The 115,343-nt window shown below is 65.9% G+C and carries 91 protein-coding genes and 1 pseudogene (2 of these 92 running past the window's edge); 53 read left to right on the forward strand and 39 right to left on the reverse strand.

All coding sequences use genetic code 11. The features are described 5' to 3' along the window. The 13 genes from OU995_RS18025 to OU995_RS18085 form a co-directional block, all read right to left on the reverse strand. Window positions 1-1,250, reverse strand: the start of a protein-coding gene (locus OU995_RS18025; RefSeq protein ID WP_267831395.1) for a hypothetical protein. It extends 1,618 nt beyond the left edge of the window; 1,250 of the gene's 2,868 nt are visible here — the first part of the coding sequence; its start codon is at window positions 1,248-1,250; the stop codon falls past the left edge of the window. After that, on the reverse strand, window positions 1,247-2,047 hold the full coding sequence (locus tag OU995_RS18030) for a hypothetical protein (protein WP_267831396.1): 801 nt from the start codon (window positions 2,045-2,047) through the stop codon (window positions 1,247-1,249). The genes OU995_RS18025 and OU995_RS18030 overlap by 4 nt, the downstream gene beginning before the upstream one ends. Beyond that, on the reverse strand, window positions 2,044-5,928 hold the full coding sequence (locus OU995_RS18035) for a hypothetical protein (protein WP_267831397.1): 3,885 nt from the start codon (window positions 5,926-5,928) through the stop codon (window positions 2,044-2,046). The genes OU995_RS18030 and OU995_RS18035 overlap by 4 nt, the downstream gene beginning before the upstream one ends. Continuing rightward, window positions 5,925-6,374 carry a GPW/gp25 family protein gene (locus tag OU995_RS18040; RefSeq protein ID WP_267831398.1) on the reverse strand — a complete coding sequence of 150 codons (450 nt, stop codon included), beginning with the start codon at window positions 6,372-6,374 and terminating at the stop codon, window positions 5,925-5,927. Before OU995_RS18040 ends, OU995_RS18035 begins: the two co-directional genes overlap by 4 nt. 20 nt (window positions 6,375-6,394) lie before the next feature. Then, window positions 6,395-6,694, reverse strand: coding sequence for a PAAR domain-containing protein (locus OU995_RS18045; protein ID WP_267831399.1), 300 nt, complete (start codon window positions 6,692-6,694; stop codon window positions 6,395-6,397). 18 nt (window positions 6,695-6,712) lie between these two features. After that, window positions 6,713-8,503, reverse strand: coding sequence for a type VI secretion system tip protein VgrG (vgrG, locus tag OU995_RS18050; RefSeq protein WP_267831400.1), 1,791 nt, complete (start codon window positions 8,501-8,503; stop codon window positions 6,713-6,715). A gap of 3 nt (window positions 8,504-8,506) precedes the next feature. Next, window positions 8,507-9,310, reverse strand: a complete 804-nt coding sequence (locus OU995_RS18055; RefSeq protein ID WP_267831401.1) for a peptidoglycan-binding protein — start codon at window positions 9,308-9,310, stop codon at window positions 8,507-8,509. Between the two features lies 1 nt (window position 9,311). Beyond that, window positions 9,312-9,488 carry a DUF5908 family protein gene (locus tag OU995_RS18060; protein ID WP_267831402.1) on the reverse strand — a complete coding sequence of 59 codons (177 nt, stop codon included), beginning with the start codon at window positions 9,486-9,488 and terminating at the stop codon, window positions 9,312-9,314. An 18-nt stretch (window positions 9,489-9,506) separates the two neighbouring features. After that, window positions 9,507-10,013, reverse strand: a complete 507-nt coding sequence (locus tag OU995_RS18065; protein ID WP_267831403.1) for a phage tail protein — start codon at window positions 10,011-10,013, stop codon at window positions 9,507-9,509. Then, complete coding sequence (locus tag OU995_RS18070; protein WP_267831404.1) at window positions 10,013-10,471, reverse strand: phage tail protein; 459 nt, start codon at window positions 10,469-10,471, stop codon at window positions 10,013-10,015. Before OU995_RS18070 ends, OU995_RS18065 begins: the two co-directional genes overlap by 1 nt. A 76-nt stretch (window positions 10,472-10,547) precedes the next feature. Continuing rightward, window positions 10,548-12,194, reverse strand: coding sequence for a phage tail sheath family protein (locus tag OU995_RS18075; RefSeq protein WP_267831405.1), 1,647 nt, complete (start codon window positions 12,192-12,194; stop codon window positions 10,548-10,550). 67 nt (window positions 12,195-12,261) lie between these two features. Beyond that, on the reverse strand, window positions 12,262-13,119 hold the full coding sequence (locus OU995_RS18080) for a hypothetical protein (protein ID WP_267831406.1): 858 nt from the start codon (window positions 13,117-13,119) through the stop codon (window positions 12,262-12,264). Next, on the reverse strand, window positions 13,116-13,691 hold the full coding sequence (locus OU995_RS18085) for a DUF4255 domain-containing protein (protein ID WP_267831407.1): 576 nt from the start codon (window positions 13,689-13,691) through the stop codon (window positions 13,116-13,118). Before OU995_RS18085 ends, OU995_RS18080 begins: the two co-directional genes overlap by 4 nt. 267 nt (window positions 13,692-13,958) lie before the next feature. Between OU995_RS18085 and OU995_RS18090 the strand changes: the two genes are divergently transcribed. Both OU995_RS18090 and OU995_RS18095 read left to right on the forward strand, forming a co-directional pair. Further along, window positions 13,959-17,414: a winged helix-turn-helix domain-containing protein gene (locus tag OU995_RS18090; RefSeq protein WP_267831408.1), complete on the forward strand. Its 3,456-nt coding sequence runs from the start codon at window positions 13,959-13,961 to the stop codon at window positions 17,412-17,414. Between the two features lie 41 nt (window positions 17,415-17,455). After that, complete coding sequence (locus tag OU995_RS18095) at window positions 17,456-17,953, forward strand: hypothetical protein (RefSeq protein WP_267831409.1); 498 nt, start codon at window positions 17,456-17,458, stop codon at window positions 17,951-17,953. 282 nt (window positions 17,954-18,235) lie between these two features. Here the strand turns inward: OU995_RS18095 and OU995_RS18100 are convergent, their stop codons facing one another. From OU995_RS18100 to OU995_RS27495, 4 genes are all read right to left on the reverse strand, one after another. Next, a complete protein-coding gene (locus OU995_RS18100) occupies window positions 18,236-18,400 on the reverse strand; it encodes a hypothetical protein (RefSeq protein WP_267831410.1) in 165 nt (54 codons plus the stop codon). Between the two features lie 316 nt (window positions 18,401-18,716). Next, on the reverse strand, window positions 18,717-19,523 hold the full coding sequence (locus OU995_RS18105) for a DUF4239 domain-containing protein (RefSeq protein WP_267831411.1): 807 nt from the start codon (window positions 19,521-19,523) through the stop codon (window positions 18,717-18,719). Window positions 19,524-19,540: 17 nt separating this feature from the next. Then, on the reverse strand, window positions 19,541-20,218 hold the full coding sequence (locus OU995_RS18110) for a response regulator (protein WP_267831412.1): 678 nt from the start codon (window positions 20,216-20,218) through the stop codon (window positions 19,541-19,543). Beyond that, window positions 20,215-20,898, reverse strand: coding sequence for a sensor histidine kinase (locus OU995_RS27495; protein ID WP_324288585.1), 684 nt, complete (start codon window positions 20,896-20,898; stop codon window positions 20,215-20,217). The genes OU995_RS18110 and OU995_RS27495 overlap by 4 nt, the downstream gene beginning before the upstream one ends. A gap of 480 nt (window positions 20,899-21,378) precedes the next feature. Here OU995_RS27495 and OU995_RS18120 point away from each other — a divergent pair, with 480 nt between their 5' ends. Beyond that, window positions 21,379-22,311, forward strand: a complete 933-nt coding sequence (locus OU995_RS18120) for a sugar kinase (RefSeq protein WP_267831413.1) — start codon at window positions 21,379-21,381, stop codon at window positions 22,309-22,311. Window positions 22,312-22,374: 63 nt separating this feature from the next. Here the strand turns inward: OU995_RS18120 and OU995_RS18125 are convergent, their stop codons facing one another. The 3 genes from OU995_RS18125 to OU995_RS18135 form a co-directional block, all read right to left on the reverse strand. Further along, entirely contained in the window at window positions 22,375-23,154 is a 780-nt protein-coding gene (locus tag OU995_RS18125; RefSeq protein WP_267831414.1) for a rhamnogalacturonan acetylesterase, read from the reverse strand. 19 nt (window positions 23,155-23,173) lie between these two features. Further along, on the reverse strand, window positions 23,174-26,221 hold the full coding sequence (locus OU995_RS18130; RefSeq protein WP_267831415.1) for a TonB-dependent receptor: 3,048 nt from the start codon (window positions 26,219-26,221) through the stop codon (window positions 23,174-23,176). Window positions 26,222-26,433: 212 nt separating this feature from the next. Continuing rightward, on the reverse strand, window positions 26,434-26,766 hold the full coding sequence (locus OU995_RS18135) for a cupin domain-containing protein (protein WP_267831416.1): 333 nt from the start codon (window positions 26,764-26,766) through the stop codon (window positions 26,434-26,436). A 189-nt stretch (window positions 26,767-26,955) separates the two neighbouring features. On the opposite strand from OU995_RS18135, the gene kduI reads away from it, so the two are divergent. The 9 genes from kduI to kdgR all read left to right on the forward strand — a co-directional run bounded on the left by kduI (window position 26,956) and on the right by kdgR (window position 37,731). Then, window positions 26,956-27,792: a 5-dehydro-4-deoxy-D-glucuronate isomerase gene (gene kduI, locus OU995_RS18140; protein ID WP_267831417.1), complete on the forward strand. Its 837-nt coding sequence runs from the start codon at window positions 26,956-26,958 to the stop codon at window positions 27,790-27,792. A 55-nt stretch (window positions 27,793-27,847) separates the two neighbouring features. Beyond that, window positions 27,848-28,609 carry a 2-dehydro-3-deoxy-D-gluconate 5-dehydrogenase KduD gene (gene kduD, locus OU995_RS18145; RefSeq protein WP_324288586.1) on the forward strand — a complete coding sequence of 254 codons (762 nt, stop codon included), beginning with the start codon at window positions 27,848-27,850 and terminating at the stop codon, window positions 28,607-28,609. A gap of 175 nt (window positions 28,610-28,784) precedes the next feature. Beyond that, entirely contained in the window at window positions 28,785-29,672 is an 888-nt protein-coding gene (locus tag OU995_RS18150; protein ID WP_267831418.1) for a carbohydrate ABC transporter permease, read from the forward strand. A 23-nt stretch (window positions 29,673-29,695) separates the two neighbouring features. Then, a complete protein-coding gene (locus OU995_RS18155; protein WP_267831419.1) occupies window positions 29,696-30,586 on the forward strand; it encodes a carbohydrate ABC transporter permease in 891 nt (296 codons plus the stop codon). Window positions 30,587-30,665: 79 nt separating this feature from the next. Continuing rightward, window positions 30,666-31,805 (forward strand): ABC transporter ATP-binding protein, encoded by a 1,140-nt coding sequence (locus OU995_RS18160; protein ID WP_267831420.1) that lies wholly within the window; start codon window positions 30,666-30,668, stop codon window positions 31,803-31,805. After that, window positions 31,802-33,130: an ABC transporter substrate-binding protein gene (locus OU995_RS18165; RefSeq protein WP_267831421.1), complete on the forward strand. Its 1,329-nt coding sequence runs from the start codon at window positions 31,802-31,804 to the stop codon at window positions 33,128-33,130. Before OU995_RS18160 ends, OU995_RS18165 begins: the two co-directional genes overlap by 4 nt. Window positions 33,131-33,158: 28 nt before the next feature. Next, window positions 33,159-34,310, forward strand: coding sequence for an oligogalacturonate lyase family protein (locus tag OU995_RS18170; protein WP_267831422.1), 1,152 nt, complete (start codon window positions 33,159-33,161; stop codon window positions 34,308-34,310). 44 nt (window positions 34,311-34,354) lie between these two features. Then, complete coding sequence (locus tag OU995_RS18175) at window positions 34,355-36,892, forward strand: pectinesterase family protein (protein ID WP_267831423.1); 2,538 nt, start codon at window positions 34,355-34,357, stop codon at window positions 36,890-36,892. A 29-nt stretch (window positions 36,893-36,921) separates the two neighbouring features. Beyond that, on the forward strand, window positions 36,922-37,731 hold the full coding sequence (gene kdgR, locus OU995_RS18180; RefSeq protein WP_267831425.1) for a DNA-binding transcriptional regulator KdgR: 810 nt from the start codon (window positions 36,922-36,924) through the stop codon (window positions 37,729-37,731). 11 nt (window positions 37,732-37,742) lie between these two features. Here kdgR and OU995_RS18185 read toward each other — a convergent pair whose 3' ends face one another. Then, entirely contained in the window at window positions 37,743-38,189 is a 447-nt protein-coding gene (locus tag OU995_RS18185; protein WP_267831426.1) for a hypothetical protein, read from the reverse strand. A gap of 229 nt (window positions 38,190-38,418) precedes the next feature. Between OU995_RS18185 and OU995_RS18190 the strand changes: the two genes are divergently transcribed. Continuing rightward, window positions 38,419-40,098, forward strand: a complete 1,680-nt coding sequence (locus OU995_RS18190) for a subtype B tannase (RefSeq protein WP_267831427.1) — start codon at window positions 38,419-38,421, stop codon at window positions 40,096-40,098. Between the two features lie 2 nt (window positions 40,099-40,100). Here the strand turns inward: OU995_RS18190 and OU995_RS18195 are convergent, their stop codons facing one another. Then, window positions 40,101-41,021 carry a LysR family transcriptional regulator gene (locus tag OU995_RS18195; RefSeq protein ID WP_267831428.1) on the reverse strand — a complete coding sequence of 307 codons (921 nt, stop codon included), beginning with the start codon at window positions 41,019-41,021 and terminating at the stop codon, window positions 40,101-40,103. Window positions 41,022-41,182: 161 nt separating this feature from the next. Between OU995_RS18195 and OU995_RS18200 the strand changes: the two genes are divergently transcribed. Then, a complete protein-coding gene (locus OU995_RS18200; protein ID WP_267831429.1) occupies window positions 41,183-42,304 on the forward strand; it encodes a YeiH family protein in 1,122 nt (373 codons plus the stop codon). Window positions 42,305-42,444: 140 nt separating this feature from the next. Here the strand turns inward: OU995_RS18200 and OU995_RS18205 are convergent, their stop codons facing one another. Together OU995_RS18205 and OU995_RS18210 are read right to left on the reverse strand one after the other, a co-directional pair. Then, window positions 42,445-43,227, reverse strand: a complete 783-nt coding sequence (locus OU995_RS18205) for a hypothetical protein (protein WP_267831430.1) — start codon at window positions 43,225-43,227, stop codon at window positions 42,445-42,447. A 167-nt stretch (window positions 43,228-43,394) separates the two neighbouring features. After that, the gene (locus OU995_RS18210; RefSeq protein ID WP_267831431.1) at window positions 43,395-44,147 is read right to left on the reverse strand and encodes a YoaK family protein; all 753 of its coding nucleotides are present in this window, start codon (window positions 44,145-44,147) and stop codon (window positions 43,395-43,397) included. Window positions 44,148-44,415: 268 nt separating this feature from the next. Here OU995_RS18210 and OU995_RS18215 point away from each other — a divergent pair, with 268 nt between their 5' ends. Together OU995_RS18215 and OU995_RS18220 are read left to right on the forward strand one after the other, a co-directional pair. After that, entirely contained in the window at window positions 44,416-44,730 is a 315-nt protein-coding gene (locus OU995_RS18215; RefSeq protein ID WP_267831432.1) for a helix-turn-helix domain-containing protein, read from the forward strand. Continuing rightward, window positions 44,727-46,085: a type II toxin-antitoxin system HipA family toxin gene (locus OU995_RS18220; RefSeq protein WP_267831433.1), complete on the forward strand. Its 1,359-nt coding sequence runs from the start codon at window positions 44,727-44,729 to the stop codon at window positions 46,083-46,085. The genes OU995_RS18215 and OU995_RS18220 overlap by 4 nt, the downstream gene beginning before the upstream one ends. A 73-nt stretch (window positions 46,086-46,158) precedes the next feature. On the opposite strand, the gene OU995_RS18225 is transcribed toward OU995_RS18220, so the two are convergent. Beyond that, a complete protein-coding gene (locus OU995_RS18225) occupies window positions 46,159-47,517 on the reverse strand; it encodes a lactonase family protein (RefSeq protein WP_267831434.1) in 1,359 nt (452 codons plus the stop codon). 455 nt (window positions 47,518-47,972) lie between these two features. Between OU995_RS18225 and OU995_RS18230 the strand changes: the two genes are divergently transcribed. The 6 genes from OU995_RS18230 to ggt all read left to right on the forward strand — a co-directional run bounded on the left by OU995_RS18230 (window position 47,973) and on the right by ggt (window position 57,368). Beyond that, complete coding sequence (locus tag OU995_RS18230) at window positions 47,973-49,106, forward strand: hypothetical protein (RefSeq protein ID WP_267831435.1); 1,134 nt, start codon at window positions 47,973-47,975, stop codon at window positions 49,104-49,106. 50 nt (window positions 49,107-49,156) lie between these two features. Continuing rightward, a complete protein-coding gene (gene czcI / locus OU995_RS18235; RefSeq protein ID WP_267831436.1) occupies window positions 49,157-49,501 on the forward strand; it encodes a cation efflux protein, CzcI family in 345 nt (114 codons plus the stop codon). Between the two features lie 288 nt (window positions 49,502-49,789). Next, window positions 49,790-51,088 (forward strand): TolC family protein, encoded by a 1,299-nt coding sequence (locus tag OU995_RS18240; RefSeq protein WP_267831437.1) that lies wholly within the window; start codon window positions 49,790-49,792, stop codon window positions 51,086-51,088. 11 nt (window positions 51,089-51,099) lie between these two features. After that, a complete protein-coding gene (locus OU995_RS18245) occupies window positions 51,100-52,383 on the forward strand; it encodes an efflux RND transporter periplasmic adaptor subunit (RefSeq protein ID WP_267831438.1) in 1,284 nt (427 codons plus the stop codon). 10 nt (window positions 52,384-52,393) lie between these two features. Next, entirely contained in the window at window positions 52,394-55,543 is a 3,150-nt protein-coding gene (locus tag OU995_RS18250) for an efflux RND transporter permease subunit (RefSeq protein WP_267836301.1), read from the forward strand. 79 nt (window positions 55,544-55,622) lie between these two features. Continuing rightward, a complete protein-coding gene (gene ggt, locus OU995_RS18255; protein WP_267831439.1) occupies window positions 55,623-57,368 on the forward strand; it encodes a gamma-glutamyltransferase in 1,746 nt (581 codons plus the stop codon). Window positions 57,369-57,407: 39 nt separating this feature from the next. Here ggt and OU995_RS18260 read toward each other — a convergent pair whose 3' ends face one another. From OU995_RS18260 to OU995_RS18270, 3 genes are read right to left on the reverse strand one after another with little or no spacing between them, the layout of a single operon-like run. After that, window positions 57,408-58,301, reverse strand: a complete 894-nt coding sequence (locus OU995_RS18260) for a helix-turn-helix domain-containing protein (protein ID WP_267831440.1) — start codon at window positions 58,299-58,301, stop codon at window positions 57,408-57,410. Next, complete coding sequence (locus tag OU995_RS18265; protein ID WP_267831441.1) at window positions 58,270-58,983, reverse strand: lipase secretion chaperone; 714 nt, start codon at window positions 58,981-58,983, stop codon at window positions 58,270-58,272. Before OU995_RS18265 ends, OU995_RS18260 begins: the two co-directional genes overlap by 32 nt. Window positions 58,984-58,995: 12 nt before the next feature. Further along, entirely contained in the window at window positions 58,996-59,853 is an 858-nt protein-coding gene (locus OU995_RS18270) for an alpha/beta hydrolase family protein (RefSeq protein ID WP_267831442.1), read from the reverse strand. 279 nt (window positions 59,854-60,132) lie between these two features. On the opposite strand from OU995_RS18270, the gene OU995_RS18275 reads away from it, so the two are divergent. Beyond that, entirely contained in the window at window positions 60,133-61,578 is a 1,446-nt protein-coding gene (locus tag OU995_RS18275; protein ID WP_267831443.1) for an NAD-dependent succinate-semialdehyde dehydrogenase, read from the forward strand. Between the two features lie 191 nt (window positions 61,579-61,769). Further along, window positions 61,770-62,183 (forward strand): YkgJ family cysteine cluster protein, encoded by a 414-nt coding sequence (locus tag OU995_RS18280; protein ID WP_267831444.1) that lies wholly within the window; start codon window positions 61,770-61,772, stop codon window positions 62,181-62,183. On the opposite strand, the gene OU995_RS18285 is transcribed toward OU995_RS18280, so the two are convergent. Both OU995_RS18285 and OU995_RS18290 read right to left on the reverse strand, forming a co-directional pair. After that, window positions 62,140-62,742: a PEP-CTERM sorting domain-containing protein gene (locus OU995_RS18285; protein WP_267831445.1), complete on the reverse strand. Its 603-nt coding sequence runs from the start codon at window positions 62,740-62,742 to the stop codon at window positions 62,140-62,142. The two genes, OU995_RS18280 and OU995_RS18285, sit on opposite strands and share 44 nt — an antisense overlap. After that, window positions 62,739-64,109, reverse strand: coding sequence for an esterase-like activity of phytase family protein (locus OU995_RS18290; protein WP_267831446.1), 1,371 nt, complete (start codon window positions 64,107-64,109; stop codon window positions 62,739-62,741). Before OU995_RS18290 ends, OU995_RS18285 begins: the two co-directional genes overlap by 4 nt. A gap of 307 nt (window positions 64,110-64,416) precedes the next feature. On the opposite strand from OU995_RS18290, the gene OU995_RS18295 reads away from it, so the two are divergent. From OU995_RS18295 to OU995_RS18330, 8 genes are all read left to right on the forward strand, one after another. Then, a complete protein-coding gene (locus OU995_RS18295) occupies window positions 64,417-65,175 on the forward strand; it encodes a hypothetical protein (protein ID WP_267831447.1) in 759 nt (252 codons plus the stop codon). A gap of 96 nt (window positions 65,176-65,271) precedes the next feature. Then, window positions 65,272-65,709, forward strand: a complete 438-nt coding sequence (locus OU995_RS18300) for a hypothetical protein (RefSeq protein WP_267831448.1) — start codon at window positions 65,272-65,274, stop codon at window positions 65,707-65,709. Window positions 65,710-65,974: 265 nt separating this feature from the next. Continuing rightward, window positions 65,975-68,065 carry a TonB-dependent siderophore receptor gene (locus OU995_RS18305; RefSeq protein ID WP_420714890.1) on the forward strand — a complete coding sequence of 697 codons (2,091 nt, stop codon included), beginning with the start codon at window positions 65,975-65,977 and terminating at the stop codon, window positions 68,063-68,065. Window positions 68,066-68,090: 25 nt separating this feature from the next. Continuing rightward, complete coding sequence (locus tag OU995_RS18310; RefSeq protein ID WP_267831450.1) at window positions 68,091-69,827, forward strand: ABC transporter substrate-binding protein; 1,737 nt, start codon at window positions 68,091-68,093, stop codon at window positions 69,825-69,827. Then, the gene (locus OU995_RS18315; RefSeq protein WP_267831451.1) at window positions 69,824-70,828 is read left to right on the forward strand and encodes an ABC transporter permease; all 1,005 of its coding nucleotides are present in this window, start codon (window positions 69,824-69,826) and stop codon (window positions 70,826-70,828) included. Before OU995_RS18310 ends, OU995_RS18315 begins: the two co-directional genes overlap by 4 nt. After that, window positions 70,825-71,697: an ABC transporter permease gene (locus OU995_RS18320; RefSeq protein ID WP_267831452.1), complete on the forward strand. Its 873-nt coding sequence runs from the start codon at window positions 70,825-70,827 to the stop codon at window positions 71,695-71,697. Before OU995_RS18315 ends, OU995_RS18320 begins: the two co-directional genes overlap by 4 nt. Continuing rightward, a complete protein-coding gene (locus OU995_RS18325) occupies window positions 71,694-73,208 on the forward strand; it encodes an ABC transporter ATP-binding protein (protein WP_267831453.1) in 1,515 nt (504 codons plus the stop codon). Before OU995_RS18320 ends, OU995_RS18325 begins: the two co-directional genes overlap by 4 nt. Before the next feature lie 75 nt (window positions 73,209-73,283). Next, window positions 73,284-73,670: a hypothetical protein gene (locus tag OU995_RS18330; protein ID WP_267831454.1), complete on the forward strand. Its 387-nt coding sequence runs from the start codon at window positions 73,284-73,286 to the stop codon at window positions 73,668-73,670. A gap of 131 nt (window positions 73,671-73,801) precedes the next feature. Here OU995_RS18330 and OU995_RS18335 read toward each other — a convergent pair whose 3' ends face one another. Next, on the reverse strand, window positions 73,802-74,356 hold the full coding sequence (locus tag OU995_RS18335; RefSeq protein WP_267831455.1) for a hypothetical protein: 555 nt from the start codon (window positions 74,354-74,356) through the stop codon (window positions 73,802-73,804). Then, window positions 74,356-74,667, reverse strand: a complete 312-nt coding sequence (locus tag OU995_RS27500) for a CNNM domain-containing protein (RefSeq protein WP_420714741.1) — start codon at window positions 74,665-74,667, stop codon at window positions 74,356-74,358. The genes OU995_RS18335 and OU995_RS27500 overlap by 1 nt, the downstream gene beginning before the upstream one ends. A 153-nt stretch (window positions 74,668-74,820) precedes the next feature. Here OU995_RS27500 and OU995_RS18345 point away from each other — a divergent pair, with 153 nt between their 5' ends. From OU995_RS18345 to OU995_RS18360, 4 genes are all read left to right on the forward strand, one after another. Further along, window positions 74,821-76,851, forward strand: coding sequence for a DEAD/DEAH box helicase (locus OU995_RS18345; protein WP_267831456.1), 2,031 nt, complete (start codon window positions 74,821-74,823; stop codon window positions 76,849-76,851). Between the two features lie 44 nt (window positions 76,852-76,895). Beyond that, window positions 76,896-77,519 (forward strand): LysE family translocator, encoded by a 624-nt coding sequence (locus OU995_RS18350; RefSeq protein ID WP_267831457.1) that lies wholly within the window; start codon window positions 76,896-76,898, stop codon window positions 77,517-77,519. A gap of 108 nt (window positions 77,520-77,627) precedes the next feature. Continuing rightward, window positions 77,628-78,146, forward strand: coding sequence for a GFA family protein (locus OU995_RS18355; RefSeq protein WP_420714742.1), 519 nt, complete (start codon window positions 77,628-77,630; stop codon window positions 78,144-78,146). 39 nt (window positions 78,147-78,185) lie between these two features. After that, window positions 78,186-79,184: a Bug family tripartite tricarboxylate transporter substrate binding protein gene (locus OU995_RS18360; RefSeq protein WP_267831459.1), complete on the forward strand. Its 999-nt coding sequence runs from the start codon at window positions 78,186-78,188 to the stop codon at window positions 79,182-79,184. Here OU995_RS18360 and OU995_RS18365 read toward each other — a convergent pair. Beyond that, complete coding sequence (locus OU995_RS18365; RefSeq protein WP_267831460.1) at window positions 79,117-80,253, reverse strand: MerR family transcriptional regulator; 1,137 nt, start codon at window positions 80,251-80,253, stop codon at window positions 79,117-79,119. The genes OU995_RS18360 and OU995_RS18365 overlap by 68 nt on opposite strands. A gap of 95 nt (window positions 80,254-80,348) precedes the next feature. On the opposite strand from OU995_RS18365, the gene OU995_RS18370 reads away from it, so the two are divergent. The 16 genes from OU995_RS18370 (at window position 80,349) to OU995_RS18445 (ending at window position 110,802) form a co-directional block, all read left to right on the forward strand. After that, the gene (locus OU995_RS18370; RefSeq protein WP_267831461.1) at window positions 80,349-81,440 is read left to right on the forward strand and encodes an NAD(P)/FAD-dependent oxidoreductase; all 1,092 of its coding nucleotides are present in this window, start codon (window positions 80,349-80,351) and stop codon (window positions 81,438-81,440) included. Further along, the gene (locus OU995_RS18375) at window positions 81,433-82,785 is read left to right on the forward strand and encodes an FAD-binding domain-containing protein (protein WP_267831462.1); all 1,353 of its coding nucleotides are present in this window, start codon (window positions 81,433-81,435) and stop codon (window positions 82,783-82,785) included. The genes OU995_RS18370 and OU995_RS18375 overlap by 8 nt, the downstream gene beginning before the upstream one ends. Window positions 82,786-82,945: 160 nt before the next feature. After that, on the forward strand, window positions 82,946-83,677 hold the full coding sequence (locus tag OU995_RS18380) for an SDR family NAD(P)-dependent oxidoreductase (RefSeq protein ID WP_267831463.1): 732 nt from the start codon (window positions 82,946-82,948) through the stop codon (window positions 83,675-83,677). Window positions 83,678-83,854: 177 nt separating this feature from the next. After that, on the forward strand, window positions 83,855-85,720 hold the full coding sequence (locus OU995_RS18385) for a hypothetical protein (protein ID WP_267831464.1): 1,866 nt from the start codon (window positions 83,855-83,857) through the stop codon (window positions 85,718-85,720). Window positions 85,721-85,865: 145 nt separating this feature from the next. Beyond that, window positions 85,866-86,600 carry an aspartyl/asparaginyl beta-hydroxylase domain-containing protein gene (locus OU995_RS18390; protein ID WP_267831465.1) on the forward strand — a complete coding sequence of 245 codons (735 nt, stop codon included), beginning with the start codon at window positions 85,866-85,868 and terminating at the stop codon, window positions 86,598-86,600. A gap of 432 nt (window positions 86,601-87,032) precedes the next feature. Further along, window positions 87,033-87,674 carry a hypothetical protein gene (locus OU995_RS18395; protein ID WP_267831466.1) on the forward strand — a complete coding sequence of 214 codons (642 nt, stop codon included), beginning with the start codon at window positions 87,033-87,035 and terminating at the stop codon, window positions 87,672-87,674. 13 nt (window positions 87,675-87,687) lie between these two features. Then, the gene (locus OU995_RS18400; RefSeq protein WP_267831467.1) at window positions 87,688-88,395 is read left to right on the forward strand and encodes a hypothetical protein; all 708 of its coding nucleotides are present in this window, start codon (window positions 87,688-87,690) and stop codon (window positions 88,393-88,395) included. Beyond that, a complete protein-coding gene (locus OU995_RS18405; protein WP_267831468.1) occupies window positions 88,392-89,108 on the forward strand; it encodes a hypothetical protein in 717 nt (238 codons plus the stop codon). Before OU995_RS18400 ends, OU995_RS18405 begins: the two co-directional genes overlap by 4 nt. A 24-nt stretch (window positions 89,109-89,132) precedes the next feature. Further along, the gene (locus OU995_RS18410) at window positions 89,133-92,030 is read left to right on the forward strand and encodes a lipase family protein (protein WP_267831469.1); all 2,898 of its coding nucleotides are present in this window, start codon (window positions 89,133-89,135) and stop codon (window positions 92,028-92,030) included. A 37-nt stretch (window positions 92,031-92,067) separates the two neighbouring features. Beyond that, window positions 92,068-101,574 (forward strand): DUF6603 domain-containing protein, encoded by a 9,507-nt coding sequence (locus tag OU995_RS18415; RefSeq protein WP_267831470.1) that lies wholly within the window; start codon window positions 92,068-92,070, stop codon window positions 101,572-101,574. After that, window positions 101,571-103,103: a hypothetical protein gene (locus OU995_RS18420; RefSeq protein WP_267831471.1), complete on the forward strand. Its 1,533-nt coding sequence runs from the start codon at window positions 101,571-101,573 to the stop codon at window positions 103,101-103,103. Before OU995_RS18415 ends, OU995_RS18420 begins: the two co-directional genes overlap by 4 nt. Window positions 103,104-103,134: 31 nt before the next feature. Next, window positions 103,135-104,070, forward strand: coding sequence for a hypothetical protein (locus OU995_RS18425; protein ID WP_267831472.1), 936 nt, complete (start codon window positions 103,135-103,137; stop codon window positions 104,068-104,070). Window positions 104,071-104,117: 47 nt separating this feature from the next. Next, complete coding sequence (locus tag OU995_RS18430; protein ID WP_267831473.1) at window positions 104,118-107,816, forward strand: hypothetical protein; 3,699 nt, start codon at window positions 104,118-104,120, stop codon at window positions 107,814-107,816. Window position 107,817: 1 nt separating this feature from the next. After that, window positions 107,818-109,212, forward strand: coding sequence for a hypothetical protein (locus OU995_RS18435; RefSeq protein WP_267831475.1), 1,395 nt, complete (start codon window positions 107,818-107,820; stop codon window positions 109,210-109,212). Window positions 109,213-109,267: 55 nt separating this feature from the next. Then, window positions 109,268-109,585 (forward strand): acyl carrier protein, encoded by a 318-nt coding sequence (locus OU995_RS18440; protein ID WP_267831476.1) that lies wholly within the window; start codon window positions 109,268-109,270, stop codon window positions 109,583-109,585. Next, on the forward strand, window positions 109,582-110,802 hold the full coding sequence (locus OU995_RS18445) for a beta-ketoacyl-[acyl-carrier-protein] synthase family protein (RefSeq protein WP_267831477.1): 1,221 nt from the start codon (window positions 109,582-109,584) through the stop codon (window positions 110,800-110,802). Before OU995_RS18440 ends, OU995_RS18445 begins: the two co-directional genes overlap by 4 nt. 176 nt (window positions 110,803-110,978) lie before the next feature. Here the strand turns inward: OU995_RS18445 and OU995_RS18450 are convergent, their stop codons facing one another. The 4 genes and pseudogenes from OU995_RS18450 to OU995_RS27600 all read right to left on the reverse strand — a co-directional run. After that, the gene (locus OU995_RS18450; protein WP_267831478.1) at window positions 110,979-111,758 is read right to left on the reverse strand and encodes a hypothetical protein; all 780 of its coding nucleotides are present in this window, start codon (window positions 111,756-111,758) and stop codon (window positions 110,979-110,981) included. Then, window positions 111,748-112,086 carry a hypothetical protein gene (locus tag OU995_RS18455; RefSeq protein WP_267831479.1) on the reverse strand — a complete coding sequence of 113 codons (339 nt, stop codon included), beginning with the start codon at window positions 112,084-112,086 and terminating at the stop codon, window positions 111,748-111,750. The genes OU995_RS18450 and OU995_RS18455 overlap by 11 nt, the downstream gene beginning before the upstream one ends. Further along, window positions 112,079-112,648 (reverse strand): DUF3653 domain-containing protein, encoded by a 570-nt coding sequence (locus tag OU995_RS18460; RefSeq protein ID WP_267836302.1) that lies wholly within the window; start codon window positions 112,646-112,648, stop codon window positions 112,079-112,081. The genes OU995_RS18455 and OU995_RS18460 overlap by 8 nt, the downstream gene beginning before the upstream one ends. Before the next feature lie 39 nt (window positions 112,649-112,687). Beyond that, window positions 112,688-112,807: pseudogene (locus OU995_RS27600) on the reverse strand (hypothetical protein); the annotation flags it as partial. Between the two features lie 211 nt (window positions 112,808-113,018). Here OU995_RS27600 and OU995_RS18465 point away from each other — a divergent pair. Continuing rightward, window positions 113,019-113,513: a hypothetical protein gene (locus OU995_RS18465; RefSeq protein ID WP_267831480.1), complete on the forward strand. Its 495-nt coding sequence runs from the start codon at window positions 113,019-113,021 to the stop codon at window positions 113,511-113,513. A 117-nt stretch (window positions 113,514-113,630) separates the two neighbouring features. Here the strand turns inward: OU995_RS18465 and OU995_RS18470 are convergent, their stop codons facing one another. Continuing rightward, the gene (locus OU995_RS18470) at window positions 113,631-114,218 is read right to left on the reverse strand and encodes an RNA polymerase sigma factor (RefSeq protein WP_267831481.1); all 588 of its coding nucleotides are present in this window, start codon (window positions 114,216-114,218) and stop codon (window positions 113,631-113,633) included. Further along, a protein-coding gene (locus OU995_RS18475; protein ID WP_267831482.1) for an esterase-like activity of phytase family protein crosses the window boundary here: on the reverse strand, window positions 114,218-115,343 show its 3' portion. Its footprint extends 122 nt past the window's final position; 1,126 of the gene's 1,248 nt are visible here — the last part of the coding sequence; its start codon lies off the right edge, out of view — the gene reads right to left on this strand; the stop codon is at window positions 114,218-114,220. The genes OU995_RS18470 and OU995_RS18475 overlap by 1 nt, the downstream gene beginning before the upstream one ends.

The following is a 115,343-nucleotide window of genomic DNA, read 5'->3' on the forward strand; positions in this document are numbered from 1 at the left end:
TTCTGCACCGATTCATAACGGGCGAGATCGCGGTGGATGCCGGTGGGCAGCAGCGCCTGGACCCGCTCGGCCTGATCGGCCTGCTGCCGAGAGCGGCTGGCGCGCCCAGCCGTTTGCAGGTCATTCAACCGCCGCCGCAGCTCCAGCGGCGAAATGTCCACCACATGGCCCCGCCGGCGCACTTCAATGAGCGAGGGCTGCTGCGCCGAGGGAAATCGCAAGGCCAGCGCCCAACCTTCGCCAAACCAGGCGACCGAACCCACCACCGTGTCTTTGCCAGCGGCCTTGAGGTCCTGCTCGGCCACCCGGTCCGGCACGATGGCCACCACGCGGGCGTCCGCCACCCCGGGCACCTGCCGCATCTGCTCGGCCACATCCGACAGGAACAACCGGTCGACACCGTTGGCCGCCAGCGTGGAAGGGCGGATGAAGCCATGGCGCATCGCGGGGCCGTCATAAATGTCGGCCAGCGTGCGACTGCCATCCAGCAGATCATGCAGCGTGTCCGAGACCGGGGCGCCGGCAATGAATCGGGCGCACTGGTCATAGACATCGGCCAGGATGTGCACCGCATCCCGTTCACCGGAGATGTCGAGTACTGCCTTCACATCACACAGCACATCCTCGTCGCATGCCACCGTTGGAGCCAGGTCCTCCCCCAGGTTGCGCTGCGCGTGCCAGGCCTTGCGCGCCTCGGCCACACGCGCGGCCATGCGGCGGTTGGAGATGGCGGCATGCGCGGCGTCCGCCGGATGGGCCGGCGCCGCCGCCGCGCCATCCGCACGGTCGTCTTTGTCGGAGGCATCCTCGCCCACCAGCCATTCAGAAGGCTTGAGCCGCATCTGGTAGACACCGGGCTGATCCTGCAGCGGCGCCAAGGTGGCATCGTCCAAGCCCGGCACATGGTCCAGCAGCCAGCGCCGATAGTCCTCCGGTGTGGTGGCCCGGCAGGGGAAGGCGGAATCCGGCGGATGCAGCGACAGCCCTTCATAGTCGATCACGTGATCCGGACCTGTCAGGTGGTCCGCCACCGGGAAGCCGCTGCGGTAGACCAGATCGGTGAGGCCGAAGCACAGCTGTTCCAGCAGGGTGATGCCAGGGTCGTGCAGGTTGTGGTCGGTCCAGCGCTCGCCGGCCAGCGTCTGCAGCCAGCGCAGGCCTTCCTCACGCAGGCCTTCGAAACCCAGCGAACGTTCTTCACTGGAGCGCGGGCCGTCCTCCTGCCGCGCGAAGGGAAGGGGGGTATTCATGACTGGCCCACGCCGGTGAAATCGTCAAACCACAACTGCGTGACGCTGGCCCGCAGCGTGGCGCCTGCCCCGTAATCGCAACAGCTACGGACCTGCAGCCGGTAGGTGCGCTCCGAGCCGGCTTTGGTCATCCAGCGCAGCTCCAGCTTGTCGCAGCGGCGGCCGAACCAGGCATGCTGCGTCCGGATGCGCTTGCGGCTCTGCAGCACGTGGTACCACCGCTGGGTTGGGTTGAAGGTGTTCATCGCAACGGCATGCAGCAGGGCAAACCGGGGCTGACGGCCCGGCGCGCTGCTGGCACCGGCCATCACCTCAAATGCGTGGCAGCCGTTCAGGTCTGCGGTGAGGTCCTGCCATTCCCCATTGGCCAGCAGGGGCAGGCTGTCGGGGCGGGGGAAAGTCCCGCGGCGGCCGGGGGAGGCGACGGTGCCCGCCACCTCCAGCGCCTCGGTCGGTTCGGCCACCCCAACGCCCACGCGCATCCGGCTGTCCAGCGACAGCACCGGTGCCGTTGAGGTGTTGCCATTGGCAGCGCTGGCCCGGAAGGCCAGTTGCTCGGTCCGGCCGTTGAAGCTCATCGACCACAGCGGTTGATCGCCGGTGCGTTCCCGGTAGAAGCTCAGCAGGGCGTCATGGCCTTGTGGCGTCGACACCTCCAGCCCGTTGGCCGGGCTCTTGCTGAAGCCCTCATCCACCATGTTGAGGTTGGACTCGATCAGAGCGGCGAAATGGTCGGCCGTGGGCAGTTGGCCCACACCGAAGAACTTGCGCAGCGTCTCGCGGTTCTGTTGACTCATGCGGTAGCTCCGCTGATGACGAAGGTGCTGCCGATCGCCAGTTTCGAAATGCCGGTGACCACCGGTGCCGAGTGGCTGAAGCCTTCGGTTTCGGTCAGCAGGTGCAGCGGCATGGGAACGGCCAGGCTCCACGGACGGCTGCGGGTCACATGGCGCCGGTCTTCATCCGTGCCCCGGGCGGTGTCGGCCAGTCGATAGCGGCCGTTGTCGTCCTGGCTCAGGCGCAGCAGGGAGAGCTGGGTGATGAAGGCCACACCGGGCAGGTGGCGCAGGCGGGCTTCCAGGTCTTCGGCCCGCACGTTCCAGTCGAAGCGCGCTTCGTAGCCACCATCGATCCAGGGAGACAGCATCTCCACCAGCGCCCGGTTCAGCTGCTGCAGCGTGCCGCCGGCATGGGCCCCCGGCTGCAGGCCCACCACGCCCCGCACCTGCAACTGCTCGTACATCGGGTTGCGCACTTCGATGCGGGCGAACGGCGACGCCAGGGCGCGCAGGGCCGTTTCCATGCGGCGCAACTGCATGGCGCTGAAGCGCGGCTGCTCGCAGGCCAGTTCGAATTGGTTGCGCGGCAGCGTGGGCACCGCCACCACCACCACACTGCCGGGGGGCACATCGGCGCCGTGCTCGCCCTGGTCGTTCACCACTTCATCGGCGGTGAGGCAGCGGGCCTTGTACACCTCAGGGAAGCGGTCCAGCAGCAAGCGTTCCAGATCCCAGCCAGAGCTGGCGCGATTTTTGTGTTGCAGACGTTCTCCAGCGCGGGTGTAGAGCGCCTGGATGTCCTCCGGTGCGCGCAGGCCCACCGAGCTGCCCACCTGGGTGACGCTGGCCACACCACTCAAGGTGGTGAGGGCGCGCTGGATGCGTCCTGGTTCCAGCAGGGTGGGCGGGGCCGGGGCTGCTGCTTTGGCGCTGGCCGGCGGAGGCGCGGGTGCGCGCACGGCGCGCAGCGCCTGGCAGCGCACATCCCGCAGGCGCGCAAAGGTGTCGAAGCCGTCGTTGGCGCAGATGCGCAGCCAATACAGGCCGCCGGGCATCAGGCTCTGGTCGCTGCGCAGGTCTCGGGGCAGGTCCAGCGTGACGATGCCGGAGGTGAGGAAGCCGTCCGTCTCGTCGGACAGCACGCTGTGCGGCGGCAGGGGCACCCAGGTGTCACCCTGCAGCGTGGCCCAGCGCGGGCGGCTGGTGGACTTCTGCTGGCCGGGGCGCACCGGCGACTCCTTCATTTCAAACAGCAGCGTCAGCGCGCCGCCGGGGCTGGATGATTCCAGGCCAATCAGCAACTGACCGTCGCAGTCGAAGCGCGGCAGCAGCGTGTGTACGGCCAGCCCTTCGCTCCGGTGCAGCGAGGCCTTGCCAAACGGCCGCAGGTGAAGCAGGCGTTCGCCATCCACGCCTTCGGCAGGGCCATCGTCGCGGTCCAGGGCGATGATGGTGTCCGCCGCATAGTCCAGCGTGAGGCTCTCCAGCACCGGGGTGTAGGGCGGCAGCGGCACCGGCCGGGGGCGGCGGCGCATACGGGCATTGGCCGACACCACTTCGGACAGGACCGTTGGATAGGCGGCATGGCCAAAGGCCGACGGTGGCCCCATCAGCTTGAGCTGGAACAGGCCGTTGCGCGGCAGCACCTGGGTGGCCCAGACGTCTTCACTGGCCCGCATCTGGTGGGTGAGCGTGGCGGCATCGGCGTCGATGTCCTGCTGGTCCAGCAGCCGTCCATCCTGTGTGGCGGCATTGAACAACGCCTGCTCGGGACGAGCGCCGCAAGGCACCCAGCGGCCGTCGCGCAGCAGCGCCAGCGAGGCGGTGAAGTCCTCGGTGCGCTGGTTCAGGCCATATCCGGCATAGTGGGCGGTGAACCCCCCCGGGGTTTGCGGCAGGCCCGACCATTGCAGGTGCAGGGCCAGTCGCGTCAGGTTCTTGCGTGCGGCTTCCTGTGAGCCGACCACCATGCTGGACGACACCATCGGCAGCGGGCCGAACGGCATGAAGGGCTTGTTGCCGTCCAGGCGACCAAGGCTGTTGCTCAGCAGCAGCTGGCGCACGCCTTGTACGTCGACCCGCACGGCCGCTTCCTTGAACGGCACGTCGCAAAGCAGGGAATACGCAAAGCAGCGGCCTTCATGGCCCAGCTCCAGGCGCACCATGGGCAGGCGGGTGTCCCAGTCCGGTCCATGGAGGGCCGGGTCGCAGCCCACGATGGCGGGCGCTGCCTGGTTCAAGCGCAGCCGCAGCGTCAGTCCACCTGCAGGCGAGGGGGCTACATGCACCTCGCTGGGCTCCAGCCAGCCCTGGCTGGCGCTGAGCGACAAACGCAGGGACCGCTGGAACAGCCCGGTGAAAATCAGGTCGCGATTGGGTTCCGGCGTGAGGCCCCCCACGCCCGGCCAGAACAGGCTCAGTGGGTCGGCCGTGGAAGGGGTGCGGGTGGTGCCGGTGACGGCTTTCGCCACCGCCCAGATGCGCTCCCAGTCACTGGTGTGCAGGGGCGTGCGCGCCAGCGTGGCTTCGTCTGCCAACAACCAACGCACCAGCAGGTGACCCATGGTCTGCTGCAGCGCGGCGTCGCGTTGTGCCGACTGGCTGTCCGACGCCACCGGCATCTGGCCCACCGCGACCACATCGGCCACCAGATCTTTCAGGGACCGTGCGGTGAATTCGGTGTCGCGACGCACACGCAGTTCAATCTCCAGCACCCGTTCACCTTCGGCCAGGGCCAGGATCGGTGAGGCGATGGCCAGGCCGATGCGGGCGTCCGGCATGGCGGGATCTCCGCCGAACAGCCGCCACTCCATCCCCTGGCCGAAGCTCAGTTCGCCGGACCTGGCGCGGGTCACGAAGCCGAACTGGGTTTCGGGGGAGATCTGGGTGTCCCGCTCCAGGAAGAGGCTGCAGACCTTGGCGACGCGCGTGTCGGTCACGCCGAGCGGCTGCTGATTCTGGAAACGTACCGGCCGGCCCGCCGCATCCTTGCCCGCGTCAAACAGCGTGCCGCTGCCCACCTGCACATCACCCACCGCCCGGGGATCCCGTTGGCAGGCCAGCAGCACGGAATCGTCCTGCGGGCCCCGTGGCAAAAAGCCCAGCACCTGACGGTAATAGAAGTCTGCATGGCGCGCCGGGAAGCGGTTCACCAGCACTTGAACCTTCTCCACCACCTTCATGAAGGCAATCAACAAGGCCACAGCCGGTTCATGCTGGCCGGAGCCCCAGGAGCTGGGCAGCAGTTCCAGCGCCTTGGCCTGCAGGCTTTCAATCGCGCCATGGAAGGCCACATGGCGGCGGCGCAACTGGTCCCGCTCGTAGCGGCCCAGATGGCCAGACGTGCTGCGCGCCGAAGGAGCGCCGTGCTGATCGGCCAGCAAGGCCAGGGCTTCCGGCGTGGGCTGCCACAGCGCGCTCAGCGCGGGCACCACCGGCCCTTGCTGCCAGCGGCGCTGTGCATAACGCTCGCGCACCCATTGCAGATCACCGGCCAGTTGCTGCCGCACCAGTTGGCGCAGCCGGTCCTGCAGCGCCTGGGCCGCAAAGTCCGGCGTGTCGTGCTGAAGCCCTGCATACCAGCCATCGAGCAATTCGGCCAGACGACCCAGCCCGTGGGCCAGGGCGTCGGGTGGTGCGCTGTCCAGTTGCTGGCTCAGGCGGCGCTCCAGACCTTGCAGGTCAAAGGCGGCGATGCGGGCCAGCACCAGCGTGGTGTCCCGCTCCAGCAGCTCACGCCAGTGGCCGGCATCGTGATGGTTCGGGTCCACATAGCGCAGCTTCTCGGCCAACAGCTCCACCATCACCACGCGGTCTTCAAACCGGAGCGGGTCCACCTGGAAGTAACCGTCGTACAGCGCTTCCGGAAAGCGCTCATGCTGGGCAGTGCCGGCGCTCATGCGTCCCCCTCCGGGTCGAGGGTGATGGCCGCTGCCGGCGTGAGCCCGCCCCCATTCACGTACAACGGGAAGACCAGGTTGTCCCGGGTGTTGCTGCTGCGCAGCGAGTAATCCAGGCGAATGCGCAGCACGCCTTGCGGCAGGTCGCTGGTGTCGAACTGCACCGCTTCCAGCCCCACACGCGGCTCAAACAGCAGGACCGATCGCTCGATCATGCTGCGGATCTCGGTCAGCAGGCTGCTGGTGACCTGCTCGAACACCAGGCGGCGCAGGCCACAACCGTAGGTGGGATGCATCACCCGTTCACCGGGATGGGTCAGCATCAGGATGCGCAGGCTTTCGCGCACATCCTGGGCGGCCGAGACCAGGCCCGCCGCACGGCTGCGGATGTCGAAGGTGGGCGGGAAGGCCCAGCCGGTGCCGAGAAATCCGGGGTCGCTGCTCATGGAAAGTCCTCGAAAGATCCTCAGCCGCCGATGAGCACGGTGGGCAGACCGAGGCTGATGGTGCCGCCGTGGGCGGTGCTGTCGCCCATGCGGCCGGCCGGGCGCGAGCCGATGAGCACGGTGCTGGAGCCCATCACCAGCGTGTCCGGCGGGCCCACGCAGGTGAGGCTGTCGCCCACCACGGTGGCGGGCAGGTTGCCGATCAGCACGGTGGCCACACCCGGCCCGATGACCGGGCCGCCGACATGCGGCACGGGGGGCAGGCCGGGTGTGACCATGGGGCACACATGCAGGTCGGTGATGCGGGCGGCGGGAGGCATGGGGAGGGTCCTGACCGTTCAATTGATCATCACCAGGCCGCCCTTGACGACGGTCTGGCCGGAAGCGGAAAGCTCCGCGCTGGCATTGCCCTTGGCGGTGAAGCCGATCTGCGCTTCACACTGGACGTTCATGCCGGACTGCTGCACATCGGCCTGCGACTGGATCTTCACCGGGCCGGTGGCATCCAACTGGATGGAGCCGGTGGCCTTCAGCACGATGTCCTTGGGGCTGTTGAGTTCGATGCCGGAGGTGGTGAGCGCCACCTTGTTCTGGTTCTGGTCCAGCAGGGTGATGGACTTGTCCTTGTCACTCAGCACCATCTGGTTCTTGCCCGGGGTGGTGATGGTGATCACCTTGTCCGCATCGTTGATCTCGATGCGTGCCAGGCAGCGGGTCACCCAGGCCTTGGTGTCGTTCTTGGCTTCCAGCGTGTAGGGCGGGGTGCGGCTGCTGCTGTAGAGGCTGCCCAGCACCACCGGATGGCTGGGGTCGCCGGCGAAGTAGCCGAGCACCACCTCGTCGCCCACCTCGGGCAGGAAGAAGGCACCAAAGCCGTTGCTGGCGTGGAACTGCATCAACCGGGCCCACACACCTTCCTGCTCGGCCTGCAGCACCGGCACCTTCACCTGCACGCGATGCTCACCTGCGGGGTCGGCGTCGAGTTTGGTAACCACACCCACCTGCAGGCCATGCACCGCCGGCAGCAATCCGGCGGCGGGCGGCGCCACCACATCGGTCCGTTCGGTGAACCAGTCCGGCGCCAGGCCGAATTCCACGTCGGTCAGCCAGTTGCCATCGGAGATGTCATGGCGCACGCCGGTGACCAGCACCGGCCCGCTGAAGCGGCTGCCTACGCCCACCAGCTCAATCAGCCCGCCCACCTCTGCCAGCGCATGGCCCTGGAATCGAACCCGACCCCGCAGGCGCGCCAGGCCGGACTTGAGCTGCTGCGCTTCGGCCCAGCGGGTAAGGCCGGCTTGCACTTGCGGGGCACCGGCCTGCAGCCGCAGCAGGTCGAGGCCGACCACTTCCGCCAGGCTGCTGCTGTCCAGGTTGCCTTGGGCCGGCAGCCCGGCGGGGTCGGCTGCGGTGCCCTCGACGATGTTCTGTGCCTTGATGTCCCAGGCAAAGGCCTGCGCGCTGCTGTATTGGTGACGGGCATCCAGATCTCCATCAAATTCCATCAGATCCTTGCCGTAGGTCACCGTGAGCGCCGGTGAGCCGCTGGCCTTGGGGCGCTGGATGGTGAGCGCACCATCTTTCACCGCCACCAGCCAGCCGTTGGCATCGGCGCGGGACAGCAGAAAGTCCCAGTCGCTGCAGTAATGCTGCGCCAGTTCGGTGTAGACCACCGTGGCGCTGTCGACGGTGGCGGTCAGGCCATGGCGTTCGACCAAGGCGCTCAAAATGTCGGCATCGTTCTTGTCGATGTAGTTGGCATTGCGCCGCCCCACCGTCATCTTCACCGCCACGTCGCTGCATTCCACCGTCAACCGTGCGTCGTTGCTGCCCGCCACATGCACGCGCTGGCGCATCACCACCCCTTCGAACAGGGTTTCGGTGCCGTCCAGGTAGCCGGCCGCAATCGAGACCTTGGCACCGGGTTTCAGGTCGTCGCTGTCGCTGATCGGGAATTCCTGACGAGGCATGTCGCCGTCGGTGAACTCCAGGCGGGCGGTGGGAATTCGGTTGACCGCGCGCTGGATCTGCACGGACACCAGCGACACCGCAGCGGCCAGTTCCTGCCCATCGACCTTGACGACGACCTTGACGGCGCCGACATCGTTTTCAGCCGGAGAGACGGCCATGGGTCACCTGCCTGCCGCAGCGGTGGCCGACGGACGGACCGGCGGCAAGGGGGGCGCAGCGGGAATGAAGCCCTCGTTGGGATTCTTCGGCGCCATCGGCGGAAACACCAGCGTCTGCCCGGGCTGCAGGGAGCGCAGATCCGTCAGGCCATTGGCCTTGGCCACCATCAGCTGCGTGTCGTAGCTGCAGTCGTTGTACACCTCCTGGCACAGGGCCGAGACGGTGTCGCCATCTTCGGCGGTGGCGGTGCGGGTCATGCTGGCGGTGGAGGCGCGGTTGTTCTCCAGCGTGCGCTCGGCGCGGCTGGAAGCACCCACGAAGCTCAGGTCCACCTTGGCCCGCAGCGGGTCGCCGTTGGGCTTGAAGAGGCTGTACGTCGTCGACATGCTCTTGAGCCGGCCGAAGAAGATCAGCGCTCCCCAGAGCAGGCGCACGTAGGGCGGTTCGCCCGAGGTGCTGACATAGTCGTACACCACCTTGCTCAACAGGCTGATCTGATCCTTCACATTCGCCGGCTGGTCCGGAACACCTTCGACCACACCGGTGTCATCCAGAACGATGGAAAAGCTCACCTCTTCCGGGTCCGTCGCCGAGAACTTCGCCTCGGTCTTGGAGGCGCCCATGTCCTTGGTGGTGTTGTAGCCGATGCTGTAGTTGTGCTTGAAGTCGGACGGGTTGATCTGCGTCTCGAACTTGACCTTGTCTTCGATCTCGATCGCACCGCCCTTGTTCACCTTGTAGCGGGTGAGCAGCAAGCGCTTGTGCTGGCCTTCGTCGTTGGTGCCGTCCTGCGGGGAAGTGCTCATCTCAGCGCTCCCCATGGGTCCGCAAACGGTCGGCCAGCCAGGTCTTGCATTCCGCCAGCAGCTGCTCACGCAGGCGCTGCAGCTCGCGGGCGGGCAGGGCCTGGCGGCCGGCGGCTTCCGGCGGCGGGGCCGGTTGCACCTGGGTGCGGATCAGCAGTTGGCGGATTTCAATGCTCATGATGGCCACACGGCGTGTTCATTTGTCGCGTTTGCTGCTGGCATACACCAGCTCGATGCGTTCCATGGCCAGCTCGTTGCGCTGGCTGTTGAAGGCGTCCACGTCCCACTTCACCGGATAGGCACGTGTCAGCAGCCACTGCCGCACGATCTGACCCTCTCGGGCCATCAGCGCCACGCGCAGATCCAGCGGTTCAATCCTCTGGCTCAGGCCGCCTTCCAGCGTTGCCTTGCACCATTTCACCCAGATGGACGCCAGATCGGCCATGCCGCGCTTGAGCACCAGCCGCGGATGCTTGACCGGTTTGGGCAGGAAGTGAACGTAGTCATTGCGCCCCCCCTCCGCCACGGCCTCCGTCTCCATTTCCGAGCTGAGCCCCGACGCTTCCTGGAAAGCGGCCTCGGCGTGCCGCACCTGCATGGAAGCGAAGGTCACTGCGAAATGGAAAGCGGTTGGCAGGTTCAGGGTGCTGGCCTGCTGATTCGCCTGGCCAGGCCCTTGCCCGGGCGGAGGGGGGACGGACATCAGGCCACCTCGCAGGTCAGTCCTTCATGGACGATCACGATGGTCTCGATGGCCACTTCATTACCCTGAGCCTTCAGGTCGGTGCCGGTGATCTTGGTCGGCCAGGCATTGGTCAGCGTCCAGGTCACGGCAGCATTGCCGCCTTCGTCCTGCAAGGTGATCACCACCGGCTTGCGCTTGATGGTGTTCATCTTGATTTCCTTGAACCAGTCCCAGAAGGCCTTGTCGCCCTTGAACATGCCCTTCTTCATGGTCACGTCGCTGAACTTCTTCAGGCCCGGCATCTTGAGCACCGAAAATTCCTTGCTGTTGCCAGCGCGGTACTCAATGGGCTGGGCTTCGATGTCCAGGCCGGAGACTTCCTGGAAGGACATTTCCTGGCTGTCCCACTGGACCTTGAAGCTGAATTTCGGCAGAGGCCAGGTGCTGGTCGATTGGGTAGATCCGTCATCAGACATGACGTTCCTCCTTGGCGGTTGGTGATATCAACAATGGGAGATGGGAGCGGGTCGCCCGGTGTGGGCGAGCCCGGCATCAGGACTTCTGCATCTGCTGCTGGAAGGTGATTTCGATGAATTCAGCCGGGCGGCTGATGGCCACCAGCACGGTGACCCGCAAGATGCCTTCGAGGATGTCCTCGGGCGTCATGGTTTCGTTGAGGCCGACGTGGACGCTGAAGGCGTCCTCCGGCACGGCCCCGGCCAGGCCGCCCCGCTTCCACACGCTGGTGAGGAAGTTGCTGATCATGGCCTTGATGGTCACCCAGGTGTTGCTCACATTGGGCTCGAACACCATGGCCTTGGCCGCCAGCCGGCAGGACTCTTCCAGCATGATCATCGTGCGGCGCACGTTGATGTAGCGCCAGTCCAGGCTGTTGCCGTCCAAGGTCCGAGCGCCCCACACCAGCACGCCTTCACCGATGAAGCTGCGAATGGCGTTGATGGATTTGCCCTGGGTGGTGACGTTCAGGTCTTCCTGGTCTTCATGCGAGATGGAGACGGCCGGGGCCACCACGCCATTGATGCTCACATTGGCCGGTGCCTTCCACACGCCCCGGGTGTTGTCCACCATGGTGTAGAGGCCCGCCATGGCGGCGGCGGGCGGCATCAGGTTGAGCTGATTGCGTGCCTCGCCCATGAGCGTGTTGTAGAGCGGGCTGATGGCCACCAGGCTCTTGTGCAGCAGGCTCTTGTGGGTGGTGATGGCGCCCTTCATGGCGTCATCGGCAAGCAGCTTCTTCTTCTCGTCGTCCGACTTGGTGGTGGACTGATTGATTTCCTCGGTCAGGTCCTTCTTCCAGGCCTCGTCGTCATAGCTGATCTGGCGCAGCGACTTCCACAGCGACTGGCGACGCAGGGCGGCACCGGTGGTGCCTTGGGCCTGCGGGTCGGCCTCTTCCTTTTCCGGCAGTTGCAGGTCCTGGCGGATGAGGTCGGACAGCAGCGTCGGATTGACGATGTTGGTGTAGTCCAGGTCGCGCTCCTGGACGACCGTGGTGCGCACCCAGGGGTAGTAGGCCGCAGCAAAGTCCAGGAAGTTCACACCCAGGCTGTTGCGGAAGGCCGCCACCGGGTCGCCCTTCGGGTCCTTCTGGTCGCGGTAGCCGCCCCACACGTCCAGGATGGCAATGCGGTTGCGCATCTTGCCGCCGCAATGCTGGAGCATGGCCTGCTGCACCGAGACGCAGTCGATTTCCTTCAGCAGCACGGCATCCGGAATCACCAGCATGGTGGGTTCCTGCTCCTTGATGAGGGCGTCGATGCCGCGGGTGAGGTCTTCCGCACCGATGCTGCTGTCGTAATCACCCACCGACACCACATAGCAGGGGCCGCCGCCGTTCTGGAAGAAGTGCCGCATGCTGTGATACAGCAGGAAGCGGCCGCCGTCCTTGCCGGCTGGCTGGTCCAGCACATAGTCCTTCTTGTTGATCGAGAAGGAGGCCTCCGGGTCATCCGAGGTCTTGTCCCGGATGGTGAGGTGGGCGGTGGGCGACAGTCCGAAGTAGGTGTGGAATTCCGCCATGGAGCTGATGCGCCAGGGTCGTCCCTTGAGGGACTTGCCGGCGTTGTCCGCCTTGGCGGTATAGCCCACGAAGGCGGGCACCGCGGTGGCTACCTCCACGACGGAGTTGGGAAAGGCATTTTTCTCAACGATATAGACACCGGGTGTCTTCATAGCCATGACGGCCTCCTCTCAGCAGGATTGACAAATGGGCGATACAACGACGCTCAGGTCCCACGCACCGCCATCAGCGATGCACATGGATCTCGGAGACCAGCGTCGCCGCGCCGTCGATCTCCTCGCGAGCCAGGTGGCGCGGGCCGGGCACCGGCAACCGCTTCACCAGGACTTTGGGCTGCCCCGCCTGCCGGCATCTCAACTGAAGACGGGCCTGGGAACGTTCCGCCAGCGCGATCGGTGCGCGGGAGCGCAGCGCCAGCAGGGGGCTTCCGTTGTCGAGCTGCTCGGCAGCAGGGGGATAAAAGCTCACCGCGCCGTCGGGGTCGTGGATGTCCAGGGCGTCTTCGGACCAGTCGCCGAAAAGGCAGTACTTCCAGACCATGCGGCGCGGCTGCAGGGTCCAGCGCAGATGCACCGGACCGGCCTCCGCCTGGGCTGCCGAGGGCGCGTAGCTGCGCAAGCGAGACGGCAGCAGCTGCAGGACCGCAAAGGGTGGGCGCCAGCGCGCATCACCGGATAGCGCGTAGCCGTCGGCCGGCTGGCCGTCTTCGGGGCGGATCACAGGCATGACGCGCACCGTCGGGGCCAGGGGTTCCGGTGAGGGGGGGCGGGACGGGGAGGGCACCTCCACCATCAGCAGCTCCTGCGGACGGGACGCCTCGTCCTCGGTGTAAATCGGAAACTGCGGGTCGGTCGCGCGGACCAGCCAGGTCAGGGCTGACGGGTCGTCCTCATCCAGCCACGTCCAGCCCTCGGCCGGGCCCAGCAGCCAGAGCGATGCACCGTCCTGTCGGTCCAGCATGTCGGCACGGCGCAGGCGGCGGGCGGTGTCGTCGGCCGGCTCGAAGCGCAGGCCACGGGCGCGGCCATCCGCAAAATAGCCATGGCCTACGTCCAGGCGCAGCAGAGGCAGGGTGCGGCTCATGCGGCACTCCCCAGGCGCAACTGCGGCTCTTGCACCGACGGCAGGCTGCCCTGGCTCTGGCCGGCATCGATGGTGATCAGCCGAAGGCGGTACATCACCGACGGCATGTAGCGCCCGCCAAACAGGCCCCACACCTGGGACAGCTCGCTGAAGTTGAGGTTTTCCAGGTCCAGCACCAGCCGGTCGATGCGGCCATCCAGGTCCGGGGTGTTGTGATGGTCAAACACCGGGCGGGACTGGAAGAAGGCCAGAGTGCTGGACAGTAGCTTCAGGCCTTCCGGATAGGTGGAGCCGCCAAAGTTGGCCGCAATCATCAGCATCACGTTCAGCTGCACCGGCGGCGTCTTGAGCAGGGTGCGCGCCTGCGGCGCCGAACGCGGGGACAGGCCCCCGGCCGTTTCCCGCTGCAGGTTCACCAGGAACAAGGCCAGCCGGTTGGCGGTCCCGGTGGCCAAGCCGCCGTCGCATTCATGGAGGCTGGACAGCACCACCAGGTCTTCAGCCACCAGATAGGCCCGCCGCAGCGACTGGTTCAGCTGCTGGGCGATGTGGGCGAGCGCGGCGTCGATCATGGTGGGCTGGCGGGAAGGGGAGATGTCGGATTCGTGAAGACGAGGCGTCGAAAGAGGGGAGCCGGAGGGGGAGCACCGAGTGGAAGAACGATAGGTGTCGGCGCGTTGCAGACCCATAGGACGAAATCTGAGCTTGGGGCTGACAAGTGCTGATTTCTCTCTCGGAAGCGTGGGGGTGATGCGACAGGATGGACGCAGGGGCGACGGGCTCCTAGACTCCACGCCTCGTCCGCCCGGGAATGGATGACGAGAGGGAGAAGACACGAGATGAAACCGATCACCGACAGCGGCCCCGGGCCGGGCGCCGCCGTGCCCGACAGCCCGTGGAGGCCGGCGCCGCCGCGGGCGGGCCGGGGCGGCGATGCGGACCCTTCTTCCCTGGGGCACCCCAACGCGGGCGCCTCCGCGCCTGAGGTGGATCTGAGCCAGACCACCCGTTTTCTGCTGGGAGACTGGCTGGTGGACGTGGCGGCACGCCGCCTGATGCGGGGTGATCGGGCCATCACCCTGGAACCTCGGCCGATGGCCGTGCTGGCCACCCTGTGCCGGCAACCCGGCGTGGTGATGAGTGCGGAAACCCTGCTGAGCCTCTGCTGGCCGGATGAGAACCTGGGCGACAACCCGGTGCACAAGGTCGTGGCGGGGCTGCGCAAGGCGCTGGAAGACAGTGCCACTTCGCCGCGTTACATCGAGACCCTTCGCAAGCAGGGCTATCGGGTGGTGGCGCCCATCGGCGTGGTGTCCGCCGTGGGCGGCACCCGCAGCCATGAGGGGGCGTGGCGGGGCGACTCCCCGTTCTGCGGGCTGGAAGCGTTCGACGAATCCCATGCGGCCGTGTTCTTCGGCCGCGACGACGCCGTGGCGGCCTTGCAATCCCGGCTGGTCTCGCAATGGCGGCGGCGTCAGCCGCTGGTGGTCCTGCTGGGGCCGAGTGGGTCAGGGAAGACGTCGCTGGTGCAGGCGGGGCTGCTGCCGGCCTTGAGAGGCCTGGGGCTGGCGGCCCGCCATGCCGTGGCGCCGGCCGGCCTGAGCATCAGTGCCAGCGCCACGGTGGACCTGGCCTCCCTGGGGGAACTGGACCCCTGGTCGGCGCTGGCCGGGGGGCTGCTGGACTGGGAGCAGGGCGGCCAGCCGCTGCTGTCGGGCCATAGCATCACCTCATTGGCGGAGCTGCTGCGGGAGCGCCCGGGGGAAGTGATCCGACTGCTGGACATCGCGCTGCAGGCGCAGGGCGCACCTCAGGGGCCGGTGGCTCCGCCCTTGCTGGTGCTGGACCGCCTGGAGGCGGTGCTTCAGCTGGGCGCGACGGGGGACGCTTCGCTGGCGACATGCTTCATCGCCACCGTGGATGCACTGGTGAGCAGCGGCCGCGTGCTGGTGCTGGCCTTGTGCCGCAATGATTTTTATCCGGCCTTGGCCCAGCATCCCACCCTGATGCGGGACAAGGAGCAGGGCGCTCACATGGATCTGGCCCCGCCGGATGCGGAGGCGCTGGCGCAGATGATCCGTCTGCCGGCCCGTGCGGCCGGGCTGGTGTTTGGCACCGATGCCAGCGGCCTGAATCGGCTGGACGACCGCTTGAGTGCCGATGCGATGCAGTCCCCGGATGCACTGCCGCTGCTGCAATACACCTTGCAGGCGCTGTATCTGCAACGCGAAGCGGGGGACGTGCTGAGTTGGCAAACCTATGAGGCGATGGGGGGGCTGGAGGGCGCCATCGGCCGGCATGCCGAGGCGGTGCTGGCGGGGTTGCCGGCCTCACGGCAGGAGGCGCTGATGCGCTTGCTGCCACGGATCGTCAGCCTGACGTCGGAAGATGCCACCCCGACCAGCCGATGGGCGGCGGCGGCCTCGCTGGCGGACGATGATGAACGCGCCCTGGCCCAGGCTTTTGTGGACGCACGGCTGCTGGTGGCGGACCACATTGCTGGCGCCACTGGCTTCCGGGTGGCCCATGAGGCGTTGCTGCGCCAGTGGCCGCGGGTCACCGCCTGGGTGGCCCAGCACCGGGCCACATTGACCCTGCGCGACGAAATGCGGCATTGGGTGCAGCGCTGGGTGGATGGCGGGCAGGCCGCGCCCTTGTTGTTGCCCAGCGGTGGCCTGCTGTGGCAGGCATCCCGGGCGCTGCAGGAGGCGCCTGCGTTGTTCAGTGAGGAGGAGCGGAGGTTTGTGGGCCAGTCGCTGGCGCGCTTGCGACGGCAGCGCCGGCTCCGCTGGGCAGCCACCGGTTTGGTGACGCTGTTGGCTGCGGTGGCTGTGCTTGCGGCCATCGCCTACGGGCGGCAGGCCCGCCTGGCGGCGGACCGGGAGCGTCAGAGCCAGCATCTGGCGTCTTTCATGCTGGGGGACCTGGCGGATCAACTGCGTCCGATTGGCAAGCTGTCGTTGCTCAGCCGCATCGCGGAGCAGGGCGTGAGGGTGCTGGCGCCCGCGGACGGGGCCGGTGAATCGGCAGCGGAATCCCTGCAGCGTGCCAAGGCGCTTGTGGTGATTGGAGAGGTCAATAGCAGCCGGGGCAAGGGGCGCACGGATGTGGCGCTGGAGGCGCTGGAGGCGGCGAGGCGATTGTTGCCCGCCGGGAAGCCGACATCGGACGTGGACACGGCGGACTACTACCGCACGCTGGGCGCCAGTGCATTCTGGCTGGGGCAGATTGCGCTGGACAGCAATGACACCACCACCGCCATGCAGTGGTTCAACGCGTATCGCGAAGCCTGCGAAGCGTGGCGTAAAGCGCTGCCGGAGGACGGAACGGCGTCGATGGAGTGGGGCTACGCGGTGAACAGTCTCGGTTCGACGGCGTTTCAGCAGGGCGCCTGGGCGGAGGCGCAGATGTGGTTTGAGCGGGCGCTGGCGCAGAAGCAGGAGGCGTTGCGGCAACAACCCGAGAGCCGCACGGCACAGACGGCGGTGGCCAGTTCAGAACAATGGTTGGGCATGGTCTATCTCGTGCGTGGATCTCCCAGACCCGCACTTGCTCATCTCGATGTCGCGCGGGACATGCTGCTGAAGCTCATCAAATCCGATCCCGATGAAAGGGCCAAGGTGCGTCAATTAGGGGTGATTGACATGCGTCGTGCCGACTCCTTGCGCGCAATGGGGCAGGTCGATGCTTCCGTTGCGGTGATGGAGGATGCAGTACAGCGCATTAAGTCAGCGGTCAGCCTCGATCCGGACAACGACTATTGGAAGCTCGAACTTGCACATGCGCAGGCGACGTTGCTTCTCACGCGTGTGAGCACGGATGCGGCGTCGATGGCGCAGATCAGCGCTTTGAAAGCTTCTTTGCAGTCGACCAGTACGCATCCAAGACAGTTTGTCCGCCGCGATGCGATGGCACGGCTAGCTGTGACGGAAGTGGCAATAGCGGCAAAAAGAAGAGATTGGGCAGCAACCCTTCAACTGGCTGCTGGCGCGCGTCAACAACTCACTCTTTTGGAATCAGAGTGGCCCCGGCACTGGCAGATTCAGGATTTGAGCAGCCGTCTCGCATTGCTGGAACTTCAGGCCTTGAACGCGCAGGCAACAGTCGGACGGCAGGCAATGTGTGCAGATCTGGCCCAGAAACTGTGGCCAGCTGTCCAGGGGGGGCAGGGTGGCACTCCTCTGGAAGCCTGGATCGCCGCTAGTCATTGCGCGCACCCTGAGAAACCAGAGAATGATTTTCTCCGGCAGTTGAGTACGGGAGGTTACGTGCCCGTCCAGCCTGCTCTCTTGTAACCCTAGCGTCCATTCGTACGGACCATTGAAGCTTATCTACCATGTCCACCATCGACCTCAACATCACCAACTACTTTGCGATCCCTGTCAAATTGATTGGCACTGAAGTTCAGACCAAGATCGAAAAGTGCCTGTATTTTGATCTGCAATGGAATCTTGTGGACTCCAAGGCACTCAAGGACACCATGCAGCAGAACTCTGTGTGCTTGCGCCAAGTGGAATACGCATTGATCCCCTGCGCGGCTCGCGACGCCGTTGAAAATCTTGGTTTTGAGGTCAATCAGTTGGTCACACTGTTTTCTGCCAACGCCAAGACCTTGGGGTCAACCGCCGGGATGCCGAACTTGTTCCTCGCACGGGCGGAAGACTTCCCAATGGTGAACGGCGACATCGGGGCTGCCTGGTCTGTCACCATCCCGCTGGCACCCAAGACTCGCCGTGGTGTGATCCTCGTGTTCGAGTTCCCTGCACAAGGCGATATCCCGAACCAGCTGATCGCCACTACCGATCCCGAGGTGGAGGCCGGTAGCAGCTCTTGACACCTTCTGAAACTCAGCCAGCTTTCCGTTGATTTTCATTGGTCAAGCTGCAGAACCCAGGTCGTCAGCGTTTGTTCCCGAGGCGTCTTGGGTTCCGGGTTCAAGGAAGTTCAGTTCGACTAGTGTTCTGTCCCACAAGTTCCTGCCAATGAAACCGCGTCTTTCGCGCCAGTGCTGCGTTGAGAATCCTCGCAATGCTTACTGGCATTGCTGTGGTTCGCGCCTTGTTCTGGCCCGAAATCCATCGGTTGCATTTTTTGCAGTGACTTGCGATACAGCACACTAGTTTGAAGAGGTATTACCGACCTCGGGGCCGCCGGCAACAGCCGCGACCTCATCTGGAGTGAGTTCCATCGGTGCAGTAACACGACCTTCGGTGGTGTTCTGGGACCAGAACTCCTTAAGCAGTTGGGTTGGTGAACTGGTAGCGACTTCTTGGTTCTTCATGTTGTATCTCCGGTGATCTCTAATCAGTTTGATGAGCCAGATCCCACTTCCGGGCCTCCTGCCACTGCATCCATCTCTTCCAGAGTCAGTTCAACTGGCGCCGACAGACGTGCCTCCACCTCGTTGACGATCCAGAAATCTTTGCGTGATTGCTGCTCATTACAAGCAGACGCTGCTCTCACTTTCATCGTGTTTTCTCTCCAAGGACGTTGACGGGGACGTCCATTCCCCCGAGCGACAGTCGTGTCGCCATTCAACCCAGGCATGCCTGAAATTGTGATGGGTGCCTTGCCGTACATGGGCCCTTGTTGAGACCTCATTGTGTCCACACCGGGTTCGACTTCTGGTCCCAACGGTCCATGCGTTGCAGTGCCGTCTCGAAGGGCTCCGGCTTCAAACAGGCGCCCAGGCAAAACGGACGTTCCATGGACAGCGCCAGCGTGAGACCGAGCCCGATCAGCAGCGAAAGAAGAATGGCTGAGACGCGATGCATGCGCGTCGCCGGCAACAGTGTCAGAAGGCCCAGCGCCAATCCACTGCTGGTTGCCGTGACGGCCCAGAGCACGCCGGGAATGGACGCGGGGCTGGTCGAGAGTCTCGATTGACGAAGCGTCAGCAGTTCATGCACACGCCGCCACAGTTCCGGCATGAGGGCTCTGTCACCCGCACTGGACGGTTGAATGGCCGCCAATGAGCGAAAGAGCGAGTCGAATGCATCCCAGGTGGCCAAACTGGAGCGCCCCTCCTGCATGGCCGGCCATTCCTTCAAGATGACCGAGCGTGTGTAGGCTCTCAATTGCTCCTTGGCATAGCTCGACTCACCCTGGGACATCACGCCCAGACTGCGCCCGAGCGCGCCAATGACGCCAGCTTCGCGCTCCACCGTCTGTGCCGACCGGGTGGCCGCCTCCCAACTGCTGGCGGCACACAGGCTCAGCAGGCCGAGCGTGATGCCGCTCACCAGGATCACCAGCCCCACCAGCAGCGTCGGATCCTCCCTCACCAGTCCATGGCGCCAGGTCGTGGGCAGCAGGACATGCCCGCCAACGCCTGCGCCCATGCATCCTCCCACCACCAGCACCCCAATCAGCCAATCCGGCATGTTGTAGATCCATAAGGGCATAGAGTCTCCCGGCCTCCTCAGGCCGCCACGGTCGGGTCGACCGTGCTCAAACCTTCTCGCACCGCATAGCGGGTGAGTCCGGCCACACCCCGCACGCCCAGCTTGCGGGTGATGTTTTCGCGGTGGGTGGCCACCGTCTTGGCGCTGAGGTGCAGACGGTCGGCGATGTCTTGTGTGGATAAGTCCTCTGCGAACAGCTGCACGATCTCGCGCTCGCGGGCGGTCAGCGTCTGAGGGCCCCGAACAGGTAGGGCGGTGTCCGTTTGGCGGTGATGCTGGCGCAGTTCGTCCACAACCGCCCCCATCAGCCCCTGGCTGAGAAAGATTCGTCCCGCTGCCACGTCTCGCACCGCATGGGCCAGTTCATCGGCCGATGCGTCCTTCAACACAAACCCGGACGCTCCAGCGTTCAGCGCCGTGATGACAGTCCGTTGGTCTCCATGCATCGACACACAGATGCAGGCCACCAGCCCTTGCTGCTGCTTCACTCGCCGCACCGCCTCCAATCCGTTCAGCCCCGGCATGGCCACGTCGGTGACCAGTACGTCGGGCTCCAATTGACGCACCATGCGCACCGCAGCGGCGCCGTCCTCGGCCAGCCCTGCCACTTCCAATCCCGGTTCGCGGCTCAGCAGCGCGCGAAGGCCCTCGCGCACCAGTTGATGGTCGTCCGCAAGCACGATGCGAATCGTCATGGCAGGCTCCTGGCTGGCAGTTCAACCACATCGTCCGGCGCCATCTCCGGGTGGCCGGGCAGAGGAATCAACACGGTGGCGCAGGTGCCGCGGCCCGGCTCCCAGCGCAGATGCAAGGAGCCGCCCAGCGCCCGCAGTTGCGCCCGGGCGCCCGCCAGTCCCAGGCCGGCGCCGCCTCGGCCCAGCACTTCCGGCTTGTCCGGCAGTCCCACGCCGTCGTCCTGCACCTGGATGCACAACCATCCATCCATGACGCGCGGTGTGATGTCCAGCCGACGGGCCTTGGCATGCTTGAGAACATTCAGGCAGAGCTCCCGCACCACCCGGCACACCATGGAACGCACCGGCTCGGCCACGTCGAAGTCCGGTCCGCTGGTGTCCACAGTCACCTGCGGACCCTGCGCATCCAGCCCCAGACCCAGTTCCTGGGCCATGGCGCCCAGCGCGCTCGGGAGCCCGCCATGCCAGGCCGGCGGCGCCAGGGAGGTGGTCAAGGTGCGCACCGTGTGGGACAGCTTCGACAGCCAACTGCACACGTCATCCACTTCGGAGGAGGGCGTCGGTGCATCGCTATGGCGCCATTCGCTCAAACGCAGCCGGATGCGCACAATCAGCGCACCGACTTCGTCATGCAGCAGGGTGGCAATCCGTTCGCGTTCCCGGCTTTCAGCGGCGCTCAAGGCGCGAGACACCGAAGCGGGTCGCCACCGGCCGGTGACCTGTCGCGCACCCGTTGGGCGGGGCGGCCGGCAAGTGGTGCTAGCGCGGCGGGGCGGCGTCATGCCGGGCCTGCGTCCAAGATGGGGGGGCAGGGAGATCATGGTGTGTCCTCTCGAAATAGGGGCGGGCCGGAGCCCGGTGGGAGCTGAAACTCCCATGGGCCGTAACGGTAGTGAGAGGAGGGCTGTCACACCTTCTGAAAACCTTACGAAGCCTTTCGAGCCTGACGGAAGGTGTTGGAAGCTTCGGAAGGAAGGGGAATGATTGCCGGTAAGCGTTCTCCAGACGCTTTTATTCAATGCATTTGCTGCTGATTGCAGATCATTGAATGAAGTTCACAACAAGCGTTGGCCGCCAATCAAGAGGCTAGGGTCTACACCTACCCGCCATTCATTCCGCTATTGCAAAATTCGGAACAACGTTTCAAAAAAGAGATTCCCATGAGCAAGCGTGTGGCAGTCATCGGCGAATGCATGCTGGAACTGCAGGGCCAGGCTTTTGAATCCATGACCCAGACCTATGGCGGAGACACGCTGAACACCGCTGTGTATTTGCGGCGCTGCGGGCTGCGCCATGGGGTGGAGGTGGCCTATGCAACAGCGCTGGGGGAAGACACGCTGAGCCAGGGCCTGCTGGACCGCTGGACGGGCCAAGGGCTGGACATTGGGCTGGTCCGCCGCATTCCGGGCCGCCATCCGGGGCTTTACATGATCCAGGTGGATGAGCGGGGCGAGCGCAGCTTTCATTACTGGCGGGACACGGCGGCCGCCAAGGCCTATTTCGAATGCGACAGCACACCGCTGGAAACCCGGGCCAACGACTTTGATGCGCTGTATTTAAGCGGCATCACCCTGGCGATTCTTCCGCCGGCGGGGCGCGAACGGCTGTTGGCTTTGATGGAGCGCCTGCGTGGGCGCGCCACCGTGGTTTTTGACAACAACTACCGACCCCGGCTGTGGCCGGACGCGGCCGTGGCCCGAGCCGCGTTTGAACGGGCGTTCAGCCTGGCGACGATCGCCCTGGTCACGGCGGATGATCATCAGGCCTTGTTCGGGCTGGCCAGCCCGGCCGCAGCGCTGGCGCATGCGCAAGACCTTTCAACGCCGGAGGTGGTGATCAAGCGCGGGGCGGACGCCACGCTGGTTCGCACGGCTGAAGATCCTGCCCGCTGGCTGACCGCCCAGACCCAACGGGTGGACAAGGTGGTGGACACCACCGCAGCGGGGGATTCGTTCGCGGGGGCTTACCTGGCCAAACGCTTGTCCGGCGCCTCAGCCGTCGAAGCCGCCGAATATGGGAACCGGGTGGCCGCACGTGTCATCCAGCATCACGGCGCCATCATTCCCGCCGAAGTGATGCAGGACCTGGTGTGAGCGGCAGCGCCGCGCTGGACTCGCCGCATGCTGGGCATGTGGAGGTTCCAGCGCACCGGCGCATCAGCGCATCCAGCGTGACAGTTCAGGCCATGCCGTCTGCAATTGCTTCTGGACCATGCCGGAGAACAGGTCAGCGCCTTTAGGCCCCAGATGCGTGTAATCAAACCCGGGATTGTTGGCGCCAATCGATGAGGCAGGAGATGCCGGCGGGCCCGGTGGGCGGGGAAGCATGGCCAGTGTCTCGGCCTCGGTCTCGCCCATGGCCTGCACCGCCGCATGGCTGGCGGCATTCAAGTCGAGCACTGGAACGCCTTGTTCCGCTCCGATACGAAGCGTCGTCTGCGCCCAGGGGCGCAGCTCATTGCGCAGCTGACCCTGGGTGTCAAAGCTGCGGCGCGTCAGCGGTGTGAGAAGCACCAGCCGGGCCCCGGTGGGCTTGATGTCCTGGGCATACCGCTCAAGATTGGCCGGAAACTCGGTCGCGAGCTCGGTCGAACGGCCGGGCTTGCCCGGCTGGTCGTTGTGACCAAACTGCATCATCACCACATCGGTCTGCCCAGCCGGTCGGTCGCGCAGCAGCACGAGGACCTGGTCCCACAGCCCTTCGGCGCGATAACTTTTGGTGCTGCGCCCGCCTTTGGCCAGGTTGAGGCAGGTCACCTCCGGCTTGAAGCGGGCGCACAAGGCGTCCCCATAACCGCTGCGGGGTGCCATGGTGGAATCGCCCACCAGAATCACCCGGAGCGAATCAGCGTGGGCCGAGCCCGCCACCATCCCGGCGGCCAGCACCAGCCGGTGCAGCGTCCGACCCAGTGCGGTGTTGCGACGAGTCTTGCCCATGGTTGGCCGTCCCGGAGGGTCAGAACTTGTAGGCCATGCCCACCAGATATTCCCGGCCGGTGACGTTGTAGACCACCGGGCTGTTGCGCGCGCGGGAAATGAACTGGTCATTGGCCTCGTTGGTCAGGTTCACCCCTTCCAGCGTGAAGCTCAGCCGGTCGCTGTATTTGTAGCTGATGGAAGCATCCACGTTGGTCGACGCGTTCTTGCCTTCCACATCGTTGTTGTTCTGGCCCGGCACCCGGGTCAGGAACGCGGAGCGGCGAGAGGCGGAGACACGAGCGTTGATCACACCATCGTCGTAATAGAGCGTGGCATTCCAGGACTTCGGCGACATGTTGAGCAGGTCGTCGGTGATCACCGAATTGCTGGTGGGCGAGATCAGGTAGGTGATCTTGCTCTTCACGTAGGTGTAGTTCAGCACCGTGCCGAAGTTCTTGCCCCAACTGGGCAGGAAGCTGAACGGCTGCTGGAAGTTCAGCTCGATGCCGCGCAGCTTGCCCCCCGGGGTGTTGATCGGGGAGGTGACCTGGAACACTTCCTCACCGGTGAAATTCGACGGCAGCAGCGAGAGTGGCAACCCGGTCGTATTAAACGGCACGTTGGTGCGCAGGCTCTGGATGTAGGTGTCGATGTTCTTCTGGAACAGACCCACCCCCACAAACGCATTACGTCCGTGGTACCACTCCAGGCTGCCGTCAAAGGTCTTGGCGCGGAACGGCTTCAGGTTGGGATTGCCGCTGGTGATTGACAGCGTACCGGTGGTGCTGATGGTGCCGCCCGGGTTCAGGTTGCCCAGTTGCGGACGCGCCATCACCCTGGCCGCCGCGAAGCGGGCCACCAGGTTGCGGGTCAGGTTGGCCGAGACGTTCAGTGAAGGCAGCCAGTCCTTGTAGCTCTGGCCCACCACCACTTCGGTGCCGCCACCGGTGGCCAGGTAGCCGGTGGCTTCCTGCTCAGTCTTCACATAGCGCACGCCGACATTGCCCATCACCTGGATGCCCATCAGGCGGGTGTCAAAGTCCGCTTGTACAAAGCCGCCGGTATCGGTTTCGGACACCTTGCGGTTGTTGCCGCGTGCATTGCCGTTGGTGGTGGAGGAGAGGGTGAAGTCTCCAGGGCCACCCGCCGGGCCGCTCTTGATGCAGTTGCAGTAGATGTCGTAGGCCGCGGCAATCGCGTTCAGGTCGGGGATCACCCAGGACGTGGCGGTGCCCGCCGGCAGGTTCAACCCTTTGCCAAAACCGGTCAATGTGGTGGTGAGACCGGCCATGCCGTTGGTGGGGGCGAAGATCGTGTCGTTCTGATTGACGCGGCGGAACTCGTAAGTGTCGAAGGAGTAGCGCTTGTAATCGACACCGGCCTTCAGCGTGACGGAGTCCGGAATCCAGTCCCAGGCCAGTTCCACATGGCCGACGTCATTGCGGTTGTTGGCGCCCTGCGGACGGATGCGGATCTCGCTGGTGGTGGTGTTGGTGACGGTGCTGGCCTGCGTCCCGGAGCTTGCGCGCGGCACACCCACGATGGTCAGCGGGTTGCCACTGGTGGCTGCCGGATCAAACGGATAGGTGATGGAGGGAAGCCGGTCATTGCCTCGGAAGTCCAGCGCATAACCGTTCACATTGAGCGCATCCAGCGTGACCGTGGTCTGCACTGGGTTGCGGAAACGCGACTCCGCACGGCCGGCAGATGCCGACATCCGGAAGTGCTCGGTGAATTCCTGGTCGATCTTGATGCTGGGCTGGGTGAACTCGGTGCTCAGCTTGTCAAAGCGAGATTCGGCACGAATGTCCACGCCGTTGTAGCGCCCGTACTGGAGGGCCCCATTGGCGTCATATTGCGCCTCGACCACACTGGTCTGCGGCTTGCCACCCTGGCCGGCGGTGCGGCTGAAGGAGATGGCCTCCAGGAAGTCTTCCTGGCGCGTGGCCTTCAGCTTGGAATAGAGCATGTCGCCCGTGATCACCGTTTTCTCAAACGGCTTGAACTGGATCGATGCGGTCATGCCCAGCCGGTCCTGATCATGGGTCAGGCGGCCGTACCGGGGCAGGCGAGGGTGGAAGTTGTCCGCGCTGCTGGCGGCGTTGTAGGCGTCGGTGGCACTTTGTGATGCCGGCAGGCGGGACACGCCCTGGGCTGCTGGTCCGCAGGTGGTGGAGGTGGTCGTTGGGTTGGACGGAGAGACACCGATGGGCGAGCACCAGCCCCCGGAGGACGCGCCATTGTCCCAACGCACGGTCGAGAAACCTTCTTCCAGCACCCGACGCTTGGAATAGGCGCCGGAGACCAGCACCCCAAAGCGTTTGTCCGGCGTCACATCGCTATAAAGGAACGCCACGCGAGGATCGCTGTTCTGCGAAAGATCGTTGTAGCGGCCCTTCAACGAGGCGGTGATGACGCGCTTGTTGAAGTCAAACGGGCGGGCCGTCTGCAGGTCGACAGTGGCGCCGAGCGAGCCTTCATCCACATCGGCGGAGCTGCTCTTGCGCACCGTGATGCTGTTGAAGAGTTCGGACGCAAAGACGTTGAAGTCAAAGCCGCGCGAACGGTTGGCACCGCCGGAGCTATCCGTACCGCCGGTGGTGGCCAGGGCTTCGATGCCGTTGATGCGCACCCGTGTGAAATCGGCACCCAGGCCGCGCACGGTGATGTTGCGGCCTTCACCGGCATCACGGTCAATCACCACCCCGGGCACCCGCTGCAGTGACTCGGCCAGGTTGGTGTCGGGGAATTTGGCAATGTCTTCGGCCTTGACCACGTCGACGATGCCGCGGTCCTGGCGCTTGGCATTGAGGGCGCTTTCCAGGGAGGCGCGGATCCCGGTGATCACCACCGTGTCCAGTGACTTCGCTTCGCTGTTCGACGCAGCCGAGGCCGCCGAGCCAGGGGCAGCGGGTGCTTCGGATTGGCCCCAGGCCGGCAGAACGGCCGTGCCCAGCAGGCAGGCGAGCAGCGGGGTCAGACGAGAGGGCGGCAACAGACCGCCGGCGTCACGTGCGCTGGACTGGACCACGGCACGAGGGTCGGACGAGGACGTCCCGAGGCGGTTCCCAAGGTGTTGGGGCATGACTTGTCTCCGTATGGTTCTTCTGCCACCGGCGCGGGATCGTTGCCCGCCACTCTGGTGGCTGCTCAGTCAGTCACGGGCGCACGTAGGGCGCCGATGCACGGAGCGGCCGCCGCTGCAGTGCGGCGCCGCCTCGGTACTGCGGGTACTTCAGGTACTGCGGGGAGGGGCGGCCGCAGCCGGAGAAACCGGTCCGCGGGTGAGGCGCCGCCTCAGAGGTAGTCGTCGCGTCGTGGCGAGAACTGGTCCAGCAAGGTGCTGTTGGGTTCCAGGGCGACCACGCCGTGCTGCCAGCCATGCGGCGCCACAAAGGCGTCACCGGCACGCAGCACCTTCTTGATGCCGCCGACTTCACATTCAAAGGCGCCACTGATCACATACGCGATCTGATCGTGGACCTCATGGGCGTGCGGGGTGCCGATGGCCCCCTGGTCAAACTGCACCAAAACGGACATCAGCTGCTCGGTATGCCCGACGATCTTGCGGCGGATGCCGTCGCCCAGGTCAGTCCAGGGCGTGGCCTCAGAGTCGAAATATGGGTTCATGAGACGCTGCGTAACCAGTGGATGCGAGCAACTATAGCCCCATCGCACGAAAATGAAACACCGGTTCACTAGATAGAAACCATAGTTTCGTGAGTTCTCGCGGACGCTTACGCTTCGCCCCATCAAGCCGCAGACCGCACCTGAACAGGGCGGCTGCGTGCATGGCTGGCATCAATACCGAGGACAAGCATGGACATCCGCCAACCCCTGCATAGTGAACACGCCCGCACCCTGGACACGGAAGGCCTGCGCCGCCATTTCCTGGTGGAGGACCTGTTCCTGCCGGACCAGGCCACTCTCACCTACAGCCAGATCGACCGCATCATCGTGGGGGGCATCATGCCTGTGACCCGCCCGGTGACGTTCGCGCCTGAGCTGGGCAAGCACACCGGCACCGATTTCTTCCTGCAGCGCCGGGAACTGGGTCTGATCAACATCGGCGGCGCGGCGCGTGTGCTGGTGGACGACCAGCAATTCGACATCGGGCCACGTGAAGCGCTCTACATCGGGCAGGGCGCGAAGATCGTCGAGTTCAAGAGCGTGGACAGCAGCCAACCGGCCAAGTTGTATTTCAACTGCGCGCCGGCGCACACCGCGTATCCGCACCGCAAGGTGACCCTGGCGGAAGCCTCCCCGGAGACGCTGGGCTCGCCCGAGACCAGCAACCGCCGCACCATCTACAAATTCCTGGTGCCGGATGTGCTGCCCACCTGCCAACTGCTGATGGGCATGACCCAGCTGGAGCCCGGCAGCTTGTGGAACACCATGCCCTGCCACACGCATGACCGGCGCATGGAGGTCTATTTCTACTTCGACATGAACGAGAACGCGGCGGTCTTCCACATGCTGGGCGAGCCCACCCAGACACGCCACCTGGTTGTTCGCAACGAGCAGGCGGTGATCAGCCCGAGCTGGTCCATTCATTCCGGCGTGGGCACCCAGGCCTACACCTTCATCTGGGGCATGGTGGGCGAAAACCAGGTCTTCAAGGACATGGATCACGTACCCATGACGGCACTGCGCTGAGCGTTCACCGTCTGGTGATACGCGCTTCATTCGCTCATTCGAAGGAACTCTTACTATGATCCTGGATCAATTCCAGCTGGGTGGTCGCGTGGCCATTGTCACGGGCTGCAACACCGGCCTGGGGCAGGGCATGGCGGTGGCATTGGCGCAGGCCGGTGCGGACATCGTGGGTGTCAATGTGTCGGACCCGGTGCAGACCCGCGCCGAAGTGGAGGCCCATGGCCGCCGCTTCCTGGACCTGCGGGCCAACCTGGGGGACATCAGCTGCATCGAAGGCCTGGTGGCCGAAGCCCGCTCCCTCAGCGGCCACATCGACATCCTGGTCAACAACGCCGGCATCATCCGCCGCGAGGACGCCATCCGCTTCAGCGAGCAGGACTGGGACGACGTCATCAATCTCAACCTGAAGACGGTGTTCTTCTTCTCGCAGGCCGTCGCCCGCCAATATCTGGCGCAGGGCAGCGGCGGCAAGATCATCAATGTCGCGTCCATGCTGTCGTTCCAGGGCGGTGTGCGGGTGCCTTCCTACACCGCCAGCAAAAGCGGCGTGATGGGCATCACCCGGCTGATGGCCAATGAATGGGCCTCGCACGGCATCAATGTGAATGCGATCGCGCCGGGCTACATGGCCACCAACAACACCGTCGCGCTCCGCCAGGACGAGGCCCGCAATGCGGCCATCCTGGAGCGGATCCCGGCGGGCCGCTGGGGCGTGCCGGACGACCTGGCCGGCCCGGTGGTGTTCCTGGCCTCCAAGGCCTCCGACTATGTCAACGGCTACACCGTCGCCGTCGACGGCGGCTGGCTGGCACGCTAGGCTCGCGCCACACCATCGGGCTCCAGCGTCCCCACCCGATCCGAGGGACGCGGAACCCGATCACTGAAGGCCGAGGCGCCGTCATGGCCCTGGCCGGACTGGATGCGAGAGTCTGCCCATGCCTGGCCATGTGCCGGGCAGCGGCAGGTCGACCGACGAGACAACGGGAGGCCGCGTGTACGAGAACAAGAAGTTGGGGTTTCTTTTCGTCCTGCCTTTTGTGCTGGGCGTACTGCTGTTCAAGCTGTTCCCCTTTGTGATGAGCTTTGCGCTCAGCTTCACCCAATATGACCTGATCGACCCACCGCAGTTCGTGGGCCTGCAGAACTACCAGGAACTGGCGACCGACGATCCGCTGTTCCGCAAATCGCTGGGCGTGACCCTGCTGTTTGCGGTGCTGGCGGTGCCGCTGCGGGTTGGCTTTGCCCTGCTCATCGCGCATGTGCTGAATTTCAAGCTGCGCGGCATCAATTTCTTCCGCGCCGCGTTCTACATCCCGTCCATCCTGGGGGGGTCGATTGCGGTGGCGGTGTTGTGGCGTTTTGTGTTTGCCCGGCAGGGGCTGGTGAACCTGGTGCTGGCGCAGTTCGGCATCGACCCCATTCCCTGGCTGGCGGACGAGCACTATTCCATGTGGACCATCGTGCTGCTCTTCACCTGGCAGTTCGGATCGGCCATGGTGATCTTCCTGGCGGCGCTGCAGAACGTCTCCATCTCGCTGTATGAAGCGGCGGAATGTGACGGTGCGAGCAAGGCCCAGCAGTTCTGGAAGATCACGGTGCCGCTGATCACACCGGTGATCTTCTTCAACGTGATCATGCAGATGGTGCATGCCTTCCAGGAATTCAACGGCCCCTACATGATCACCGAGGGCGGCCCGCTGCACTCCACCTATGTGCTGGCGCTCTACATCTACGACCAGAGCTTCCGCTTCTTCAACCTTGGTTATGGCGCGGCCCTGTCGTGGGTGCTGTTTGCCCTGGTGGGCGGATTGGCGCTGCTGTCGTTCTGGAGTTCCCGTTATTGGGTCTTCTACTCCGGCGAGAAGGAGCAGAAGCGATGAGCCGCGTGCAGGTGGACCCCAAAATGACACAAGCAACCGGCGCTGCCGGTCATCCGGCACCCGCACCCCTGGTGCTGGGCCGTGACCGGGGCAACCCCTGGCTGCGTTATGCGGCCCTGGGGGTGGTGGCCATCGTGATGCTGTACCCGCTGCTGTGGCTGGTGGGCGCGTCCTTCAAGAACAATGCGGAGATCTTCAGCTCGGCCGGTTTCTGGCCGAGCCGGCTGGACTTCGATGCGTATGCCAAGGGCTGGAAGACCAGCACGGAATACACCTTTGCGACCTATTTCCTCAACAGCTTCCTGATCACCATTCCGCGCATCATCGTGACCGTGATCTCCTGTGTGATGGTGGCCTACGCCTTTGCACGCTTTGAGTTCTGGGGACGCAAGGTGCTGTTCAGCATCATGATCGCCACGATGATGCTGCCGCTGATCGTGCTGCGTCTTCCCCAATACCTGGTGTTCCGCGAGATCGGCTGGCTGGATTCCTATCTGCCGCTGATCGTGCCCTCGGCCTTCGCCACCGACACCTTCTTTGTCTTCATGCTGGTGCAGTTCCTGCGCGGCATTCCGCGGGACATGGAAGAGGCGGCCCAGATCGACGGCTGCAATGCCTGGCAACTGCTCTGGCACATCATCGTGCCGCTGCTCAAGCCGGCCATCATTTCCGTGGTGGTGTTCCAGTTCATCTGGACGATGAACGACTTCATGGGGCCGCTGATCTATCTGGCCTCGGTGGAGAAATATCCGGTGTCGCTGGCTTTGAAGATGAGCATCGGGGCGACGGAAGAGGTGGAGTGGGCGAATGTGATCGCCATTTCGGTGGTGGCGCTGATTCCCTCGGTGGCGGTGTTCTTTGCGGCGCAAAGGCATTTCATCGAAGGCGCGACATCCTCCGGGGTCAAGGGCTGATCACAGGCCCGCCCATCCGGCACCGGTCCATCGGCATATCGGCACACCGGACGACGACAAGAAGATTGGAGACAGACAGGTGGCAAGACTTTCGCTCAACAAGGTCGAGAAGACCTATCCGAACGGCTTCAAGGCGGTCCACGGGGTGGACCTGGAAGTGCGCGACGGGGAATTCATGGTGTTTGTGGGCCCATCGGGCTGTGCCAAGTCCACGCTGCTGCGCATGATTGCCGGCCTGGAAAGTATCACCGCCGGGGAGCTGCGCATTGGCGACCGGACCGTCAACAGCCTGGCGCCAAAGCAGCGCGGCATTGCGATGGTGTTCCAGAACTATGCGCTGTATCCCCACATGAAGGTCTACGACAACCTGGCCTTTGGTCTCAAGTTGGCCAAGACACCTGCCGACGAACTGGACCGCCGGGTGCGCCATGCCGCGCGGCTGCTGGAAATGGAGCATCTGCTGGACCGTTATCCGAAGCAGCTCTCTGGTGGCCAGGCCCAGCGGGTGGCGGTGGGGCGTGCCATTGTGAAGAAGCCGGAGGTCTTCCTCTTCGATGAGCCGCTGTCCAACCTGGATGCCAAGCTGCGTGCCGCCATGCGCGTGCGGCTGACCGAGCTGCATCGCACCCTGCGCGAAAGCGACCAACCGGCCACCACGGTCTATGTGACCCACGACCAGGTGGAGGCCATGACCATGGGCGAGCGTATCTGCGTGCTCAAGGATGGTGTCATCCAGCAGGTCGACACTCCGACGGCGCTGTATGAGCGTCCGGCCAATGCGTTTGTGGCGGGTTTCATTGGCTCGCCAGAAATGAACCTGCTGCCGGCCCGCCTGGAGGCGACGGACAATGGCCTGACGGTGCAGCTGGGCGGCTCCCGCCTGCGCCTGCCGGCCCAACGTGTGGCCGCGTTGGGCGGACTGGCCCACCGTGCGGATGGCGCGGTGCAACTGGGCCTGCGCCCGGAACACCTCACTCTTGCCCCGCGCCCGCAAGGCGACAGTGAGCCCCTGCAGGCACGGCTGCGTTTCACCGAGCACATGGGCTCCGAGGTGTATGTGCATGTCGAGCTGGGCGAGCTGGTCCTGACCGCCCGCATCCCCGCTGAGCAAGCCTTGCCGCTGCAGGGCCTGCAGCGGGGAGAGGCGGTGACGCTGCATGCACAGATGTCGGCGGCGCATCTGTTTGACGCCGACACCGGCATGAGCCTGCTCACATGAGCGCGACCCGTCGTCAATGGCTGGGCGCGGCGGCCGGTGCGGTCGCCGCCACCGGTGCGGGCCTTGCACTGGCCCCCGCCTTCCTGCGCGCCGAGGAGCCCCGTGTGCTGCGTTTTGCGTGGTGGGGCGGCGCGGGCCGCCACGAAGCCACGCTGAAGGCGCTGTCCCTGTTTGAACGCCGCTACGGTGTGCGGGTGAAAGCCGAATACATGGGCTTTAATGGCTATCTGGAGCGGCTGACCACCCAGATTGCCGGTGGCTCCGAGCCCGATGTGATGCAGATCAACTGGGCCTGGCTTGCCATGTTCAGCAAACGCGGCAATGGCTTTTTCGACCTTCGCCAGCAGGCCCGCCTGCTGGACCTGAGCCAGCTGGACGCCGAGGACCTGGCCTACGGCGATGTGAGCGGCAAGCTCAATGCACTGCCGGTCTCCTTCAGCGCGCGGGTGATGCTGTGGAACGAAGCGGCCTTCCAGCGCGCCGGCCTGGCGCTGCCCACCACCTGGGACGAGCTGTTTGCCACCGGTCCGGCTTTCCGCAAGGCGTTGGGCGAAGACGCCTACCCGCTGGACGGCGAGCTCTACGACATGATGCTGCTGGCCCAGGCGTGGGTGCAGCAGCGCCATGGCACGCCTTATGTCGACCCGCACGAGCCTCGGGTGGCCATGAGCGAGGCGGCGGCGCTGGATTGGGTGCGCACCTATCGGCGGCTGATCCAGGAGCATGTGGCCACGCCGCTGCCCCTGCGCGCCAGCCTCGGTGGCGCGGAAAAACCGACCGAACAGCAGCCCGACTGGGTGAACGGCCGCTGGGCCGGCAACTACACCTGGGATTCGGTCATCGGGCTGCGCTCGTCGACGCTGGACAAGCAGCAGCGCCTGACGCTGGGTGAGTTCCCCACCTTGCCCGGTGCGCTGGACAGCGGCATGTTTGGCCGCCCCACCGTGATGTATGCCGTCAGCCGCCATGCCGCCACACGCGGCCATGCGGAAGAAGCCACCCGCTTGGTGAATTTCCTGCTGACCGATCTGGAAGCCTCCTCGCTGCTGGGCCGCACCCGCGGCCTGCCGTCGGCCCGGGGGCCGTTTGAACAGCTGCGTCATGGCCCCGGCGTGCCGCCGCTGGAGCTGGCCGCCCATGAACAGATTCGCGAGCAGCGGCAGGCCGGGCGCCTGCGACGGCCGGCGCCGCTCTTTGAGCATGCACGGCTGCACAAGTTCATGCGCGAGGTGTTCGAGACCGTCGCCTACCGCAAGACCACCGACGAAGCCGCTGCGCGCCGTCTGGTGACCGAGGGCCAGGCCCTGTTGCAACGCATCAAGTGAACAGCGCGCACCATCGCGTGAAGACCGTATGAAAGCCAACGAACGTCAACTTCGCTTTGTCACCCGTCAGGACCCGGACACTGGCGCGCGCGTCACCCGGCTGACGCCGACCGACGTCACCTGCCATCGCAACTACTTCTATCAGAAGGCGTTCACCAATGATGGCAAGCGCCTGATCTTTGGGGCTGAATTCGGGCCGGGCAGCAGTTGGAACTACCACCTGCTGGACCTGGAATCCCAGGTGGCGACCCAGCTCACCGACCAGCCCGGCGAGAACACCTTCGGCGGCTTCCTCAGCCCGGATGACCGGCACCTCTACTTCGTGCGCGCCGAGCGTCAGCTGATCCGCCTGCAATTGGCCGACCTCAGCGAAGAGGTGGTCTACCGCGTGCCGGAAGCGTGGGTGGGTTATGGCACCTGGGTGGCCAATTCCGCGTGTACCCGTATGGTGGGCATCGAAATCGCCGCCAGCGACTGGTTCCCGCTGAGTGACTGGCAGAAGTTCCATCAGATGTTCCACGCCAAGCCGCGTTGCCGGCTGATCCGCATCGATCTGGCCACCGGCGAGCGCGAGGTGATTCTGGAACAGCAGGGCTGGCTGGGCCACCCGCAGTACCGCCCGTTTGACGATCAGACCGTGGCCTACTGCCATGAAGGGCCGCACGACCTGGTGGACGCCCGCATGTGGTTCATCAATGAAGACGGTACCCACATCCGCTGCGGCCGCCAGCAGGATCCCGGCGAAAGCTGCACCCATGAGTTCTGGGTGCCGGATGGCTCGGCCATGATCTATGTGTCCTACCTCAAGGGGCAGCGGGACCGCTGGATCTGCTCGCTGGACCCGGTCACGCTGGAATCGCGCCGCCTGATGCACATGCCGCCGTGTTCCCACTTGATGAGCAACCATGATGGCAGCCTGCTGATCGGAGACGGATGTGATTCACCGGCCGACGTGGCCGATGCCAGCAGCCATCAGATCAAGACCGACCCCTATCTGCATGTGTTCGACATGAAGGCCGGCACCGAGCGTCGCGTGGCCCGGCACGACAGCAGCTGGCGGGTCTACAAGGGCAACCGGCAGGTGACCCACCCGCATCCGTCGTTCACCCCGGATGAGCGCCAGGTGCTGTTCAGCGCGGATGCCGAGGGCGAGCCGGCGCTGTATCTGGCGGACTTGTGATGAGAACGGCGGGGCAGGGCGTGATGGCGAATGGCCGGACAAGCATGCGGAGGGTACTGGCCGGGGCGGCGCTGGTGGTGGGAGCGACCGCCGGGTCGGTGACAGTGTTCGCGCAGACGGGCGCTCGTCCGCAGTTGTCCGAGGCGGATGCTGCCGCGCTGACCCTGGAACGCTACCTGGGCGATTGGTCGCCCGCGCCGCTCGAAGACCCCTCGGGCCTGCGCCCGGACTTCATCGTGGCCGCCGACGGTAGTGGCACCCACCGCACCGTGCAGGCGGCCTTGGACGCCGTGCCGGCGGCCGGGCGTGAGCACCATCGCATCCACATTCTGGTGCGGCCCGGCACCTACCGGGAGGCCTTGTGTGTGCAGGGCAAGGCGCCCTTCCGCCTCTACGGCCTGGGCGACCCAAGTGCGGTCGTCATCGTCGAGGGACGCTACAACGGCCTGGTCCGCCCGATGCCATCCACCGCCACGGCGGCGGACCGGCAAGCCGCCTCGGAGCATGTCAGCCGCGTGGCCTTGCCGGAGGGGTGCCAGATTCCACTGGCGCCTCGTGGCGGCGCTGCGGCTTCTTCCAGCGCAGCCAGCAGCAGTGTCACCGGTACCGGCGCTGCCGCTCCGCCCCCCACCTACGGCACGCCGGGCAGTGCCAGCGTTACGCTGCTGACCGATGACGTGCAACTGCAGCGTCTCACCATCGCCAATGACGCGATGGAGGGTGTGCGCGCTGGAGTCGGATATCCCGAAGGGGCCAATGAACGGGGAGGGGCGCAGGCCGTGGCGCTGCTCACCAAGGGCGATCGGATCCAGCTGGAAGACGTGCGGCTGATCGGTCACCAGGACACCTTCGAGGCGGAACGCGTCAACGGCCGCTCCGGACGTGTGCTGGTGCGGCGTAGCGACATCCGGGGCGATGTCGACTTCATCTTCGGTGGCGCCACGCTGGTGATCGACAACAGCCTGATCGTCAGCCGCGCCGGCAGGCGCCAGCCGGGGCATGGGGGCCATGTCATCGCCCCCAGCACGACGCAGGACGAGCGCTACGGCATCCTGATCCAGCGCAGCCGCTGGCTGGCGGAACCGGGCGTTGCTCCGGCCAGCATCAGCCTGGGCCGTGCGTGGGACCGTGGCGTCCCCCCCGGCACCTGGCAACCCGGCGCTGCCGTGCCCAATGGCCAGGCGCTGCTGCGGGACAACCTGCTGGGGCCGCATCTGGCGCCCTGGTCGGCATCGACCTCACGTCGTCCGTTCAGCACCGAAGGAACGGCGGCCAACCGCATGGCGGAATTCCGCAACCAGGCGCTGCCGGTGGCCGCTTATGAAGGGCTGCCAGAGGGGGACGGCTGGGCCTCGGTCGATGGCGGCACGAAGGGGGGCGCGGGGGCGGCACCCGATGCGGTCCGCTGGGTGCGCACGCGGGCCGAGCTGGATGCGGCACTGGCGCTGGGCAACACCCCCAAGATCATCGCGCTGGCCGGTCGCATCGACCTGGCAGCGGATGCCGCCGGCCGCCGCCTGGGCATGGAGGCTTTCCAGGATCCCGCCTTTGACCTAAACGCCTTTGCCAAGGCCTATGACCCCGCCACCTGGGGGCGAGGGGCGCCGCGGGGGGCGCTGGAAGACGCCCGCCAACGCTCTGCCCGCCGGCAGGCCGCGCAGGTGGTGGTGCGCATCCCCTCCCACACCACGGTGATCGGCATCACCCCGGATGCCGGTTTTGACGGCGGCTCGCTCATGATGGAGCGCGTGCAGCAGGTGATTCTTCGCAACCTTCGCTTCTCCGATGCCTACGACTATTTCCCGGCCTGGGACCCGATGGACAACGGGCACGGGGAGTGGAACTCCGAATACGACACCGTGTCACTGCGGGATGCGCAGCACGTCTGGGTCGACCATTGCAGCTTCGACGATGGTCAGCGCCCGGACCGGGCGGAGCCGACGTTCCTGGGCCGCCCGCTGCAGCGCCATGATGGTCTGCTGGACATCACCCGCCAATCAGACCTGGTGACCGTGTCATGGAACGTGTTCCGCCAGCACGACAAGACCATGCTCATCGGCGGCAGCGACAAGCATCGCGACGATCGCGGGCGCCTGCGCGTGACGCTGCACCATAACCTCTGGGAGGCGGTGAAGGAGCGTACACCGCGCGTCCGTTTCGGTCAGGTGCATGTGGCCAACAACCTCTTCTCGGTGCGGGCGGATCAGCCGGAGGGCTATGCCTACTCTCTGGGCGTTGGCTTCGAGGCGCAGCTGCTGAGCGAAGCCAATGCCTGGGAATTGCCGGCGGATGTGCCACCGCGCCAGGTGGTGCGCTTTCTCAAGGGACAGCGCTTTGAAGACCATGGCTCGCTGGTGAACGCTCAGCCGGTGGACCTGGGGGCCGCGATCCAGGCGGCTGGTACCGGTAGCAGTGGGGCCGGCAGTACCGGAATTACCGGCAGTACCGGCACGCCGTCGGCCCTCAGCGGCCCCACGGTGTTGCCTGCCGGCTGGACCCCGCCGTACGCTTGGCGCCCAGCCCCGGCTTCCGACGTGGCCTCCCGTGTTCGCCAGGGCGCGGGCGCGGGTCGGCTGTGGTGAAATCCTCTCTTTGACCAGACACACCGCGCATGGATGACGATCTGAACGATGGCAAGCAGCAGCCCGAGTCGGTGGCGGCCGTACTCAAGGTGTTTGCCATCCTGCAAGCCTTGTCCGAGCGCAGCGACACCGGCATCTCTGAACTGTCCGTGCGCCTGGCCATGCCCAAGGCCACGGTCTATCGCTTCCTGCAGACGATGAAGACGCTGGGCTATGTGCGGCAGGAGTCGGACAGCGAGCGCTACGGCCTCGCCATGAAGACCTTTGAGCTGGGCGCCAAGGCGCTGCAGTATCCGGACCTGGTCGAGCTGTCCAAGCATCACATGCAGATGCTGGCGGATGCCACAGGCGAAACCGTCCACCTGGGCACCTTGATCGACAGCGAGATCATCTACGTGCACAAGGTGGATTCCCACCACATGCTGGGCATGTATTCGCGGGTGGGGCGCCGCGCGCCGCTGCATTGCACGGCCATCGGCAAGGTGTTGATGGCCTGGGAGCATCCGGACCGCCGCCAGCGCATCCTGGCCGGGGCCGAGTTCAAGCGGTTTCGCGACAAGACCATCACCGACCTGACGGATTTCCAGGTGGAGCTGGACCGCGTGAAAGCGCAGGGTTTCGGCGAGGACCGCGAGGAATTCGACGACCACATCCGTTGCCTGGGCGTGCCCATCTTCGACCGGCTGGGCCATCCGGTGGCCGGCATGAGCGTGAGCTTCCCGACCTTCCGGTATGACGATGCCAAGGCGCCGGAAGTCGTGACGATGCTGAAGGAAGCCAGCCGCGACATCTCCGCGCGGCTGGGCTGCATCAAGTTCCCGCTGGACGAGAAGGCGTAAGCGAAGCCGGCTCAGGCCCCTGCGGGGGGTGTTGTCCCCGTGGGCGATGTCCCGGTGGTGATGCCGGGCGCGGTTGTGCCCACCGCCTTCAATGCCGCCACCACACGCGCATGCGCTTCCACCAGTTCGGGAGCGCTGTCGAAGTGCCGCAGGTAGCGCACCATGAACGCCTCCTGGCTGTCGCGGCTCAACGCCAGCAGTTCACGCATCCGCTGGGCCACGGGCAGCGGGGTCAGGTCTGCATCGCCCTTGCCATCGATGGCTTCGTCCAGCATGACGATCAGGCGGCTCAGTGGGTCCAGCCAGCGCATGTCCTCGGAATAGGCCATCACCTGCAGGAAATCTCCGGGCCCCTGCGTGCCGTGTAGCTTTTCGTAGTCGCGCCGCTCCAGGGCGACCAGGGTGCGGTGCAGATCCAGCAGGGCGGTGCGGAGATGGCGGCAGGTGTCGAAGGCCATGATGTGAGCGGAAAGGCTTGTAAAGCCGCCAGCGTAGCGCCCACCGGCCAGAGGCACCAAAGGGAGATGCAGCGACTCTCCCACATGGGGGAGGGCCCGGCACGGGCAAACCCGATAACGCCAAGTTATTGCGACAAGCTCCCAACCATCTCCTGGCGATGGCACCCCGTCGCTAGAGTTTTCTCAGCGCCTCAGACGCGCGAACTCAACCAGAACCAGGAGACACCCGATGAAGCGATTTCAAGCGCGCCACGCCGCGCCAGCCCTGTCCGTCCTGATGGCCCTGATGCTGGCCACCGGCGCCCTGGCGGGCAGTGGTCGTCACGATGCCGACAGTGATGCTGCCGACGACAGCGCACTGACCTTCGACGCCTCCAACTACACCCGTGTGGGTGTCACCATCGACGGCACCTATGTCCCGGTGCGTTGGTACAAGAACGTCTGCTACGTCAAACAGCCGGTGTTGATGGCCACCACGCAGACCGGCCTGGGGGGCGCCACCCAGGTGATCGACAACCCGCAATGCGGCTATCAGAACCTCAACATCTTTGTCCCCGAGGCCTCGCTGAACGACCCGAAGACCGCTCTCTATCTCGCGGTCAACAACGGGGGCTGGATGGCCAGCTACCAGCGAGCCAGCGTGACCGACGGAGCCACCCTGGACAGCAGCACCAGCAATGTGGGGGCAGCGTTGAAGGCGGGCTATGTCTATGTCGACGTGGCCACCCGAGGACGCAACGTGGTGGCCGCCGATGCCACCTATCCGGGCCGCTCGCCCGCCGTGGTGGTGGACGCCAAAGCCGCCGTGCGCTATCTCAGGCTGAATGACGCCCGCATGCCGGGCAGCGCCGAGCGCATTGTGGTGAACGGCACCAGCGGCGGTGGCGGCCTGGTGTCGATCCTGGGCGCTTCCGGCAACAGCCCGGACTATCTGCCGTATCTCGCGGCCATCGGCGCTGCCGGCATCGACAAGCGCGGCCGCAGCACCCTGCGCGACGACGTGCTGGCCGTCGTGGCCTACTGCCCCATCACCGACCTGGGCCATGCTGATCTGGCGTACGAATGGCTCTTTACCGCGCTGAATTCACGCGCGTTGGCAGGCACCAGCAATGCCAACCCCACGGCCAGCGCCGAATTGGCGTCGAGATTTCCCGCCTATCAGCGCAGCCTGGGGCTGCGCAATGCCGATGGGCAGCGACTGACGGCAGACAACATGCTCGCCACCATTCAGGCCGAGGTGATCCGGTCGGCCGAGACGGCGATGCGGGCCGGCACGACGCTGCCGAAGCTCGGCGAGAGTTTCACCGTCAGTGGCATGGGAGGCAGCAAGACCTACGTCAACGATTGGATGGACGTGGACACCACCACGCAGCGGGTGCTGTCGCTGGACATGACCCGCTACCTGGCCTTCGTCGCCACGCAGGCCACGCTCAAACCGACCCCGGCGTTTGATCAGTCCGGCTTGAGTGTGCTCACCAATCCCGCAGGTGAATCCAATCTGTTTGGCACACCGACCCAGCTGTATTCCAACTTCACCGACTACAGCTGGAACCACAACGACAAGACGGATGGTGTGGGTTTGGATGAGACCGGCCTGACCTGGACCCAGTTCCTGCGGCAGCCGGGCACCCGGGTGGATGAGCAGATCCGTCTGATCGATCCGCTGGCCTTCATCGGCAGCCAGGCGGACACCTCACCGTATTGGTATGTGCGTCATGGCACGCGGGACCGCGATACGGCCTTCACCGTCTCCATCAACCTCAGCCGCGCCCTGGCGGCAGACCGCAAGGTGGCAGATGTGAATTACCGTCTCGCCTGGAACCAGCCCCATGCTGGCAACTATGACGTACCCGAAGCCATGGCCTGGGTCGCCACCGTGCTGAAGGCGGCCGAGCGTCGCGGCCGCTGAGGTCAGAACGCTTCCAGCAAATGAGCCACCCATGCCTGCAGCGCGGCCGTGGATTGCTTCTCTCGATGCACCACCAGATGGCACTGGCGCAGCAGGCGGGGCAGGGGGGTGTTTAAACGGCAGAGGCGACCGGCGTCCAGCGCCTCCTGCACCGCCCAGGTCGACAGGCAGGCCACGCCGAGGCCCGCTGCAGCGGCATGCTTGATGGCCTCGGAGCTGCCCAGCTCGATGCAGCGTCGGTAGCTGCTCAGATGCGGCAACAAGGCCTGATCGGTCGACTCCCGGGTGCCGGACCCGGGTTCCCGCAGCAGCCAGACTTCCTCCCGCAGATCCCGCAACGGGATGCGTTCACCGGCGAGGCAGCGCTGCGCCAGTGCGCTGGATGAGGCCACCACCACCACCATTTCATCCTTGAGCCAGGGCGTGACCGCCAGCACTGACTGGTGGCTCGGCCCTTCAATCAGGCCCACATCCAGGTCGAAAGCGGCGACCGCATCGCAGATGGCGGCGGTATTGCCAATCACCACCCGGGACCGCCAGGCCTTGGCCTGACGTGGAGGCTGCGCTTCCAGAAATCGGGCCAGCAGCTCTGGCAGGACATAGTTGCCCAGCGTGGTGCTGGCGCCGATGCGCAGCGACTGCAACTGGTCACCCGCCTCGCAGGCCATCTGCTCGATGCCGGTGGCAGCGTCCAGCATCGCCAGGGCGCGGGGCAGCAGCGCCCGGCCGTTGTCATTGAGCAGCAGCCGCTTGCCCGAGCGGTCGAAGAGACGCAGCGACAACATCCGCTCCAGTTCGTTCACGGCCGAGCTGGTGGCGGATTGCGACAAGGCAATGGCCTCGCTGGCGGCTGTGGTGCTGCCGCTGTTGGCCACTGCCACGAAGATCTGGAGCTGACGGAGTGTGAGGCGGAGGACGTCCATGGCGTGCTCGGGCGATGGGGACCACCCCATTATCGATTCTTATAACGATTGGGTAGATCGATATTACATAAACAACCTGTTGGACCGGCAGATGACGGATCCCTACAGTCCGCTCCGTGCGTGGCCCAGTGGTAGCGGCCTCGACAGTCTCGGGTGTTTCCATGTCGTCTTCTGTCAGTGCCCCCGCGTGGCCTCGTTTTCTGCAGTTCCGGGAGGCGCTCAGGCGTCTGGGGCCCGGGCTGGTGGTGTGTCTGGTGCTGGCCAGCCTGGCGCTGAGCCTGGCCCGCCTTCCCTGGCTGCAGGCGCATGGGCTGAGTGCGCTGACCTTGTCCATCGTGCTGGGCATGCTGGCGGGCCACAGTGTGTATCCGTCGCTGGCCGCTGCGGCCGAACCAGGGGTGCAATTCACTCGGCAGACGCTGCTGCGCTTGGGCATCGTGTTGTATGGGCTGAAGCTCACGGTGCAGGATATTGGGCAGATGGGGCTGGCCGGCGTGACGACCGATGCCTTGGTGGTGGCGTCCACGCTGATGCTGGGCGCTTGGGCCGGCCGGCGGTGGTTGAAGCTGGATCGAGAGCAGGCGCTGCTGATCAGTGCGGGAAGTGCCATCTGCGGCGCAGCAGCAGTGATGGCAACGGCACCGGCGGTCCAGGCGCGTGACCATCAGGTGGCGCCCGCCATTGCCACGGTGGTGGTGTTTGGAACACTGGCGATGTTTCTGTATCCGTGGATGTTTGCCCTGAATCAGTCGCTGCAATGGATACCGGGGGGCGCCCACGGATTTGGGCTCTACACGGGTGCCACGATCCATGAGGTGGCGCAGGTGGTGGTGGCCGGCCGTGGCATGAGTCCGGAGGCAACTGATGCGGCGGTGATGGCGAAGATGGTGCGGGTGATGATGTTGGCGCCGGTGCTGCTGGCGCTGGGTGTGGTCCTGTCTCGGCGAGACCGCAAGGCGGCTTCTTTGGGGGCTTCCGTGGGGGCGGTGCAGGGTGCTTCGCCGAAGTCGTTTGGCATCAACGTGCCCTGGTTTGCCTTTGCCTTCATGGGTGTCGTGCTGCTGCATTCGTGGCTGCCGGTTCCTGCTGCGGCCGCTGGTGACCTCTCCCGGCTGGACGACCTGCTGCTGGCCATGGCGATGGCCGGTCTGGGCTTGGGCACTCAGCTCAGCGCTGTCCGGCGGTCCGGCCCCAGGCCCCTGTGGCTGGCACTGCTGCTCTTTGTGTGGCTGGTGGTGGGCGGGGCCGCCATCAGCCGGATGACGAGCTGGCTGTTCATGTGACCGTGATCGAGTCGCCAAGGCGTCGCACTCCACTGACCGGCCGGACCCTGGCCTGAACCTGGGCAATCACCGTCTCAGATGGCCTCCGTTCTCTGTGTTTGCTGCCATGTTGGCCCTTGTGTTTGCCCCAATGTTTGCGCTTATCTCAGTCTCGGCTCAGTCTCGGTCGTAGGCCCTGAACCTGAACGCAGCAACTCGTCCAGCGACATTCCCAAGTGGCATTGCAGGAAGTCGGACCATTGCGCCATGATGCTTTCCAGCGCAATGCGCTCGCCATCAGCATGAGGCTGCGGCCCGCCATGAGGCGTTGCCGCCCGCAGTGAACTCGCCGCCGACGGATCGGTGCGAACAGGGCCCCACCACAAGGTCAGCGCATGGGCAGTGCTGGCCTTGTTGATCTGCGCGGCACGAATCGCAAAGCCGATGGGTTCACCAGCGTTGGAGGCCACGATCAGGGCGCCACTCATCGGTGCCGGGAAGTGCTGCTGATCGAGCGACAGCAGATGCTCGTGCAGCGGCTCGCTGGCTTGCCTCGCCGGGAAGAGGATGTCGTGACGGTAGGCCGCATCCTGCGCGGGTGTACCGACCCCATCGCGGCAGAACACCAGATGCAAGGGGTCTCCGCGGCGGAGTCGCTCCAGCAGCGCCCGCTCACGCACTTGCTGCGCTTCCAGCCGTGTGGCGTCGCCGTGTGTGCGAAACGGCGTGGCGCGCTCCGGCGTGATGATGACTTCCGGGCCTTCCAGACATGCCTCCATGGCCCACTGCACACCGGCCACGGCCTGGCGGCGTTGCCGATCACCTTCCGGAATCTGCACATGTCCGGATTGGCCCAGCTCGATGAGCAGGCGCCTGGCGGCTTCGCGTTCGTCGTGGGCCAGGTGAGGCGCATGCTGAAGCCGATGGCATGCTGCGGAAATCACTTGCGCGGCGCTGCCGGGCGATGAAAACGCCGATGCGTGAGACGTCGCTTCAGCCGGCTCAGAGCCCCGCCGAGTGGAGACGTCCGTAGACGCCTGCGGCGTCAGCAGGGAGGTCGGGGGGGAACTGGATAAGGGCCACATGGCGGTCAGTGGGACCGCAGGCGGAGTCAGTGCGATGCACCCCAGCGGGATTTGACATCGTCGACCACCGGCACCAGGGCCAGGGTCGCCAGCACCACCGCCATGGGCACTGTGGAGATATAGCCTAGACGCTGGAAGCCATAGGCGCCCAACAGCCCACCGACGAGGAAGCAGCAAAGCAGGCCGGCCAGCATCGCGAGCCGGTCGCGGTTGGCACGCACGGGCGCCATTTCCGCTTCCCCACGGTTGATGTAGACCAGCTTGCCCAATTCGATGCCCATGTCGGTCACGATGCCCGTCATGTGGGTGGTGCGGATCACCGCGTTGGACACCTTGGTGATGACGGCGTTCTGCAGCCCCATGATGTAGCAGAGCAGGGCCACGGTGAGGGGAATGAACAAGGCTTCGTTATGGGCCAGCCGCGCGCCCAGCAGACCGAACACCAGGATCAGCACCGCTTCCAGCAGGAGCGCGATGGCGAATTCACTGCGCAGGCGCGCACGCCGCGCGAAGTTGACGAGCAAAGCGCAGGTCATCGCCCCCAGCACAAAGGCAAGCACACCCGCGATGGCATCGACCACCAGGGCCCATTCCCCCAGCACCAGGTTGTCCGCCACTGACGAGACCGCTCCGGTGACATGCGAGGTGTATTGCCGCACCGCCAGAAACCCGCCCGCATTCAGTGCCCCAGCCACGGCCGCCAGCAGCAGGCCCAGGTGTCGATCCGCCCGTTGGGTGCGATCGGGGCCGGTCAGTTGGCGGGCAAAGGCAACGGGCATGGGAACTCAGGCCGACAGCAGCAGGGCAGAACCAAGGGAGTGTTGAGCATAGCGCGCTGCGTGGCCCACGACGGACGCTTCGTGTGCATCCAGATTCCCACAGTGCTGTTGCATGCATGGGGAGAAGCGAAACTGGATGGAGGTGTGGAGAGGGAGGGGTGCCTAATAAAGCAGAATAAAACTGTGATGTTCTTGTTTAATAGACAATTGAGCAGGAGAAAATGCCTATCAAAGTAGAATTCGCGAAAGTTGTTCTACTATAGAAGGTATGAACACCATCCCAGAAGTCTCTGCTGAGCTTCGGCGTGTGCTGAAGCAGAGCGGTCGCACCGGCCAGTCCCTGCGCGAGGCGGCGGGATTGTCCCGGCAGACCTTTAGCAACGTCATGGGCGGCACCTCCGACTTCAAGCTCAGCACCTTGCTGGCCTTGGCCGACCGGCTCGGGCTGGAACTCTTGTTGTTGCCCAAAGGCGCCGCAAGGGGCTTGCAGAGCAGCGATGCCACCCCCCCGGTGGTGGAAACCGTGGTCGACCTGGCCCGCAAGCGTGCCGCGGGGCCGGGTGGACAAGGGCAGGAGCCATGAACGTCAAGGGCCTCACCATCTACCTGGGCCAGCGGCGCCTGGGGGTGCTCTTCCAATATCCGCTCTCGCATGACCACACGGTGCATCGCTTTGTGGCGGATGACGATTTCCTGAGCGACCCACGGCAACCCATCCTGTCGCTGTCCTTTCGAGCGGGTGATCCGCAGGCGCAGGCCGCCTTCTGGAAAGCCACTGCGGCAGCGCCCCTGAACGGCACGCTCTCCAAGGACCCGCAACGCGGCTGGCTGCTGCCGGCCTTCTTCCAAAACCTTCTGCCGGAAGGGCCGCTTCGCAGCCGTATCGCCGACATGCGTGGCTGCAGCCCTGACGACCACTTTGAACTGCTCGCCGCCACCGGCAAGGACTTGCCCGGCGACGTCCACGCCATGCCGGCCGAACTGGACCGCAGCCAGTTGGAACGGCTGATCACTCAGAACAATGATGCGCTGGAAATGTCAGTGGTGGCCGCGCCGATGGACGACGCCATTTCCGTCTCCGGTGTGCAGGCCAAGCTCGCAGTGCTGCGGGACCAGGGCGGTCGATTTGTGGCCCGCACCAAGCTGGCCGATGACACCGGCGCCCGGCATGTGATTGCCAAGCTGCCAGTGGCCGAATTCCCGTCACTGCCGGAACTGGAGGACCTGTCCCTGCGCATGGCCAACGCGGCCGGTGTGCAGGTGGTGGAAGCCGAACTGGCGCCACTGGCTCTGCTGGCGGAAGAGCATCACTACGACCTGGGCGACGTGAATTCACGTACCCGCTTCCTCGCGGTCTACCGCTACGACCGCGATGCCGCCACGCCCACACGGCGGATCCACTGCGAGGACTTTGCCCAGATCCTCGGTGTGCAGCCGGAAGACAAGTACAGCCAGGACTACCTCACGATTGCCGCCGTGATGATGGCCACCCCCAGCCTGGGCGAAGCGGCCGTGCATGAACTGCTGCGGCGGATCCTGGTGAGCGACCTGATGGGCAACCCCGACATGCATCTGAAAAACATCGGGATTCGCTACACCGATCCGCAGGCGCCGGACCTTCCACCCGCGTATGACCTGGTGGCCTATGCCGCCTATCCCATCGGCATCAAAGGCCGCGCGCTGCGCTTGATGCCAGCCAGAGCGGCGGCGGCGGGGGGCAGCTCGAAAAACGACGTCGACCCCAAGGCCGCGTTGAGCCCGGTGGTGGTGCGTGACTTCTGCGCCCGTCTGGGTCTGCCCGAGAAGCCGGCCTGGGCCACCCTGCGCCGCTGCGCACAACGGGCGTTTGACGCCTGGCCCGCCTTGATTCGCGACGCAGACATCACCAACAAGATGAAGCAACGTCTGCTGGCCCGGCTGGCCCTGTTCACGCCCTGACGGGCCGCCGGCGGCGATGCGACGCCGCCGACAGGACCCGATCACAGTGCGGTCAGAACGGGAACCTCGCCGCTCAGCGCACCACCAGGGCCGTGGGCGTGGTGCCCGTGGTCACGGTGGACAGGAAGGTGAGGGCGCAGGCCGATCCGACGGTGTAGGCGGTGAGGGTGCCTTCGCCGCCGTTGGTGGCATAGACGTGGGTACCGTCCGGGGACACGGCCACTGCACTCACATTGGCACCCGCGCCGATGGTGGCGGCGGACAGCGGCGTCATCAGGCCGCTGGTGATGATGTACTGAGACAGCGTTGCATCCCCGGTGTTGGCCACATAAGCGCAGTTGCCAGCCGGTGTCAGGGCGATGGCCGAGGGCGACGTGCCGGCACTCACGCTGGCCGGTGAAGACGCCGTCAACGCCCCGGTGCTGCCGATGGTGTACTGAGCCACCTTGCCGGTGCCCTTGAGCGTGACGTAGAGATATTTGCTGTCCGGGCTCACCGCCAGGGCCTGCGGTTGGGTGCCGCTGCCGGTGCTCACCGTGGCCGTGCTCAGCGCGGTGAGGGCGCCGCTGGAGCCGACCGAGAACTGGGAGAGGGTGTTGTCGCCCTGGTTGCTCACGTAGGCAAAGCTGCCGTTGGGCGTCACCACCACCGCCATCGGTGTGCTGCCGGTGCTGACCTTGGGCGTGCTCAGTGCCGACAAGGTGCCATTGCTGTTGATGGCGAACTGCGACACTGACTTGTCCGAATAGTTGGCCACGTAGACCGTGCTGTTGCCTGGGCTCACTGCAATACCCCGGCTGTCCGCCACGGCCGAGCCGGTGCCCAGGGACGTGAGGGCGCCGGTGCTGGAGACGCTGAAGGCGCTCACCGTGCCGTTCTCGCGATAGGACGCAAAGGCGTACTTGCCGTCTGAGGTGACCGCCAGGCCGGCGGGCTGCAGGCTGCCGGTGCTGGTGGTGGCGCTGCTGGTCAGTGCGCCGGTGCTGGCCACGGTGAAGGCGGTGACGTTGGCGCTGGAAGCATTGGCACTCAGGGCCAGGTAGTTGCGGCAGGTGGCCACCACGTTGGTGATGTTGCTGCTGGCCGTGCCGCTGGCATTGCTCAGCGAGCAGGTCTGGCCCACCGGCTGGGAGCTGATGGTGACCGTGTAGCTGCCGCTCACCGTGGTGGTGAAGGCAAAGCTGGAGGCATTGGCGGCCACGCTGATGGTTTCGCTGCCATTGGAGAGCACCAGACCGCTGGTGGTGAGGCCGCTGACCGACCCGCTCACCGTATAGGCCCCATCATCGCCACCGCCACAAGCGCTCAGGGCGGCTGCGGCGGCGATGGCTGTCAGCGCCTTGACGGCCTTGGCGGCAGTGGTTGCCGACCGCCCCAAAGGCGCACGGCGGGAAGCACAAGAAGCGGAGGCAGAGCGGATGGCAGTGGGCATGAGGCAGAAACCGGAAGAAGAATGGGTCGGAGTCTAGCCAGCACACACCTGCTGGATCCGCTTAACTGGGGTGTCATTTCAGTGGGATTTACATTGTGTCAGTGGGTGTGTCGTGTGTGTTGCCGTAGCGTTTCCGGATGACTTCGATCTTCATTCCCTACTTCTTGGGATGCGGCGCCATCGAACCGTTCACTACAGTGCAAGGACCCATGGGAGATGCCCATCCACCCATGACGGTCCCGTCGCTCACCACCCCTCCGGGCCACCGCCGCCACCGCCGCCACCTCCAGGAGCTCCACATGCCGCTGCAATCTTTGTGGTCCCGAACCCCTCATCGGACTTCGGCCCCACAGGCTCCTGCGAACGGGACCTTCGAGGCAAGGGCGCTGGCTGCAACGCCGACGCCCCATTCTTTTGCTGCGCTGGCACTGCCTCTATTCACCCTGTTCACCGTTTTGACTGCCACCCCGGGCCACGCCGCACAGCCCTTGCCGGCACTGCCACTGGAATCGGGCCTCACCGTCTCCGGCCTGTCCTCCGGCGCCTTCATGGCCGCGCAATATGCCGTGGCCTTCTCCCGGGACGTGACCGGCGTGGGCGTGGTCGCCGGTGGCCCATGGGATTGCGCCCAGGGGCGGATTGACCTGGCCACCACCAATTGTTCCTGCGTGACGGACGTCTGTTTGCCGACCACCCCCTCGGTCCTGGCCACCCAGAGCGCATTGCGAGCGAGCGGAAGGGCCTCGATCGACCTCATCGACCCTTTGGACCAGTTGAAGAAGCAGCGCGTGTGGCTGTTCCGTGGCCAGAAGGACCACACCGTGCCGCCCGGCAATGTGCAGGCCGTGGGGCTGTTCTACAAGGACCACATGCACGTCAGTGCCGCGCAGATCAAAAGCATCGACAAACCCGGCGCGGGCCACGGCCTGCCCGTGGTGGATGTGCCGTCCGCCGTGGCCTGCGGCCTGTCCGAGCCTCCCTACCTGACCGACTGCCAACTGGATGCCGCCGGGGAACTGCTGACCTGGCTCTACCCAGGGCGCACCACACTGGGCACGGCCAGCGATGGCGAACTGCGCGAGTTTGACCAGCGTCCGTATCTGCAAGGGCTTCCCTACACCGGGCTGTCGGAAACCGGTTATGTCTACATCCCCAACGCCTGCCGCCCGCCTTCATCCGGGTCATCCGGGTCATCGGGAACATTGAGCACGTCGGGCGTGTCGTCATCAGCCCCAGCGTCAGCGTCAGCCTGCGCCGTCCATGTGGTCTTCCACGGCTGCCGCCAGTCCCGTGACAGCCTCACCCCGGAGGGGACACCAGTTGGCAGCAGCTTCGTCACCAACGCTGGCTACAACCGCTGGGCGGCGGGCAGCCGTCTGGTGGTGCTGTATCCGCAGGTGCTTCCGCTGGACACTGGCAATCCACTGGTGGGTTACCGCTACAACCCTCGCGGCTGCTGGGATTTCTGGGGCTACACCCAGGTGTTCCCGTCCACCTCGCTGCAGACCACCAAGCATGCCCCGCAGATGCTCGCCGTGCGCGCCATGGTCGACGCGCTGCGTGGCCCGGAGGGGATGTCACGCAGGTAGACGGCGGCCGGCTCAACCCGCCAGACTTCAACTGCCCTAGAATCCGGCCCATGCGTCGCTGGATCACCTTGCTGCTGCTTGTCTTCCTGCCGCTCCAGCTGAGCTGGGCGGCGGTGGGCAATTATTGCCAGCATGAGACCGATGCCCGCGCCGCCCGTCACTTCGGGCACCACCAGCATGTGCATGCCGACGACGCCGGCCAGGCCGTGGCGGGCAAGAGCATGGTCGACAGTGACTGCCATGCCTGCCACGCCAGTGTGCCGCCGCTGAGGGCGCAAAGCCTCGCGCTGACCCCCATCCTGTCCTTGTCGTCCCTCACGGCCGACGTCTCTCCGGCGCCTTCGTCTGCGCCCACCCGTACCCCCGACCGGCCTCAGTGGCCGCGTTTCGCCTAGGCCCCACGCTTCACCGTCCTGCATCTGCAGCGGCGACGAGGTGAACTGCGGGCCCCAGGGACCTCCTCGGAATCTCCTGTCGACCTCTGTTCTTCCGGCCGCTTTGTTTCAGGCAGCTGTTGCCGGACGTCCTTCGTTGGACGCCGTTGCCGGATGGGGGGATGCAAACCTCATGGGGCCTTTGCATCATTCCGACACACCGTTCTGACGAGGTCTTTCCCCGGCGAGACGCGCTTGTCCTTGTGCAAGGCCCGTCCCGCCGAATCCCGGTACGACCTGTGAGATTCGATGAGAACACTGCTTTCCGCCGGGCTGATGGCGCTTGCCGTGCAAGCGGCCGCGCCCGTGCTCGCCCAGACGCCCCCCACCAGTCCCCAACCTGAACAGCACTCCGAACAGCACCCCAGCCACCACCGCAGTCAATACCCCAGTCAATACCCCGGCCCTTACTCCAGCCTCACTCTGGATCAAGCCCTCGACCGGGCCATCTCCCACAGCCCAGCCCTGGCTGCCGCCCAGAAAGAGGTCAGCGCCTCGGAGGGGGCGCTCCAGCAGGCGGGCCTTTGGCGCAACCCCACCCTCAGTGCCACGGTGGAAGACACCCGGGCATCCACCCGCACCACCACCACCACCCTGGACATCCCGTTGGAACTGGGGGGTAAACGCTCTGCGCGGCTGTCCGCAGCCGAGCAGGCCCGCGCGGTGGCTGTTGCCTCGGCGGCCCAAGCGCGTGCGCAGTTGCAGGCGCAGGTGGTGTCCGCCTTCTTCAACGTCCTCGTGGCGCAGGAGCGGACCGGTCTGGCGACTGCGGCGGCGGAACTGTCCGCACGGGCCTTGGAGGCGGTGCAGCGGCGCGTCACCGCCGGCAAGGTGTCGCCGGTCGAAGCCAGCCGGGCCGGCGTCGACCGTGCCCAGGCGCTGCTGGAGCTGTCCGAAGCGCAAGCCGAGGAGCGCAGTACCCGCCATCGGCTGGCCACGCTTCTGGGGGAGGACCAGCCGTCCTTCTCCACGGTGGAGGCCGACACCACCGCGCCTCAACGCCCGGCATTTGCCGAGCTCGTGAGCCGGATGGAGGTGGGGCCGGCGCTGCAACTGCACCAGGCCGAGCTTCAACGGCGACGGGCGCTGGTTGACATGGCACGGAGCCAGGCCGTGCCGGACATGACGCTGAGCATTGGCGCCAAACGGGACAACGACCTTGGACGCACCCAGGCCGTGGTGGGCCTTTCCGTGCCGCTCCCGCTGTTTGACCGCAACCAGGGCGGCATCACCGAAGCCAACCGTCAGGCCGACAAGGCCGCCGACGACCTGCGGGCCAGCCGGCTGGAATTGCTGGCGGAACTGCAGGAGGCGTCCAACCGTCTGGCCGTGGGCGCCGCTTCCCTGCAGACCTTGAAGGACCTGGTGCTGCCCGCTGCGCAACAGGCCCATGACGTGGCCGGCAAAGGCTTTGAAGCCGGCAAGTTCGGCTTCCTGGAAGTGCTGGATGCCCAGCGAACGCTGCTTCAGGCACGCACCCGTTATCTCTCCACACTGGCTGCTGCCTGGCAGGCGGCGGCCGTCATCGACCGCATCGTCGGACGTTGAGAAAGCAATTCATGGCAATCACTCAAAAACAGAAGGCGGCCATGGCCGTCATCCTCCTGGCCGGTCTGCTTGCCGGTGGCGCGGCCTTGATGAAGGACCGGTCTGCGGCACATGCGGACCATGACGGCCACGGGCATGACACCAGGCCCGCTCCGGCGCGCCCTGGGGCATCGACGGCAGCGCCCGCGCAGGAAGCCTCCCACCAGCATGGAAAAGAAGGGGGCCATGCTGAGGACCATGCTCACGCGGATGCCGCAGCGTCCGCGCGGTCCGTGCATCTGAGCGCCAGCCAGATCGCCACCGCCGGCATCACGGTCCAGCCCGCCGGCCCCGGCCGGCTCCAGAGCGCGGTGGCCTTCCAAGGCGAACTCCGGTTCAACGAGGACCGCACCGCCCACGTCGTGCCCAGGTTGGGGGGTGTGGTGGAGCAGGTGCCTGCCGTGCTCGGCCAGCAGGTGCGCCAGGGCCAGGTTCTGGCGGTCATCACCAGCACCGCGCTGTCAGAACAGCGCAGCGAGTTGCTGACGGCCGAGCGCCGGCTTGAGTCGGCCCGCGCCACCTATGAACGCGAGAAGAAGCTCTGGGCCGACCGCATCTCTGCCGAGCAGGACCTGCAACAGGCGCGCACCGCCTGGCAGGAAGCCGACATTGCGGTGCAGAACGCACGCCAGAAGCTCGCCGCCGTGGGCGCTGCGGGTGCAGGGAAGGGCGCCTTGAACCGCTTTGAAGTGCGCGCGCCGTTTGACGGCACGCTGGTGGAGAAGCACATCGCCCTGGGCGAAGCGGTGAAAGAGGACAGCAGCATCTTCACCCTTTCGGACCTGCGCACCATCTGGGCCGAGTTCAATGTGGCCCCCAAGGACCTGGAAGCCGTGCGGGTGGGTCAACGGGTGATCGTGACGTCGACCGCCTCCCAGAGCCGCGTGGAGGGGAGCGTCTCTTATGTGGGCGCATTGCTGGGCGAGCAGACCCGCACCGCCAAGGCCCGCGTCACCCTGACCAATCCACAAGGCGCCTGGCGACCCGGGCTGTTTGTGACGGTCAGTGTGCTGGGCCCGGAGACGGAGGCCCCGCTCACCGTGGCTGCGGAGGCCGTCCAGACCCTCAATCAGGACACCGTGGTGTTCCGCGCCACGCCCGAAGGCTTCGACCTCGTGCCGGTCCGCCTGGGCCGGTCCGACGGCCGCCGCACGGAAGTGCTGTCCGGGCTCAAGTCCGGCGACCCGGTGGCCGTGGCCAATGCGTTTGTGCTGAAGTCCGAACTGGGCAAGGGGGAGGCCGGCCATGCGCACTGAGGAACACGGCTTGTTTGAACGCCTCATCCGGGGCTGCATCCAGCATCGCTGGCTGGTGTTGGTGGCAGTGCTGGTGATGGCCGGGCTGGGCTTGTACAGCTACAGCCGCCTGCCCATCGATGCTGTGGTGGACATCTCGAATGTGCAGGTGGTGGTCAACACCGAGGCCCCGGGTTATTCACCGCTGGAGACCGAGCAACGCGTCACTTATCCCGTGGAGGCCGTCATGGCGGGGCTGCCAGGGCTGGAGCAGACCCGGTCGCTGTCACGCTACGGGCTGTCGCAGGTCACCGTCATCTTCAAGGACGGCACCGACATCCACTTCGCCCGCCAATTGGTCAATCAGCGGCTGCAGGAGGCCCGTGACCGACTGCCCGCCGGTGTGTCCAGCAGCATGGGGCCCATCTCCACCGGCCTGGGCGAGATCTACCTCTGGACGGTGGAAGCCGACCCCGCCGCCCGCACCCCGCAGGGCCAACCCTACAGCCCATCCGATCTGCGGGAGATCCAGGACTGGGTCATCAAGCCACAACTGCGCAATGTGCCGGGGGTCACCGAGATCAACACCATCGGCGGCTTCGAGAAGCAGTATGTCGTGGCCCCCAGCCTGGAGCGCCTGGGCGCCCACGGCCTGAGCCTCACGGACATCGTCCAGGCGCTGGAGCGCAACAACATGAACCTCGGGGCCGGCTACATCGAGCGCCAGGGCGAGCAATACCTGGTGCGGGCGCCGGGGCAGGTGAAGTCACTGGAGGACATCGGCGAGATCATCGTCGGGACGGCGCAGGGCCAGCCCATCCGCATCCAGGACATCGCCAGCGTCGACATCGGCCGTGATCTGCGAACCGGTGCCGCGACCGACAACGGCCAGGAGGTGGTGCTGGGCACCGTCTTCATGCTGATGGGTGAAAACAGCCGTGCGGTCTCGCGGGCGGTTGATGAGCGCATGGCTGCCATCAACCGCAGCCTGCCAGCCGGCGTGAAGGCGGTCACCGTCTACGACCGCACCGTGCTGGTGGACAAGGCCATCCGCACCGTGCAGAAGAACCTGGTCGAAGGGGCGCTCCTGGTGATGGCCGTGCTGCTGGTCTTCCTGGGCAACCTGCGGGCGGCGTTGATCACCGCCATGGTGATTCCCCTGTCCATGCTGTTCACCTTTACCGGCATGGTGCGTGGCGGCATCAGCGCCAACCTGATGAGCCTGGGGGCCCTGGACTTCGGCATCATCGTGGACGGCGCGGTGGTGATCATCGAAAACGCAGTGCGGCGCCTGGCGCAGGCGCAAGAGCACAAGGGCCGGGCGCTGACCCGCGACGAGCGCTTCGAGGAGGTGTTCGCCGCTGCCCGTGAAGCCCGCCGACCGTTGTTGTTCGGTCAACTGATCATCATGGTGGTGTATGTGCCCATCCTGGCGCTGACCGGGGTGGAGGGCAAGATGTTCCACCCGATGGCCTGGACGGTGCTGTTGGCGCTGCTCGGCGCCATGGTGCTGTCGGTGACCTTTGTGCCGGCGGCGGTGGCGGTGTTCATGACCCGTCCGGTCCGGGAGAAGCACAACGGCCTGATGGACTGGGCACAGCGCCGTTATGAGCCGGTGCTGCAGGCCACGCTGCGCAATGCGCCGGTGGTGGGCACCTTCGCCGTGGTGGCGGTGCTGGTCACCGCAGCCATCGCCACCCGCCTGGGCAGTGAATTCGTGCCCAACCTGAATGAAGGCGACCTGGCCGTGCAGGCCCTGCGGGTGCCCGGCACCAGCCTGAGTGAATCGGTGGCCATGCAGCGGCGCCTGGAGTCGCATCTCAAGGAGAGATTCCCGGAGATCGAGCGCATCTTCGCCCGCACCGGCACCGCAGAAATCGCGGCGGACCCGATGCCGCCCAACATCAGTGACGGCTACATCATGCTCAAGCCGATGGATCAGTGGCCGACGCCGCGACGCTCCCGGGACGAACTGCTGGCGGCCCTCCGGGAGGAAGCCGCCCAAGTCCCGGGCAGCAGCTACGAGTTCTCCCAGCCGATCCAGTTGCGGTTCAATGAACTGATCTCGGGCATCCGGTCCGATGTGGCGGTGAAGGTCTTCGGCGACGATCACGATGTGCTCAACAACACGGCCGAACGTCTGGCAGCCGTCTTGCGCCAGGTCCCCGGCGCCACCGAGGTGAAGGTGGAGCAGACCACCGGTCTGCCGACGCTGTCGATCCAGGTGGATCGAGCCAAGGCAGCCCGTTATGGACTGAACATGACCGACGTGCAAGAGACCGTGGCGATTGCCGTGGGTGGCCGCGAGGCCGGCACCTTCTTCCAGGGCGACCGGCGATTCGATCTGGTCGTTCGGTTGCCCGAGGCCCTGCGGCAGGACCTGGAAGCGCTGCGGCAACTGCCCATTCCGTTGCCCAAGGGGCCTGGCACGGATCGCGCGGCCTATGTGCCGCTTGCGGAAATCGCCACCCTGGAGGCCGCACCCGGTCCCAATCAGGTGTCGCGGGAGAACGGCAAACGGCGCGTGGTGGTGAGCGCCAATGTGTCCGGGCGGGACCTCGGCTCGTTTGTGGCGGATGCGCAGCGTGCGGTGGCCGGTGTGGAGATCCCCACCGGGTACTGGACGGCCTGGGGCGGCACCTTCGAACAGCTGCAATCAGCAACACAGCGGCTGCAGTGGGTGGTGCCGCTGGCGCTGGCCATGGTGCTGGGCTTGTTGTTCACCATGTTTGGCAACGTCAAGGATGGGTTGATCGTCTTCACCGGCATTCCCTTTGCGCTCACCGGCGGTGTGCTGGCGCTGTGGATGCGGGACATTCCCTTGTCGATCAGCGCCGCCGTCGGCTTCATCGCGCTCAGCGGCGTGGCCGTGCTGAACGGGCTGGTGATGTTGTCCTTCATCCGCGGGCTGCGTGAGCAAGGCCTGGCGCTGGAGGACGCAGTGCGGCAGGGGGCCTTGTCTCGACTGCGTCCGGTGCTGATGACGGCGCTGGTCGCTTCGCTGGGCTTTGTGCCGATGGCCCTGGCCACCGGCACCGGCGCCGAGGTGCAGCGCCCGCTGGCGACGGTGGTGATCGGCGGCATCTTGTCGTCCACCGCCTTGACCTTGCTGGTGCTGCCGCTGCTCTACCAGTGGGTGCATCGGCGCCTCACGCCATCGGCCGCGCGCCCAGCGCACTGAGGGGCCGGATGGACACCGTCGAGGGGTCTGGCAATTGACCAATAATCGGTGGCCCCTTGGCCCGACCCTGGAGAAACCGATGAGTCTTTTGTTCACTCCCTCCACGCAGCGATGGAGCGGCCTGCTGCTGGCCGGCCTGACGCTGACCTTCCTGCCCACGGCGCAGGGCGCTTCGGTAGCGCCGGTGGCCGCCGAGCACGGCATGGTCGTCACTGCGCAGCACCTGGCCAGCCAGGTCGGCGTGGATGTGCTGAAGCGTGGCGGTAATGCGGTGGATGCGGCCGTCGCAGTGGGGTATGCCCTGGCCGTGGTGTATCCCGCCGCCGGCAACCTGGGCGGCGGTGGCTTCATGACGGTGCAACTGGCTGATGGCCGCAAGACCTTCCTGGACTTCCGGGAAAAGGCCCCGCTGGCGGCCACCGCCAACATGTACCTGGACCGCGACAACAACGTCATCAAGGGGCTCAGCACCCGAGGCCATCTGGCGGTGGGCGTGCCCGGCACGGTGTCCGGCCTGGAATTCGCCCGTCAGCACTACGGCACCATGAAGCGCCAGGTCTTGCTGGCGCCGGCAATTGCCTTGGCGGAGAAAGGGTTTGTCCTGGATCAGGGCGACATCGACATGCTGCACACCGCCACGGCGGATTTCCGCCAGGACCAGGCGTCCGGCGCCATCTTCCTGCGCAAGGGCGGTGTGCCCTATGAGGTGGGCGACACCCTGGTCCAGAAGGACCTGGCACGCACGCTGAAGGCGGTCAGCGACAAGGGATCGGCCGGCTTCTATCAAGGAGCGGTGGGGGCTGCGCTTGTGCAATCCAGCAAGGCCGGCGGCGGCATCATCACCCAGGCCGATCTGGATCAATACAGCACCCGCGAGCTGGCGCCGATTGAATGCGACTACCGCGGGTATCACGTGGTGTCCGCCCCGCCCCCCAGCAGCGGCGGCGTGATCATCTGCGAGATGCTCAACGTCCTGGAGGGGTATCCGATGAAGGCGCTGGGCTACCGATCCGCCCAGGCGGTGCACTATCAGATCGAGGCCATGCGCCATGCCTATGCCGATCGCAACAGCTATCTCGGCGATCCGGACTTCGTGAAGAACCCGATCGCCCGGCTGACCGACAAGGCCTATGCCGAGCGCATCCGCGCCGTCATCAACCCGGACAAGGCAGGCGTCTCGCAAGACATCAAGCCCGGCGTGGAGCCGCATGAAGGCAGCAACACCACCCACTATTCCATTGCGGACCGCTGGGGCAATGCGGTGTCCGTCACCTACACCCTGAACGACTGGTTCGGTGCGAAAGTGACCGCAGCAGGCACCGGTGTGCTGCTGAACAATGAGATGGACGACTTCACGTCCAAGGTGGGTGTGCCCAACATGTATGGCCTGGTGCAGGGCGAGGCCAATGCCATTGCCCCAGGCAAGCGGCCGCTGTCTTCCATGAGCCCGACGATTGTGAGCAAGGACGGCAAGCCGGTGATGGTGGTGGGCACACCGGGCGGCAGCCGCATCATCACGGCCGTGCTGCACACCATGCTCAATGTCATCGACTACGGGATGACCGTTCAGGAGGCGGTGGACGCTCCCCGTTTCCACCAGCAATGGCTGCCGGATGTCACCAATGTGGAGCCGTTTGCGCTGTCGCCGGACACGCAGGCGCTGCTGGTGGCCAAGGGGCAGAAGTTCGGGCCGCCACAGCCGGCCAACCATGTGGCCGCGATTTTGATCGGGGCGCCGTCATTGGGCGGCCAGCCGGTGGGCAAGAACCGGTTTTATGGCGCCAATGACCCGCGCCGCAACAGTGGCCTGGCTGTGGGGTACTGACACTCAAGCAGGCCGGGCGCGCCTGCATCAGGGCCTGCATCAGGCCCCCCTGGACAAAGCCGCCGCCAGACTGACCCGCTGGCGCCAGGCCTGGTCCAGCCCACCGCCCTGGGTATGCCAGGGGCCGGTGAAGAACTTCGATGGGCAGACCCCATAACATCGCTGCCACACCTTCGCCAGATGGGCGGAGTCGGAGAAGCCGCACAACTGGGCGATATCGGTCAGCGGCCGTCCACTGCCCAGGAACATGGCGGCACGGCGGATTTTTTCAGCCAGGGCATATTGACGCACGGTGAGGCCCAGTGCGGCCACAAACACCTGCGAGGCACGCCGTGCCGGCAATCCGGCGCGCTGGCCCAGCACTGACAGACCGGCCGTGGGGTCCATGCGCACAACGGCCATCATCTGCAACACCGGAGACGCCACGGGCTGCGCTGGCCCGATGCTGTCCGCCACATCGGACACATGCAAAGCCACCGCAGCGCGCAGTTGCGAGCCACAGAGGCGTTGCTCGGCGAAGGCCTGCGCGCAACCCAGCAGCCCCGAGAACCGGACGGTGTCCAGCACCTGCACGGTCTCCGTGGGGGCCTGGCGGCTGAAGGTGTTGTAACGCGGGTGCGTGGGCTCCAGATCAATCATGGCAACCGGACCGCCCCCGGCGTTCACGGCACGCTTCAGGAACGGGCGGATGGCCAGCAAGCGCCCGGTCCAGCATCGGCCACCCGCGCTGATCTGCAACGGCTCCGGGCCGATGGCACATGCGAGGGTGACCGAATGGCGGCAGACATCCGTCTGGATGTTGGGGCCGGCGTAGATGAAGCTGTCTCCCAGGAGCCCCAGGCGGGGCGTGGCCAATGTCTTGAGCATCGTGTTGGCATGCTCGGCCACGCCGCCGCCAGCGTCAAGGCTGAACCCTGTTGCGCTCGATGTCATACCGTGCCTGGGCACGCACGGCTTTCTCGGCCATGGTCAGCGTGGTGGAACTGTCCTCACGCATCAGCTCCAGCAAGCGCTGCGCCACCGCGTCGTCCTGCGCAAACATGTCGCGTGCAGGCTCCGCCCCCAGGTAGGTGGCACGTAAGGCCTGCAGCGACTTGAGCTGCGCCAGTCCTTCCTCGGGCAGCAGGGGCGCCTGCCCGGGAGGAAAGGATTGACGCTGCGCTTCCTGATAGCTTTGATACTGGCCTATCAGTTCACGCGCACGCGTGGCCGCCGCCGCAGGCAGGCCCGCGAGTTGCGCATCGAGGGCGGCAGCCTGCTCTGCGCCCTGATGCAGGGCCAGCAGGGACTCCAGTTCCAGTCGCATCGTCTGGTCGATCACCAGGCGGCCCTGGGCGTCGACCCGGAAGGGGCGTCCATGGCCCGGTGCGGCGGGTGGACCGCTGCCGCCCGCACCGGTCGGCGCTTCCAGCATGGGGTCGGTGCGGGACGGCACGGCCTCCGCCACTGCGGGTGAGCCAGGGGTACGGGCCCAGGGAAAGGTCTTGCTGGCTTGCACAGCCTCCGGCGAGCTTGCATCGTGCTGCCAGGCATACAGCCCGACGGCACCCAGCCCTGCAAGCAGGGCTGGGGCGACGATGCGCCAGCTCACCGTACGCGAACGTCGGTGCAGCATGGCGGGCTCCCGTCAGTAAGGGCAGTTCTGGCTGTAACGGTCAAACACCAGTGCCGTGGCATAGGCCTGGTGATCAGCACCGCAGAGGAAGGACGAATACCGCGTGTCTGCGTCCACGAAGCGCTTCATCCAGGTGACCCCATAACGACCGATGGGTGTGTTGGTGCTGTTGGGCGTGAAGTGGGTGGCCAGGTTCAGCTCCGCATAGGCCTTGTACGTGGTGCCGGGCAGGCTGGCGTAGAACGGCCGCGCATGGACAGCCACAGGGGCGACGGCGTCGCCGTCAGAGCCAACGATCAGCGTCGGCACCCGCACCTGCGTGAAGCTGCTCGACAGATTCCAGGGCGTGAGCGGCAGTGAAGCCTTCAGGCTGGGGTTGTTCTCCGCTGCAATCAAGGCGCCGCCGCCGCCCATGGAATGGCCGGCCACCGCGCGTCTGTTGGGGTCGACGCGGCTGCGTACCGTGCTGCTGGCGCTGTTGACCACATAGTTCAATGCTGCGATGAGCTGGGTGGCCCGGCTGGCGGGCTGGTCCAACGTGGTGTTGGTGTCGATGGTGATGACCACAAAGCCGTGGGTGGCCAAGCGCCGGCCGAGCCACGCCACGCTGGATTGCGTCGCGGTGAAGCCCGGGCTGATGGCAATCACGCCGTACTGGCCGGCGGTGCTGGGGTAATAGATGGTGCCGCCACCAAAGCCGGTGGCCACCGTCACCGTGCTGGTGCTGACCGCCAACGGGCCTGCGGTGGCATTGAGGCTGGCGGAGGTGGGGGCCGGACCGATCTGGGCCCAGCTGCTGCCGCCCATGACGGCCCCTGCTGCAACCAGGCCGGCGCACACCGTGCGGCGCAGAGTCTTCGAGAAGTTCATGATGTCTCCCTGTTGTCACGTGATGACTGAACCGCCGTGCAAGTGCCGAATGAATGCGGTCACTGAATCACACACTGCGGCCCATGCAGTCTAGGAATCACGCGGCCGGATGCCTTGTATTGGGAAGACCTGGCCCCCCCTAGCTTGCATGCGGGGAAACCCACCCGCCCGGTGGAGTCATCCAGCCCGGTGCCGGTGAACCGGCGGCGTCCGCTGTAGAGTCGGGTGCATCTTTTCTACTACCTCGGCGGCTGCGAGCGCTGCCGCCGTTTGAGCACCATGACGTCATCCAGCTATCCCCACACCCAACTGTTGATTGCCAATGAATGGGTGGACGCCACCAGTGGCCGCAAGATCGATGTGCGCAATCCGGCCACCGGCCAGGTGATCGGCACCGTGGCCCATGCCGGCAAGGAAGACCTGGACCGTGCGCTGACCGCCGCACGCAAGGGTTTCGAGGCCTGGCGCGATGTGCCGGCCCATGAGCGTGCCGCCACCATGCGACGCGCCGCCGCCTTGCTGCGCGAACGTGCGCTGGAGATCGCGCGGCTGCTGACGCAGGAGCAGGGCAAGCCCTTGGCCGAAGCCAAGGTGGAAGTGCTGGCGGGGGCCGACATCATTGAATGGTTTGCCGACGAAGGCCGCCGCGTTTATGGGCGCATCGTGCCGTCGCGCAATCTGGCGGCTCAGCAGCTGGTGATCAAGGAACCGGTCGGCCCGGTCGCGGCCTTCACGCCTTGGAATTTCCCGGTCAACCAGATTGTGCGCAAGCTGGGCGCGGCCTTGGCCACGGGGTGTTCCTTCCTGGTGAAGGCGCCCGAAGAAACACCGGCATCACCGGCCGCATTACTGAAGACCTTCGTCGACGCGGGTGTGCCCGCCGGCACGGTGGGCCTGGTGTTTGGCGATCCGGCCGAAATCTCTGCCTATCTCATCCCGCATCCGATCATCCGCAAGGTGACTTTCACCGGCTCCACCCCGGTGGGCAAGCAACTGGCCTCGCTGGCTGGCGCCCACATGAAACGCGTGACGATGGAGCTGGGCGGCCATGCCCCGGTGATCGTGGCGGAGGACGCCGATGTGGCGGTGGCGGTGAAGGCCGCAGGCGGGGCCAAGTTCCGCAATGCCGGTCAGGTCTGCATTTCGCCGACGCGATTCCTGGTGCACAACAGCATCAAGGCCCAATTCACGGAAGCCCTGGTGGCCCATGCGCAGGGGCTGAAGCTGGGGGACGGCCTGGCAGAAGGGACGACGCTGGGGCCCTTGGCCAATGAGCGTCGGCTGGCGGCGATGGCCAAGATCGTGGCGGATGCTCGCGAGCGTGGCGCCAAGGTGGCGGCCGGTGGTGAGCGGGTGGGCAGTGAAGGCAACTTCTTTGCACCCACCGTGCTGGCCGATGTGCCGCTGGACGCCTCGGTGTTTAATGACGAGCCCTTTGGCCCGGTGGCCGCCATCCGCGGCTTTGACACCTTGGAGGAGGCCATCGCCGAAGCCAACCGGCTGCCGTTTGGCCTGGCTGGGTATGCGTTCACGCGTTCCATCAAGAATGCCCATCTGCTGTCGCAGCGGGTGGAAGTGGGCATGCTTTGGATCAACCAGCCGGCCACACCTTCTGCAGAGATGCCGTTTGGTGGGGTGAAAGACTCCGGTTACGGCTCCGAGGGTGGGCCGGAAGCGCTGGAGGCCTATCTCAACACCAAGGCGGTGTCGATTCTGAGTGTTTGATCTGGACGCTTGATCTGGACGATGGAGCCAAGTGCCGGGTCTGCACGCTGGACCCGGCTGCGGGTTCTGCAAGGCGGAATGACGCCGGTATTTGCGCATTCATGAGTCGGAGCGGGCAGGGCAGGGAACCGCCTTGCCGCCTCCCACCGACTAGGAGTCGCCGCACCTTTGCGGCCTCCGTCGCGTGGACCATGAATTTCCCTTGCACCTCCTGCGGCGCTTGCTGCCGCCACCTGCCCGCCGCATCCCCACTGAACGTCGGTGATGGCATTTGTCGACATCTCGATCCGCATGACCAGCGCTGCGCCGTTTATGAACAGCGGCCGCTGATCTGCCGGGTGGATGAGCTCTACCGCGAGCGCTTGTCGACGCGCTTGTCTGCCCGTGTGTATTACCTGGTGCAGGCGCAGGGCTGCGTCACGCTGGACGCCTCCAATGCGGATGTCCCGGCTGAGGTCATGCGTCGGCTGGCGCAGGACGAGGGCGGCCCAGCGCCGTTGCCCTTGTCAGACCAGGAACTGGAGGAGGGCTTGGTGGCGGTGATGACCGAAGCCGCGCCGCTCATTGCCAGCATGTTGGACGGCGGCGGCCCAGCCACCCCATAGCGCCCAATCCACACAGCAGCAAGATCATCGAAGCAGGCTCAGGCACTGCAGAAACTGCTGACACGGCGGACAAACCGTTGAGCGTCACCACGGCGGAACCGCCTTCGCTGTCCAGGGATTTCAGGGTCCAGCCAAAGGAACTGCCCGCCGACACCTGCACCGATACATGGCCCGTCTGGGTGTCGAGGAAACTCAATCCATCCTGGCTCAACTGCGTGAAGACGCCATTCACGGTGTAGCCGAACACGTCGTAGGTGCTGCTGACATCGTCGGTCCGATAAGCCCAGTCAAACGACAACTTGGTGTCATTCGACACGGTGAGCGAATAGCTCAGCCAGGATTCGGTCGGCGTGGCGTCGACCAGGCTGAAATCCGACGACGTCAGCACCACCTGGTCCGCTGTGGCCTCTACCGATCCATTGCCACCATTCGTGTTGGCGGTGACCCATTGGCGGGTGCTGTAATCGCCGGTGAGCGCAGCAGAGGCCGGGCTGGCAAGCCCGGCGAGCAGCCCGAGGGCGGACAGCGTCTTGGCAGTGCGGGTGAACATCGGCTTCATTGCGGCAGCGTCTGGTTGGTGAAGAGGGACCCACCGAGGTCAGCATCGGTGAAGGAAAAAACAAACCATTGATTCGGATTGGCCAATCCATCGGCCGTCACCGGCAGAAAATCATTGTCATTGGCGATGTAGAGCGTGTGACGCACCACACCATCCACCACGATGTCCGGGCCAAACGCCATGCCTTCGAGCTTGGCGGGAATCTGCTTGGCTGCCCAGCCGTGGCCGGTGAGGCTGCTCACGATGTCCAGGAAGAGCGTCTTTTTCACAGCCAGCGGCAGCAACTGGGTTTCGCCGCGCAGGCCGGTGATGTCGCTCGCACCGGCCAGATCCACCTTGTAGACCCGCTTGACCACCGCCTTGGACCCATCCCCCCGGCCTTTGCCGTCCCGCTCCAGCACCAGTAATTCATGGCTGTTCAACGCCAGCACCTCGCTGCTGCCGTAGGTCTTGGCGGTGTCAGCCAGGTAGTTGTCGTATGCAAACTGCTTGACCTTGCCCGTCGCCAGTTCCACCTGGATGATCCGGTTCACCCGGGCGCCGTCGCCGCCGTCCTGGGCCAGCGCGCTTTGCATGAAGCCCCACAGCACCGTGCCGTCTGGCGAGATGGCCAGGCCTTCCATGCCTTTGTTGGCCACGCGGCCCACGGTATTGCCGGAGATCTCCACACTCCCTTGGGCCGATTTCACTGCAGCCGCCAGCTCGGCCGGCAAACTGATGGTGCGAACCCGCTGCCCGGTCGCGCGATTGAAGATGTAGACATACGGGCCGTATTCGTCCGACACGTAGACATTCAGCCCATTCGCTGACAGTCGAATGCCTTCGGGGTCGAAACGAGCGTCATTGATGTCGGCCGAGGTGGACGCGGGTGAAAAATTGTCGGACCGGCCGCTGAAATAAAAGCGATTGGCGGCGTTGAGCGCCGGCACGGCCGCATATCCGCCCACCGTGGCACCATAGGTGAGCGGCGTGCGGGAATAGAGCAGGGTGGTGGACACCAGGCTGGGCGTCAGGGTGAAGGGCAGGCCGGTGCTGCTGTCCGGCAGGGCCTTCAAGGCGAGGTTCAGGGCGTGAAACCGCGGGATGTAACTGGTGGTGTCGTCCACCGCGCTGTTCCATGCCACGGCGTTCGGGCCACGGTCCGGCACCGACAGAAAGGTGCTGCCGCCAGCCCAGGCCAGCCCGGACCCCAGGCCCCCGAGCAGGTCCCCACGCGCACCGTTTTCCAGCGCACCGGATTGGCCTGAGAAATCGGCCCCGGCACCCTCCAGCGAGCCGATGGCAATCAACTGGGGCGCCGCTTGAGCGGTCAGGGCCGAGCAGGCCAGGGCCAGGGCTGCACACAAGGGGCGAAAGGTGATCGTCATGAGGTGGATGAGGCAGCGGTTGAGAGTCCCGGATGTTCCTCAGCGCCCATGACGGTTCCGTGACGGCATGCCCCCGGTTTCGGGGGCCGGGCTTTGGGCGTGGCGCGTCCATTGGCCTTTGGTCACATTGCTGGCGCCGGCCTGCCCACTATCATCCACGCAGGTCCGGCCGGCTGGGCGCAGCAGCAAGCCCAGCGCAGTTGGATACAAGCATTGCCGATGGTTGCCAGCCCGACACGGGTTGCCGCTAACCTGTGCCCCGTCCCATTCCTGTCCGACCGAGCCGCCAGCCGCAGCAGCCACCCCGATGCTTCACACACCGCCCTGGGTGCGCTTTCACGATGCGGGCCGACTTCACTTCCGCTGGGACGATGCCGTGCTCAGCGCCAGGCACCTGGGCAGCGACACCCAGGCCAATGCCGTATTTCGCGCGGCTCAGCGCCTTGAACCGCGTGCAAGGCTGGCCCTGGCGATTGCGCTGACGGAATGGATCGTCTGGCGTTTTGAAGGCCTGCACAGCCGCCGCGAACCCGGTGCATTCCTGGAAGCGGCCTGGTGCGCCACGGCGGACCCCCGTTATCTACGCTCTTTTGAACTGCTGCGTGCCGAGTGGCGCGGGCCGGTGGAGGGGCCGCTTTGGTGCGCCTTGACGCACCTGGGCCATGCGATGTCCCGGGGTGTCGACTTTCCCCGGCATCTGTTTGATGCACTGGTCTACCTCACCGGTCTGGCGATGCATGTGCAGCCCAGTGCCGGGCCGCTGATGGCCTGGCTGCCGCTGGTGTTGGACCGGCTGGTGCTGGTGTATCCGGTAACCCCGGAAGATCCGTTGGTGGCCGACCTGTTTGCCAGCGACTCGGCCGCCCGGCTGGGCCCCTGGGTACCCCGGGAGGTGTTTGACCTCGCGATTCCGTTTGATGGCAATACCGGCCGCGCCTTTCTCGAAGGGGTCCTGGCGACAGCACGCTGGGAAGACAACCCGTTCCTGGCAACGCCCGCAGAGCTTCGAGCCGCACGATTTGCCGGCAAGCCCTATGAGTTGGTGCGGCTGACGACGAGCCGCTGAGCCGGAATTCGCCCTGGGGCGGCTGAACTTCAGCGAGAATGCCCGGCGATCTGGTCCGAACATCTGGCTGAGCGCCGGTCTGTCCTCCTCCCTTCCATGCATCTTCCACGTCGTTTGCCACGTCGCTTCGTCTCCGCCTGGTTGCTGACCCTGATGGTGGTCAGCTGCCTGTTCGCGCGGCCGTTGCACGAGGCACTGGACGTCTGGCAGGCCACCCACCGGCTCCCGGCCGCAGGCGTCGGTCGGGACACACTGCCGCCCGTGGCGGTGGCCGCGCAGCCACAAGACGAGCGCACGGGAGACCTAGGTTCCACTCCAGACGACGCGTCCGACAACGGGTCTTCCGAAGAGGGCGGTCAACCCGCCACCTGCGCATGGTGTCTGATGCTGGCGCACGCCCAGGCCCCCGCGACCGTACCTGCATTGCTTTTGCAGCATGCCGAAGCATCGCCGCCTCCCATCGAGCCGCCGCAAGGGCTGCCCGCTGGTCGATGTGCCCTGGCGGCCGAGCCGCGTGGCCCTCCGCAGGCCTGATCGAGTCCGTCCTTTCGCGCGTCCTGAATCCCTGAGCCCTGGCTGCCTGTTGCGCCACGGGGCTTCGTACGCTTGCCAGTCTGTCGCCCGCTGAGTGCTGCTGTCTCTGCAGCCGCGTGCGCCCTTGCTCGATCATTCCATGCGTCCCTTCCTGTTGTCGCGCCCTCTGGCGCCCGCTCATTCCCTGTTCCTCCACCGCGCCTTCAGTCCTGGCACGGCGCCGGGGAGCTTTGCCAACCGTCCCCTGGTGTCTACGGCCACGCTGATGGCGCTGCTGTGCCTGCCCCTTCCAACGCTGGCGCAAGACGCCCCGGCGGCCGAGCGTCCCACCGCCGACAGCCTGCCGGCCGTTGAGGTCGTGGGGCGTTCCGATTCCGGTCGTTACCAGTCCGGCTTGGCGGCTGGGTCCAAGTCCGACCTGCCGCTGCGCGAGCTGCCGCAATCCGTCCGTGTCATGACCCGACAGGCCATGGACGACCTGGGCGCCGTCAAGCTGGACGACCTGCTCGACTACGTCGGCGGTGTCTCCCGGCAGAACAGCTTCGGTGGCCTCTGGGATAACCTGGCCATCCGCGGCCTGGCCGGCAACGAAAACACGGGCATGGCCACCCTGCTCAACGGCTTCGGCTCCAACCGGGGCTTCAATGCCCCGCGCGACCTGGCCGCCGTGGAGCGCATTGAATTCCTCAAGGGTCCGGCGGCAGCGCTGTACGGCAACAGCGAGCCCGGTGGCACGCTCAATGTGGTGAGCAAGTCGCCGCTGTGGAACAGCGGTCATTCGCTGGAAGGCTACGTCGGCAGCGACGGGCTGCGTCGAGTGGCGCTGGACAGCACCGGGCCGGTGTCCGACCGTCTGGCCTACCGGCTCAACGTGGCGGCGGAAGAACGCGACAGCTTCCGGGATGTGGTGACGTCCAGCCGCCGGCTGGTGGCACCGGCCTTCACCTGGCGGCTGAGCCCGGACACCACGGTGGACTATCGCGGCGAATGGTTGCGCCATGCCACACCGCTGGATCGAGGCGTGGTGGCGGTCAACAACCAGCTGGATGTGATTCCGCGCGAGCGCTTCCTCGGTGAACCTGCGGATGGAGACGTGGTGGTGACCAATAGCAACCACCAGCTCTCTCTGCGCCATGAGTGGAACGAATCCTGGCAGGCGAGGGTGGCGCTGTCGCGGCGCGACACCGGTATCAAGGGCTTCTCCACCGAAGCCAGCGCCTTGCTGGCCGACGGCACCTTGCGACGCCAGCGGCGCTATCGGGATTACGACTCCGGCGACACCGCCATTCAGGCCGAGTTGCAGCATGTGCGGCAATTCGGCGGCGCCCGCCATGAGTTGCTGCTGGGGGTGGAACATTACCAGTTCCGCATGGAGTCGCTGATGCTGCGGGTGAATCCAACCGCGACCGCTCCCTACGCCATCAGCATCTACAACCCGGTCTATGGCCAGGCCCAGCCAACGCCGACGGCCAATACCGACACCGATGAGCGCCAGCGCAATACCGCCGTGTATCTGCAAGATGCCGTCAGCATGGGTAAATACTGGCGGGTGTTGGCGGGCCTGCGCTGGGAGCAGCCGCATCAATCGCTGCTGAATCGCCGTACCGGTGTCACGACCAGCCAGCAGCCCAGCGAGTTGTCGCCGCGTGTTGGTGTGTCCTGGCTGCCGGACGCGCAATGGACGGTCTATGCCAACGCCGGCCGCTCCTTCCGACCCAACCCGGGCAGCGACTTCAACGGCAACGCCTTCGCGCCGGAGCATAGTTCCGCTCTGGAAGCCGGGCTTAAATGGCAGACGGCGGACCAGCGGCTGGGGGCGACGGCTGCCATCTTCGATATCCGCAAGCGCGACGTGCTCACCACCGACCCCGATGAGACGCACAGCGGCTATTCGGTCACCGCCGGAGAGGTCCGCAGCCGCGGCATTGAGCTTGAAGCCTCGGGACAGCTGACACCAGCATGGCGCATCAACAGCAGCTTGACCTGGCTGGATGCCGAGGTCACCCAAGACACGACCTTGGCCGTGGGCAGCCGCCTGTTGAACGTGCCTCGCCTCAATGCCAGCCTGCTGGCGGTGCGCGAGGGCGCGACCTCGGCAGGCCAGCGATATGGCGTGGGCGGCGGTGTGAGCTACACCGCGCACCGTCTGGGCCAAAACGGCGCACCGGAGTTCCAGCTGCCTTCTTATGCGGTGGCCAAACTGACTGCCTACTGGCGGGCCACCTCCGCGTTGCGCCTCAGTCTGGACGTCGACAACCTGTTTGATCGTAGCTACTACACCAGCAGCTACAGCCGGTTGTGGGTGGCGCCGGGCAACGCGCGCAGTGTGAGCGTGGGTGCGCAGTACAAGTTCTGAAGGAACAGCAGATGAGGAACAGCAGATGACGTTCAAGTGGTCCCGTCGTCGGTGGATGTCGGGGGTCGGCCTGGGCCTGGGTGGCGTGGTGTTCCCGCCCTGGGTCGAAGCCGCCCAGTCGCATGGACCTCGCGTCGCCAGCCCGAGTGGGCCGCCCGGGCCAGGCACCCCCGAGCCTGAAGCGGCTCGCGGCAGCCTTGCCCGGCCACAGCGATGGCTGGAGATCGCCGGCCCGTGGGAGCTGTCCGGATTGGCGCTGGTCCAGTCTGGCCATCTCTACCAGAAGATGCAGGTGGTGGAGACGCTGCTCGATGCCTCGGGGGTGGGGCATCCCGAGCCCGCACTCGCCAGCGCATGGACCTGTTCCGACGACGGCCTGCGTTGGCAATTCGTGTTGCGGGCCGGAGCGCGCTTTCATGACGGCACAGCGGTGCGGGCGGAAGACGTCGTGGCAAGCCTTCAGGCCGCGCGTCGCCCGCCCGGCCTGCTGAGCCAGGCGCCGATCCACACCATCCATGCCCTGGACCCGGTCGCCAGCCCCTGCCACGGCTCCGGCGGCGCCCAGGCCTGCACCGCGCAGGCGCTGGAGATCCAGTTGAACCAGCCCCACGCCACCTTGCCGAGCCTGCTGGCGCACTTCAGCGCCGCCGTGCTGGCACCGGGCAGCTTCGGGCCGGATGGGCGGACCGTCACGCAGATCATCGGCAGCGGCCCTTACCGCATCACGCGCTTGCAACCGCCGCAGCTGCTGGAGACCGCCTGGTACGACGGCTACGGCGGCCCACCTCCAGAGGTGCGGCGGGCGCGCTACCTGGCGGTGGGCCGGGCGGAAACGCGCGCCTTGATGGCCGCTTCCGGACAGGCCGATCTCGTCTTCGCGCTGGATCCGGCGAGCGTGGCCAAGTGGAAACGCCGCGAACCCCATCGTGCACGGGTGAACGGGCAGCAGGCCCGTCTGGCCAGCGTGACCGTGCCGCGTGTGATGGCGCTCAAGGTCAATGCCGGGAGCGGGCCTTTATCCGACCTGCGGGTCCGTCAGGCGTTGAGTCTGGCCGTCGACCGGGAAGGCATCGCCCTGGCGGTACTGCGTGAACCGGATCTGGCCGCCACCCAGCTGCTGCCGCCCACCTTGCCGGATTGGCATTCCTCAGCGCTCCCGCCGCTGCGCTTTGACCTGACGCAGGCCCGCCGCCTGCTACACGCTGCGGGCTGGCAGGCGGGCGCCGATGGGCGCAGCTGGATGGATGCGGCGGGGCATCCGGTCACCCTGACCCTGCGGACCTTCCCGGACCGCCCGGAGCTTCCCATCGTTGCAACAGCGCTGCAGGAGCAGTGGCGGCAACTGGGCATTCCGGTGCGTGTGGCCATCGGCAATTCAGGCGACATTCCCCTGGGCCACCGTGACGGCAGCCTGCAGATGGCGCTGATGGCGCGCAACTACGCCAGCGCGCCCGATGTGACGGCCTCCCTCTGGCAGGACTTCCGCCCCGAAGGCAGTGATTGGGGTGCGATGGGATGGCGCTCTCCCGAAGTGGCGCAGGCGCTGGCCCGGCTCAATGGCGGTGAGGGGGCTGCAGACACTGCCGCCGATCGGCGCCGCGTGGTGCAGCGGCTCCAGCAGGAGTTGCCGGTGATCCCCATCGCCTGGTACCGGCAGCACGTGGCCGTGAGCGGACGGCTGGCCGATCCGCCCTTGGATCCGCTGGAGCGGAGCTATCGGCTCACAAGCCTGCGATGGGCAGACAGCAAGGACACAACATGATGAACAAACAACCCAGCTGGTGGCCGCTGCTGCTGCGTCGCGGCGGTCAGGCGGTGGCACTGGCGCTGATGGTGGGCTCGCTCAGTTTTGCCCTGATGCGGTCGCTGCCCGGCGACATGGCCACCCGGGTGGCCGCCGGCCGTTACGGTTATGACCTGGTGAGCGCCGCCGCCGCCGCACAGGTACGGCAGGAACTGCACCTGGACGAGGATTGGCCGCAAGCCCTGATGGGTTGGTGGAGGCAGTTGCTGAGCCTGGATCTGGGCCGCTCGCTGGTGACCGGCGAGCCGGTCTGGGAGGAACTGGCCAGCCACCTGGGCGCCACCCTGCAGCTGACCGGCGCAGCGGTCTTGCTGGCCCTGCTGATGGGGCTGCCGGCCGCATGGTGGAGCGCGCGCCACCCTGGCGGATGGGCCGACCGCAGCCTGACGGCAGTCACCGTGTTGCTGCGCGCCACCCCGTCCTTCCTGCTGGCCGTGCTGCTGATGCTGGCGGTTGCGGTGCACCTGGGCATGCTGCCTGCGGCGGGTCATCATCAGGACGGCGGCTGGCTGCTGCCGGCCCTGACCCTGGCCTTGCCCCTGGCGGCCGGTTGCGCACGGGTGGGTGCCCAGGCTTTGCGGGATGCCCGCAGCCTGCCGTCCCATCGGTTTGCCCGGACCAAGGGCCTGAGCGACACGCAAGCCGATCTCCGCCATGCCGCCCGCCATGCGGCGCTGCCGTTGCTGGCCTACATGGGCGTGCAGGCGGTGGTCCTGGCCGAAGGTGCGGTGGTAGTGGAGTCGCTGTTTGCCTGGCCCGGCATCGGCCATGCACTGGTGCATGGCGTCTTTGGCCGGGATGTGCCGGTGGTGCAGGGGGCGGCTTTGTGCATGGGACTGCTCTTCATCGGCTTCAACCTGGTCGTGGATGCCTTGCAGACCTTCCTCGATCCACGCCTGACACAAGCGGAGGAACACCTCGGAACGCACGGACACGAGACGCAGGAGGGACGGGCATGAAGGGCGCTTCGATGAGCGGGGATGCGCCGATGGGACGGCGTTGGGCGGTGCAGCGGCGCACAGCGGGCCTCGGGCTGCTGGGACTGATGCTTCTGTTCGCGGTGCTCGTGCCCGGCTGCAGCAGCGTGGACCCGGCGGTGCAGGACCTCCGCAACAGTCTGGCGGCGCCTTCCTGGACGCATCCGCTGGGCACCGATCTGCTGGGACGGGATGTGCTGACCCGCCTGGGCCATGCGGCACGGCTGTCGCTGTTCACCGGTCTGCTGGCCACGTTCACCGCAGCCGTCCCGGGCGCATTGCTGGGATTGCTCGCTGCATGGCGCGGGGGGCGGCTGGACCGTCTGCTGGTGATGGCGGGCGATGCAACGCTGGCCCTCCCGGGACTGCTGCTGGTGCTGTTGGTGGCTGCGCTCGCCCCGGGCCAGTTGTGGGCGCTGTATCTGGGCTTGTCCGTGTCGATGTGGGTGGAGTACTTCCGGGTCTGCCGGGCCACCGCGCGCCCGGTGCTGGCGGGTCCGGCAGTGGAAGCGGCACGCCTGCTGGGTCTGCCGCCCCGATCGATCCTGCGGCGGCATCTCTGGCCGGCCGTGGGGCCGACCCTGGGCAGTCTGCTGCCGCTGACTGCGGCCCAGGCGGTGTTGTCGCTCTCGGCGCTGGGATTCATCGGCGTCGGGCTGCAGCCGCCGCAGGCCGAGCTGGGGCTGATGCTGACCGAATATCTGCCCCATTACGACGAGGCCCCATGGCTCATTGCCAGCCCGGTGGGGCTGCTCATGGCGCTGGTGCTGGCCCTGCTGCTGGCCACGGATCGTCGATCACGGGGCGGCACCGGAGGCGCTTCCTTGTATTGCGCCCAGGAGACGGCATGACGCTCATCCCTTCCTCTCCCGCCCCGAGCGGCGACCTGCTGTTGCGGGCGGACGGCCTGTCCATCCGCACCGGCGCACGGCAGTTGCTGGCGCCGCTCAGCATCGAGCTGCGCAGCGGTGACCGCCTGGTGATTCTTGGCGAAAGCGGCGCGGGCAAATCGCTGCTGCTGCGGTGCTTGTTGGGCGATCTCCCTGCTGAACTGACGGCGGAAGGCAGCATCGAAATCGCCGGTCAGCGGAGCCCGGCGCAGCACGGCCACCGGCGTCGTCCCTTCTGGGGCCGCAATCTGGCCTTGCTGCCGCAAGAGCCTTCGGTAGCGCTCGACCCCTTGCGGACCTTGGCGCCCCAATTGGCTGAAGTGCATCGTCACGTGGGGGGGCGTTCATCGGCGGAGTCCAAAGCGCGCACGGCCGACACCTTACGGACACACGGCCTGGCAGGTGCGGCGGGTCGTCATGCATGGCAACTCTCCGGTGGCATGGCTCAACGTGCGGCGGCTGCCATGGCCCTCGCGGGCGGCGCCCGGCTGATCCTGGCGGACGAGCCCACCAAGGGCTTGGATCCGCACTGGCGGGACGAAGCCATCCGCGGATTTCTGCAGGTGGCCGACCAGGGCGGTGCTGTGGTGGTGGTGACCCACGATCTGGCGGTGGCTCGGCAGGTGGGAGGGCGCATCGTGGTGCTGCGCGAAGGCGAAGTGCTGGAGCAGGGCGCCACGACGGAGGTGCTGGCCCACCCGGCGCATGTGTTCACACAGCAATTGGTGGATGCTGATCCGGCCCGTTGGCCAGCCGCCCGGCCACCGCAGGCCAACGGAGACGGGACCGGCAACGGCCCCCCTTTGCTGCGCGCTCAAGCCCTGGGGCACTACCTGGGCGGCCGGTGGCTGTTCCGCGGGCTGGACCTGGAGGTGCATGGCGGCAGCAGTACCGCGCTGTTGGGCAGCAGCGGCAGTGGCAAGAGTACGCTGGGCAACCTCCTGCTCGGTCTCCGCCGTCCGACCGAGGGCGCAGTGGTGCGTAGCGCCGGCCTGGCGCCCCAGGCGCTTCAGAAGCTCTATCAAGACCCGCTGGCCACCTTCGCCCCGACGCAGCAACTTCGTGAGGCGCTGATCGACGTGGCAAAGCAGCATGGTCAGGCCTGGCCGGCGGTGCAGGCCTTGTTGGAGCGGTTTCACCTGTCCCCCGGCCTGATGGAACGTCTGCCGCATCAGCTGTCCGGCGGACAGTTGCAGCGGGTGGCGATTGCGCGCATGCTGTTGGTGCGGCCCCGATTTGTGTTCGCGGACGAACCAACGTCACGGTTGGATGCGGTCTCCCAGCGGCGGACCGCCGAGGTTCTGCTTCAAGCGGTGCGGGATCTGGGCGCGGCGCTGTGGCTGGTGACCCATGATGCGGATCTGGCGCAGGCCATGACCTTGGTGCAGCGAGATGTCCGTGAATGGCAAGGCGCGGAGCCCCCACCTGAACCGTCAGAAGCGCCGGTACCGGCGGAGGCCTCGGCCGGATGAAGCCAAGCCCGCGCCACCCGGACCACCCGGGAGCGCCGATTGCTGCGAACCCGTTCGTCATGCCAAGGAGGGGCCATGAAACACCTCAGCATTGCTTTGATCGCACTGTCTGTGGCTGCCGTCGCCGCCGCCGCCGCCGCGATTGCACAGACCAAACCGGCGGAAGGTCCGGCCACCTCCAGCGCCAGCCGACGGCAATCCGGTACGGTGGGCACCAGCCCGAATGCGGCGCAGGTGCCCAATCCGGAAGCATCCCAGGTGGAGGCTTCTCCGCTGGCGCCGTCTTCTCCAGTGGTGACCACCCCGCTGCCTCAGGGACCGGCCACAGCGCCGCCGGGCCGCCAGGCCGGCAGCGAGGTGCAGCCCTCGGCGCGGACCGAAGGCGGGGATGCCGGGCGGGAGAGGGCGCGGGACGAGGCGGCGCTCACGCCCAGGCGCGCGAAGCGGCATGATCGAAACTGAGTCATGGGCTTGGGACCGGTGCGCCTGCGAGCGCAGCTCACAGCTCGCATCTTGCGGCAGAGCATGGGCAGCGAACCGGTGAGCAGCCCCGGCAAGTATTGACCCCTTCATCAGGGCCCATGCAGCAGTGTCTACGCGCCGCCGTCCTGCTCCGCCTTCATCCCGCAATCTCGAATCATCAACTGCACCAGCAGGTCCACCTGGGTGGCGTGTGTCCACGAGTTGCTGCGCATCAGCATGCCCAGGCGCCGTGCGTCGGGGCCAACACCGTCCACCAGATGCACTTCAAAGCGGCCCTCGGCCGCGTTGTGGGACACCACCGCATCCATGCCCCGGCGCAAGGTGTGCTGCTGGACGGTGGCGGACCGACCGTCCCGTTGATGCTGGATGCTCAGCAGGCAGGGCACGCCTTTGCGGACTTTGGTTGACCCCTCCGCGCCGGAGGAACCCTCAGAGCCCATCAGGTCCACCAGCTTGAACTGCGTCCGCTCGCGTCGATTCGCGTGAGCGGACACGGCGTTGAGCGCCCGCACCCGCTGGGCGTTGGTCATGTCGAAGGGGCTGGTCTGGTCCAGGTCCTCGGCCGGGTAGCCGTCCGAACAGCCGCCCAGCAACACCAGGGCCAGCCCCAGTGCGCACCCGTGGGCCAGCACCCGCGCCGGGCGCCCATGCTTTCGATTCTTCATCACTCACGATCCTTCTTGCCAGCACCTTGTTGATGGTTTTGCTGTCCATGTCGACAATCTCGAAGCAGCCAGTGCTGCCCATCCACCACCTCGGCCACACGGGGGAGCTTGCCGGTCAGCAGCATCATCAATGCCGCTGAGTGTGTGATAGCGGCCCCGTTGTCCTTCACGCCGAGCAGGCGTAGCAAAGCCTTGGTGGAACCGGACAGCAGCACCACAAACGGTTGGGTGGCAATGGCCAGTCCCGCAAGCGGCTTGGCCACCCGTCGGGCCACCGCCTCAGGGTTGGACTGGCCCAGGCGCTTGGGCACGAGCAGAGGACCAACAGGCGAATCCAACGGGGCAGGGACAGCACGGAACGGTTGTAGCGAGGCCCTGAATGCCTTCGAGGGCAGCCGTTATAGTCGCGCCCCTTGTTCTTCGACCGATTGAATGTTCAGCGCCCTGTTGAGCGTTCTTGTGCCATGTCCCTCGCCGACATCCGCGCGGCCCTGAGTGCCGAACTTTCGGCCACGCCCGAGTATTACGACTTCAAGGTGCTGCACACCGAGCGGGACGGTGCGCTCTGGCGCGTCACCCTGGAGCCGGGTTACGTCTTTGCGGAAGGCCAGCGCCCCGGCCAGCGTTCAGCCCAGGCGCTGCTGGACGACAGCCTGGATGGCGCCTCTGCCTGGTGGGGGGCTCCCGCCAAGGGCGGTGCCAGCGTGCTGGCGGTGGTGGCGGAAGAGGATCAACTGGTGTTGCAGAACGCCAGCGCCCCGCCGCCCGGACCCGATCATTTGATCCGGCTGTATCCCACCCGGTTCCTGAATGCCGTCTCCGACGCCTGGGCGGATACCGCCTGGGGCGAACAAGCCATGGCATTGCTGCCGGACCTGGCGCATCCGCAGCAGGCCGCACCGGGTGAAGCGCTGACCGGCGCGCCGTTCCGATGGTTGCGACCGGCCCAGCGCCAGGCATTGAGCCTGGTCCAGCACACCAGCGCATTTCTTTGGGGGCCGCCCGGCACCGGCAAGACCACGACACTGGGGGTGCTGCTGGCGGAATATCTGGACCGGCGTCCACACGCTCGCGTGCTGCTGCTCTCGACGACGAATCAAGCGGTGGATGTGGCGACCGTGGCCGTCGACAAGGCGCTGCACAAGGGCCGCCGTGAGCCCTTGCGAAGTTCGGTGCAGCGCCTGGGCACGCGGTTCGACGCCGCCGCGTACGCCGGCCGTGAGCATCTGATCCCCACCGGCGATCATGACCTGATTGCCCGGCTGGCGCGGGCGGAGGCGGCGCGTCCGGCCTCGCGGGATGCGGCGGCGCTCAAGGCCTGGGCGGACCGGGTGGCCGATCTGCGGGACGATCTGCGCGCATCGTCATTGAAGGTGCTGCAGCGCTGCCGGCTGGCCAGCATGACCACCACCCGCGCCGCCTTCACATTGAAGACGCTGCGCGAGCTGAGCCCCGACGGGGAGCCGCCATTTGATCTGGTGGTGTTCGATGAAGCCAGTCAGGTGAGCCTGGCGCATGCGCTGGTGCTGATGCCGCTGGGGCGGGCGCGGCTGTTTGCCGGGGACCCCCAGCAGCTGTCGCCCGTGCTGCGCAGCTCCGACCGGGGGGCGCGCCGATGGCTGGGCCGTTCCGCATTTGGCGAGATGCCGGGGCGGGGGGCTTCCGTGGCGATGCTGGACGAGCAGTCCCGCATGGCACCGCCGATCGGGGATTTGGTCAGCCAGATGTTCTATGACGGCGTGCTCCGGGTGGCCGAAGCTGCGGCCCGGTCCGCAGAATGGCGGGCACAACGGGAGCGGCACTTTGGCGCCATTGCGGCAGACCAGCACGTGCATGTGCATACGGTGCGCAGCGACGGGGGCTGGTCGGCGGATGCGCGTGGGCCGGTGCGTCGGGAATCCGCCGACGCGGTGGCCGAGGCGGTCGCCAAGGCCCTGGCGACGGGAGACTGGACGCCGCAGGAGATGATCGTACTCACCCCGTTCCGGGCCCAGCGTGCGTTGATCCGCGCACGGCTGCAGGCCCGGGGCGTGCCGGAAGCGGTGCGGGTCAGCACCGTCCACCGGGCCCAGGGGAGCGAGGCCCCGGTGGTGCTGTTTGACCCGGCCGATGGTCGGCAGCCGTTCCTGCAGACCGAAGAAGCACAGCGGCTGATCAACGTGGCCTTGAGCCGGGCTCAGGCCAAGGTGGTGCTCTACCTGTCCGCCGGGGACCTGGGCAATCCGCTGCTGGCGCCGATCGTGCAGCGGCAGCGGCTGGCGAATGATGGCCGGCCGGTGATCCCGCTGATCAGCCTCGCGGCGACCGCTGATTTCCCGGCCAATGCACTCGGCCTCCGGGTGGCGGCGGGGCGTCATGTGGGGGAGGTGTCCCGGGTGAGCCCGGACGGACGGCAGTTGTGGCTGATCAATGAGCGCACCGGCGCCAGCCAGGTGATCGATGCGGAATTCTGGCGGCAGCGGGCCCGGGCCTCCGGCGCGCCTGTGGCACAGTAGCCATTCCCGGGCCGGAGGGTCCGTTGCCATCGAATCGGATGCCCATGGCCCTGCACACCTGGCTGATCTATTTCGTCACTGTCATTGGACTGTCGCTGACCCCGGGACCCAACAGCCTGCTGGTGCTCAGTCACGGCGCGCTGTACGGCCATCGCCGCGCCAGCTTCACCGTGCTGGGCGGGGCAGCAGGGTTTATTGCGCTGATCGGGCTGTCGATGCTGGGCATCAGCGCCTTGCTGCAGACGGTCGCGGGTGCGCTGACCGCCCTGAAGATCGTGGGTGGGGCGTATCTGTGTTGGCTGGGCTACAAGTTGTGGCGCGCACCTGGGATCGAGCTGAACCCGGTGAACCTCTCGGTGCCGACACAGGCCTCGCGACGGTCGTTGTTCCGCCAGGGCCTGCTGGCGGCGGTGTCCAACCCCAAGGTTCTGCTGTTCTACGGGGCCTTCCTGCCGCAGTTCATCGACCCGGCTCGCAGCCTGCTGCTGCAGTTTGCGCTGATGGCCGGCACCTTCGCCTTGGTGGAGGGCCTGGTGGAGTATGGGCTGGTGCGCCTGGCCTATCGCATCCGCCCCTGGCTGCACAAGACCGGCCGGCAGTTCAACCGCGCCTGCGGGGGCATGTTTGGTGTGCTGGGCGTGGCCCTTCCGTTCACGCGATCTCACTGAAAGGCTCGCAAGAAATCGCCCGGGTGGGAAATCCTGCCGCGCACACGCGCGCGGTCTCGGACTAGTGGGGTTAATACTGGTCGGGGGGGCTTGCTCCCCGGACCTACGATGTCAGCAATGAGCTATCCCGTTGAAGGCGGTTGCGACTGCCGCCACATTCGGTATCGGCTGACGTCGGCCCCGATGATCGTGCACTGCTGCCACTGCCGGTGGTGCCAGCGAGAGACGGGCGCGTCCTTCGCCTTGAATGCCCTGTATGAGTCGGACCGCGTGCTGCTCCTCGGCGGCGAACCGACGCTGGTGAACACACCGTCCGAGAGCGGCGCCGGCCAGCAGATGGCCCGCTGCCCGCAGTGCCAGGTGGCGGTCTGGAGCCACTATGCGGGCTCTGGGCCGGTGACCCGGTTTGTGCGGGTGGGGACGCTGGACACGCCCGACCTGCTGGCGCCAGACGTCCATATCTTCACCGGCTCCAAGCAGCCCTGGGTGGTGCTGCCCAGCGGCCCGCCCGCCTTCGATCAGTATTACGCCCGCAATGACGTCTGGTCGCCCGAAGCGCTGGCGAGGTGGGCCGCACTCCAGCCGCAGATCCAGGCCTATCGGGCCTCCAGAACATCCTCTTCCTGACTGAGCGCCCGTCCTCGACGAGCCACTGAAAGCTGTTCCATGACCTCTGATTCCCTTCGCCGCCGCCAGTTGCTGGCTCAACTCACCGGGGCCGGCGCTGCCCTCGCATTGCCCTCCCTGGTCTCCGCGCAGAGCGGCACCTGGCCGACCAAGCCGGTGCGTTTCATCGTGCCCTTTGCCCCTGGCGGAAGTTCAGAAATCGTGGCGCGGTCGACGGCCGCCGAGCTGTCCAAACTGCTGGGGCAGAGTGTGTTTGTCGACAACAAGCCGGGCGGTGCCGGCAACGTCGCCATGCAGGAAGCGGCCCGTGCGGAAGACCAGCACACCGTCATCCTGGGTCATATCGGTACCCTGGCGGTGAACCCGTTCATCTTCCCGAAGCTGCCCTATGACCCGATCAAGGATTTCCGCCCGATCTCCTTGCTGGCCAAGGTGCCGTCCTTGTATCTGGTCCATCCGGATGTGCCAGCGCGCAACCTGACCGAATTCGTGGCGCTGGCGCGCAAGAAGCCGGGCCAGCTGAACTACGGGTCCGCCGGCAATGGCAGCGCGGGGCATCTGGCGTTTGAATATCTGAAGATGGCCGCCAACATCTTCGTCACCCATGTGCCGTATCGCGGCACGGGCCCGCAACTGACCGATCTGCTGGCCGGGCGGCTGGATGCGGCTTCGGTGGGCGCACCCGCCGTGTTGCAGTTCATCAAGGCCGGCAAGCTGCGCTGCATTGCCACCGGCACTACGGAGCGGCTGCCGCAGTTGCCGGACGTGCCCACCGTGGCCGAACAAGGCTTCCCGAACTTTGAAATGACGCAGTGGTACGGGCTGCTGGCGCCCTCCAGCCTGCCCGCGCGTGCGGCGGAGGTGCTGGCCAGTGCGGCGGCGAAGGCGGTCAAGATGCCGTCGGCCGTGGAGCATTTGAGCAAGGAAGCGGCCCTGGCCGTAGGCAGCACGCCCGCGCAGTTTGCGCAGTTCATTGCTGTGGAGCAGAAGCGGTGGAAGCCGGTGCTGGAGCGGGCGAAGGTGAAGCCGGATAACTGATGGCAGGGGCCGCTGCTGCAGGGGGGGACAGTTCCCAGCCCTCGTGCTGGGCCACCCGCTCCAAGGCGGCTTCAAAGCGCGACCGCGATTCCGCCGCAACCTGTCCGAGGTAGGCGTGCAGGGCCGCATCGGCGGGGCTGCGGTTCTGGCAGGCTTTGCTGTAGCGCTCGAAATGCGACAACTGCATCAGCAGCTCCGTCACATGGCGCGGGCATTCGCAGGCCACGGTGGACGAGCGGCTGGCAAAGGCCACCAGGGTCTCATCGTCCCAGCGGCGCGTGGGTGGCAGCGGCGCTGCCGCCGGTGCTGCGACGGCGGTTGTGGTCATCTCCAGGTCTGCACCCGACTCGGCCGCAAACTGCCGCAGCCATTGGCCAATCACCACATCGGGCTGCGGTTCACGCAGCAGCGTGGTGCCCACGGCGGCCAGTGATTCACACACGGCATCGGCCGCAAAGACATACAGCACCGCCAGCGGCGTGCCCATGAGGTGCGGGGCGGCCGCCTCCTGTTCCGCCAGCCAGCCTGCATGCAGATGCGGCTGGTGGATGAGCAACGCGTCTACATCGTCCCGCTGCAAGGCACGGGCCGCTTCCGCCATCGATTCAAACGGGCCGAGCACCTGCATCGCCCTCCCGAGCCGGCGATGCAGGGCAGGGCGCTGCAGTCGGGCTGCCAACGCGGCACCAATCACCGCGACGCGCCAGGGTGCCGGCGCATACGTGCTGGCAGGTGCATGCTCCCGCCGCGTGGCCACGGACAGCGCCCCTGCGTGGGTGGCCGCGACCGCCTGTAGCTGGGTCATGTCCAGCGGCGCGAGGCTGCCGATGGCATGGCCCAGTTCGGTGAGCTGCTTGATCAGTGCCAGCCGCCGCACATCCTCCGCCGCATACAAGCGCTGCCCACCTGCCGACCAGCGCGGCGGGGTCAGTGCATACCGCCGCTCCCACACCCGCAGCGTGGCCACCGGCATCCGGAGCATGCGTGCCACAGCGCCGCTGCGGCGCAGGGAAGGGTCGTCTTCCGTCCCGGTGGTGAACGCCGGGGAGGATGGGGTCGAGTTGGACAAGGCGCCCTCCAGATGAAGCGTATTTGAATCAGTCTATGCGTGGATTATCACGTGAGTGAAGCCATCTTGAGCCGTAAAACCCTTAGGATGACCCGATGTTGAAACATAAACAAGCGTCAGTCGCGGTGATCGGTGCCGGTATGGCGGGTGCTGTTTGCGCGCAAGTGCTGAGGCGTGCCGGTCATCGGGTGCAGGTCTTTGACAAGGCGCGCGGCGCCGGTGGACGCCTGGCCACTCGCCGCTTGGAATGGCTGCAGGAGGACGGCAGCCCGGGTCGGGCGCGGATGGATCACGGCGCGCTGGCCTTCACCGCGCACACGGCGGCGTTTCAGCAATGGGTGATGCAAGCCGAGGTCAACGGGCTGGTGGCGCCTTGGTGTCCGCCTCTGGCTGACCACAGCCTGCCGTTGGAACATGAAGGGCCGCTCTACGTGGCCACGCCGGAAATGACGTCGCTGTGCAAGCACCTGCTGGCGGGCGTGGATCCGCATTGGACGATGGCCGTCAACCGGTTGACGCGAGTAGCCGACGGCTGGCATCTGGAGGCCGGCGATCAGGTCCACCCGGACCGATTTGATGCGGTGGTGCTGGCGATTCCGCCCGCCCAGGCGGCGCCCTTGCTGAACGACCATCGGGACGATTGGGCCCGCTATGCGTCCCTGGTGCCGATGCAGCCCTGTTGGACCTTGATGGGTGTGGCGCAGATCGACGCCACATCCCCGGAAAACAACTGGGCACTTGCCAGGCCGGAACTGGGGCCGCTCGCCTGGGTGATCCGCAATGACCGCCGACCTGGCCGGACTGCCGACCCGGGAGCGGCGCACTGGGTGGTGCACGCGCGGGCGGGATGGAGCCGATTGCATCTCGAGCAGGAGCCAGGTTGGGTGAAACATCAGTTGAGTACCGCCCTGGAGGTCTACCTGGGCCACGCCGTTCACTGGACCCATGCGGTGGTGCACCGCTGGCGGTATGCGTTGCCGCCCATGGGGCGCACCGGCACGAGCCACTCCGCACTGCACTGGTGGGATGACCGGCTGGGCCTGGGGGTGTGTGGTGACCTGTTCACCAGCCACGGCGTTGACGGGGTGGAAGCTGCGTTTCTGTCGGCCCAATCGTTGGCGCAAGCCATGGGTGGACCGGATGCGGCGGCCGCCGTGACCTTCGGGAGCCCAGCCATCCATGCGTAGGCGTCATCAGCCCGAACCGTTGCTGGACGGCCCGGAGGACAGCGACCACGCCGCAGGTGACGCCGTCGACGGCAGGTCGGCGCAGAGGAGCCTGATTCCAACGGTGCCAACGATGGAGGCTGCGCGCGCTCGGCTGTCGGCCGTACGCCCGTCGGCCTATGCACGTACGCGCAATGCCTTGGACGGTGCGGTCACCGGGCTTTCGCCCTACATCACCCATGGGCTGTTATCCCTGACCGAGGTCCTCACGGCGGTGAATGCACGGCACCCCTTGGATGTGCAGCACAAGTGGGTCTATGAACTGGGCTGGCGGGCCTTTTTCCGTCACGTCTGGCAGCACCGAGGAGAGAGCATCCTGAGGTCGCTGCATGAAGGCCCCTTGCCCGAGGATGCTTATGACAACGACTTGCCGGCTGACATCCGACAGGCGCGTACCGGCGTGCCGGTGATTGATCAAGCCGTGCGTACGCTGTATGCAAGCGGGACGCTGCACAACCATGCCCGCATGTGGCTGGCCAGCTATGTCGTGCACCTGCGCAAGGTGCATTGGCGCGCAGGGGCGGACTGGATGTACGGGCACTTGCTGGACGGTGACCTCGCCAGCAATCACCTCAGTTGGCAATGGGTGGCTGGCACGGGAAGCCGCAAGCCTTATCTCTTCAATGCGGAGAATGTGGCCCGTTATGCGCCGGCAGACTGGCATAGCCCAGGGACCGCGGTGGATGCCTCGTATGAGGTGCTGGACCGCTGGGCGCGGACACCCGGAACGGTGGGCGGCCCTGACACGACCATGAATGCGGAGGACGCCCTGCCGGATGCAGCGACGGGGAACGTTGGTGATGGCAGGGGGCGGGAAGGGGACGAGCCAGGGCTGCGGGGCTCTCCTGCAGAGACCCTGGGCCTTAAGCAACCGAATGCCGCCGCAGTCACAGGTCGAGACGTCTGGCTGGTGCACCCTTGGGCGCTGGGGGATCTGCCACCGGGCCTGCCAGCGGAGACGGTGGTGGTGGGGATCTACCTGAGTGAGTTTCATCAGGCGTGGCCATGGAACGAGCGACGTTGGCAGTTTGTGGATCAGCGAATGGCGGCCCTGACGCCGCAGCGATGGTGGGGGCCTGCCCGCGCGTTTCGTGATGCGCTGGCGCAGGCGGCCCGTGTGCGCGGACAACTGGACCCGCACTTGGCGTCGTGGGTGCTGCCCTGGGCGGAATGGCTGGCGCCGCCGATGCTGTTTCCGCCGGTGGCACAGCGTTGCGACAGCTTTTCACAATGGTGGCGCCACGCAGTCCGCGGCATGGGGACTGCGTCCGAACTATTGGCGGTCAACGAGGTGGCCGCGCGTTGAAACGCCTGGGGTCATCGGCGGCCAGCGGTTCTCAGTTGGAACAGGCGCCATGCGGCGCAATATCGACCCCGGAACGGTGATGTGGACGACCGCTGATGTCCCAACCTGACCTTCACGATTGAGCGATTGAGTCACTCAACCACCATTGGACAAAGACACCATGACTTCCATTGTTCTGATCACCGGCGCCTCGGGGGGGATTGGCCGCGCGCTGGCGCGGCAGTTGACCGCACAGGGGCTCTCCGTCGCCGCCGTCGGGCGGGATGCCGCGCGACTGGCGGATGTCGAGGCGTCGGTCCACATCGTCGCCGACACCACCACGGCAGAGGGCGCCGCACAAGCCATTGCGGCCTGTGTGCAGGCACTGGGGGCGGCCCCGGGGCAATTGGCGCACTGCGTGGGGAGCACACTGATTGCTCCCTTGCATCGCACCAAGCCGGAGGTCTACCGGGAATTGATGCGCGTGAACCTGGACAGCGCTTTCTACATGCTGCAGGCCTGGATGGCCGGCTTGAAGGGCGCCCCGGGCGCCGCTGTGTTCGCCAGTTCGGTGGTGGCCCGCATCGGGGTGGCCAATCATGAGGCGATTGCCGCCGCCAAGGCCGGTGTGGAAGGGCTGGTGCGCAGTGCCGCCGCGACTTATGCCGCCCAGGGACTGCGCATCAATGCGGTGGCCCCCGGCATGACGGACACCCCCATGACCGCTGGGCTTCTGAACCTTCCGGCCGTGCGGGAAGGCGCAGCGCGGCAGTATCCGCTGGGGGGTGTTCAGACAGCGGACCAGGTGGCCGGCGTACTGCAGTGGCTGCTGAGTGACGGGGCGGCGCGAATCACTGGACAAGTGATCGCGGTGGACGGCGGCTTCACGACGGTGCGCCCGCTGGTGAAATGACCGCCATCTTGTGAGCGCTCGCCGGGCAGAGCCCCGCCCGGCGAGCGGTGCGACGCTCAGCGTTGGCCCAGTATCAGCGTTTTTACTGAGCTTGAATCGGCTGGAACGGTAGAACCGCGCCAGGAAGCCCACGACTAATCCGGAACTTCAAGCGGATGAGCGAGCAGGGAGGCGGCTATGCTGGGTATACCAGGCGTTGGAGGTCGGGGGCATTCCATCCCGGAGGTGGAGGCGTCCACCGCTTCATTCACCGGATCGGCAGACAACGCCGGCTTCGTTCGGGACGACATGCTCGCGCAGGTGCAGCAGTCGGCAGAAGACGTGCTGAGTCTATTGCAGCCGGGGCGGCCCAGCAGGGCAGCGACGCAGACGCTTCAGCACGCCCTGGCCGACGCGGCTGAAGACATCTTGAATGCGCGGGTGGATGAGGCAGTGAGAGACATCGCCATCATGAGCGGGCAGCCGGAGGCAGTGCTGCGAACGCGCATGTTGGAAGCGGTTGCTGAACTGGCGGCGGTGCCCAAGGAAGATGAAACGCGCCAACGCCTCACCGAGAGTCTCTGCCTCAATGCGAATGCGCTGCGCGGATCGATCTCCCGCACGCGACCCGAAGCGCTTCGGCGCACAGAGGCTGGCGGTGTTGATCCGTTGCTGAACGATAAAGACCACCTCAAACAGTTTGAACTGCTGGTCGACGATGTTCGCCGCGGCTATCCCCATCGACCCAGCGGCGCGCTGCTAACGGCTGCCGCCATTCAGGCGTCGGTGGATGGACTGACGCGCACACTCATGCCGCGCCTGGATGACGCCTGCAAGCAGTTCGGACTTGATCCGACGGAACACCGGGAAGACGCCGTGGCCACACTGCGACGGGCGTCGGTGGCGCTGGTGGATCATGGTTTGGACACCTTGGAGAAGGTCGACCGGTTTCTGAGCCAGGCACGTCGTCATGACGACAAGCTCGCATGGGTCACCGGTGCGCTTGCGCAGCTTGGGTATCCGGTGGGCATGGCGGGCTTCCTCTATGCGTTGGCGCCGCAGATCGCGCCATCCCTGTTGACTCAGGCCAATGGTTTTGGCGGCGCACTGGCCTTCGGTGCCATTGCCGGCGCCATGATTGGCTACTTCGACTGCCTGGCGAGCAGCGGCGCTGGCATGCTGCGCAATGCGCTCTCTTACGCCGATCCCGCCCAGCTGACCGGCCCGGTGGCGCCTCGACTCACGATGAGCCAGGCGCGCGACATCGCTCTGCGCGCAGGCATTTCCTGCGGCGCGACGTTCACCAAAAATGCCCTGCTGCGTGCGGTGGTGCCTTCCGTTGTGTATGCGACGGCTTTTCCATCCGGCATCAGCCGAACGGTCAGAGACAACGTGGACTTTGCGGGCGATGCGGGTGGTGGTCTGGTGTCGGGGGGGGTGATGAACCTGCTGATTCGCAAGGCGCTGGACAATCCGCAGTCGAGTGATTTCAAGCTGCTGTCGCAAGCCAATCTCCCGGCCATCATTCAGCAGGTGCAGGGCGGTGCGCCGCTTGGCCTGGATGCGCGTTCGATGATGGCCTATGCCCAAGGTGTGGGCATGGGGGCGCTTGCCCCCTCCACGCTGGCAGTGACCGGGGGGGTGATGACACCGCTTGTGGCGCTGCTGATGGGCATCAACCTGGGGGTGGTTCCGGGGCTTGGACTTTCCCCCACTGGCGAGGGCGCGAGTGAGAACGGCACCACCCAAGTGCCTTCACCCGGGGTGGAAGCGCCCATCCTCGCGGCCGAACATGCACTCAAGGCCACGGTCAGCACCTTGCTGATGGCCGGACTGGCGGCGGCTGCCACAGGCATTGGGCAGTTGGTGGGCCGCCATGCGGACGCGGATTGCCTGGGCGCCGTGTTCGGCGCGGTCCGCCAAGCCGCAGGAGCGCTTTGCCGTCGGGCCGGCGCGGCGTCGGACAGCGGTGGCGTGGAAATGGTGGGCGTGCGACGGAGGTCGAGCCATCGGGGCGATGGGAGAAGGTTCGATCTGGAGGCCGGCGGCTCGCTTCCGGAATGAATCACGGTGCCGCGTGAGGCATAGGCATCCTCTCCCTTGTGGATTCACCCGCATTTCTTGGTGTCTACGATCCAATGAAAACGTTTGAAGTTTTCAAAGGTGTAGACGAATGCACTCTGAACTCATTCATCTGAAATACAGATGTTTGTCCACGTTTCATTGGGCACGCAAGAACATTGCGCTCTATAACGCGGCGATGCTGTTCATTCCCTTCTTTGATCTCTTTTGTGGAGGTCGACGGCGCCCGGTGTTTTTCGATATCGACAAGACCTGCCCCGAGCTGCGGCGCCTGGATGAGCACCGTGAGGACATCCGCCGGGAACTGGAAGGCTTGTTGCCCTGCCAGGACCAGATGCCGATGTACCACCAGCTGGACACAGACCTGATCCATGCCTCCGGACGCTTCCACCGGGACAAGCGCTGGAATGTCTTCATGCTGTTCAGCTACGGCGTCAAGCCGGAGCACAACCGCATGCTGGCCCCTCGCACTACCGCCTTGCTGGACGGCATTCCCGGCCTCGCGCAAGCCTTTTTCTCGATCCTGGATCCAGGTAAATCCATCCCGGCCCATTGCGCGCCCACGCGGTCCTACATTCGATATCACCTCGCCCTGCGGGTGCCTCAGACCAACCCGCCCTCCATTCGCGTGAAGGATCAGGTCTACACCTGGAAGCTGGGCGAAAGCGTGATGTTCGATGACAGTTGGGAACACGAGGTCATCAACCACAGCGATGGAATTCGTGCCGTCCTGCTGGTGGACATCCTGCGCCCGATGCGCTGGCCTGCGTCATGGGTCAACCGATTTTTCTACTATCTGGGGTGCCGCTGGTACGGCCCACGAATCGGCAGAAATGCCAATAACTTCCAGATCAAGCTCTAGCTGTCGCCGTACCGAACCCTGCGAGACGCTGGAATCGATTCGAAAGCGGCTCCACACCATCATTAAATGATGAATGGAATTCTGATCCGTTCCATTTTCTGATTCAAACAGCGCCCGATGAATGTGATTTTCATGTTCTCCTGCGCACGATCGAATTCAGGCAGGTGCCATCAATCTTGTGGATGTCATCCAAAGATTCAAAACACAGAATCGATTCAAACACCTGAATTCATTTCCTATTCCTCAATGCATGTAATTGAATGCATAGGATCAATCGTTGACCCCTCAACGATTCATTGCGTTCTGCCGGCGGCTGGCGATTGATGGCTGGAAAAGCGCGGGCGCGACTGCGGCGCTCGCGGCCGCTGGCCCATCCCCGGTGGCCCCTCGAAAGCGGGCCACTGCTCATTTGTTCCTCCCGAGGAGAACCCGATGGTGACGTTGAACAATACCGAGGCCGAGATTCTGCAAGCGCGGCTGAAGCTGTATGGCAAGACCCTGGCTGACCTTCAAGGCAAGTCGCTCAACACCGGGCAATATGCCAAGGGCAAGGCAGGCCAGGCGGTGCTGACGGGCCATCCGGATGGCGGTGCGGACATCCCCGGAGAAGTTCGCACGGTGAAGGACATCGCGGAGATGAAGTACCTCGGAGGCGTGCCTGACTACCACTACACCCAGGAGAAACTGGGCGACTCCCACATTGACTATCCACCGCCACCGCCCAAGGCGGCACTGGCCGCCGTGCAGGCCCATGCGGGTGACGTCTGCAAACTGCAGGATGCGCTGGATCCGGCCACCTTGGCCTTGGTGCCCAAGGCCTCGCGCGCCTATCTCACCGGCAACTCGCAAAAGGTGAAGGACTGGGAGCCGATCATCAATGCGCTGTCCTTCCCTCAGGACGGCACCGTGGTGAACGCCGGGGACGTGGTGGTGAGCCCCGGTAATCCCCTCATCATCAATGGCCCGGGGGCTGTGGCCTACAACGCCACCTCCATCACGGTCGAGGTGGGGGGGCAGATTCTGGTGAACACGGAAGTCACGTTCAACGTGGGTGTTTTCAACGTTCTGTCCTGAGGGGAGCACCGACATGGGCAATTCCATCACGACCATCGGGTCGGTCTCGGCTGCGGGCAATGCCGGGCAGGGCGGGGCCGTCGGAACGGCAGGCGGCGGCGGCGGCAATGGCGCTTCCGGCTCGGTCAACAGCAAGAACCAGTGCACGGCCAGCGGCACGCCAGGCGGCTCCGGCGGCAATGGCACCTTCGGTGGCAACGGCGGGGACGGTGGCAAGGGATCACCCGCCATTGGCATCACCTTCACGGCCGCCACCATCACCGGCACCTTGTCCATTCTGACCTCGGCCGGTGCCGGGGGCAGCGGGGGCGCCGGAGGAACCGGGGGGGCCGGTGGAACAGGCGGCAATGGAGCGGGCGCCAACGGCGATTGCAGCGCCACGGCCAGTGGCAAAGGGGGGAATGGTGGCAATGGGGGCAATGGCGGGAATGGTGGCTCCGGCGGCGACGGCACCACCGTGACCGTGGTGTACGGAACGCTCAACGGGAACGTGGTGTGGGGGACTGGGTCTGCACCCACCGGGGCCCCCGGTGGGGCCGGTGGGCCCGCCGGGCAAGGCGGCGCCGCAGGGGTGGGTGGCAGCGGCGGCACCGGTGCCGGAGGCAGCGGCTCGCCCGGTTCCCCCGGCTCCCCGGGTGCGCCCGGCCAGCCCGGGTCGCCCTGCCAACTGAGCCTGATCCAAAAGAAGTTGTCATCCGTCCAACAATGGGAGGCGCAATGACCACCTATGTCATTACCGTCGCCGCAGCCTCCGCTGGCCCGGGCAGGCCCGGATCGGATGGAGAACCGGGGGCCAATGGATCGGCCGGCAAGAACGGCAGCTATTCCAAGTCCACGTGTTATCCCTCCGGGAATGGCGCTCCCGGACAGCCCGGTGGGACGGCAGGTGCCGGCTCGGCCGGCATGACCGGCGTGAATGCCCCGCAGGTGGTCATCTACCTGGGCGGGCTCAGCGGCACGCTCACCATCCTGAGCCAGGGCGGCACAGGCGGCAATGGCGGAAACGGCGGCCAGGGCGGTGCCGGTGGCAATGGTGGCAATGCGGGCCAGAACCCGCAGGCCTCCTGCCTGAGCCAGGGCTGCACTCAGGCCGCAAGTGGTGGCGCGGGCGGCAATGGCGGGGCAGGGGGGAACGGCGGCCCGGGCGCCTCGGGGGGCAACGGCGGCGACATCCAGATCTACTACAGCAGCGACGTGCAGATCAGCAGCATCGCCGCATCCACCATCGGCGGCGCGGGGGGACAGGGAGGCTCTGGTGGTGCCGGTGGTGTCGGCGGCACCGGGGGGATGAGCGAACTGGTGCAGGGCTCGCCGCAGCAGACCGCCCCCCCGGGTACCAGCGGCTCGGGCGGATTGCCAGGCCAGAACGGCGCACCTGGCGGTAACGGCCAGGTCCACATCACTGCCAAGCCGACGCAAGTGCTTGCAGCGTGATCGCAAACCCAAGAGGGCGCGGCGATGAGCATCTTTTCCTATAGCGCGCAGGACGCTGCGCTGTTGGCGGGCATGGCGGAACAGGCGGGTTCGGATCTGGACATCTTGAACCTGCCTCCGGGCTGGAGCGTGGCGCGGACCTTCCGGGACTTCATGTACGGGGGGCAAGGCTATATCGCGGTGGGGACGCTGCCGTCGAATGGCGCCACCGTGGCGGTCGCTGCGCTGGGCAGTTCCTGGGACGATTTCACCCAATCGTTCACGCCCTCCGGCTTCAGCCTGATTCCCACCACCCTGGGCTTGCCGGCCAGTACGGTGCCCGCCTTGGCCAGGCACACGCTTGCCCTCCATCAACAGTTGGCCGCGTTGGACCGTCCGCTGCCGGACCTCGGCAACGGCGTGCAGCAAAGCCGTGCCATGGCGCTACCGGGCGTCATGTACCGCAACAGCGAAACGTTCAAGCGCTCGCTCGACGGCTGGTTGGCCAGCAGCCCCGCCACCGGGCACGCCAACAGCGATCTCCGTCTGGCAGGGCAGAACCTGCTGGACACGGTCAAACAGACCTTGGCGGCAAGTCGGCCTGCCGACCAGGCTCAGACCCTTCATCACGCCGTATCGCGGGTCCATGAGACGCTGAACGTGGCACTGGCGAGCGTCGATGGCCGGGTCCAGGCGGGCTACCTGCAGCAATGGAACGGCGTCCAGAGCGGCTTCATGGCAGCACTGCAGCAGGTGGCGCTGATGCAGGTGTTCGCCAAGTCGTTTCCTGTGGTGTTCGCCGGCATCACCGTGGGCGGGCCGCTGGCCCAACTGGCTGCCGCGTTCTCCCAACCTCAATCGAGCTGGGGCAACGGGACGATGTCGCCGGTGACCGAACTGGCGGTCTATGCGTTCTCGTCGCCGATGTATGCGGACGGCCTCTTTGCCGGGTCATTCAATGCGGCGCTGCCCACCGCTTTCACGGTCAACGCCGACGGCGTGGATTTCTTCCCGTCCTCACCGGTGAACAGCGGCACCACCGCGCTGGCACCCACCGGCCAGGCCTACCCCCTGCAGGCGGCGCTACCGCTGGTCGCCGCGCCCTGGGCCGAGAGGACGGCGAATTTCTACAGTCAGGCGCTGGGATTCCATCTGGCCCGTGCGCCCGCATGCTGTGCCGATTGCGATGCCACCGATGCGCATCGTGATTTCGCCAGTTTCGCCGTGCAGGCCACACCCAGCACCTACGTGGCCACCACCGCCGCGCAGCTGTCCGTGCTCTGTTCGCTGGCCTATCAGCGCTTCCAGCATCCGTCCCAAGCCACGACTCCGCCGTCCCCGTGGGTCTTTGCCGCTGACATCGCGGCGGGCGGCGTGACCTGGGGAGCCGTGTTTGCGAACCCTGCCAGTGGCAGTGTGGCCCTGGCGTTCCGGGGAACGGTGACGGAACAGGAACTGGTCGAACGTGTGGCCGATACGCTGGTCTATTACCCCTCATGGTTGGGGGCGGGGGCGCCCTCGGATGCCGGCGTGGGCCATGGCATTGGTGTGCTCTACGACAGCCTGCGGGGCACGCTGGCCAGTGCCATCCAGGTTGGCCGCACCAAAGCGGGCAGTACGGTCGGGCCGCTGTTGTTGTGTGGGCACGATGCCGGCGGAAATCTCGCCAGCCTGGCCATGCTCGACCTGACGCTGAACCGCATCCAGGGGCAGCCCGCGCCGTCCCAGACCTATGCCTTCGGTCCTCCGCCATTCGCGCTGATCAGCTTCATGGGGTATTTCACCCGGCAGGTGCCGGCCCATTCTGTTTTCCTGATCGCGCGGACAGCGGATGTGGTGCCGCAATTCCTGCTCAACGGCACGGTCTACGGGGTCGGTGATGCAGTGACGCTCACCGGGGGGGATGACAATCCTTACAACGGCAACAGCTTCCACGCGATCAGCAGCTATATCGACCTGCTGAATCCCCAGTCCACCGAGGTACGCCGTCCCAAGGCAACGTTGGCGGACCTGTCCTCGGTCGCGGGCCTGCCGGCCCCGGCGCATACGCTGTTCAGTCGCGCCCTGGCGCAACGCGGTCTGACGCCGACCCAGGTCGTCCGCGGGGTGCTCGACAGCGCCTCCACGGAGGACGGTGTGTTGTCGGTCGCCTGGGCTGCCCGAGCGCGGGTCGCCTCCAGCCTGCCCTCCGTGGGCATGGATGCGCGCCGGATGAACGCCTATTTTGCGGTGGAGGGCATCCGGGTCCGATCGGGCCATGTTCTGCGTATGCAATCCGAGGAGGGCCATGCACTCCATCTGGTGGTGGGCCGTCTGATGCTGGAGGCCGGTGCCGTGGTTGAAATCAAGAGCAAGCTGGTGGCCCATGTCGGTCAGTTGGAGGGGGCTCCGCCCGGACAACACGAAACCATCATCGCCTTCATCGGGCAGGACGGAACGCCCGGCGCTGCCGGAGGTCCCGGACTCCCCGGCGCCAACGGGAACGTCGGCGCACCGGGCGGCTCGGGGGGCATCGGCGCTGCTGGCGGGGCCGGGTCGAAGGCCGAGGACAGTGTGGTCAACATCGGCGTATTGAGTGGCAGCCTCCTGGTGGTGGCCCGCGGCGGGCTGGGTGGGCAGGGCGGTCGAGGTGGCGCCGGTGGCCATGGTGGCGCCAGCCTGGGCGGGGGACGGGGCGGCTCGGCCGGGGCCGGTGGCGCTGGCGGCGCCGGTGGCGCGGGAGGGCAGGGGGCCGCTGTTGCCATTGTTTTTGACCAGATGGGTCCCGACGCGGAAGTGCAGGTGCAAGCGGCCCCGGCGACCGGGGGGCTCGGTGGTGCCGGCGGCCAGGCGGGTGCCCCGGGCGCCGGCCACCCGGACGGGGGCAGCGCACAGCCGGGCCCGAGCGGGGCGGTCGGACCTCCGGGCACCCCCAGCACGGTGACGGTCCGGCAGCGCGCCTGACACGGCCCACAACCCTTTTGCACAGGAATACGCAGCCATGAACCAGGCCACCCGTCCGGAGCACTTGGGTCGCTCTTCTGCGCCCATCCTGATCAATGGCGCGAGCCTCGATCCGACCGTGGCCGCGCTGGGCCTCGCGGTAGGGCTGCTCCAGCCCGCCGGGGCAGGGCCGGTCTATGCGCTGAATACGGCCTGGTTCGCCGATCCGGTCGGCAACATCGGACAGGCATTCAAGAGCAACGGCGCCGAACTGGCCAACCTGCTGGCGCAATTGCTGGGGCAGGTGGGGGGGCATGCCTTGGGCATTCCGGTACGAAACCCGGGCAGCCTGGGACAGTGGATGCCCATCAACAACCCCGCCACCAGCCAGCCGACCGGGCTCTATCTGGTCAGCGACACCGACCCCAAGGGGAACCAGGTGTTCGGCCTGGGGGTGATGTACCTGAGCACCTTCACCAGCACCGGGCTGGCCAGCGGCCCGGCGAGCATCGAGGTGTCCCTGTGGGGCTTGATGCCGCTGGTCACGCTCGGCCAGGGCAATTTTGGCCTCGCATTGGGGCAGGCCGGCTATCCGCTGCAGGTGGGCATTGCGGTTGCGGCGGCGGATGGCGCGCCGATCGTGGACCAGGACGGACTCTCCTTCAACGGCGGCAAGATCACCGGCAGCCTCGATCTCGCCGCGCCCTCGGTCGACATCTCGGTGCTGGTGCAGCAATTGATGTTGCCCACGGCCACCACCCCACGCGACTACACGCTGGCAGACCTGGCGGCGATGTCGTCCATGGAGCTGATCAGCACCATCGCCACGCTCGGGGTGATTGCGCTGACCGACCTGGTGGGGGATGCGCCGCAAGCCCAGTACCTGCTGCCGGTCCTGGGCCTGTCGCCGAAGGTGCCCGGCAGCCCGACCCTGCTGCCACTGCTGCGCTGGGACACGGTCGTGGCCCAGGCGGTCTCCGGCGGTGATGCTGCGCAGCCGTTCATGAGCTGGTTTGCCTCGCTGTTCTCCGACCCCACCCTGGCCAGCAACTGGCTGGGCTGTATGGCCGGGTTGATCGGCGGGCAGCCCAGCCAGGTGGGTGGCCAAGGCTCGCGTGAAGATCCATTCACCCTGCCGCTGCTGGACCTCCCGGGCATTGGCAGCCTGGATTTCAGCGCTGCGACCACCGTTGATGCGGCCGGGCTGCGCACGTTCTTTCCCGGCTTGGGAGTGCAGGCCGATCCGGTGGCGCTGGGCGGTGCGGCGTTGCTGCACTTTGGCGGGGCACTGGAGTTGGGCGCCTTCAAGCTCTCGTCCACCCAGCCGGCCATTGCCCCTCAGATCCGCTTTGAGGCCGGGCTGAGCCTGACGGGACCGAAGGCCGATACGCCGCTGTTCTCCGGCAGCATCGGGAGTGATACCTACGTGTTCGGCTCACTGGTCGCTGGGCTGGGCATCGGCGTGGATGTCGGTGGCACGGTGGTCCTGCCTCGATTCCAGCTGCGCAAGGTCACCACCCCGAATGGCAGTTTCGCCAGTCTGGACCTGCTTCAGCCCGGTTCCTTGGTCAACCAGGCCCTGACCGAGGTCTACTCGCTGATTGCAGCGGCATTTACCGAACTGTTCGGCAGCACCGCCGCCAGCTTTGGCGGTTATGCCGCCGCCTTGGTCGGTGTGGCCGCGCCTCCCACTCAGGCGGCTCAGTGGCCGAGCAGCCTGTCGCCGCCCTTCAGCGCTGCGGGCATCACCACGTCTTATGCCGATCCCGTAGGCGCCTTGGGCGCCTACTATGCCAAGCTGCTGTTCGGCGGTGTGCAGGTCAACGGCCAGCCGGCGTTCCAGCCGCTGCTGCAGGCCGCTGCCAGCCTGCTGGCGCAGTCAGGCCCTGCCACGGTGAGCGGGAGCGGCACTCAAGAAGATCCCTGGCTGGCGCCGCTCTCCACCACGCCGGTCTCATTGCTGGCCTATGTCCTGCCCTCGTCCGACAGCACGGGGGAGGGCTCGCTGGTGATGGGTCTGGCGTTGGCACCTTCACTCGACATCGTCGGTGGACCGACCGTGTCGATGGCCGTATCCCTGGAATTGCTTCGGCTGGACATTGCTGCAGGCGGGCAAGGCATTGCCTCCGCGCAGGTGTTGCCCGCCCTCGGCTGCGCCTTCCTCCTTCCGAAGGGCTACACCACACCCGCCGTGGCCGGTGCCCAGCTGAGTGTGGCCAGCAGCGGCTTTTCGACCCGGTGGGTACGGGGCCAGGGTTGGATCTGGGACATGCATGTGGGCCAGCCAGCAGTGGTGGTGAACGGCGCCTCCATGCCGGTGGGCAGCGACATGCTGTTCACCGATGCCAGCGGGCTTGAAGACCTTGTCACACAAACCGCGGCGACCTTTGCACCGCTGTTGACCCGTCTGCTCGGCGTGGCGGCCTACCGCAGCGGGACACGCGCCGGACTGGCGCTGACCGGTGTGCTGGGTTTGCTGCCGAATCTGGAAGGGCAGATGCCCCAGGGGTTGACATGGCCGGCGACCATGCCAACGCTGACGCCCGCGAATTTCAACGATCCGCTGGGCGACATCCAAGCGCAGTTGGCCGCAGTGTTCAGCACGCCCCAGCAGGCCCAGGCGGCGCTGGGCTTGCTGGGGTGGGCGGCGTCCACCGCCGCGCAGGCCCCGGCGATTGCCGGCGCCGGGATTTTTGCCGACCCGTTCCGTGTTCCGATCGGACTACCGCTGCCCTTCGACCTGGGCGTGTGGATCGATCCGGCGGCTTCCTCGGTTGGGCTGGGATTGGCGCGGGGGCTGTCCACCACGGTGGGGACCACGGTCTGCGATGTCGCGCTGGCCGCCAATCTGGCCGAGTATGCGCTCGGTGCAACGCCCGCACCGACCCGCTCGATGCTGCCAGCAGCCGTGCTGTCGGCCACCTTCAGCGGGGTGGATGGGGCGCCGTTGATTGATGCGCCTTCCGGCATCGGCACCCTGGGGAGCCTCACCCTTGGCGTTACCGTGGGCTGGACTCAGAGCGGTTTCATGCTGCAGCCGCTGGCGACGCTGCAGGACGTGAACTTCACCGGATATCTGCCTGCCAGCCTGTTGGCCCTGCCATCCACGAGTGATGCGCCGGCCGTGATCGATATCTTCAACAGTCAGCTCAACCTAGCGTTCGGGGCCGTACTGGAGCAGTTCGGCAGCAACGCGACGTTCAAGACTGTGCTGGACCTGATGGCGCGTCTCGGACTGGTGCAGGTCGACAGCAGCACGGGCGTGGTCACCGGACTGAATGCAGGCGGCTTCAATGCGCTGCTGTCCAGCCCGCTGGACTTCGTCTGCAACGGGCTGCTTCGGCTGCTGGCCAATGATGCAGGCCCCGGCCTGCCGAACCAGCCGCCGCCCCAGCAGGAACTGTTTGACCTGCTCTGGCAACTGCTGGGTGTGACACCACCGGCAGCGCCGGTTTCGCTGCTGGCTTTGGGCGAAGCCCTGGGCCTGCTCACCGATGCGGACACCGGTTGGGCGCCCATTCCCTCGGCCTGGATGCAGTTGCTCGCGCATCCGGCCCAAGCGCTGCCGCAGATGTTCAACGCCTTGTGGACCGACAAGACCACATTGGCCGCCTTGTTGACCCAGTGGCAAAGCAACCTGGATGGCCTGGCCTACGGCCCCTTCGTGCTGTCGGTGAAAAACGGCAACCTGCTCAGCCTGGGGGTGCCGGAAACCGCACCGGTGGTGGTGGGCGGCATCGTGGCGCTGTCGGGCGCTGCCAGTTTCAATCTTCAGACCGGCGACCTGGAGACCGTATTCAGTGCCCGGCTGACGCCGGTCGGGATCGGGCTGTCCACCCAACTGGGCTACCCCCTGGGCAAGGGCGCGACGTCCCCGCGCTTCACGGCCTTTGCCACCTTTGGCGGCACGGGGCTGCCGGCGCCGCTGCCCGTGCAGTTCTGGCCCTTCGACACCAGCACCTTCGTCTCGCAGCTGTCCAAAGTGGCACCGGCCTACGCGCTGGGCACCTTCGTCACCGGTGTGGTGGAGCCGCTGCTGCTCAATCCCTACCCACTGGCCCAGGCCGTGGCCACTGCCTTCGGGCTGGCCTGGCAGGACAACAACAAGACCTGGTACCTCAAGTCCCCGCTGGGCCTGTTTGAACAGCCGCTGCAGTGGTTGCTCAATGATGCGGTGGTGGGCCTCAACGGGCAGCTCAACATTGCGCAACTGTCCAAGGTGCTGAGCCTGATCCCCGCAGCCACATCGGGCTCGGGCATCAGCGTGTCCCCGGTGCCCAATGGGGTGCGGGTGGCGGGTCTGCCCTACGGTCTGGCGGTCGACTTCCTGGCCGATACCGGCCTGCAACGCTTTTCCGTCACCCCGCAACTGACGGCTCCGCTGGCACTGAGCGTGGACCAGGCACGCATTGACAGCCTCCAGTTCTCGCTGTCACTGGATCCGTCCTTCCAGCCGGGGTTCAACGCCCAGCTGACGGTATCCGGGCAGGTGGACAACAGCCGCCTGTCCGTCACCACCGGGTACGACCGCGGATTCACCCTGGCCCTTGGCACCACCGTTGGACAGCCGGCCTTTGTGATCCTGCCGTTCCCCGGGTGGCAGACGCTGGTGATGCAGGCCTTGCAGGCCGCCGTCCCGGTGCTGACCCAGCAATTGACCAGTGCCTTGCTCGATGCCTTGTCCAAGGGCGGTGCGGCCGATTTCGCCCAGCGCCTGCGGACCGCCGGCACGGCGCTGCAGGTGCAGGCGCTGGTGCAGCAGTTGGCGGCCGTTTCCAAGCCCGGCGATGTGCCCACCCAGGCCCTGAGCTGGCTCGGAAGCCGACTGTCGACCACCAACGCCCCTCAGACCATCAGCGCGGTGGTCACCCTGCTGGCGGGCCTGATCAACGGTGTGACCCAGCAAGGCAGCCTGCTGGCTTACCAGCCTTCCACCCGGCTGCCGGTGACCCTGCTGGCCGGACTGGACACCACCACCACGCCCGGGCAACTCGGACTGTGGGTGACGCTCAGCCCGCCCACGCTGCCACTGGTGCAACTGCGCTTGAACCGCAGCGGCCTGAGTCTGCCGTTCAATCCGGACGGCACGCCCACGGGCGGCGCTCCGGTGTTCAGCCTGCAGGCCTCGGTGTGTACACCGATCGAAGGCGACCAGGGACCCGCGCTGAGCATCGGCTTCGACTCCGCAGCGACGCGCTTCACCCTGGCCGTCGACCCCTTGGGCGGAGGTGCACAGCCGAGCCCGCTGTCGCGGGCGTTGTTACCGCGTCCCTTCGGGCTGACCGATGCCAAGGCGATCGGCGACGCCGCCGCGCAATGGGCTCTGGCCATCCTGATCAATGTGGTACCCCGTTACGTGTCTCTGGTGGTGCTCAACACCCCGGTGGTCTCGAAATGGCTGACGACACCGCTGTTCCCCGGTCAGCAGGGCCCGAGCGCGGGGCAGGTGCTGGTGGGGAGCCAGGTCTTGCTGTTGCAGAACAACAAGTACCTGCTCAACAGTTTCGAGGCCCTGTCGCACCTGTCGATCCAGCAGTTCCTGGCCGGGCTGCTCAGCAGCCTGCTGTCGACCCGAATCAAGGTGCTGACGCTCAACAAGACTGGCGGGCTGTGGATCGGCCCGCAGCCGGGCACCAGCGGCAATTACGGTCTGGTGCTTCAGCTGCCGGATCTGGTGCTGAAGTCCAGCGTGCCCACCTTCACCCTGCAGCTAGGGGCCAATGACGCCGCCTGGATCAAGAGCACCGGCCTCGATGCCGACCAGCTCCAGCCCGGCATCGGCGTGTTTGTGCCGGTGGACGCCACCACCCCGCATTTCGATCAACTGCGCCTGCTGCTGGTCAATGTGGGCGTGGATTTCGCCGGCAGCGAGGCCAATCCGCTGGTCAACCTGTCGCGTTTCAAGATGCAGTCGGTCGGGCCGCGCGGACTGGTGACCTTCGACTTCGCCCAGCCGGGCGTGGTCACCAACTATGGCGGCGCCATCCTGCTCAAGGGCATCGCCCCTTCACTGGTACCGAATGCTGGCGGGGCCGGCGCCAACCCGGTGGCTCAGAATCTGCTGGGCAGCGGTAGCGACCAATCGACGGATGCCTCCAACCCGCCGGTGAGCCCCACGTTCTCGGCCACAGCCGCCTATGGGCACCAGGTCTCACCGTCGACGGGAGGGCTGTGGGTCCAGCTCTACGACGCACAGGGCCAGCCCTCCGAGCAGGTGGTGGTTCCGGTGCAACGAAGCTTCGGGCCGCTGTATGTCAATTCGATTGGCGCGGGCTGGCAGCAGGCCAACGAGATCCTGGACCTGCTGTTCGACGGATCGGTCTCCCTGGCGGGCCTGAAACTGGATGTGATTGGCCTGGATGTTGGCATGCCGGTCACAGATCCCACCAACTTCGATGCCTACCAGCTGGATCTGCGCGGCCTGGACGTCAGCTTCAACGGCGGCGGCGTGGACATCGGCGGCGGCCTGTTGAAGACCACCGATGCCATCCCGAGCTACACCGGGCAATTGGTGGTCAAGACCTCCGGGTTCTCGCTGGTGGCCCTCGGTTCGTATGCGGAGCTGACCACCCCGCAAGGCACCACGCCTTCGCTGTTTGCCTTTGTTAATCTCAACATCCCACTGGGCGGGCCACCGCCGTTTTTTGTGGAAGGCCTGGCATTCGGGTTTGGCTACAACCGCGACATCACCATTCCGCCGATCGGCGGGATCCAGCAGTTTCCGTTGGTGCAAGGGGCATTGAGCAGCGACACCTTTGGCCGTGATCCCACACCCGACAGCGCCTTGCAGGTGCTGGACAGCGTCGTGGCGCCGGCCTTGGGCCGCTACTGGGTCGCTGCGGGCCTGCGCTTCAGTTCCTTCCAGTTGCTGGACACCTTCGCCTTGCTGCTGGTGAAGTTCGGCCGCAGCTTCGAGATTGATCTGGTCGGTGTCACGGCGGCGTCCTTGCCCCCGAAGGTGCCCCGGTCGTCCGCCATCGCCTACATGGAGCTCGGGCTGATCGTATCGTTCAAGCCCGACGACGGGGTGTTCTACGCCGAGGCACAGCTCACGCCCAACTCCTTCCTCTTTGCGCCTGCCTGCCGACTCACCGGAGGCTTTGCCACCTACCTCTGGTTCAACCCACCACCGAGTGCCGACGGCCCCTCGGCAGGCGACTTTGTGGTGACCTTGGGCGGCTACAACCCGGTGTTCTCACCACCGTCGTGGTATCCCAATCCACCGCGTCTGGGTTTTAACTGGCCGGTGACCGGCAGCGTCAGCATCTCCGGCGGGGCCTACTTCGCTTTGACCCCGTCGTCGGTGATGGCGGGGGGCTCGCTCAGCGTGCAGTTCCACTCCGGCCCGCTGCGTGCCTGGCTGAATGCCGGTGCGGACTTCCTGATCGCCTGGAAACCCTTCTGGTTCTCGGCCGATATGTATGTGGATGTGGGCGCAGCGTTCCAGACCTCGCTGCTGGGGATCTCGATCACCTTGTCGATCGACCTGGGCTGCACCTTGCATCTCGAAGGACCACCGGTACACGGCTATTGCAAGGTGCACTGGTTCGTCATCTCCTTCACCATCCCGATCGGCGACGACGGCAGCCAGGACCGCGCCACGCTGGCTTGGGATCAGTTCGCCAAGTCCTTCCTGCCGCCCGCCCAGTCGCCCACGATGGCCGGTAGCCAGGCCCCGGTCGGGGCGCTGGCCGCCGATGTCGACCCGACGCCGTCGCCCATCAAGCCACAGGCCTTGACCGGGCTGCTCTCCACCTTGCCCGACGGGACCTGGGTGATCCAGTCGCTGCCGTTTGTGCTGAGTGTGGAAACCGCCATTCCGGCCACCGCCACCACCGTCGATCAATGGGGCGGGGATGCGCTGCCCAGCGGCCCGCTGATGGGGGTGCAGCCCTGTTCGCGCCTGAACGTGGACACGCCATTGCAAGTGAGCGTGCTCGATGCCAATGCCAAGCCGGTAGCGCTGCCGACGGCGACCTTCAACGTGCAGGCGCTGCAAGGCAGCGCGCCTGCGGCCCTGTGGGGCAACGTCCCGTTTGACCCGGCCGCCCCGACCGCGTCCGCCGGGCAGTTGTTGCCCAACACCATCAATGGGGTGCAGGTGTCCGCCGTGGCCGATGTGACGACCAACGTCATCGGTCCCATGGACCTGCAACAGGTGTTTGGCTTCACCTTGCTGCCCCCGGACTGGTTGCCTTTCGGTAGCGGGCCGCGCTACAGCCCGGCGGCCCCCATGGACCAGTCGAATGCGCTGGCGAAACTGATGAACAGCATCATGTTGCCGTCGGTGATCTCGGCCCGGGAGGCCATCCTCGCGGCCTTGCAGGCGGAGGGCCTCCCCGTGGTGGCGGAGCCGGATCTGTCCATGGTCGCCGCGCTTGGCTGGGCCGTCTATCAGGCACCGCCCACGCTGGCACAGCTCACCGAAACCCTGGCCGCTCTGCCGGGATGGAATCTGCCGGCGGCCTCGGCGCCGTCCGCCCCACCGGCCCTGACCGAAGCGCCCTCGCTGGCCCCGCCGACATTGCTGGGCGGCTTGCGTCGCTACCGGATGCCGACAGCAGATGCGGGCAGGGCCACGGCAGGTGGCGCCTCGGGGGCGGTTTCGCCCGGGGCGTTCCGAGTGGTGCGGGCCTTGGTCGGCGGACGTCGGTGGGACCCGCTGGCGCCTTCCCCGGAGGCCCATCAGTCCGCCAAGGACTTTGGCCTGGCTGCGGTGCCAGCGCCGATGGGGCAGGCGAGTGAGCTGCAGGTGGTCTTGCAGGAAGGCACCTTGCTGGCCTGCTCCATGGATGCCCGAGGGCGCTGCAAGCTGGGCAATGACGGACCTCTGCCGGTGCTGGCACTGTGCCTGGGCGACAACGATGCCTATCTGGGCAGCATGCGTCTGGACAGCCAGTCCGCCCAGACCGCCCCCGCCGGTACCGCCACCCTGGTGTTGCAGGGCCTTCCCTATCAGGCGGGCGATATCCACGGGTGGGACCGGGATGTGCAAGTGGTGCGCGCAGGTTTTGATAGCTTCCTCGGCGATGGCTACCTGCTCCATCCACAAGCCGCGCCGCGTTATGACCTGGCCCGTTCGTTGCGGCCGCGCCTGACGGAGCTCAGCCTGGCGGAGCTGATCCAGCACAACCGGTTGGACGCACTCGCCGGCATCGTGCCCGGCTGGCTGGACACGGTGTTCTCTGCGGACGTTCGGAGTGTCCTGATTCAAGTCGGCGGCGTTGCCGCCACCCCTGATGCGGCAAAGGCCGTCGTGCTGTCGATCGGCGCCAAGCCAGCCTTGCCGGTGGAGGCGCGGACACTCCCGCACGGGGTCCTTCTGGTCTATGCCGTGGACCCTGCGGCAGTGCCGCCGTCTTCCGAGCTGGCGGTACGAACGCGCGATGCTGCGGGGCTGCAGGTGCTGTCGGTGTTGGGCTTGACGCAAGCACCCGCGACCGCAGGCATCGGGACGGTCCAGGTCTCCAATTTCGGGGTACGTCTGGGCAGCAGCACCACGCTGTCCAGTCGGGTGACGATGCACACCCGGCCGGTGGCCGACATGGAAAAGGCGTTGACATGAGCCAGGATCAAGACATTCCGGTGGCCACCGGTACCGATCTGCAGCCGGGGCAAATCGAGTTCATCGAGTCCTGCGAGCCTCCGCTCGTGGCCGGGACCTATCAGCTGAGCTGGACGCAGCAGGTCCTGAACGTGACGGCGGACCCGGCGCCGAGCTATAGCGGCACCCAGGCTTTCCAGGTGTCGGGCCCGCGCTTCACGCTGCCGGCCGACAGCGTGCAGTCGGTCTATCCACCAGCCTCGCAGAAGGGCAATTTTGCAGACGTCATGCCGCACATCGTCCTGAACCGGTCGACGCTGCCCTGGGAGCGTCCGCTTCAGGGCAATACGCCCTGGCTGGCGCTGCTGTTACTCACCGATGAAGAACTGCAGGGCGCTCCGATTCTCTCGATTCCGGTGTCTGAACTGCTTGCACCGCCCTCCGGCACCACGGGCCCTGCCATCCCGGCCAGCGCCGTGACCCCGCAAGAGGCACAGAGCCTGTGTAACGCCATTGATGTGTCGGCTGCAGTGTTCACCGGCCTGGCGCCCACGCTGCAGGAGGTGGCGCTGCTATGCCATGCCCGCCGGGTCAACACCGACAACAAGGAGGAACTGGGCATCCAGGCCAACGGTACGTTTTCGGTGGTGATCGGCAACCGGCTGGTGCCTGCGCACGTGACCAGTGACACCGCCTACACCGCCTTGCTGGTGTCTTTGGAAGGTTGGACGGCCCAGTTGCCGGGGTATGCGAGCGACGGCACCACACCCACCAGCAATACCGGCACGTCAGCCCGACTGCGGCTGTGCGTGCTGGCGAGCTGGGGGTTTCGCGCCAGTGCGGGTGTGGGCAGCTTCAGCGGCCTGATGCGAAATCTCTCCCAGCCGGGAGGCATCGGCATGCTGCAATATTCGCACGGCACAGATGTGGGCAATGCCGTGGCGCAGACCGCGCTGGACATCGGCTTCGTGCCGCTGGTCAACAACACCCGCTTCGGAGAACAGACCTCTTCCTGGTATCGCGGCCCGCTGTCTGCTGCGCCGACCAATCCATCGGCCGTGCCGGCGGCAAGCTTCAGCGACACCCTGACCCGTTACGACCCGGCGACAGGGCTGTTGGACCAGAGTTATGCCGTGGCGTGGCAGATCGGCCGATTGCTGGGGCTGGCCGATGCGGCCTTTGCGCGGTCGATCTTTGATTGGCGCCGCACGGTGATGCAAGGCCAGCTGGCTCTCCAATCACAGAGCGCCCGCCGGGCCACTCTGCCCGACGACCCCGCCATGGCCCGTTTGACGGCCACTCGACCCGCCGATGTGTCACCGGCCTTGCAGGCCCAGGCCACCGTGTTCGACGTAGCGCGCCATTACTTGTTGACCCCCGACAAAACGGCTCCGACCTTGCCCAAGGTCACCCCCCATGCGCGCCGCGGTGATGCCTTGCGGTCACAGCAGCTGAAGGCCCCGGCAGTACGGCCCGGCAACGCCCCGGCCAATGCTTCCAGCGACCCGCTGTTGCGTCTGATCGACCATGTGCTGGGGGGGCAGTCGTGATCCTCCCCTTCAGCCACTTCCGGAGAGCCGCATGAAATCTGCCATTGACCGCACTCGGCAACTGGCCGATCTGGCCGGCGTCGCTCTGCTCCAGGCTTCACGGGCGGTGCCGGGGGTGAGTGCGGCCCTCGAGACCCATCCGCAGGCCCGCCAACTGGCGCAGTCCGTCCAGCAGCCCCCGCCCGCGTTGCCCCAGAACTGCGTGAACTGGTTGGCCCAACTCGTGCTGCTGTATGGCGTCCCGTTCGACTATCTGGTGCCGGTGGCGAGCATGCTGCCGCCGGAGTCCATCCGCTACTTCTACCTGGACCAGAACTACACGAATCGCCTGATTGATGGTGCGGTGAGCATCGGGGTGAGCTCCAGCGTCGAGTCGCTGGCCTTGCTCGGCCAGATCGAAAACATCGTGAATCAGACCCTGCAGAATCTGACCGCAGTGCGAGCAGGCCTGACCGGCGCGGTGGCGGCTGCACCCGCCGGCCCGCCGTCCGGCTTTCTGCTGCGGTCCGCAGCGGTGTCCGGGTGGCCCGGCATCGAGGTCACCGCCACCGATGCCAAAGGCGGCAAGGTCGGCCTGCTGCGACTGGATCGACTCGCCACGGATGTGCTGCTGTGCCTGTTCAACGGCACCCCCGCCGAGGTGCGCATCCATCAGCCCTCGGAAAGCCTGCATTTCGGTGTCATCGACGACGGCCAGGGGCACTATTCATCGACCTTGCGATATGTGAGCGGTTCGCAGGCGGGCCAGCAAATCGGCACCCAGACCGTTCCCGTCACCATGCGGAGCGGCACGATGAGTGACGTCGTGGACGTCACCAAGACGGTCAGCTCGATCACGACCGCCTTGACGGCGGCCAAGGCGCTTCCTCCGCAAGGGGTGACCAGCGCCGAATTCGCCATTGAAATGGTGCAAAGCGCGGGCGTCCAGCCGTTCACGCCTCAGGCGTCCAAAGGGGAGGGCGCATGACCGCCATCGTCAATCCAATCTGGGCAGGGCCTTGTTTGTGGGTCCCGATGTATCCCGAGGCTCTGTTGATCGGTACCCCGAATCAGACCGGGGCCACCTGGGCCAACACCAGCATGGACTACTCGGCACTGCCGTATGGCACCCCGGCGGCCGGACCGTTCACCACCAACGGCGGGACGCCCTTGACCGGGCTGCATCTCACCTGGACGTTGCCTTCGGCCTTGCGCAGCGGCCTGCAACCCGATGCAGAGGGCGCGGTGGAGTTCCCTCCGGCGCCCAACCGCTGGCTGATCACCCGATCTTTTGTCGCCCAGGACGGTGATGCGCCGACCTTGACGGCCTGGGTCCTGCAGAGCGACTACACCGGTGCCGACGGCACGACCTCCTGGCCGGACCCGACCGGCGAGGTCAACTACACCGGTCTGGGCAAGGTGTTCACGCTGGCGAGCTGGCAGGCCCTGCCGGGGGCCCAGCCGGCGTTTCTGCAGGCCATTGCCCCGGGCAACGTGGCCTTTGCCGCGGTGTATGCGAATGTGGGCAATGTGTTTGCTTTTTATGATCCGTTGCCCGATTCGGCGCAGGGCACGTATGCCTACAGCGTGCTGGGCTGGTTTGCGACACCCTCGGACGATCCGCTGTTCGGTGCGGGCAGTGGCTTCACCGACGGCACGCAGTGGCAGGCCTTGATGGACGGACTGGACTGGACGACGCTCACCAGCGTGACCGCCGCCCAGGCCGCCTGGCAGGACTGGCTGCAGTCCAACCCCATCACCGGCGGGCCGCCTCTGACGCCCGCGCAAGGCCAGTGGGCCTCCCAGACCTTGTGCCAGGCGTTTTTGCACAGCATCGAGTGGAAGGGCAACAACTACGCTTACCCGCTCTACACCGACGTAGCGCATTCTCCCAATCCACCCGCCGTCGCCATCGGCAGCAATGCGGCGGAGGCACTGGCCGCGTGGATTGCGAGCACCATGCCTGCAGCGGTTCAGGAGGAGGTCGAGACCATGCTGCTCGCCTTCCAGAACTCGCTGATCTTCGATTACGCAACCGACCGGGCCAAGTTCGAAATGGTCACCCAGGCGGCCCGGTTCGGCTCCTTGCCGACCGGCGATGTGTGGGTGGTGTCCCGGCCGGGCGATGCCAATGTGTCCTTGAATGCCCAGGGAGGAAACAGCACATTGCCGCTGACCTCGCCGCAGACCCAGCTGCTCGTGTCGATCAACGCGACGCAGCAGCAGCTGGATCAGGCGCAGGCAGAGCTGTTGTCGCTGCAGCAGGCGCTGTATGCCGCGCTGTGGAAGCAGATCAACTGGGCGCCGCGGACCGGCATCCCGAAGAGCCAGATCACCGCGTATGTGCAGCAGCTGACCGCCCCCGGCACCGGCAGCATCCCGACCAAGCAGACGGAGATCGACGGCCTGAAGGCCCAGCTGGCAAGCGATCGCAGCACCCTGGGCACCTTGCTGGGTAAGGACTATGAACTGAGCAGCATCAAGGCACCGCGCAGCTTTGCACCGATGGATCCGGTCGTGCTGGTGGCCGGTGCAGGCACCGACAGCAAACTCGCACAGCCGGGGGCATTTGCGGGTGATCCCGGCGCAGCCGGCCGTTTCACCGGCCAGACCTTGACATCGCTCACGGTGGCCGTTCCTCCGGGGTCGTCCACGCTGGTGACCTTGGATGGAAGCGACTTGCAGCCGGTGCTGTTGGCCGGCAGCGGCATCCCGAAAGAATGCCCTCAGTTCTGGGTGGAAACCCTGCTGCTGGACCCTGCCAATGCGCGCTGGCTGGCGCGGCTGGCCTACGGCAAGGCGGGTGTATCAGACCCTTCCGAGGACCAATTGCAAGCGCTGACCACCGTCATCCAGGCGCAGCAAGCCTTGCCCTTCAGCGGAGAAGGGCTGGCCCTGGCGGATGGCCGGCTGCTGGCGGCAGCGGTCGGCTTCCAGGGCGTGCCTCCCTCGGCAATTGCGGTGGATCCCTGGGTCACCCCGTGGACCCCGGTTTACCTGGATTGGCAGGTGGGGTGGTCCCCCAGCGCCGCCGGGGACAATCCTTCCGGCATGCTGAAGGACTGGTCCCTGGACGATGTGGACTACGTGTGGACCGGATCCACCATTGGCACGCCCACCGATGTCTACACCGGCCGCACAACGCTCACGCCCAACCAGGCCATTGGCCTGAACGTCTCCATAGAAAAATTTCTTGCTGTGCCGGCGAATGTGCAGCAACTGCTGCAATTTGATGTGACGGCGCTTCAGCAGACAGCAACGGCGCTCACCAATCTGGATGTGCTCGCGCAGTCGCTCAGCGGCCTGAATGATCAATTCGGCATGCGCCTGGCCCAGCCCACCTCCATCATCGATTCGCCGCAGGCGGCCATGACCGGGGGCGTGAGCGGCTATATCCCCGCAGCCACTGGCAAGCAGTTCTATCCCTTGCGCGCCGGCCATTTCACTGTCCAGAAACTGTGGGTGGTGGATGCCTTCGGACAGGTGCTCAAGGCCATCGACACCAATATCAATGTCCGGCCGGTGGTCTCGCAATCCATGAAAACGGCGAGTGTGCCCGGCACCGCGCAACTGGTGCCCCGGATCACGCAGTCCAGTCAATTGGCGGCCTGGCTGGTGGATGCCACCAACGATGCCCTTCCGAGCAACTCGTCGGACGCCACCAGCCCCTTGTGCGGCTGGCTGTTGCCCAACCACCTGGACAGCAGCCTCACCGTGTTCGATGCGGCGGGGAACAACCTGGGCGCCTTGATCCAGATTGAGAATGACCAGGGGCAGGCGGTGCGTTGGGATGCCGCGCCAGGCAGCGGCGCCGCACTCGGTGCGCCTCCTGCGATCCACAACACCCATCTGGCGGGCTTGGTCAACGGCATCCTCGCCCAGGGGATCAACCAGGTGGCGGCGCTGCAGGCGCTGCTGGATGCCATCGACGTCACCTTGTGGAAGACCGACCCGCTGGGTCAGCCCAACAGCGGCAATCTGTCGGTGCTGGTGGGCCGACCGCTGGCGGTGGTGCGGATGGCTACCTCGCTGGGCGTGGCCGGCGACCCCTGGGTGCGCCAGGATTGGGCCAGCACCGGCCTCAATAACGATAACGGCCTGACCCAGACTTCGCCGCAGGTGAGGGTGGGGGACCACGGTCTCGATTCCAACGGCACCACCGGCTATTACCTGGGTGACGACTACAGCTGTTTTTTCGCCTCACGTGGTTACACGCCCAGCCTGGGAACCTTGCGCCGACTCATCTCCAGCGGTGTTGGCAGCACGGCTGAACGCCTGGCCCATGCGGTACGGACCTTGCCACAACTGACCACGCCGGGAACGTCCAATCCCTATGTGGTGACCGACGCGACCTATCCGCTGCAGGCCGACGGCAACACGCGACAGTACCTCACGGCGCTGGTGGACCCGCGCGGCCAGATTCCGGTCGTCTCGGGCATCCAGCCCGTCGAGTACCTGGCCTTGCCCGCCGGACCCGTCAGCGCTGCCCTGCAAAGCATGTTCGTCACCTTCCGCATGGGCCCGCTGTTGACCGACCCGGTGAAGCTCACGATGCCGCTGCCCGGCGCGGTCGGCGGCACCTGGACCTGGATCGAACGCACCGGCGTCTCCGTCTGGCGCGAGGACGGCAACATCGTGCAGCCCGGCGGTGGTGCCACCCTGCCGGACACGCCGCCGACACTGCGCGAAGGCTGGCTCAAGCTCGGCGGCGCCTTTGCGAGCAAAGGAAACTGAGATGTCCAAGCTGCTGATTCACCGGGCGTTGGTCGAAACATCCAACACGCTGCTGAGCTACTCGGTGGCGCCGGACTCCCTGCCGTCCGGCGCCGTTGGCATGCTGGCCTTTGGCGCGATGAACAACGGGACGGACAACGTGGTCTTTTCCCGCGCGAACAACGACAGCATCACCATCACCTTGCCTTCGAACCTGACCACTGCGCTGTCGGCCGTTGGCTACCGGTCCCTGGATCCTTCCACCTGGAGTATCAATCCTCTGGCGGGATCTCCCGGTTCGTTCATCGTTCGGCCCCTGCCTGCCAGCGTCACGCTCAAGGCGGGGGAGGGGCTCGCGGTGCAGCTCACACAGATCCAGGTCGACGGGACGCAGGGAAGCACCTGCCAGGTGGAGATTGACGAAAGCATTGGTGACGACTACGGCAGCATCGAACTGCCGGTTGAGATCACGGGCCCCCAACTGGAAATTTCCGCACTGGCCAGCCCGGCCACCGTGACACTGGGCCAGCCCTCGACCATCAGCTTCACAGCGACCGGTGGAAGCCGTGTGGAACTTCAACCTGGCGGGCAGACGCAGACCTGCACCGGCCCGGTGTACCAGGGCTACTTCAAGGTGGTGCCGCAGCCACCTTCAACCGTCTACACACTGACGGTGTACGACGATCAAGGGCACAGTGCTTCGCAGACGGTGGCCGTCAATGTGGGACGGGTGTCGGTACTGAGTTTCGGTCCAGCCAATCTGGACGTTGGATTTTTCGACACCGTGAAGCTGAGTTGGACCTCCCAATACGCTAGCGCTGCCAGCCTGACGCCGCAGACCATCAGCGCCGTACCGGTCAATGGATCAAGGAACGTGCAGCCGGGTGATCTGGCGCCCGACAATGCGAGCGAGATCACCTTTACTCTGACGCTGCAGGGCTATGGAGGGCCGGTGCAGCAGCAGTTGCTGGTTCGGCTGCAGCCCATGGAGATTCTCTATTTCGCAGTGCCGCCCACGGGGGGCTTTCCCGTCTTCAATGTTCGCAATGGCCGCGGCACGGTGATGCAGAACACCTCGCCCCTGCCTCCGGCGCCGCCGGTGATTTATCAATTGGTGGCCACCGGGCCGGGGGGGCCGCAAACCCGTTACATCGGACCGGGGCCCTGGCTGGAGTGCCAGTACTTCATTGCGGATCGGCAAATCGTCAGTTCTGGGGATAAGGTGACCTTCAACTGGCAGACGCTCAATGCCACCAGCGCTACCCTGAATGGCCAGAGCGTTTCCCTGGTGCTTGAGGGTAGCACTGGGACGGGGAACACCCAGGTCACCGTCAACCAAACCAGCAACTACGTGCTGGTGGTCTCGGACGCACAGGGCAATACGCAGAGCAATCAGATCACGATCACTGTCATGTAGTGAATCGGTGAATCAGTGAATCACTGATTCGGGGTTGACGCACCTTGGAGGCAAGATGGCGAAAAGCATTGCAGAAATGGCTCAACAGTTCGGCATGAACATCGGCGAACTGGAAACCATCCGCGACGGAATTCTGGCCATGGTCGCGAAGGTCAAACCCTCGCTCGGACAGTCGGGCATGGAGATGGACACTTCTTTCCAGGAGGTGGGCATGGACTCTTTGACCGTCATCTCGACAGTGTTCGAGATCGAGGAATTCTTCGGCATCGATATCTTTGGGCGACACCTGGAAACCGTCAGCACGCTGGAAGACACGCTGGCCGTGGTGGCAGAGTTGCTGGTGGCCAAGCGCCACGCCGAGGCGGCAGCATGACGAGCGATCGAAGGGTGGTGGTGACCGGGGTCGGGTGCCTGTCGGCGCAGGGGATTGGGCGGCATGCGGTGTGGGACGCCTTATGTGCAGGGCGGTGCGGCCTGAAGCCGACCACACGCAGCATTGGGACGTTTTCCGTGACGGCCCCCTTGGGTGTCGTGCCGGACTATCGATGGCAGGACCATTTCAATGAGGACGAACTGATCCTGCTGGATCCCTATGCCCAGTATGCGATTCTGGCGGCCCGGGAAGCACTGGGCGACGCAGGGTTGCTGGACTCCGACCATGACCGCAGCCGCACGGCGGTGATTCTGGGTTCTGGTGCGGGTGGGGAACATGCGCGAGAAGAGGCGGCGTGGAAGTTTCTGGGGGAAGGGCGCCAGCGCTGCAACCCGATGTTGGTGCCACGGACCAATCACCAGGCATCTGCCGGTTTTGTCTCGATGAAGTTTCGCATCACCGGACCGACCATGGTCATTGCCACCGGCTGTGCCAGTTCCAACCATGCGGTGGCGCAGGCTTGGCTGATGATCAAGCAGGGGTTGGTGGACCGAGCGGTGACGGGGGGAAGCGAAGCCAATCTGGTCTACACCAACATCAAGGCGTTTGAGTCAATGCGAGTCATGGGCACCGACACGTGTCGGCCGTTTTCGCTTGGGCGCAGCGGCATGGTGCTGGCGGAAGGGGCTGGGGTGGTGGTGCTGGAGACCTTGGACAGCGCGCTTCGCCGCGGTGCCGCGATCTATGCGGAACTGGCGGGTGTGGGCATGAGCGCCGATGCCACCAATGTGGTGCATCCTTCTGCCGAGGGCCCGGCGCAAGCCATGGCTGCGGCGCTGGCGCTGGCCGATCTGCGCCCGGCGGACATCGACTACATCAATGCCCATGGCACCGGAACCCCGGTCAACGATGCGGAGGAATGCAAGGCGATTCGGCAGGTGTTCGGTGCCGAGGCTGATCGGCTGTGTGTGTCTTCGACGAAGTCGATGCATGGCCATGCACTGGGTGCCGCTGGTGGGATCGAGCTGGTGGCGACGCTGCTGGCCATGCGCCATGGCATGGTGCCGCCAACGGCCAACTATCAGGGCCCGGATCCCGCCTGTGACCTGGATGTGGTGCCCAACGTGGCCAGGCCTGCGCGGATTCGGGCGGCGTTGTCCAACAACTTCGCCTTTGGCGGGCTGAATGCGGTGCTCGCCTTGCGCATGGCGGCGTGAGTGGTTGGGGGCGGTCCGCAAGCCTGATGGCTCGCTTGGCTTCTTTGGGTTTGGTTGACTACAAGGTGCATTCCATATCCCATAACCTCCCTTAGATAATATGTCAGTCGTCGGGTAAAAAAATAGTTAGTAACTCGGTAAACATGTCTTGATGGCGCAGATAACCACCGAGATATTCATGTTTTGGTGCCTGCGGACAACGCTTGGTTTACTGACGCCGTGGCAGTAACGCCGCCCTCGGCGGGCTCACTGGGGCTCTGCCCCAGCCCCCGCTTGCCCGGCTTGAGGTGCTCGAAAAGCGTCGCCGCGCCATCGAGCGCCGCGAGCTTGTCCAGGTCGAAGCGCATTGCGTGGAACCCGGCATCCACGCCGTACTGCAGCAGCGCCAGGCGGAAAAGATCCGCGACGTCCTCAGCGAAGCACTCGGGCGTGAACCACGACTCAGGCGCGTCAGGATCGAACTCGGCTGGGTCCGGCGGAAGCAAAGACTTGGCAATTGCTGCCTCGAGCGCCGCTGACGCGGCGCGACGAACCATAGAGGGGGAAAGCCAGCCGGTTGCGTGTAGCCTCGCCTGACGGAGTGCGCGCTCTCGTGGGATCGCCTTGTCGACCTTTGCGCTGGCCCGGCGGTGCTTCGCAAAGCTCACGACGCGGCCAGGCTTGGACGCCAAAGGGGACGAGGGCAGGGGGCTAAAAACCGAATGCAGTGCGTCGAATGCCCTGGCCATGCCTAGTTCGTTCTGCTCGGCTGGCAGCAGCTCCAAGCCATGCGCCTGCATGAAGCGCGACAACGTTGCATAGCCGAGTGACGGCATACGCAACTTGGCGCCGACAACAGTGGCAAAACGGTACAGACTCATGCCCGGATTGACCTGGATCAGCCGCTTGACCGCATCCACATGCTCGGAACCAAGCCGAGCCTTGCCATCGAACAACGCAGTGGCTTCAGATCGCATTGCAGCCTCCCTGGAGCTCGGGGCCGACATTCGTAACGGGTGACGAATCCACTGCGACCAACGGAGCACTCAGCAGCAACGGACCCTTAGCCTTGAGCCTGGCCGAGCGGTCAATCACGTGCTGCGGGACCTGCCGCGGGATCGCGTGCAGAGCCAGGAAGTTGTGCAGCGCGTGGTCGCTGACGTGCGGCAGCTCAAGCCTCTGAGCCACCAGCGGTGCGAGCTTGCGCAGTGCAAGGCCGGGATGGGCAGCAAGAACCTCGCGAACGGCTTGCAAGTGATCGGCCTTCAGACCAATGCGAGGCCGGCGCTTGATGACTTCAGACATCGCGCACCTCCGACCGTGCAGCCTGCCCAAAATTGAGCAGTTGGTGACGTGTTACAAGCGCGTCACCCCGAAAGGCACCGAAAACCGCGTCAGTGCCGACCATCGCTGGCAGATGAAGTTGGGCGATCTGCGAAGCGAAATTCTCACCCGTGAGAATTTCGGAACGTGTTACTGGACCGTCCCGATGGAGGCACCGGGTTAACCCGGGTTCGCGCTCCGCGCGATTCCCGGGCTCCCCCAGTGCCTCAAGCGCCTGTTGACGCCTACGTTCCAGGACGCCCCACAAGGCGAGCTCCAGAACGCTCGCACGGCTCTCTGCGGCGGCTGACAGCTCCTTGGCCGCGTTGAGCTGCTGGCGGGCCTCTAGGAGGCTTCTACGCAGCTGCGAACACTCGCGGTAGACCACTCCGAACATCCTGGCCTGGCGCACGGTCAGCGACATCCAAGAAAAGTCCTTGGGGCTGAAGCTGTTGCCCTCGGGAGTCCAGAGGCGGCCACCACCGAAGTACCAGCCTTGCCAGGCTTGACCTGGCAGCTCACGCCAGGTCATCCAGCGCAACACCTTCAAGACGGCATCCGGAGCGTCGCCGTGGCGCCGCCAGCGATAAACGGTCCGAGTGGACACCTGAAAAAATGTCGCAAGGCTAGCGGCTGTGAACCCCAGCGTGGAATGGAGCGCACGTAGCTTGCGGGCCCGTTCCATGCGGTCCGCAAGCCTCATGGCTCGCTTGGCTTCATCTAGCCTATTTGACGACAAGGTGCATTATGTTGCATGTCGTCCATCGGTTCGAGACACCCATCGCCGCGCCCGCTGGCTGTCTGACTCAAGACAACTTTGCCCTAGATACCAAGACATCTTGACCGTGGAGGCTCCGAGCGGCTGACAGGCGGCCAACTTGCCTTGCGTTCGACTGGATGACGGTCAACATGACATGCCCACCACCAGCCTGACTCCAGCGCCGAGCCCAACGGCTTCGCCAGCCCCTTCGCCAGCACCTTCCGCGCCCACCACCACCAACACCAACACCGGCGGCTTTGCCGGCACCGTCACCGGTGGCGGCAGCAAAACGGCGGTCAATGTCAGCACCGCTGCACAAATGCAGGCGGCCATCGATGCCTACAGCGGCAGCGGCGGTCTGGTGCTCACCTACACCGGCACCTTTAATTTCTCCACCATTCCCGACCCTTGCACGCAGTGGCAAAAGGCGGCGGGCGACATCGTTGAAATCAAGAACAAAAACGACATCACCATTCAAGGGGCCAACGGATCGGCGGCCAACTTCGGCCTGGCCATCAAGGCAGCGTCCAGCAACATCATCATCCGCAACATGACGATTGGCTTGCTGCCCGGCTCCATCGATGCCTTCAGTTCATCCACGCCGCAACCTGCAACCGATAGCACACCGGCGGCATTCCGTAAGGTGTAGTGCATCTGATCGAATCCCCCGCCCTTGTACTGGACCAAGGTTGGCTCTCCAGCCACAGGTGCGGCCTTCGCCAGTACGGTGAGATGCTGGTGTGCATCAGCCGGCCCAACGGCGTCATCACGACGCCTCCCGCACCACCCGTTCACCCCCCAGCACCGGCAGCACCGTGCGCAGCTTCAACCGCGCATGCATCAGCCGCGCCTTCACCGTCCCGGTGGAGCACTCCATGATGCGGGCGATGTCCTCGCAGGTCTCGCCCTGGTAATACGCCAGCTCCACCGTCAGCCGCTGCATGATGGGCAGCGATGCCAGGCCACAACCCACCCAATCGCGCAGCTCCCGGTCCGGATCCTCCTCCACCGAGGGCTCCGTCGCGGCCAGCTCCGCCGCCGACAAGGCTGAGGCGTTGATCTCCTCCGACGTCACCCGGTCCCGCAGCGCGCGCAGCATGCAGCGGTAGGCAATGCCATGCACCCAGGTGGACACCCGTGAGTCGCCGCGGAAGTTGCCCGCACTCCTCCAGACCACCCACAGGGCATCGTTCACCACCTCCTCGGCCAGATGCGAACGCCCGCAGCCGCGCAGCACAAACCGCAGCAGCTGAGGCTGGAAGTGCCGGTACAGCCGCTCGAACCCGGACCGATCTCCCGCCGCCGCGGCCTCCAGCCAGGCGCGTGACATCGATTCCAGGTCCGTCGTTTTCATCAATCCACCTCGAAGGCCAATACCTGCGTCACCTGGTGACGCGAGAAGTTATCGTCGGAAATCATGACCAGCGTTCGCCGGCCATTGGTTCGAATGGGCCCCCAGGCCATGCCCTCCAGGTTGTCGATAGGGGCATCGACCCCGGCGGACTGGAGGTCCAGCACCAGGCGCTTGCGCATCGGCGCCACACGTGCGCGCAGCAGCGAATCCACATCCTTGATGTCGGTCGCGCCGTCCACGCTGGCTTCATACAGCCGGATGTGGAACTTGAAATCCCGATCCGCCACCTCGCGGCCGGACCGTTCCAGCACCAGCAGCGTGCCGGCGGGTGTCACCAGCAGCTCGCTGGCACCGTTGTCTGACAGGTAGTGACCACCCGTCGGGGGCACCGGCACGGCATCCAGCGGATAGGCATACTGGCCCAGCAGCCGACCCTCGCGGTCCAGGTGAGTGAACCGGGTCAGCGCACCGGCCTTGGGCGATGGCGGCTCACCGTCCTCGATCAACGGGCTTTCCATGGCGGCCCAGACCGAGCCATCGGCGGCAAACGCCAGCCCTTCCAGGCTGAGGTTGTCCCGCGCGCCGCGCTGCTCACGAGGATGGACCTCCAGGCGTGCCGGCAACGGCAGTTCCCTGACAAACCGGCCATCCCGTTCAGTCCAGCGCATGAAGGGCTGAATGCCGCGCTTGCGGTCGCCTTCACTGGACCAGAGCAGTTGTCCGGTCCGGCTGTCCAGGCGAATGGCCTCCGGGTCCGGGATCTCAGGTTGCGGATCCCCTGCCCCCATCTCCACCCTGGCATTCGGATAAGGCGCGCCACTCTTTTGCAGCAAGGTCGTCACGCCAAGCACCTGCACACCCGTCATCCCATGCTCGCTCCAGTTCAACCGCGCGGTATAAAAACGCGCAGGCGCCTCTTCCGAGCGGTCGTCGCTGAGCAGGAACCAGGTGTCGGTGGCGGCGTCGTAGTCCAGCCCGGAAATGCCGCCCAGGTGCTGCAGCAGCGGGTCGGACGGAACCCGGTCGATGGTGATCGCGCCAATGAGACGCAGCGCCATCGGCCGGCCCGGCAGCGCGGCGGTGGCGGTCGCGACACGGACATCGGCGAGCGTCTGGGTGGCGGTG

Origin of the sequence: Roseateles sp. SL47, assembly GCF_026625885.1 — a bacterium.
In the GTDB taxonomy this organism is placed as follows: Bacteria; Pseudomonadota; Gammaproteobacteria; order Burkholderiales; family Burkholderiaceae_C; genus Roseateles.

Excerpts from the sequence above, each read along its gene's own strand:
- OU995_RS18030 (WP_267831396.1), bottom strand. The coding sequence starts at position 2,047 with ATGAGTCAACAGAACCGCGAGACGCTGCGCAAGTTCTTCGGTGTGGGC.
- OU995_RS18035 (WP_267831397.1), bottom strand. The coding sequence starts at position 5,928 with ATGAGCGCCGGCACTGCCCAGCATGAGCGCTTTCCGGAAGCGCTGTAC.
- OU995_RS18040 (WP_267831398.1), bottom strand. The coding sequence starts at position 6,374 with ATGAGCAGCGACCCCGGATTTCTCGGCACCGGCTGGGCCTTCCCGCCC.
- OU995_RS18045 (WP_267831399.1), bottom strand. The coding sequence starts at position 6,694 with ATGCCTCCCGCCGCCCGCATCACCGACCTGCATGTGTGCCCCATGGTC.
- vgrG (WP_267831400.1), bottom strand. The coding sequence starts at position 8,503 with ATGGCCGTCTCTCCGGCTGAAAACGATGTCGGCGCCGTCAAGGTCGTC.
- OU995_RS18055 (WP_267831401.1), bottom strand. The coding sequence starts at position 9,310 with ATGAGCACTTCCCCGCAGGACGGCACCAACGACGAAGGCCAGCACAAG.
- OU995_RS18060 (WP_267831402.1), bottom strand. The coding sequence starts at position 9,488 with ATGAGCATTGAAATCCGCCAACTGCTGATCCGCACCCAGGTGCAACCG.
- OU995_RS18065 (WP_267831403.1), bottom strand. The coding sequence starts at position 10,013 with ATGTCCGTCCCCCCTCCGCCCGGGCAAGGGCCTGGCCAGGCGAATCAG.
- OU995_RS18070 (WP_267831404.1), bottom strand. The coding sequence starts at position 10,471 with ATGTCTGATGACGGATCTACCCAATCGACCAGCACCTGGCCTCTGCCG.
- OU995_RS18075 (WP_267831405.1), bottom strand. The coding sequence starts at position 12,194 with ATGGCTATGAAGACACCCGGTGTCTATATCGTTGAGAAAAATGCCTTT.
- OU995_RS18080 (WP_267831406.1), bottom strand. The coding sequence starts at position 13,119 with ATGAGCCGCACCCTGCCTCTGCTGCGCCTGGACGTAGGCCATGGCTAT.
- OU995_RS18085 (WP_267831407.1), bottom strand. The coding sequence starts at position 13,691 with ATGATCGACGCCGCGCTCGCCCACATCGCCCAGCAGCTGAACCAGTCG.
- OU995_RS18090 (WP_267831408.1), top strand. The coding sequence starts at position 13,959 with ATGAAACCGATCACCGACAGCGGCCCCGGGCCGGGCGCCGCCGTGCCC.
- OU995_RS18095 (WP_267831409.1), top strand. The coding sequence starts at position 17,456 with ATGTCCACCATCGACCTCAACATCACCAACTACTTTGCGATCCCTGTC.
- OU995_RS18100 (WP_267831410.1), bottom strand. The coding sequence starts at position 18,400 with ATGAAGAACCAAGAAGTCGCTACCAGTTCACCAACCCAACTGCTTAAG.
- OU995_RS18105 (WP_267831411.1), bottom strand. The coding sequence starts at position 19,523 with ATGCCCTTATGGATCTACAACATGCCGGATTGGCTGATTGGGGTGCTG.
- OU995_RS18110 (WP_267831412.1), bottom strand. The coding sequence starts at position 20,218 with ATGACGATTCGCATCGTGCTTGCGGACGACCATCAACTGGTGCGCGAG.
- OU995_RS18120 (WP_267831413.1), top strand. The coding sequence starts at position 21,379 with ATGAGCAAGCGTGTGGCAGTCATCGGCGAATGCATGCTGGAACTGCAG.
- OU995_RS18125 (WP_267831414.1), bottom strand. The coding sequence starts at position 23,154 with ATGGGCAAGACTCGTCGCAACACCGCACTGGGTCGGACGCTGCACCGG.
- OU995_RS18130 (WP_267831415.1), bottom strand. The coding sequence starts at position 26,221 with ATGCCCCAACACCTTGGGAACCGCCTCGGGACGTCCTCGTCCGACCCT.
- OU995_RS18135 (WP_267831416.1), bottom strand. The coding sequence starts at position 26,766 with ATGAACCCATATTTCGACTCTGAGGCCACGCCCTGGACTGACCTGGGC.
- kduI (WP_267831417.1), top strand. The coding sequence starts at position 26,956 with ATGGACATCCGCCAACCCCTGCATAGTGAACACGCCCGCACCCTGGAC.
- kduD (WP_324288586.1), top strand. The coding sequence starts at position 27,848 with ATGATCCTGGATCAATTCCAGCTGGGTGGTCGCGTGGCCATTGTCACG.
- OU995_RS18155 (WP_267831419.1), top strand. The coding sequence starts at position 29,696 with ATGACACAAGCAACCGGCGCTGCCGGTCATCCGGCACCCGCACCCCTG.
- OU995_RS18165 (WP_267831421.1), top strand. The coding sequence starts at position 31,802 with ATGAGCGCGACCCGTCGTCAATGGCTGGGCGCGGCGGCCGGTGCGGTC.
- OU995_RS18170 (WP_267831422.1), top strand. The coding sequence starts at position 33,159 with ATGAAAGCCAACGAACGTCAACTTCGCTTTGTCACCCGTCAGGACCCG.
- OU995_RS18175 (WP_267831423.1), top strand. The coding sequence starts at position 34,355 with ATGCGGAGGGTACTGGCCGGGGCGGCGCTGGTGGTGGGAGCGACCGCC.
- kdgR (WP_267831425.1), top strand. The coding sequence starts at position 36,922 with ATGGATGACGATCTGAACGATGGCAAGCAGCAGCCCGAGTCGGTGGCG.
- OU995_RS18185 (WP_267831426.1), bottom strand. The coding sequence starts at position 38,189 with ATGGCCTTCGACACCTGCCGCCATCTCCGCACCGCCCTGCTGGATCTG.
- OU995_RS18190 (WP_267831427.1), top strand. The coding sequence starts at position 38,419 with ATGAAGCGATTTCAAGCGCGCCACGCCGCGCCAGCCCTGTCCGTCCTG.
- OU995_RS18195 (WP_267831428.1), bottom strand. The coding sequence starts at position 41,021 with ATGGACGTCCTCCGCCTCACACTCCGTCAGCTCCAGATCTTCGTGGCA.
- OU995_RS18200 (WP_267831429.1), top strand. The coding sequence starts at position 41,183 with ATGTCGTCTTCTGTCAGTGCCCCCGCGTGGCCTCGTTTTCTGCAGTTC.
- OU995_RS18210 (WP_267831431.1), bottom strand. The coding sequence starts at position 44,147 with ATGCCCGTTGCCTTTGCCCGCCAACTGACCGGCCCCGATCGCACCCAA.
- OU995_RS18215 (WP_267831432.1), top strand. The coding sequence starts at position 44,416 with ATGAACACCATCCCAGAAGTCTCTGCTGAGCTTCGGCGTGTGCTGAAG.
- OU995_RS18220 (WP_267831433.1), top strand. The coding sequence starts at position 44,727 with ATGAACGTCAAGGGCCTCACCATCTACCTGGGCCAGCGGCGCCTGGGG.
- OU995_RS18225 (WP_267831434.1), bottom strand. The coding sequence starts at position 47,517 with ATGCCCACTGCCATCCGCTCTGCCTCCGCTTCTTGTGCTTCCCGCCGT.
- czcI (WP_267831436.1), top strand. The coding sequence starts at position 49,157 with ATGCGTCGCTGGATCACCTTGCTGCTGCTTGTCTTCCTGCCGCTCCAG.
- OU995_RS18240 (WP_267831437.1), top strand. The coding sequence starts at position 49,790 with ATGAGAACACTGCTTTCCGCCGGGCTGATGGCGCTTGCCGTGCAAGCG.
- OU995_RS18245 (WP_267831438.1), top strand. The coding sequence starts at position 51,100 with ATGGCAATCACTCAAAAACAGAAGGCGGCCATGGCCGTCATCCTCCTG.
- ggt (WP_267831439.1), top strand. The coding sequence starts at position 55,623 with ATGAGTCTTTTGTTCACTCCCTCCACGCAGCGATGGAGCGGCCTGCTG.
- OU995_RS18260 (WP_267831440.1), bottom strand. The coding sequence starts at position 58,301 with ATGACATCGAGCGCAACAGGGTTCAGCCTTGACGCTGGCGGCGGCGTG.
- OU995_RS18265 (WP_267831441.1), bottom strand. The coding sequence starts at position 58,983 with ATGCTGCACCGACGTTCGCGTACGGTGAGCTGGCGCATCGTCGCCCCA.
- OU995_RS18270 (WP_267831442.1), bottom strand. The coding sequence starts at position 59,853 with ATGAACTTCTCGAAGACTCTGCGCCGCACGGTGTGCGCCGGCCTGGTT.
- OU995_RS18275 (WP_267831443.1), top strand. The coding sequence starts at position 60,133 with ATGACGTCATCCAGCTATCCCCACACCCAACTGTTGATTGCCAATGAA.
- OU995_RS18280 (WP_267831444.1), top strand. The coding sequence starts at position 61,770 with ATGAATTTCCCTTGCACCTCCTGCGGCGCTTGCTGCCGCCACCTGCCC.
- OU995_RS18285 (WP_267831445.1), bottom strand. The coding sequence starts at position 62,742 with ATGAAGCCGATGTTCACCCGCACTGCCAAGACGCTGTCCGCCCTCGGG.
- OU995_RS18290 (WP_267831446.1), bottom strand. The coding sequence starts at position 64,109 with ATGACGATCACCTTTCGCCCCTTGTGTGCAGCCCTGGCCCTGGCCTGC.
- OU995_RS18295 (WP_267831447.1), top strand. The coding sequence starts at position 64,417 with ATGCTTCACACACCGCCCTGGGTGCGCTTTCACGATGCGGGCCGACTT.
- OU995_RS18300 (WP_267831448.1), top strand. The coding sequence starts at position 65,272 with ATGCATCTTCCACGTCGTTTGCCACGTCGCTTCGTCTCCGCCTGGTTG.
- OU995_RS18305 (WP_420714890.1), top strand. The coding sequence starts at position 65,975 with ATGGCGCTGCTGTGCCTGCCCCTTCCAACGCTGGCGCAAGACGCCCCG.
- OU995_RS18310 (WP_267831450.1), top strand. The coding sequence starts at position 68,091 with ATGACGTTCAAGTGGTCCCGTCGTCGGTGGATGTCGGGGGTCGGCCTG.
- OU995_RS18315 (WP_267831451.1), top strand. The coding sequence starts at position 69,824 with ATGATGAACAAACAACCCAGCTGGTGGCCGCTGCTGCTGCGTCGCGGC.
- OU995_RS18320 (WP_267831452.1), top strand. The coding sequence starts at position 70,825 with ATGAAGGGCGCTTCGATGAGCGGGGATGCGCCGATGGGACGGCGTTGG.
- OU995_RS18325 (WP_267831453.1), top strand. The coding sequence starts at position 71,694 with ATGACGCTCATCCCTTCCTCTCCCGCCCCGAGCGGCGACCTGCTGTTG.
- OU995_RS18330 (WP_267831454.1), top strand. The coding sequence starts at position 73,284 with ATGAAACACCTCAGCATTGCTTTGATCGCACTGTCTGTGGCTGCCGTC.
- OU995_RS18335 (WP_267831455.1), bottom strand. The coding sequence starts at position 74,356 with ATGAAGAATCGAAAGCATGGGCGCCCGGCGCGGGTGCTGGCCCACGGG.
- OU995_RS18345 (WP_267831456.1), top strand. The coding sequence starts at position 74,821 with ATGTCCCTCGCCGACATCCGCGCGGCCCTGAGTGCCGAACTTTCGGCC.
- OU995_RS18350 (WP_267831457.1), top strand. The coding sequence starts at position 76,896 with ATGGCCCTGCACACCTGGCTGATCTATTTCGTCACTGTCATTGGACTG.
- OU995_RS18355 (WP_420714742.1), top strand. The coding sequence starts at position 77,628 with ATGTCAGCAATGAGCTATCCCGTTGAAGGCGGTTGCGACTGCCGCCAC.
- OU995_RS18360 (WP_267831459.1), top strand. The coding sequence starts at position 78,186 with ATGACCTCTGATTCCCTTCGCCGCCGCCAGTTGCTGGCTCAACTCACC.
- OU995_RS18370 (WP_267831461.1), top strand. The coding sequence starts at position 80,349 with ATGTTGAAACATAAACAAGCGTCAGTCGCGGTGATCGGTGCCGGTATG.
- OU995_RS18375 (WP_267831462.1), top strand. The coding sequence starts at position 81,433 with ATGCGTAGGCGTCATCAGCCCGAACCGTTGCTGGACGGCCCGGAGGAC.
- OU995_RS18380 (WP_267831463.1), top strand. The coding sequence starts at position 82,946 with ATGACTTCCATTGTTCTGATCACCGGCGCCTCGGGGGGGATTGGCCGC.
- OU995_RS18385 (WP_267831464.1), top strand. The coding sequence starts at position 83,855 with ATGCTGGGTATACCAGGCGTTGGAGGTCGGGGGCATTCCATCCCGGAG.
- OU995_RS18395 (WP_267831466.1), top strand. The coding sequence starts at position 87,033 with ATGGTGACGTTGAACAATACCGAGGCCGAGATTCTGCAAGCGCGGCTG.
- OU995_RS18400 (WP_267831467.1), top strand. The coding sequence starts at position 87,688 with ATGGGCAATTCCATCACGACCATCGGGTCGGTCTCGGCTGCGGGCAAT.
- OU995_RS18405 (WP_267831468.1), top strand. The coding sequence starts at position 88,392 with ATGACCACCTATGTCATTACCGTCGCCGCAGCCTCCGCTGGCCCGGGC.
- OU995_RS18410 (WP_267831469.1), top strand. The coding sequence starts at position 89,133 with ATGAGCATCTTTTCCTATAGCGCGCAGGACGCTGCGCTGTTGGCGGGC.
- OU995_RS18415 (WP_267831470.1), top strand. The coding sequence starts at position 92,068 with ATGAACCAGGCCACCCGTCCGGAGCACTTGGGTCGCTCTTCTGCGCCC.
- OU995_RS18420 (WP_267831471.1), top strand. The coding sequence starts at position 101,571 with ATGAGCCAGGATCAAGACATTCCGGTGGCCACCGGTACCGATCTGCAG.
- OU995_RS18425 (WP_267831472.1), top strand. The coding sequence starts at position 103,135 with ATGAAATCTGCCATTGACCGCACTCGGCAACTGGCCGATCTGGCCGGC.
- OU995_RS18430 (WP_267831473.1), top strand. The coding sequence starts at position 104,118 with ATGTATCCCGAGGCTCTGTTGATCGGTACCCCGAATCAGACCGGGGCC.
- OU995_RS18435 (WP_267831475.1), top strand. The coding sequence starts at position 107,818 with ATGTCCAAGCTGCTGATTCACCGGGCGTTGGTCGAAACATCCAACACG.
- OU995_RS18440 (WP_267831476.1), top strand. The coding sequence starts at position 109,268 with ATGGCGAAAAGCATTGCAGAAATGGCTCAACAGTTCGGCATGAACATC.
- OU995_RS18445 (WP_267831477.1), top strand. The coding sequence starts at position 109,582 with ATGACGAGCGATCGAAGGGTGGTGGTGACCGGGGTCGGGTGCCTGTCG.
- OU995_RS18450 (WP_267831478.1), bottom strand. The coding sequence starts at position 111,758 with ATGCGATCTGAAGCCACTGCGTTGTTCGATGGCAAGGCTCGGCTTGGT.
- OU995_RS18455 (WP_267831479.1), bottom strand. The coding sequence starts at position 112,086 with ATGTCTGAAGTCATCAAGCGCCGGCCTCGCATTGGTCTGAAGGCCGAT.
- OU995_RS18465 (WP_267831480.1), top strand. The coding sequence starts at position 113,019 with ATGCCCACCACCAGCCTGACTCCAGCGCCGAGCCCAACGGCTTCGCCA.
- OU995_RS18470 (WP_267831481.1), bottom strand. The coding sequence starts at position 114,218 with ATGAAAACGACGGACCTGGAATCGATGTCACGCGCCTGGCTGGAGGCC.